Here is a 96,543-nt window from a genome sequence, read left to right as displayed (position 1 = left end):
CCTTTTGAACGGTCAGATCCTTGCATTTGCTGGTTTGTTAGCGGCGCTTTCGATAATTCTTGGCATCTATAATGTCGTATTGGTGATACCATTCACTTATTTCGTTGATTCTCTACTGAAGACGAGAAACAGGAGAAGCTTCTATTTTTCCATCATCCTTCAAGGATTCATTGGAATCATCACAGGGTTTGCGTTAGTTTCTTTATTCAACAAAGCGTTCCATTGGTCTTACTTTTTCAATGTACCCTGCATCATGTGCGGCCTTGCTTTCCCTATAGTTGAGCGGTGGTATACGACTGAAAAAGGTAGGAAAGATGGAAAGTGATGGGGGGATTGCATGGAGAATTTATATTTGTACCATTATTACGAAGCTAACAAAGGTCCCTTTAAAAACTTGTCTTCGTTGACATTGAAAGAAGCTCAGTCCATCATGGATGCGCTGAAAACGGAGGAGAATATGTTTGCAAGCAGACGGTCTGATGATTATCTGCGCATTCGCTTGGAATTAGAGGCCAAAGCCCGAAATGATTTCATGCAAAAAGGCGGAAAGCCAAAAACGATGTTCCCCCATTACATGACTCTAGGACGCTGCGAATGGCTCAAAACATGGTATGCCGAGGGGAAAGAAATAAACATACATATTCATGAATTCAAACCTGACACCCTAAGCTTTACTTACGGTGATCTTTTTCCGACGATGAGATTTAAGGATGGGAAGCCATATAGAGAGCAGGTATACACCTTGCACGAAATCATGAATGTTATTAAACAATTTGGCTGGCCGCAGGAATGGAATGAGGACGGGAGCCAGGGGCCGGAAAGATATATCGAAGTTCAGGTTTGGGACGAAAAAGTGATTAATAAACATAGATCTAGACGTGAAGTTCGTTAACCAAAAGGGCGTGAGAATGGATTGTTTCCGAACCTGAATAAATCAAAAAATATGGTCATGACGTTGTTTATTCTGATCATCGTTATTGTGCTGGGGTATTTCGTATGGAATATGATTGGACGTCCGATCGACGTGACCATCCAAGGCGTTAACTACCAGCTTGGAACTGAAAACCGTAATCATGTAAATCCGGAAACGGTAAGCATCAAAGGTTCATGGTCTAGAAAATGGAACGGATTACGAATATTTGAAGGGACAATTACGTTCGCGCATGATACGATCCCCGTTCCCGAAGATAGCCGGAAGACCACGATCTATTTCGATAAGAATGGGTGGGGCCCATCATATATCCCTATTTCGAGGAAACAGTTTCAGGGGTTGTGCTTCCGAGGGTGTATAACTACGGTGCCTTGTTCGCCAATGCTGATTTCAGTTCTGTTACGTTTCAGAGGATGCGGGACAACATACCTGAGAATGGCTCCCAAATCGTTAGGTGGGACGGCCGTGATGGCTTAATGTTTGCAGGGCCGGCGACAACCCGGGATCAAGCGCTCCAAATATCAAATGAGCTTATGAAAAAGCATTTATCAGGCCCAATGTATGTCGGTGGTCGTTACGTCTTAAGGTAGAACGAGACGATGTGTAGGCTCAGAAAGGTGTGTTCATGTTGGGAATTGTCATTATGTTAGTGGTTTATTTATTGCTTGGGGTCTTCGTCATTAAGCTAGGCATTGAAAATTCAAAGAGTCATAAAGTCATGGAAGAGATTCTGGAAGAAATCAGAGAAATGAAGGAGATTATACGGGATAAAGAATGAGCTGATTGTAACGAGGTAGGAACGAAACCCATCCTTAGCATCAGAATGGTAAGTGGGTTTTCGTTCATTTTGACTAAACAGACTAATTAGGTGAGGTGTCCAAATGAAGAGAAGGCATCAAGTTTTATTTGAGCAGTTGCATACATACCGTCGTGAGTTGTTGGAAATCGTTGCTGAAATATCGGAGGAACAGGCCGAGATCATACCTCGCGGTTTTCACAATAATGTCCGTTGGAATCTGGGGCATATGTATGTAGATCAGTATCTATGGATTCAGGCTCTTACGAAAGAAGAACTGCCTGTACCTATGACATATCATGAATGGTTCGGTTACGGAACCAGCCCTGCTTCATTCACGGAGGATACCCCGACCTTTTCTCAGCTCATTCCGTTGTTGCAGCAGCAGCCATGCGTGATTCAGGAGAAGTATCAGGATCGGTTGGAGGAGGACTTTGCTCCGACTGAAATGGGAATGCATACCCTCGAGCAGGTATTGATCCGGACAATTTTTCATGAAGGTTTGCATATTGGTGCGATTCAGGCGCTAAAGAGACAATGGAGCTGAGGAGCTGGAGAGACAGAACTCTGCTTCAGAAACGAGACGGCATAGTATAACGAATCATTCAGGATATCGCCTTACGTGCTATAGGAGGCGGGAGTGCGAAATAGGAAGGAGGTTCATGCAATCCTCAGTATGAAAATTGACTCGTAAGAAAAAACAATCATAAATCGGCGAATTGGATTTGTGCGAATTTAGGAGCTGAGATCATGAATTAAAGGAGAACCGATGAATAAATGGGTGTGGATCCTTACGGTGATTGTTCTTGTTTTGATCGGAGGTTTGGTTTATTCCGTTCGCATGAATTCAGAAATGAAAAGCAGTTACATGCAGAAGGGGATTTTAACGAATTTTGATCAATCGGATCTGAAAAGAATGAATTCATTGTATGAAAGATTCAAAAATCAGCAAGGCGACCATCTGATGCTCATCACACCAACGATCGACAGCGGACCCGTTATATATAATCTCACTACGAACGGAACGGAAATTCATTGGACAGTAGATTATACAAGAGATAGCAACAGTGTAAATAAAAAGATAACTTATGTTTGTAAAGACATGATGAAAGAAGAAGATATGAACGGAACGATTTATTCCGTAACCCATTGCGGTGGATATGATGAGGATGAACGGTTGGGACCGGTCATATTTGCAAAAAAATAACGTATGTGGCGTCAAATAAAAGCTGAAAATCAGCCTTGATAATTAGATTCAATTATACGGAAGGGTGTGTAGACTTACATTGAAAAGAGGAATCGTGACCATCATTATTTCTTTATTTATTATTGGTTTAGCCTCCTACCGGCTATGGTCATTAGATCAGCCTAAAGTAGGTCCGGTTGGGGATGGGGAAGTTCCGGCTTTTGCTTATACTTCCATGTATTTTGGAATCTTTGCAGGCATCTGCTTCTTTGTCATCGGAGTACTAAGAATCATTTTTGAATTTAGAAATAAACGATGAAAAAACGAGCAGAGAATAGACGAATTCACGGCTCGTTCATCTAACATGGAGGGGAAGATGAGTTATTCCTCAAGAGCTACAGACTCACATTCGACCTGAAGTCTGAAAGAGACGGGGAGATCTTGTTTCAAGGAAAACGAGACAAGGGTACTCGTAACTTTGGTGGTAATTTTAGATGAAGTAACTAATCGAGATCATCCGTGATGGAATAAACTACATCGAAGAGGTCATGCATGCTGCGTATCCGCAAAATCTTATGACCCTAAATTATCGAGTGAATAATTCCCCGACCGCACACGCATAGGCGGAGTAAACCACGATTCATCCACCTCGTTAGACGAAGGCAGCCTCCGGGATACAGGATCCAGCATCCAGTAAATGCCTACACCCAGCACCGTGATTCCACAGATTGCAATGACAGATGAGCTTGCTGCGATAAGACCCAGAGCACCGCCAATCAAGCTCCCCAGCGGCATGGCAATCCCGCTAAGTCCGGAAGCGGCGGCAAATACGGTGCCCAAGCTCCGTTCAGGAACGGCTTTTTGGATTACGGTATTGATGATCACGTTCGTGACTCCCCCGGGAAACCATGCCAGGCCGTATACCAACACAACAAGCCAGGTCCAATGGCTAAAAACACTGAGGGACCAAGCGGCGCCGGATAGCACAAAAGCTGCAGCGAACATATATCCGAGGCGAAGCCGCTCTATTCGCATATAAGGTGCCAGCACCGCTCCCAGCAAGCTTCCGCAGGCCTGAGCCATCAGTAAAATGCCGTAGACGCCGGCACCCCCAAGACTGTTGGCGAAAGCCGGCATTACCGTAAAGGTAGCACCGCCCGCCGCATTAACGACAATAATTCCGAGTTGAATTCTTGAAAGAGGCGTAGCAAAGATGAATCGAAGTCCTTCTTTCATATCCTTGAAATAGTTCTTCATGGGATTGTGTTGCTGTGAAGATGTTGATTTAGATGTTGAATTATCGTTGTTAGGTGTATTTATGATTGGAGTTTTAAGGCGGAGCTGCGTAAACAAAAGAGCTCCGATGAAGAATCCTAAAGAGTTCCATAAGTACAAGGACACTGCGCCCAGCACGACGATGAGGGCCCCCGAGACGGCATTGCAGGCCACGTCGATACCTTGATAAGCGATAGAGAAGAGGGAGTTGCCCTGCGTGAGCTGTTTTTTATCGAGAATTTTGGGGAGTGCGGACATTTGGGCGGGATAAAACCACATATTGATCGTCGTTAGTATTGGCGTAATGGCCAGCACAAGCCCAACGGTCAAGAAGTGAAAGTAATGCGAGATCGGGACGATCAGCAGCAGCAATGCTTGAAATAATTGGGTATAGACCAGCAGGCCGCGAAGGGGAATGCGATCGATCATAGGTCCAGAGAACAGCTGTATGATTCGGGGGAGGATTGATAAGAATCCGGCGATACCTGTATAGAGCGTTGAACCCCCAAGACTATACACGAGCCACATGGCAGCCACGGCGTATAAGCTGTCGCCGATATTCGTCAGAATGCGGCCGATAAACAATAACGAAAAATTTCGATTTTTAAAAATCTCCATATGATCAAGCACATCCATTCCCTGATTATTTTTACATCCAGACTGAAGAGGGCCCGAAGGCCGCCTTCTATTTTGAGCTTTTCGTTGAAATCACGTTAATACCAATCGCATATTCCTGCGAATTCTTCGCTCTGGATTGGGAAGTGATGCCCACCCATTTCTCCAGTAATGCCTTGAATTCGGCTGTCATATGTTCATGCTCCTCTGGAGACAAATTCAATCTTAAGCTCATTTTTGTACGAGAGGCCGCATTGAAATCCTCTGCAAGCACGGGATCAATTAACTGCGTTCCCTGGGTATTAAACCATTTCGCTTTGGATTTATAATATTTCTCTACGATACCGCCAACGGTCCGGGTCTCCACCAAATCGATTAAGCCTCCGTTATACAGCTTCTGAATATGATAATGGGTGCTGCCGGGGGATTCACCCACTTCATCCGCTACTTGCTTGGAGGTTTTCGCCGTGTCGACTAAAGCTCCGATAATTTTAATACGCTGAGCGCTGCCGAGTAATTTGGCCTGTTCCACAGAAATTTCAATCGCCTGACTTTCATCTTTTTCCATCGAAGACAACTCCGTTCTATATTTTTATCCGATCTATTTTCTCAGCATGATCCACATAAATTATTCGATCTAATTATTTAGATCGGTTTGCTGAACTCATAATAACCCGCCATGTTCTGTTTGTAAATAGGCTTTTTTCAAATCCACTGGGAACCGGATAAAATTCCCAAACATGTATCCTAAATTTGGGATTTGTTATAGAATGGAAGAGTATCCTAACATCGCAAGCCATTTTTCGAAGCCCGGCTAAAGATCCATTCGATGGCTGGGCTTTGCTATTTTTGAAAAGCACGAAGTGTAGGATCATGTTCGCGTAATGAGGATGAATAAAGGGAACATCCATAGCTTTATTGATTATCGGGGATAAATACGATAAGGAAGATGAATCGAACCAGATCTGAGTGATGGTATGGAGCTAGCAGGTGATGATTACCCACGCAGAAAGAATGGATTTGCCTGGAATCCTCCCGCTGAAAAAAAGAAGAAGAGGTGAAGAACACCTTTGAAAAGAAGCATGATATTCCTGATTATTATCTTGTTGTGCACGGTTTCCATAGCAGGCTGCTCCTCATCCAAAAGCTTGATCATGGGAACATGGATCCCGAAGCAGGTATCACAAGTGGTGGGAAAGCAGTTTGAGCTGGTTGAATATCAAGCGTGGGATGTAACGGAGAATGAGTTCATATTGTTTACGGATGACCCAGCAGCCGATGGAACCGGGAAACTGCCGAATTCTGCCGTCAAGGTTTCCTATCACTGGAATTCCAAACATGAAATCATGCTTGACGGAAAGCCTTATACTGTGGAAGTGGATAAGGAGCATTTGATCGTTAAAAACAGTGAATTGGAAATCCAGTTGGACAGAAAAAGCTGATCTATGAGTTTGTTCACATGGATGTAAGAATGATTCATCATGCAAGGAGGTTCAATTGGATGTCATACGAAAAAAAAGGCTTGTTCAAGCGATTCGCCAAAAAAATCAAGGCTTCCGCAGGTCCCGGCCCCTATCAGGTCAATGGCATTCAAGTGATATGCGTTCACTGCCGTCATGATCAATTCGACCATGGGTTTGCTCAATTAAATACGGCTCTGCTTAGTTTTCTGAATCTTGATTTTGCCAACCGGTCGGCAAATATTCTGATTTGCCACCGCTGCGGATATATTCATTGGTTTAATAAGGATATCAAGCGGATACCTAGTGACGGATGGTAAGAACCTGTTTGCCAGGTTTAGCGAAACTGCTACAGAGTCTATTTTCATATTTTTAGTTCAGGAGGAGAAGGTCTTGAATCATTTTGGTGAACCTTATGGATTTTGGGACTTCTTGAGCGAGGTTCCTTTATTGATCAAATTGTTTTTTGGTATTTTGCTTGTCATTGTCGTCGGGGGCTTTTCCTATGTCATCATCAAAGGATTACGCATGTGGGTTTCGAATAATAGAGCCGAGGTTATCACGCAAAAATGCAAGATTGTTGATAAAAGAACGGAAGTCAGTGGAGGCTCCGGTGATTCGAGCGCGACCACACATTATTATGTCACTTTTGAAACCGAAGAACACAGGCGCTTCGAATTATACATACCGGACAAAGTTTATGGGCTGCTGGTCGTCGGCGATGAAGGGGAGTTGACGTATCAAGGAACCCGGTTTAAAGATTTCACGAGAACTGCGGTGTAAGCGCAGACGGGAAAATACGTACTATTTGGAAGCGTTAAGCATCGAGGTTGTGTTCGTTCTTGAAGAGGGGCGATGCCCGCAGTTGATCATCAGGGGAAAAGATCTATTTACGAACAGAAACGAGGAAAGAGCGGCGTTTGTGAGAACAACACTGTCATAACACGGAGGTAATGATGAAAACTTACATATACATGGTCCGGCATGGGGAATCTCCTAAAACGGAAGGCAATGAGAGAACGCGAGGGTTGACGGAGAAAGGGCTCGCGGATACGGCACGAGTATCCAACATATTGAGAGCGGAGGGTGTGCAGACGTTCGTTTCAAGTCCTTATACACGGGCGGTGTTAACTATTGAAGGAGCTGCCCGGGACGTAGGTAAAGAAGTCATCATATATGAAGGCTTAAAAGAAAGGGTGTTTGCTAGCGAGGAGAACATAACCCCTGATCACGAGCTGTATTCCTATCTGGATCGCATGTTTATGGAGCCTGAACTCCCGCTGCCGGGAGACGAATCGAATGCGATGTGCCAGAAACGTTCCGTCGCGGTGTTGAAAGAGATTTTAAACACCTATGCAGGGCAAAAAATCGCGATCGGCACGCATGGCATCGTCATGACGCTTATGATGGGATATTTTGATGACAGATACGGGCTCGATTTCTTGCTGCAAACCTCGAAGCCGGACATTTACCGGATGGAGTTCGAAGGTGAAAGATTCATAGCAGCGAAAAGGCTGATGGATGAGCTGGCTTTGTAAATAAGTTCATCGGACAGTGGGGGATAGAGCATGCAATACGTATATTTTTGTGTCACCATGCTTCGTAATATCCTGGTACCCTTTTTTCAAGACGGAGTATGGGTTGTCGGATTCTTCTTTTTGCTTAATAAAACATTTCAAAGCGATAAGCTGATAAAATATTCCAAGATTGCATGTTTGGTTGTATTAGCTTTGTTATTTGTCTTTTCGTTGGTGAGAATGATCGTAACTGGCTTGTAAATTCTACCGAAACCCATGGGAAATAACGTCCTCACGACAGGATGAAAAAATGGAGGCTCTAACTCGATGGAACAAGTCAACATAGCGGAATATAACCCCGGGTGGGCTGCGGAGTATGAACAAGAAAAAACGAAAATCACGCAGGCTTTGCAAGACATCCTGCTTGGGATGGAGCATATCGGAAGCACTTCGGTTCCCGGACTCGGGGCAAAGCCCATCATCGATATGATGGCCGGAGTCAGGGACTTGGAGGAATTAAAGCCATTCCATATCGAGCGGTTAGCCGAAATCGGTTACGAATATGTCGAGCATGCCCATTTTCCGGAAAGAAGATTTTTTCGCCGTGGTCAATGGCGCGCAGGGACGCATCATCTGCATATGTATGCTTTTCATGGTGAGCATTGGAATCAGCAGCTTCTCTTCCGAAATTATCTGTTGACTCACCCGGATGCGGTAGAGGAATATCTTCATCTGAAGAAAAACATGGCGAAGCTGTATCCGAACGACCGAGCCAAGTATACCGAAGCCAAGGCTCCGTTCATCCAAAACATCCTTCAAAAAGCATCGAAAATGATGAAGGGAAATGGCCTTTTGTAGCCACGTCAAAAGAACGGAACGGTGGGATAACAAAAGTATATACCGAGGGAGGAATGACCATGTATGTTGTTGTGATGTTCATATTCATGCTGTTTATTTTGCTTTCGGTAGCCAATATCGACACTACGATGAAAAAGAAACTGAAGAATGACCAGGAAATTTTGAAGGTTCTTGAAGATATCCGAGATACAGTTAAAGACCCCAGAAGGATTTGAAGCAAAGGATTAAGGGATCGATGGTCTGACAGGAGGTGTTATATTTGTACAAAAGAGTTAACGTCGCGTGTGCGCTGATTTTTGATGCTGCCTGTGAGCATATATTGATGGTTAAAAACAAAGAGGAGGACTCCTGGTACTGGAGCCTTCCGGGAGGTGCCGTCGAAGAAGGGGAGACGCTGGAGATCGCCGCGAAACGTGAAGCCAGGGAAGAAACCGGCCTTGAGATCGAAATCGGGCAGCTTTATTCGGTCAGAGAGGCCATGTTTACGAAGAGAGGGCATCATGCCATTATCTTTACGTTTTTGGCGAATATCACGGGCGGGGAAATCCATATTTGCGATCCGGACGAGGATATATTGGAAGCGGCATGGATCGATCTGGAGACGGTTAATGCGTACATGCCTTATTTGACGGATCAGCTCAAAATTACGCCTGACCGCATCCACAGCATGTCTCCGTACTATTTTCATGGTGAAGTATGACAGATGATCAAGCGATCCGGCTTAGGATGGCATAGGTTAACGATATCATGCCAGGCCATTTCGCGTCGCACCTAGGGAGGCACTGCAGAAAGGAGCATCCATGTGGACAAACGTATCGTGAAAATAAGAGAGGAAGAACGGAAATACCATGAAGCTTGCTATGATCAGTATCGTCTGTTTGAAGCAGGATCATGGCTCTATAAGCCGGTTCGAACGGTTATGGATACGCTCGCAGTCTTGGATTCCAGGGAAAGTCTGTCTGTTCTGGATCTGGGCTGCGGAGTCGGCCGGAACAGCATTCCAATAGCGGGTAAGCTGCAAGGCCGAAAAGGAAAGGTTGTCTGCGTGGATCTGCTCGAATCCGCCATCACGAAATTAGAAGGCTACAGTGAGACGCATGGGGTTGGCGAATATATTGAAGCGCATGTGAGCGATATAGGGGAATATGAGATAGCTGAAAATGCTTTTGATTATATCGTTGCCGTTTCGGCGCTGGAGCACGTAGAATCAGAAAGGAAGCTCGAACAGGTTCTCGAACGAATGGTTCGCGGGACGAAGCCGCATGGCGTTCACTGCATCATCATGAGTACGAATGTACATGAGGTGGATCCGGTCACCAGTGAGGAATTAGAGACTTACATGGAAGTGAACATGACGACAATCCAGGCGCAGGCTTGCTTGTCCAAAGCCTATGCGGACTGGGAGCTGATATTTACGACTTTAAAGCCTTTGGAGTTTACAATCAAAAGAAATGGCCGCCTGGTGCTGCTTCAAAGTGATTGCCTAACTTTTGTGGTACAGCGAAAATGAATGAAGCGGGAGAAGACGAACGAAGCATGGAAATGATAGCTGAAATCACGGATGCCGACTTTGGATTTGATCATGTCGTACCTCCGCATGAATATCGGATTCGTAAAGCAGCACGGGCAGTGATTTTGAATCCAAAACATGAGATCGCTTTGTTATACGTTGCCAAGAAACATGTCCACAAGCTGCCGGGCGGAGGCATCGAGCAGGGGGAAAACGTAAGTGAAGCATTGGTTCGGGAGACGATGGAAGAGGTCGGAGTTGAAATAGAGACTCTAGCCGATATCGGAATGATTAGTGAATACCGCGGGGAGCAGAGCCTGCTGCAAATCTCTTATTGCTTTCTGGCGCATACCGTTCAAGAGTCAGGAAGTCCGGCGTTTACAGATGAAGAGCGCGAAGACGGCTTTGTTCTGAGATGGGTAGCTTTCGATGAAGCCTTGCCGCTGCTGGAGCAGGACCAACCGTCTGATTATACAAGCCGTTTTATCCATGAACGGGACATCAGATTTCTACAGAAAACACGCGAACATTTTATTTCCGGGGAGAAGCAGCCACCCCAATACCATGTAAAGAGAGTGTGAAAACATGAATATACATATTAGAGCGCTAGATGAACGAGACCCGATCATCATCTCCCAAGCCTTTACAGAACAAGGGTGGGATAAGCCTGTTGAATTATACCTTCGATATCTGGAAGAGCAAAAACAGGGTACACGGGTTTCTTTGGTGGCCGAAGAGGATCATCAATTTGCTGGTTATGTCAACGTTTTATGGCATTCCCACTATCCATTCTTTCAAGACCAGGGAATACCGGAAATCAACGATTTTAACGTTCTCCTTAAGTACCGTCGGCAGGGAATCGGTTCCATGCTGATGAATCGAGCGGAGGAAGTCATCAAGGAGCGTTCTGCTGTCGCAGGGATTGGTGTCGGTTTATTTTCGGATTACGGGCATGCCCAGATTTTATACGCCAAGCGCGGATACGTCCCGGATGGACAGGGAATCTACGATGGGCACGGACACAAATATCTCCGGTATGGTGATCCCCTGGTGGTCAATGATGACGTTGCGCTGTATTTGACCAAAAGCTTAACTTGATTCGCTAACGTTGCAACAGCCAAGAACGACGAGAAAACTTATTAAAGCATGGGAGGGATTCCGATGTACGAATATATTTTTGTCGACACGTCATTGGGCGGATTTTTTACGGAAGCTACACATCAGGAAACGATTATGGAGTATGCCAAGCAAGGCTGGAGACTGGTTCAAGTGCTGCCGACGAATTACAACAGCCATGGGAAGCCGGAATATTATGAGATCATTTTCGAAAGACCGGTGTCGGATTCCCAAAATCCAGACTTGCCATGACAATACCTGGGGACTACCGGGCGGGTTGATGGAGCCACGAGATGAGGCGTTGAACATTCAATCAAGAGAAAGTCTCAAGAAATATATTGAAATCGGCTATGGAAACCGATGGTTTATTCGCACCGAGGTGGAGCATCCGGATGGTACAGAGACCGAAATCAGAGGAATCGTCAAATTGATGAAGCTAAAGTCCATTTATTTAAGAATTTGGATCGGTCGCAAAGTTCTCATCATCGATTCAAGGGAAGGCATCAAAATTTCGCATAAAACCAGAAGATGCTTTAAATGCATACTGGGGTTCTATGGAGAGTGAAAGCTTGGAAGGAGACAACACACGAGAGACTGCAAGAAAAATCTGTAAAAGATTGAAAAAGGGATTCATAGCTTCGTAAATTAATGCCGGCAGGTGAATCGATTGTGAGAAAAACAGGCGGTCTGATGCTGTTGTTAACTGTTGTCATGATGGGCTGCAGTACATCAACGCATGAGACTAAAGCGAAAGATTTGTTCGTTTACTATGCGATTGGAAGCTCATGGGCGGCAACGTATACGATCTTGGATGGCGGAGAAACGTATTTTGATTCACTGTACATTCAGAACCTGGATCCCGCCGTTTCCGGGATGAAACCGATCGAATATGTCCTTAAGGGTGATGGAAGAGAGGCTTCAAGCCAGTATCCCCAGCCGCTGCAGGGCGTAAGAAGCTTTCAGGTGTCGACCGAGTATAACAAACAGCTGATCGACTTGAGTGATTATGAAGACAAGGTATATCAGCTGACAATCAGGCAGGATGGGAAGGAAGAGCATTTGACGCTAACATATTCCGGTGCTCAGGGAGGGAAATAAAGATCCATGATTTTTTTATTAATCATTGTTATGATTATTGGAATATACGGACTAATTGGCAATCAATATTCCGCGCTTAGAAAAATGGATCATATGCAAAACACGCTGGAGGAAATCCGTGATCTGCTAAGGACCAAGTAGGAGTATATCCCAAGTGAATAAACGCTTGTTGATGTTTGGCAATCAAGCTAAAATATAAAAGTAAACTCACCCTAGCCGTTAGCAAAGGTGGGTTTTATTTCATATGGACCGTATGTCTATTGGAAAGTGAACGGAGGGATTCGGCTTGGTGATCGTGACGACTGAAATTCTCATCGATATCCCGGTCGAGGCTTGTTTTGATTTGGCCAGGGATATGACCGTACATACCCAAACGGTTTGGAAACATACCAAAGAAAAAGCCGTCAGGGGAACGGTAGCAGGCCGGATCGGCGAAGGCGAAGTGGTGACGTTTGAAGCGACCCATTTTTTCATCCGGCAGAAGCTGACCTCCAAAGTGGTCGATTATAAACGGCCGTCCTATTTTGTGGATGTCATGGTTAAAGGGGCTTTTAAGAGTATGCGGCATGAACATGCTTTTGAAGACGTCCATGGCAAAACGCTGATGCGAGATCGGCTGATTTTTGAAGCACCGCTTGGATTCCTGGGCTGGATCGCCGAAAGGATCGTGTTAAAGACCTACATGACGCGCTTTTTGGAGCATCGCAACCGGCAGCTGAAGATGATTGCTGAAAATAAAGGCAAAGGGGCGGAACGTGATGTTCAAATACGACGTCAATGATCGGACCTATCTATCCTTAATGAACAGTAGAGATGCGGCCGAATTGTACGCTTTGATCGATCAAAACCGGGAATATATCGGCAAATGGCTAAAGTTTCCAAGTATGACCCCGCGCGTGGAGGATTCTCAAGCATTCATAACAAGAACACGATGGGGATACGCGAAGAACGAAGGATATTGGCTGGGGATCTGGTCTGATGGTAATTTAGCGGGTTCCATTGGTTTTCTGTATTTCGACCAAGACAACCGAAAGACCGAAATCGGATATTGGCTGGGAAAAGCATACGAGGGTCAAGGATTGATCACAGCGTCGGTTACGGCGTTGATTCATTATGCTTTTGATGAGCTGAACATGAATAAAATTGAAATCGGAGCTGCAACCATGAATACAAGAAGCCGTGCGATCCCTGAAAAATTAGGTTTTAAACAGGAAGGAATCATTCGGGACTACGAGTTTCTGAACGGCGGATTTATTGACCGGGTTATATATGGATTGAAAGCGGAAGAGTGGAAGGAATCAACGTTAAAATTCAAAAGAAAGCAGGAAACACAGGATGAACATTAAACCAATCACCAGAGAAGATCTGTCGGCGCTAAGCCGTCTGTATGAGGAATTGATGGGAATTCCCACCGATGAAACCCGTATGAACGATGTATTCGAGGCGGCGGAAGCGCTCGGTAACTACCATGTGCTAGGCGCGTTCCATGAAGGAGAGCTGGCAGGCTCCGTTATGGGAATTATTTGCCTGGATCTCGTCGGCAGATGTAAGCCATTCATGGTCATCGAGAATGTGATCGTCTCGGATCGTATCCGCAGGCAAGGCATCGGCAAAAAATTGATGGCCGAAATCGAAAAGATCGCAATCGACCGTGGCTGTGCCTATATCATCTTGGTATCCGGCGAGAAGCGCAAAGAGGCCCATGTATTTTATGAAAAGCTTGGCTACAGGGAGGAACAGGTCGAAGGCTACCGCAAGCATTTATAAGCTGGGCGGTTTAAAGCGATTTGGTGCCTAATCAGCAGGCTGAAGTAGCGAATAAGGAATGGCCCGGCTTATTGCCGGGCCTGTTTGTGTTTGGGGAGGTCTGGATTCTGGGATTTCCTTTATTTTGGTTCATCGGATAAGGGCAGGAATAATAACGAAAACGGAAGGTTGCTTCCGGCTGCAGGGGATAGCCAGATCTCCACCTTTTCCTCTTGGCTTTGGGTTCGGTACAGTACGGTGGCGGTATTTTGCGTATCGCTGCTATGCTTGATGTCCACAACCTGCTGGTTCACCCTTGCAGACCCGAAGTATCTGCCGCCGCGGGGATTAAAGGCAATCACCGTATCCGGGGCGACATGGTTCAATATGATTTTGTAAACCACCCCGTAATTCCCCGAATTGATCGCTACGCGATTTTGCAGCCCGTCCATGCCTTCTTGAAAAGGATCGGTCGTGTTATCTGTGAGAGGCAGGCGTTCCGCCTTCTTCCCGACGATTCCGTCGTATTGAAATACCCGGGTCGAATCGGCAAAGGTTCCGCGAACAATAGATTCACGGGGATCCAGATCGGGCAGGGAGGGCATCGCCAGGAGTGGATCCTGATCCGCTTGAACCATCAGCATCGTATATTGAATCGGCGCATCGCTGGTCAGATCGGCATTCATGGACAAGACATCACCGGGCGAGGCGGCAGTAGCGTTCAATTTATCAAACAGGATCATGCTTTCACCGGCGGCCAGCTGCAAATTGCGCTGATCATTGCCAGTAATGGATGATTCCCAGTACCTTGCACCTGCCAGTCTTCCGGACAATTCCGGATAAGGCGTCGGCCCGGCCATTCCCTCGCTTTCGATCTGGATGGAGGCAGCGGCGTCATTGTTGTTATGAGCGATCAGGTAGAACCTGGCTTTCGTGGTCAGGTTATTTTTATGATGGATCATAAACCGGGTTGGACCGGAAATTGTATCCTGATACAGGATGCCTTCCGAATTGACCGTTTCCGGTCCGCTTGCCCGGAATAAAACATAAGGCTCTGTCGTGTATCGATAGGGCAGTGCCTGATAAGACAAGACGGCCTTGCCGTTGAGGTCAAACGTATTTCCGACAGGCGTGAACCGCTTCGCATACTCGTCCTTCGTGTACAGAATATCAGACGTAATTTCGATTCGTTTGCTGTATTCAGAGGATAAGCCATGCTGATCGGTCACCTGCAGCTTGATCTCAACGACGCCGGGCTCGAAAAAGGCAGGTTCATGGTTCTCCCACTTGCGGTCCACGATAGCATCTTCATCGTCGGTGCTCTGATCGGTGACGATAACCGGCTCTCCAATCCGGTATTGATCCTTGTCTGTCGTAAAATAGGCTTTCGGCGCCTCATTGTTATGTACGGGAGGAGGTGAAACCGACCCCGAAGACGATGGGTTCAGAATGATTTGATTTCCCTCTAGCTTATATGGAATATGAAAGGCAGCGGTTAGCGAGGTTAACGGAATCATCAGTACGCCGCGATCCGAGTAGGCGGCGCCCTTCATGACTTGCGAAACGCCATTGACTTGATACGTCTTCGATTGGATCCGATAAGCCGCTTCAATTCCGCTGCCGCTTACCCGTGTTTCTTTCGTCGGGGCATGGTAGCTGATGCTGTATCCCAGACGTTCGGATACGGAGCGTAGGCTGACATATGTGACGCCCCCTTTGACAAGGGTATTGCGGCTGAGTGTATAAGAAATGCCGTTATAGAGCCACTCGCTGCTGTTTAAATAGATAACGGTCTTCCCGGTTGTAACATTAAGTTCTTGCTTGTCCGGGGCAGACTCGGCATTTGCCCGTAATTCCGCTTGAATCGGAGCCATCAGAATGAATGTGAGTAGAACAGCTGTTTTTAACTTCATGAAATTGTAAAACTCCTTATCTTTTTTTTCTCTGAAAATTTGCTAAAACTTCAGGGCGATCCTTACTTACTTCACGGCAATAATAACTGCACCAACAACAATCACGCCTGCTCCGATCCAGCGGTTCAGCGGAACGGATTCTCCAAAGATGTACCATGCCGCCCATATGCCGAGGGCGTAAGCCGCGCTCTGAATGGGATAGGCCAGGCTTAAGGGCAACCGGGATAAAACGACGAACCATAACCCTGTCGCGATAGCATATAGTGCAATGCCTAATAGAATCAGCGGGGAAAAAACGACGGATAACAGGCTGCTGAAATGTAAGCCTCCTTGCGCCTGCAAGCCCATTTTCCAGACGATTTGACCACAGACGAGCAGCATTATATTAAGAAACAGCATGAAGTAAGCCATCACGAGCCGAACACCTCCAAGGATGCGTCATTTTTTGCCGGTGTTTGACGTTGACTGGTTGCAACCTGCGCTTCTAGCTTTTGGATGCGCTGTTCCTGTAGCCCCAAGGTCTGGGTGAGCACAACCACGCGGGATGTGAGCGAGGAAACGGCCATCGTTAAATGCAGCAGAATAAACAGCATGGCTACCACGCTCAGCAGATAGAGAAGCGAAGGCGCGTAGAAAATATGAATCTGAGCCGCAACTTCGTTCAACAGCGAAGGAAAGAGCGACAAAATCATCATGATCGCGCTTAACACGAGCCAGAGCAGTGCATACTGCTCCCTTAACTTGCGCTTGCGGATTAAGTATAGGATCGTTCCGGCAAAGCCAAGGCTGATGCAAAAGCTGAGCAAGTAAATATTAAGATTCATAACGGTTTTCCCACGCTCTCTTTTTCTGGGTCTTCATGAGCAGGACGGAGAGAATGACTTTGCTCATATAATAAACGGACTTCATAGCCGAGATGCTGGATACGCCGCCCAGGCGCTCGTTCATGACGACCGGGACTTCGGCAAATGCAAGCTCATGGTTATACAGGAGCATCAGCGCTTCGACTTCGGGATAGTCGGTCGGGTATTCACGGGCAAACAAGGAAATGGCTCTTCTGCCGCATAAGCGGTAACCCGAGGTGGGATCCGTAATCTTCTGTCCCGTCAGACGGCTGAGAAGGTTGGATAACAGATCGATGCCGATTTTGCGCGCGAAGGTCGATTGGAAGCCTGCCTTCGTAATAAAGCGCGAACCGACAACCATATCGAGCGGAGCATCCCTTATCGCAGTCAGCAGGCGGCTTAAATCCTGCGGATTATGCTGGCCGTCTCCGTCGATTTGTACGGCATAATCGTAATGATGCTCGGCCGCGTAGCGGTAACCTGTCTGCACGGCCCCTCCGATACCCAGATTACAGGTCAGATCAATCACTTTGGCTCCGGCTTGTTTGGCGACACGGCTGGTCGCATCGGTGGACCCGTCATTAATCACGAGCACATCGGCGTACGGGGTGGCGTGACGCAACTGTTCTACGACATGGGCTATGCCGTCGGCTTCGTTGTAGGCTGGAACAATGACAAGGATGTTGAAGGATGGGGGGTTACTCCCCGGAATATTCAGCATTTTTTGTCGCTCCTTTCATGGAACTGTTTGAATTTTTCTGTGTTATTTTCAGCCATATCCAGCGGAGCATGGCCATGCCGGCGACGGTGTCCATCATGATGATGAGCGGCATCGCGGTATAGTTGTAGCGGTATTCCGGTACGAAGGCGAGCCTCGTTAACGTCATGACAATCAGAATCAATGTAAGCAGCGTTACGGGCTGCCGCCATTTGCGGATGAGCGCCAACAAGGCGGCAGGGCAGAAATAAACGAGTACCAGATGCAGCATGCTGCCCAGCGGACTGGGCAAAACGGGATACAGCGGATGATGGCCGCTGCCAAAATACATGTTGGCATAAATGTATTTTAATTTGCCGACGGTGTACCATTTGGTGAACTGCCAGGTGTGCTCGGTAAAGCCGATCTTAAGCCGTTCCTTCGCCACTTCCATCTGGGTTTTGCCATGGCGGTCAACCAAGCCGTCGTCATAATTTTTGTCCGGATATGTTCCGGCCTGGAACGGATTGACCTGCGTCGAAGCGATGACCACCTGATGCAGCGAGACGACATTCCGGATCACCCATGGTGAAAGCACCATTCCCGTCCCGATGCAGGTGAATAGCAGCAGCCGCAGCGTTAGCTTCCGCTCTTTTTTCCAGAAAAAATGAAAAGCGTAGACCGGCACGATCAGGATGAGAAACTCGGACCGGGTGAGCACCAGCAGTCCCATGAAAGCTCCTGCAACCAGGGCGCTTGAGCTTGTCTTTTTCTCAAACGCATGCAGCTGGACGTAGATGTACAGCAGGAGGAAAAAGGTGGCAAGCGTCTCCGTCAGCACCGCACCGTTGCTCCAAATGAAAGGCGGATATACGCTGCATATGAACAGGACGATGAGGGAAACCGCCTGTCCGGTAACCTTCCTGGATACCTTATAGATCAGCCATAAGGTCACGAGACTGATCAGCAGCTGAATGTAACGGATATACGGAAACGGATCATGCTTATGATAATCGACGATCGAATATACAGCCGCCATAAACAGGGGATAGCCCGGCGTGACTTGGGCGTTCGGAGAGGTATCCTTATAGGCATAGATCCCTTTTTCCAGCAGCTGACGCACCATTTTGTCATAGTTTAAGGTGTCGTGGGACACGTGGTGGCTGACCGAGATAAGAAAATCCAATCTCACGTACAGGGCTATTCCGAAGATTAGCAGCATAAGCGTGATCAGCAGTGGTTTTTTATAGGCGATGATCTTGGAGGTCATGACATCCATTTGAGAACCTTGCTCCTTTCTGGACAAGCAAATCAATGAGTGATGTAGTGTTTTGATGCTACTAAGATTACCGGAGACTTCTTAACGCAAGTCTATTCAAACCCTTAACAAACCCTTAAAAATATCGGAACATGCTTTCAGATATAGGAAAAGAGGATATAAACGCAAAAAAGCCTCCATATGAATGGAGGTTTGGATTCTTATTTCGATGAAACAGAAGGGAATCGGGTCTCAAAAACCGTTTGGTTGGAATCGCTGTTCACGGAAATCCTTCCCTCATGCACCTCAATAATGCTCTTGGTGATGGCAAGTCCAAGTCCTGTGCCGCCGGTCTCTTTGGAACGGGACTGCTCAACGCGGTAAAACCGGTCAAAAATAAAAGGAAGGTCCCTTTTGGGGATCGGGTCGCCGTAATTGCAGATCTGAACGGAAATTTGCCTATCTTCGGTTTCTTGAATATATATATCGATATATTTGCCCTTGCTGCCGTATTTGATGGCATTGGACAACAGATTCTCATACGCACGGACAAGCTGGTCACCATCGGCCCGGATCTGCAGCGGCTGCTCGGGGGCGTGGATTTGGATCGTCATGCCTGCACGCTCCAGGCTGGGTACGAACTCATCGGCGAGCTGGCCTAAGAAATCGCTCATATCCAGAGGACGGAGATGAAGCGGCATCCCGTTGTTGATTCTTGTGTACTCAAACAAATCGTCGATCAGCTTTTTGAGGCTCAGCGCTTTATCGTAGGCAATGTTCATGTAATATCGAAGCTCGACCTCATCCTTATAACGGTCTTTGTCGATGATTTCCAAAAAACCGAGGATGGAGGTCAGCGGGGTTCGCAGATCATGGGAGACGCCTGTAATCAGATCGTTTTTTGTCTTTTCGGCATTTCTTTCTTCCTGGATGGAATGATTGAGCTGCGCGCTCATGAGATTAATGCTGTCCGCAATCTTGCCCAACTCATGATTTTCCCGGACGCTGATATCATAATCGAAATGGCCTTTAGCGATTTCGCTCAGGCCATGATTGATTTCCTGCAGGTAGGAATCGATTTGACCGGATAAGCTGTTGATCCGGGTAGCAATGGTACCCAGTTCATCCGCGTATTGAACCTTGGCCGACGCATTCAGCTGCCCATCCGCCATATCCTGCAGCACCGCGGAAATGTCCTTGGCGTAACGGGTAATAGGCCGGGTGGCTATAATATAAAGAAACAGAAAAAAAGCAATGGCGGTCACAAGGCTTAAGGGCGTTGAACCGATGTGATTGATCATCCAGATAAAAGGCAGATTATAAGGAGGATGGACGATTACATAAGTAACGAACAGCCGGCCGAGCAGCACGAACAGAAGCGTGAGTCCAGTACACAGGGTTAAGATAATGAGGAATTTCCAACGGAGCGGGATATAGAGCTTGTTGTTCATGATCCGTCAGACCTCCTTCGCCGATTTCATTTTATAACCGATTCCCCATACCGTTTTGATGAATTGGGGATTTTGGGTATCCTTCTCTATTTTTTCACGAAGCTTGCGGATATGAACCATAACCGTATTTTTGGATTCCATGAACGGCTCATTCCACACCTCCTGATATATTTTATCCATACTCAGCACGATTCCCTGATTAACGGCAAGCAGCTTCAAAATTTCGAATTCCCGCGGGGTCAGCTTGATCTCCTGCTCACTTACCGTTACCGTGTGGGTTGCCGTATTAATCACCAGGTCATCGATGGCAATCACGTCTTCAGCTGCAAGATCCCGGTAATTTAACTGCTTATACCTGCGCAGCTGCGATTTGACCCGGGCGACTAATTCGAGCGGATTAAAAGGCTTGGCCACATAGTCGTCTGCTCCGATGCTGAGTCCCGAGATTTTGTCGATATCCTGGCTCTTGGCAGATAACATGATGATCGGCGTATTGTTCTTCTCCCGAATTTTCATGCAGGCCTGAATTCCGTCCATTCGGGGCATCATGACATCAAGTATGATCAAATCAATCGTCGTGCTTTGCAGCCGATCGAGTGCTTCAAGTCCGTTGCTGGCTCTGTAAAGAACGTAGCCTTCGTTTTTCAAATAGATTTCCATGAGCTCTATAATCTCTTTCTCGTCATCAACGAGCAGAATCGCTTCTCTGGGCATACCAGGAACACCTCTTTATCTGATCTTTATCTGATTATGGTACAGGAAACTTGCATATACATAGCTTATCCAACCATCGTAATCACCAAGTCTTAATATTATTATCATAAATTTCTTAACATTGGCTTAATTTTTGCTCCTTAACAGAAACTTTTCCTTCCATTGATGCTGCGAAAACATTCATTCCATAAGATAGAGATAGACATGAACGGGAACGTTTTTGGCAATCTGAGATGGGAGTGGAGAGCATCGTGACCAATATTAAAGATGTGGCAAAATACTTAGGCATATCCGTTTCGACCGTTTCCCGGGCGCTGAATCATTACCCGGATGTCAGTCCGATTACGAAAAACCAAGTCATGGATGCCGTCGAGCATTTGAATTACCGGCCTAATGCCGTTGCTAAAGGTTTGATTCAGAAAAAAACGTTTACGGTCGGACTCATGATTCCGGATATTTCCGATCCCATTTGCTCGCTGCTGGCAGCCTCTGTGGAAAAATCCTTTTCAGATCAAGGCTATCAGGTGGTATACGGCAGTACGCACAGGGATCCGGCAAAAGAAAAACAATTTATTCTGAATGCGGTCTCCCGCCAGTTCGACGGCCTGATTCTGACCCCGGACGTGCTCGACGAAGAGCTGATTTCGCTGTTATCCGATTTACGGATGCCCGTTGTTTTTCTTCGGCGGAGGATGCCGGAAGGGTTGAATGCTCCCTTCGTCGATGTCGATCATTATCACGCGGCCTCGGCAGCCGTAAGACACTTGATTACACGGGGGCACCAGCGCATCGGATTTATCGCCATGCCAGCAAGCTCCTTTACCGGGTCGGAGCGGAAGCGGGGATACTTGGATACGATGTCCGCTTACGGACTTATGCCTGAGATGATGGGGATGGTTGAGGGAGGAAGAACCATAGAGCAGGGGCGGACTGCGATGGCAGAGCTGTACCAAAGATGTCCGGGCCTGACGGCAGTGTTCGCTGCGAATGATCTGCTCGCTGTCGGTGCACTGGAGTGGCTTCATCAGCAACAGATGAACGTTCCCGGCCAGATTTCCGTCATCGGGTTTGATAACCTGGAGCATGCCGCTTTGCACTGGACTCAATTAACCACCATGGAGCAGCCGACCGAGGAAATGGGGAGAAAATGCGCGCTTGCCATGCTCCGGATGATGAGGGATCCTAAGCAGCTTCCGGTTTCCGAGCTGATAGAAGCCAAGCTCATTGAACGCGGTTCGGTATTAAACCTGAATGCGATCCCGATGTATACCATGAACTGAAATGATATCATACCTTTGCAGGGAGCATCCTCTGATGATCAGGGATGTTTTTTTGTCTGAGTAGATTTGTGTAGGGATACCGCTAGAGCGTATACAAAAAGCATAATATATGGAATAATTCGGATAGAATTGAAAGGAGGGGGATGCTGTGGAGTCACGGAATACCTTGTTTAACTTATTCTCTTTAACCGAATTGGGATTTCAAATCATCTGCTTGTTGATTATACTTGTTATTGTAATCGGTATCATTGTCCTATTCGTCAATCGCGAGCGGTTAACCGGCAAAAAGTTCATGTTTTTTGGCGCGGAGCTGATCATACTCGGATTCATTTTTAATGACATACCGGATTTCAAATTTCTCATGCCGAGCCTAAGCTTCATTACGATCTTGCTCGGGATGCTTGTCAGCGTAGTCGGGCTAGCGAAAAAGGATTAACGGTCAGGCTGACATCCCTGTTTCATGCATTCAATTATAGAAAGCGGTGACTGTTATGAAAGGAATCGAACAAATTCATCATTTAATCGAGGGCTGGGTTGCAGCGAAGAAAATACCGGCTGCCGTTATTGATATCCAAGCGGGCAACAAGCTGAAATGGCAGTCGGCTTTCGGGAACGCTTCGCTGGATACGATCTTTGATGCCGCTTCGCTAACCAAAGTTGTCGTCACGCTGCCGGCCATCATGCAGCTGGTTCAGTCCGGCACGCTGTCGCTGCAGGATCCGGTTCAGCAATATATTCCGGAGTTTCGTCACTCCGAAGTCACGATCGAGCATTGCTTAAGGCATATATCGGGTCTGCCTTCGGTACTGCCGGACTTCAGGGAGCGCTATAAGAGCCTTGATATTCAGGAAATATTCGCGCTGGAGCTGGAATTCAGCCCGGGTGAACGTGTTTCGTACAGCGATATCGGAATGGTCCTTGTCGGCTGGATCATTACGCGGCTGACGAAAAAACCTCTGGACATCGTTGCGAAGGAAGCCATTTTTGCTCCGCTTGGCATGACCGACAGCTTCTTTAATCCACCCGCCAGCCTGCGTGAACGGATTGCTCCCACCGAGTGGGACGGCGAAAAGTACCTGCATGGCGAGGTTCATGATGAAACCTGCTATCGTCTAGGGGGAGTGGCAGGCAGTGCGGGTCTATTCTCAACCGCGGATGATCTTTCCAGATACGCGCGAGCCTGGCTATTTCCGGAGCAGCACGCTTTGTTGACGCGTGCGTCGGTTGATGCCTGCACCAAGTCGGTTATCAAGGGGCGCGGCATCGGGTGGCAGGTTCATGAAGGTCCGGATTCGATGATGTCCTGCGGTCCTCATTGGCCGTCCGGCAGCTTCGGGCATACGGGATATACCGGTACAAGTCTGTGGATAGATCCAGCACACCAATTGAGCGTCGTCTTTTTGACCAATGGCGTACATTTGGGCAGAGATCACGAGGTCAAGGAGCTGCGGCCGATTTTGCATGAAGCTATTTTGGATATGGTCAGGTAATGCCCGTTTTTCATTTCACAAAAATGGAGTCCGCAAAGGACCGAATTGGAGGTTACGGAATATGATACCGATCAAACTGCCAAAGGAACAGAAACTTGAAATCGCGAGCCGAGTTCAAGGTTATTTTGAAGACGAGCGTTCGGAAAGCATCGGGCAGCTGGGCGCGGAACAGCTCATCGACTTTATGATCAGCGAACTCGGGCCGTATATCTATAACAAAGCGATCGAGGATGCAAGAGCATTCATCACAGAAAAAATGGCTCAGATCGACGACGATTTATATGCGCTGGAGAAACCGCTGCGGAATTGGAACAAATAAAGCCGCTTACGGTTCATCATTATGACATGAGCAGGAGGTACCTTTGCAGCCTAAACAACGTCAAGCATTAAAAGTTCTCGCCTGGCTGTTATTCGTTGGGTATAGCGTTTGTTTAGTATACTGGATGTTTCGGGGATTCGGCCGCGCGGCCCATATCGGGCTTCAATTTAATCTGGTGCCGCTGAATACGATTTTTGGTTATATCTTTAATCTGAACACGGATAACCTGGGAACGACGATCATTAATTTGGCTGGGAACATCGGGGTTTTTATGCCATTTGGAGTACTGCTTCCATTCCTGTTCCCGGGCTTAAGAAGATACAGTCTGTTTTTGACATGGTTCACGGCTTCCGTAATCGTGCTGGAGTTCCTGCAGACCATACTCCGGGTAGGCATCGGTGACATCGATGACGTGATTCTAAACGGCATTGGCGCTTCGCTTGGTTTTATGGTTTACCGGCTATGCTCACAAAAGATCTGACGATGGGAGGGCTATATGAAACAGAACGATTCCGGATTTTATTATGATCCCTTGATTTTCAAGCGTTATATGGATAGAAGGCAGGGGAGCGAGAATCCCAATGATACGATCGAGAAACCGATCATCAAGCAGCTGCTGGGCGATGTGAGCGGGAAGAGGATTCTCGATTTAGGCTGCGATTGAATAAGGCAAGAGACGCAGGGTTTTATTACATAAAAAGGAAAGATCATTCATAAGCTTCAGTGACCTGAAGGTGTCCGGTACGCCGTTCTCTTTACGTATGGAAGGCTCGGAAAGAGGCATGGACAGTGAAGAGATCTGTGAGCGATTCGGACAAGAGGTGGCCCGGGTTACATCTGGCAAGCGATGCCTTTCAAAGTGAAAACAAACGGCCGAAGCTGTCTCTCGATTCCTGACAAAATGAACGACTTCAGAACGATCCAGGTATGAGAGCGGCTTGACCGCTCTTTTTTTATACCCCGTTTGCTTTGTCGAAACAATCAGCCGGATGAATGATTCCCTGCATATGGAAATGAAGGTATAATTATCTAGAATATTGTAGCAGCTACTTAACCTTACCGATTACGATAATATTCTTTATGATGGAGAGTGATTTCATGGCGGAAGGCCGTATTTTGGGAATTGCATACAACGTGATCCCGGTGAAAGACGTAGAGCAGGCGGCGGCTTGGTATACGAAGCATTTCGGCTTTCAAGTCCGGAACAAGAGGGAAGGGTATTTGAGCTTGTTTCGCGAGAACCGCCCGATTCTGGATCTGATTCAAAGCGATCATGATTCCAGAGCGACCTTTGAAGTGAATAACCGGAAGCGATGGGTGATTACATTTTTCACCAATGATATTGAATCTTTGCACGCGGTTTTGAAGTCGGAGCAGGTGCAGGTCGGCAATATTGCCGATGAAGGCAAGTACGGTAAGTTCTTTGTCCTCGAAGACCCGGATGGCAATTTGTTCGATGTATGGGAGCATCATGATTGTGAACTTATATTTTAACATTGTTAAATTTGGTTAAGCTGGGAGGGATCTGTCATGATTCGATTATGCGATTCACGGGATGTTCAAGCGATATTTGATATCATTAACGACGCTTCACAGGCTTACCGGGGCGTGATTCCGGAAGACCGCTATCATGAGCCTTATATGTCTGAGGATGAACTGGGGCACGAAATCGAGGACGGGGTTGTTTTTTGGGGATATGAGGAAGATGGCCGTCTCGTCGGCGTCATGGGAATCCAGAATAAGGGCGACGTGGCGCTTATCAGGCATGCTTATGTAAGATCAAGCCACCGCCAAGGAGGCATTGGCACCAGACTGCTACATCATCTGATGTCGCTCGCAGACCGTCCGGTTCTGATCGGGACATGGGCCGCTGCCGTATGGGCGATTTCCTTCTACGAAAAAAACGGATTCCAGCGCGTATCTTCCGCCGAGAAGGAAATGCTGCTGCGCCAGTACTGGAGCGTACCGGATCGGCAGATTGAGACGTCCGTTGTTTTATGCGACAGCAGATGGGCTGAGAAATAAAAAATGATGTATGACGAAAAGGAGACAGCATGACAAACCTAAACATTCGAACTGAACAACCGGAAGACACTGAAAAGGTAGCCGAACTACTCTACCATGCTTTTGGCGATCGTGATGACGAATCGTTATTAGTGAGTAACATCCGGGTTTCCGCAGGCTTTATCCCCGAATTGTCCGTAGTAGCAGAGCTGCACGGGGAGATTATCGGCCATATTCTGTTGAGCAAAGCCGAGGTCGTAAACGAAGGGGGACGGGATGAAGTGATTGCGCTGGCACCATTGGCGGTCAGTCCCAAGCATCAAAAGCAGGGCGTCGGCAAACTTTTAATGCAGGAAGGATTGAAACGATGTCAGAATCTCGGGTATCCCTTGGTCTTATTAATAGGGCACCCGGAATACTATCCGAAATTTGGATTTAAGCCTGCTCGCCCTTTTGGTATGGAGTTGAAGCAATTCGCTGTGCCTGATGATGTTTTCATGGTGTGTGAGCTGCAGGAAGGCGCGCTTGGCCGCATCCAGGGCGAACTCGTCTATCCTGAGGTTTTTCTGTAACCATTCCTAGATGTGAGGGGCTTACTAAACGGTTGAAAGGCAGATCGAACAAAATGCATATTCCGGTGAACGTGTATGAACAACCCTATCAGGAGCATAAACATTCACGGAATCGACGAAACGGAGTGGGTATCGATGAGGCAGGGAGGCGGTTGCCGCCCGTTCCAACATCGATGCTAGGGCCATCAAGAATCGGTTTAATCATGAGCTGAGAGAAAACTTATGGACAGGGCGAGCGCGTGCAGAGGATTTTTGGTCGTGGCTGGACGATTCGTATGCCGGCATGGACAGAACGGAACTGCAATCCGCGTTACAGGAAGCTTTGAGACCGCTGCCGGCATGGCATCGCCTTAAGGATTGGCACCGATCGGCAGATATCCATCTGCTTAGCAATCACTGCAGCGAGTGGGTGGAACCGATCCTTGAGGAGGTTAAACCGTTCGTGAAGAGCGTGACGATTTCCAGCGAGACGGGATGCTGCAAGCCGGATCCTGCGATCTTCCGAAGGGTGGAAACCTTCATGCCCAAGAATACCCGGATTGTCTATGTGGATGACCAGGAGAAAAACCTGATCGTAGCCCGCAGCTTGGGGTGGGATACGCTGCTTGCCGATACAAATCATGACTGGATGAATACAATAGACCCAAGATTTGGGCAGGGCATAATGGATGAATTTCATCACAGGAGGACGACATGACCGTTCATACGATATACAGAACCCAGACAGGAAAAAAACGGATACAGCAGTATTATGAGGACTATCTTACTGCATTTCCGAAGGATCTGGAACGGCAGCATGTAGACATTAGATTCGGATCTACCCATGTCCTGGTATCGGGGCCGAGCGATGGTAAACCGGTTTTTGTTTTTCAAGGCGGGAACTGCATTAATCCCATGACGTTATCCTGGTTCACGGGATTATTTCAAGATTACCGAGTTTATGCGCCCGATACGATTGGGCATCCCGGATACAGCGCAGAGACGCGCATTTCTGCCAAGGATGACAGCTTTGCGCTCTGGATTCGCGATCTGATGGATCATTTCGGCATTGAGCAAAGCGCATTCATTGGTCCATCCTATGGAGCGGGCATCATTCTAAGGTTGGCCGCCTTTCAGCCTGAAAGGATTGCCTGCTCCATTTTGGTATCTCCGTCCGGCATGACGCTGGGTTCCATTCCGAAAATGATTCGGTGTATTTTGCTGCCCATGCTGCGGTATCGTCTGACTTCCTCAGAAAAGGCTTTAGCTCAAATCGCGGATGCGATGTCATGTGGCACAATGAAATCCAGGGACGCCGAGATTATTGGCGAGATCTTCAAAAGCGTCCGTCTGGAACAGGAAATGCCCAAGATCACCGGGAAAAAGGAGCTTGAGCGCTACGGCGCGCCTACATTGGTCATCGCCGGTTCGCATGATATCTTTTTTCCTGCGAATAAGGTGATCCAGGCGGCACACCGCATCATGACAACGCCGGAAACCGAGGTCTTTCCCATGGGCCATTTCCCTTCAGACATCGAGATCCTACAAATAAACGATCGCATCAAGACATTTTTGGAATCAAACTATACGTAATCGGGGGGAGGTTTACATGGGAAAGTACCTAACCCGGAAAATCATCGCTGCTTTGTTGTCAGACGTCGTGTTTTGTCTGTTTTTGGCAGGAGTATGGATGAATAGACCTTGCATGCTTTACTGTACGGCGCCGCAGCCGGATTGATTTTAGGGAGGTCTTATGAAACGATATCATTTCAGCGAGGAAGAACATATCGAAGCGTTCCATCCGCGCGTGAAGGCGAACCGGACGGACATGCCGCCAGTGGTGTGGGCAATCGACGAAGCGCATGCATTTACTTTTTTCGTTCCAAGGAATTGTCCGCGCATTGTTTATCGAAGGCAGGAAGGGATCAGCGCAGAAGATGAGATCCGCTTTTTCGGGCTATCTTCATCCCCCGTCGTCATGACGCTGGAAAACCGCTGGTACAAACGGATTGTGGAAACTACGTTATACAGGTATGAGCTTCCGCCGGAGACCTTTGAGCTGTTTGATGCGACGGCTGGGTATTATATTTCCAGGGAAATGGTAAAACCTGTCGAAAAAACGGTTATTCGCGACTCCTTGTCGCAATTGATGGAGATGGGGATCGAGGTCCGGTTTACGCCGGATTTATACCCGTTGCGGGAAGCAATTCTGAACTCATCGATCAAGGATTTTGGGATTCATCGTTTTGAACACGCGGTTCGCATGTAGCCTTTTCAGTTTCACGAATCCGATGATAAGGTGGTGTCTGTTGTGGAGCAAAATCTGCTGGAAGAACAGTCTGCGGATTATCAGGCCTACACGGTGTCGGGCAGTCATGAAGAGATCGGCAGGCAAACGGCATTACAAGGGAGATTCCCGATTAATGGCCCGATGGTTCTGACCCCCGAACAAAGGGAGTATGCTCACAAATGCAGGGACCTGGTAGAAGAAATATATCCGGAGATCATTGAGGAATGCCGGGGGTACGCCGCTGCGCTCGATTTAACCGAAGATCAATGGCTATGGCATTTGACGCTTGGCGTGCAGGGAGGCTGCAGTGCCATCGCACTGCTCACACCGGAAGGAATGCTTGTCGGCCGGAATTACGACTACTACTACTTTGAGAACCGCAGACATCTGATTCAAACCCGTCCGGAAAAGGGTTATTCCCATATCGGGATGCATGAGGGCTTGATCGGCGGGCGTTTTGACGGGCTGAACGAGCATGGCTTGTTTGTCAGCTTTAACGGTGCGGGGCAGCATCCCGATCCGGCGCAGCCGGGAATGAGCTTTCATCTGATCGTCCGCTATCTGCTCGAAACCTGCCGCAGTGCGGAGGAAGCGCTGAAGCGGCTGCTGAAGCTGCCGGTGAAGGAGCCGAAGAGCTATTTTCTGGCCGATCCCGGTACGGCATACGTGGCAGAAGTCCATATGGATCACAGGGCGGTACGGACGTTAGAGGATGGTTTGCTGGTCGTGACGAATCATTTTATCCATCCGGAAATGCGTTCATATCAGCCGGAATGGCCCAACTCAAGTCAGCGATACCGGAAGCTGTGCGAGCAGGGGGCCGAGATTCTAAGGACATCGGAACATCCCCTAAGCTCTATGCAGGCATTATTGTCCGACCATGATGCGCCGGTATGCGGCCATCGCGACGGAATGGCGACCTTTTGGTCCTGCACGGCAAATCTGAATCAGGGACAGATTTTTTACAGCTTGGGAGCACCGTGTCGAAATCCATATCAATCTCCGATTCAAAGAATGACGGTATAGACCCAGACCCTATAGATAAATGAATAGGACTTGGAAAAGGCGAAGTCAGCGGCAGCAGCAGCCCATGGCGTCACTTCATAGCTAAGCGTATGCGCTGACCCGACCAAAATTCGGCAATACGCTCCGCCTCTAAGCAGGATCATCCCGACCGCAAACGGGTGGTTGCCTCCCCCAGGGGGCTGGGAAGCAGCCCAAGAATGGAATAGCACGGTTAAGCTCAAACCCTTGACTATGCCAAGGGTTTTTTATATGGGGAAACTGGAATAAATAGCAGAATGAATATGGAGAAAAATGTGGGATGAGGTTATAATTGGAATATGTAAAAAATTACATCGTCTATGTCTGTTAAATCAGGAGGTATGGATGGGATGATGAAGAAATCTCCGGGCGGGTCCTACTTTCCCTATTATTACAAAGGCGGGGAAATCCACTGTCTGAAATATGGAAGCTATTATGACGACGAGGCCTCATTGTTCAATGTGATGCATGCGGAGGAAGCTTTTGTTTTGTCCCTGAACCGTGCGATGCCTATATGGGTCGATTGGTATAAGACGGTCATATCGGAAGCGGTGCTGCAAGAATTCGTGAACAGCATGGAGCGTGTGCAGCATCGCGTTTCCAAATTGGCTTTGGTCGGGCTCCGATATGGAGACAGAGTGCGTATGCAGAGAATCCAGAAACGGCTCGGCATGCAGTTACCCCAATTCCGTTTTTTTCGCGATCCCGAGGACGCCAAGACATGGCTTGTTCATGAGGGTTAATTCGAGGAAGCTTCAACGCTAACCAACTTCGGCAGCTTCACGGTAAAGGTCGTTCCCCGATCAGGAACACTGTCAATCTGGATGGAGCCTCCATGGTTATGGATAATATTCTGAGTAATCATGTAACCGAGACCGGTTCCCGTATCCTTGGTCGTGTAAAAGGGTTGGCCGAGCTGCTGGATTTGTTCCGCGGTCATGCCGCTGCCTTCGTCCTTGACACTGATCAGCACCTCATGCTCATTGGTCGTTATCATGACATGAATGCTCCCGCTCGAAGCCATGGCATCCATGCCGTTTTTGAGTAAATTAATAAATACCTGCTTCAGTTGATTGACTTCACCGACGATCTGGACAGGGGAATCGGGCTTGTCAAAAAGAATCTCGATATTTTTCAAGGTCGCCTGTACGTCCATTAAGGTGACGACCTGATCGATGACCAGCAGGATATCCACGGCTTGGCTCTTATGCTTGCTTTGGGGCTTGGACAATACGAGCAGTTCATTAACGATCAGCTCGATCCGTTTCAGCTCCGATTCCATAATATCAAAGTAAGCTTCACTGCTCCGGTCCGAAGACCTCAACAGCTTCATGAATCCGTTAATGGAAGTCAGCGGGTTCCGAATTTCATGCGCGATCCCGGCGGCAAGCTGTCCGGCCATGGTCAGCTTCTCCGACTGCATCATGAATTCCTCCTTTTCCCGCTGCTCCGTAATATCTTTAAACACCCCTACCGCAGCAGGCCCTCCGTCATAGTTGATGAGCAGGGTAAATCCCTCCACTAGCTTTTGCTGACCGTCCATGCAATTAATCAGATAAGTTATCGATTGAAGCGGCGTTTGATGCTCATAATAGGTTTTTCTGCGCTCTGAGAGCGAGTTATGGTAAGAAGAATCCACGATTTCATCGGTGGAGATGCCGATCGCTTCGCTTTGGTCTCTGGCGTGAACCAGCCGCAGGGCAGCCGGGTTGACGTACTGGATGACGCCATTTTTGGTGATGAGCACAGCTAGGGGCATTTTCTCCAGCAGCTGTTGATATGAATCTTGTATATCGCGCAGCATGGTTTCAGTGGAAAGAAGCTGCGTTTTCGTCTCTGTCAGTAGACTACGGTTCTCGAATTGAGCCCAATAGTACAGCGGCACCTGTTCATCATATATCAGGGTAAGGTGAATCGTAACCGTGAGCTGCCGGCCTGCGACCTGAAGGATTTGCATATCGAATGTTCCCTGAGGCAACTGTTGAGATTGGAGCGAGCCGCCGAATTCAATCACGGCAGACAGTACATCTTGATAGGCGTGATCCAGTTGAGAGATGTAATGGGGTTGCTGCTGGGAATAGCCCAAAAGTTCGCAAAGTACGGGGTTAACTTGTATAAAGCTTCCTTGGAGCGAGATTAGAGCCATGCCGATGGCTGCGTGCTGAAAAACAGGATCATAACGCTGGAGATGATCACGGAGCACTTAAAATCCCCTCTCTTTTACCATTTTTCGGGTCCGATTGTAACCATATTATAATCATGTTACATGGGCTGCATCAATGGAAGAATCAAAGAATTTTTAGCGTTATCGATGACAAACGGTCTTACGGACGCGTTCAGAAGCATTCCCAAGAGAGGATTTTATTGGTATATTGATCAAATAAAAGATCGTGAGTCAAGGGAGTGTGGAAAGTATGGCATATGATAGCGCCGAAGCCAGACTAGAATCTTTGGGAATTGTTCTTCCCGAATCAAGCTCACCTGCAGCCCGTTACGCGAACGTTGCCATTGTGAACGGACTGATGTTCGTCTCGGGAAAAGGGCCGTCAGGACATCCGAGCGGCAAGCTGGGAAGCGATTACTCCACGGAGGAAGGCTATCGCTTCGCCCGCAGTGCCGGGCTGGAAATTTTGGCCGTCGTGAAATCGGCACTCGGATCGCTCGATCAGGTGAAACGAGTGGTGAAAATCCAGGGGTTCGTCAATGCCCAGCCTTTTTTCGAGGAGCATCACAAGGTACTGAACGGCTGCTCGGATCTGATGATGGAGGTTTTCGGGGATAACGGGATTCATGCCCGGTCGGTGTTCGGGGCGGTGTCCGTCCGAGATAATCTTCCGATCATCATCGATTCGATCTTTGAGGTTGAAGAATAAGCGGAAAATACGATGCAGAAGATGCAAAATGAAAAACGATGATAACGATGATAACGATATAACGATGATAACGATGCAGAACATAACGGTTGAGAATGCGAGGAAAGGAAGCTTGAGATTGATCACAATACATGAAGCGGCTTTCGCCGATAAATCGAAAATGCGTAATCTGTTGGAGCTATACAAATATGATTTCAGCGAGTTTGATCCGGAAGACGATGTGAATGAAAACGGTTTGTACGAGTACCGGTACCTGGATCATTACTGGACAGAGGATGGAAGGTACCCGTTTCTGCTGCGCGTGGACGGCAAGCTGGCGGGGCTGGCATTAATCCGCAGGCTTCATTATCCAGGCCATGAATCCGCGTATGAGATGGCTGAATTTTTCGTACTGAAAAAGTACCGCCGCACCGGAATGGGGCAGCTTGCAGCCAAGGAGCTGTTTGACCGGTTCCCGGGTACCTGGAAGGTCGCGGTCATGGAGAGTAACCTGCCAGCGAAGCTGTTTTGGCAAAAAATCATCGCGCAGTATGCCCAATCGAATTATAGGGAAACGAGGGAAGAGGATTGGGAGGGGCCGGTATTTATTTTTTCTTCTGGAACCGCGAGGGAATAGAGAAGAAATCCACGGGAGCGGGAAGGAGATGAAACAGCTTGAATACCGTCCTGTACCTGGTCAGGCATGCGGATTCGCAATACGTTCCCGGTTCGGAACGAAGCCGTCCGTTATCGGAGAAGGGTTTGGAAGACGCCCAGAAAATAAAAGCACTCCTGTGCAAGGAGCCAATCGACGCCTTTTACTCGAGCCCTTACCTCCGGGCCGTTCAAACCGTGGAAGCAGCCGCAGCTGCATTCGGGAAAGAGGTTATTCTGATCGAGGACTTAAGGGAACGGACCCTTGCGGGGGACCATGTTTTCTTGCCGGGTGATCAGTTTTACCGTATCAAAAGACAGCTTTACGATGACTTTGCCTATGCCTGCCCGGGGGGTGAATCAAGCTCAGAGGCACAGCGTAGAGGCGCAAGTGCTATTCTTGAGCTTCTGAACCGCAGCCGGGGACAGGTCATTGCCGTCGGCACCCATGGGGATATCATGACGCTGATTCTGAATTTTTTTGATCCGGCGTACCATTTCGAGTTTTGGGCATCGACCTCGATGCCGGATATGTATCGATTGGAGTTTGAGGGCAACGAGCTGGTACAAGTGACGCGATGCTGGCCGGCTTGAAGCACAGGGGATCAGAAAAGGAAGGGGGCTCCCTTATGACCTCGATCATCATTATTTTCCTGCTGGTCCTGAATCTGGGCGTTCTGCTGCATATCAATCATAAAATTCCAAAGCGGGATTATGTTCAAGAGGCGATGGAGCGGGACGGTGACCAACAGGAAAACGGATAAATTGAATACAAGCCGATAATGAAAAGCTGTGCCGGATATTCGCATCCGGCCGGCTTTTTTTACATATCAGAAGCTATATATTGAGCTCTCCGCAAAGAAGACTTCGGAGCTTGGCTCTACTTCGTGGGGTAATTTTACGGATATGACTACGGATGTAAAGACGAGGCTTCGCTTCTCTGCTATATTGGGATTAATATTGCAAACATTGGCAAAGGGTGGGATACGTTTTGAGGAATGCTTCCGGAGAACGCGCGACATTGATTTTTCGTTTTTTTGTACCTTATGCGCTTATATTACTGGGCTCCCTGCTGGTCGGGTGGTTCGCCTATCACAAGACGTCGGCTCTGGTGGAGACGGAAACGATGAAAAGCAGCGCGGCGGCGCTCGGTCAGATCCGGGAAGCGCTGGACCGGCGTTTTGCCGAAGTGGAGACCATCGCCGAACAAATGTCCAGCGAATCCAAAATCCAGGCCTTTCAATTCGTCAAAGCCCCATATGAGGACACCAATCCCTACAGGCTGTGGGATCTGGAGAAAACCTTGTTCGATTACCGGATGTCCAACCACTTTATCGTGGATTATTATATTGCATACAAAAACAGCGGGATGTTCATTTCCCCGCGCAAGGTGTATAACGCGAAACAGTTTTACAGCCTGCAGCTGCATTACGATAACCTTTCGTTCGAGGACTGGTACGCTCAGCTGTTTGACACGTACTACTATAAAACCTACAAACCTGGAATGCCGGTGAAATATGAAGGCAAACCGTATTCGGTTGTCAGCTATATGCAGTCCTTCGGCACCAAAGACAGCGGGGGCGTGATCAGCGTGCTGATCAACAACAAGCAAATCCAGGAGATGCTGAGGCATATCGATTCGGAACAGGGCGGTTTTGCTTACGTTGCCGACCAGAACGGCAACCTGATCAGTCAAGTAGGATTAGAAAAGGAGTTCGAGGATTTGAAAGCGCTTCCTGTAAAAGAGGGCTTTTCCCAAATCCGCTGGAACGGACAGCGGATGCTGATTACGCAGACCACCTCCAGCTATAACGGCTGGACCTACGTATCCGCCCAGCCGGAGGCGGTTGTATTGGAAAAGGCCAACTACATCAAGGAGCTCACGTTGACGGTCTTTGTATTGGCGCTCATCGCGGGGTTGATCTTCGCGGCATTTTTGGCCTATCGGAGCAGCCGGCCGGTGTTCACCATGCTGCAGCTGCTGCCGTTGAAGCCGGGGACTCCAAGAAAACGGCCGCCGCTAGGCAACCTGATGGATGATATCCGCAGCTCGGTATCGGCGCTGGTGGAGAGCCACGATGCGCTGAACAGCCGTTTGGAAGCCCAGCTGCCGCTGCTTCGCAACGTATTTTTTGACCGGTTGCTGCAGGGGGGATTTACATCAGCGGAGGAACTCGAGGGCGCAATGGAGCATTCGCGCATCGAGCTTGGCGGAAGCATACTGACAGCCGCAGTCATTCAGCTGCGCGGTTATCACGCCCCATACAACGAAGAAATGCTCATGGAGCTGGATATTGTGAAGCTGGATATCCGCGACGTGGTTTCGTCTTTCGAGCTGAATGAGCGTATTAGCGTGCATCTGCATGATTTGGGTGAAAACAAGCTGGTCCTGCTGCTCCACGGTGAAGACCAAATGGCGGAGCGTTTTATGGAGAGAGTGAGACGGCTTCTGGGCGGGCTGTACGAAAGCTTGAGGGAAGTCAGCAGCGCTGGCTTGGTTATCGCCGTGGGAACCTGTCAAATGAGATGGATGGAAACGTACCGCGCCTATGGCGAAGCCGAATTTTTGCTTCTTCATGCCGCCTGGAGCGAAACTGACCCGGTACAGTATTACGATGAGGCGGAAGTACCGGTGCCCGCTTACTTTTATCCAGCCGATGTGGAGCAGCGGCTGATTCAGCTCGTCCGGTCGGGGAACAAGCCGGAAACGGCAAGGCTGATTGAACAGATCAAGGAGAAAAACGGAGGCACGCAGCAGGTACCCGCGGTGACGCAGAGATTGCTGGCGCAGGAGCTGTGCGGGACGCTCATGAAATGCTGCGAGCCATCCGGTAGCGGGGATATGGGGCCGAATGAGGAGGTGGAAGTCGTGCTGAAGGCATCCGAGCCGGCTCTGCCGCCTTCCGAAGCGATTCCTATGCTGTTTCACGCGCTGCTTCAGCTGTGCCACAAGCAAGAGGAGCGCAAGCGCAGCCACAATGATTCCTTGGCCGGAAAGCTGATGGACTACATCGACAAGCATTTTCAGGACCCGGATTTAAGCCTTGCCGTATTGTCCGGCGAAGCCAAAAACTCGGAGGCTTACGTATCTTATTTTTTCAAAGAACAGACCGGCATGAATTTCTCCGATTACCTGGAGCATGTCCGCATGGAGGAAGCGAAAAGGCTCCTTCTTAGCAGCCTGATGCCTGTCAGCGAAATTGCCTCCCGGACCGGATATCTGTCACTGAATACGTTCAGCAGAGCCTTCAAACGCGCCAATGGCATCAGTGCAACGGAGTACCGCAAGGACAATCAGGCTCGCGAAGCCTAATACGCATGCGTGAAAAAAGCGGGAACTGCCCTTGATGGACGCTTCTAGCCGGTAGGTGGTTTCTCGTTTTCTGCGGGCGCCGCGGCTGTCATCTAAAGAAAAGAATAGCGGTCTTTATCTGCATAATGCCGTTTCTAAAGCGCGGAATAACGTCAGAAACTTGCAGATTTACCGAATGGAACGCCCCATTCTATACTTCAATCACCGGCCGGAATAAAAAATGAAAATCGGGGGTGACTGGGCTGAATCTTTGGAAAGACATCAGACGCAAATGGCAGCTGTACGCACTGTTTGCTTTGCCGCTGATCTACATCATCATATTCAAATATGTGCCGATGTACGGCGCGCAGATCGCATTCAAAGAATTTAACGTAACCAAAGGCATCGGAGGCAGCCCGTGGGTCGGCTTCGCGCAGTTCGAGCGTTTCTTTCATTCGCATGAATTCTGGAGATTGCTGCGGAACACGCTGGTGATCAGCTTTTATGCCCTGCTCGCAAGCTTTCCGTTTCCGATTATCCTGGCGCTTGGGCTGAATTATGTGAAGAGCCGGCGTTTCAAAAATACGGTCCAGATGATCACGTACGCACCGTATTTCATCTCGCTGGTCGTGCTGGTGGGATTGCTGCTGCAGTTTCTCGATCCGCGGACCGGGCTGATCAACACGCTGCTCGGGTGGTTCGGGCTTGGACCATTTCATTTTATGGCACAGGCTTCCTGGTTCAAATCGATTTATGTCTGGTCGCATGTATGGCAGAATACGGGCTTTGCCTGCATCATTTATTTGGCAGCGCTCTCCGGCATCGATCCCGCGCTTCATGAAGCGGCCGTGATGGACGGCGCCACCAAGGTTCAGCGGATGCGGCATATCGACATTCCAGGCATCTTGCCAATCGCGGTCATCCTGCTCATCCTGAACACCGGGCAGATGCTGGAGACCGGTTTTGAGAAAATTTTGCTGATGCAAAATGCGCTGAATTTGCGCTCATCCGAAGTCATCGATACGTATGTGTACAAAGTCGGCCTCGTGTCGCAGGCCATGAATTTCTCTTATGCGACAGCTATCGGCCTGTTCAAGGCGGTAATCGGCTTCATTCTGCTGATTATCGTGAACCAGACGGCCAAACAATTGAAGCAGGAAAGCTTATGGTAGAAAGGCGGCGGAAACCTTGCACAAAACGAAAATGAAAGAAGCCGGCTCTGACCGTCTGTTTACGATCGTGAATTACAGCGTGCTGACGCTCATTATGATCATCGTGCTGTATCCTCTTGTTTATGTTGTAAGCGCTTCATTCAGTTCAAGCAGCGCCGTTTTATCCGGCCGGGTGTGGCTGTGGCCCGTAGAGCCGACGCTGGACGGATACCGGGCTGTATTTAAGAACGGCATGGTGATCCGCGGATTCATGAATACCGTGTTCTACACGGTGGCGGGAACGGGCATTAACCTGCTGTTTACGGTTTTGGCCGCGTATCCGCTCTCCAGAAAGGATTTTCGCGGACGGAATATATTCATGCTGCTGTTCGTGTTCACGATGATGTTTAACGGCGGGCTGATTCCGACCTACCTGCTTGTCAAAAATCTCGGGATGATTGACACTGTCTGGTCGATGCTGATTCCTGCGGCTTTGTCCGTCTGGAACGTCATCATTATGAGAACCTATTTCCAAACAACCATTCCCGGCGAGCTGCTGGAAGCTTCACAACTGGACGGCTGCACGGACTTCCGGTTCCTGCTCCGGATTGTGCTTCCTTTATCGGGACCGATTTTGGCCGTCATCGCCTTGTTTTACGCGGTGGGTCACTGGAATCAGTATTTTAACGCGATGATTTTCCTCAAACGGGCGGATTTATATCCGCTGCAATTGATCCTGAGAGATATTCTCGTGCAGAACGAGATCAATATCGATATGCTTGGTGACGCCAAAACGGCTGCCGCACGCCAGGGGCTGCGAGAGCTGCTCAAGTATTCGCTCATTGTAGTCACTTCCGTACCGCTGCTGGTGGTGTATCCGTTCGTGCAGAAGTTTTTCGTAAAAGGTGTCATGATCGGTTCGCTCAAAGGCTGACCGCTGAAGAGCCGGCGGTGGGAGCCGTTCAATAACGATGAAAAATCATGGAGGGTTGTTATGTACAAGAAAGTCAGAACAATAGCAGGTCTTGTCATCGCGGTCAGCATGCTGCTGGCAGGATGCTCGGGCGGATCGAAAGAAGGAAGCGGGAATTCCCAAGAGAGCAAAGAGCCCGCTGCAGCAGCGTTGGCATTATCCGAGCCCGGAACCTATCCGCTCGTGAAGGAGAAGACGACGCTTAAAATCATGGTGCGTGGAAATCCGCTGGTCGAGAACTTTGAAACCAACGAATTCACGAAATGGTATGAGGAGAAAACGAACGTCCATATCGAATGGGAGGTCGTACCGGAGCAGAGCATGCAGGAAAAGCTGAATCTGGTGCTGGCGAGCGAGGATTATCCCGATGTCATCATGGGTTTGAACGTATCGCCGACCCAGCAGATGATTTACGGCTCACAGGGGGCGTTCCTGCCACTGAATGACCTGATCGAAAAGCAGGGAACGCAGACGAAAAAAATGTTTCAGGACAATCCGGAAATCAAGGATATGGTCACCGCGATCGACGGCAATATCTATGCGCTGCCCGAGGTGAACGACTGCTATCACTGCTCGATGAGCCAGAAAATGTGGATCTATGAGCCTTGGCTGAAAAAGCTGGGACTTGAAATGCCGCAAACGACGGAAGATCTCTACAACGTGCTCAAAGCATTCAAGGAGCAGGATCCGAACGGCAACGGTAAAAAGGATGAGATACCGCTGTCGATCACTCAAAAATCCTGGCGCTCGACGATCGATTCCTTCCTGATGAACTCGTTCATTTATAACCCGGTTTACGGCTCAAGCAGCAAGCATATGTTCATTAAAGACGGGAAGCTGGACGTAGCCTACAACAAGCCGGAATGGCGGGAAGGGCTGCGCTATATCAACAAGCTCTACAAGGAAGGCCTAATTGCGCCGGAATCCTTTACCCAGGACGAGAATCAGCTGATTCAGCAGGGCGAAAATCCGGGCACGGTGATCCTGGGAGCATCCACCGGCGGTCATGAAGGCGTCTTCACACAGCTGATGGGGGATAGCGGGCGCTGGAAAGAGTATAAAGCCGTGCCACCGCTGAAGGGACCGGGTGGCGTGCAGTATGCGGCCTTGGACACGACGGCATTGACGCCGGGCTCATTCATCATCACGAAAAAAGCAAAAAATCCGGAGCTGGCTCTCCGCTGGGCCGACGGATTATATGAGAAGGAAATGACGCTGCGGAGCGTATATGGACGTCCGAATCAGGAATGGCGCGACGCCAAGGAAGGCGAGGTTGGCATTAACGGGAAGCCTGCCGTATGGTCCGAGCTCAAATCCTTCGGTACGGTTCAGAACGTGAACTGGGCACAGACGGGTCCTGCGCTGCGCTCCAACGATTTCAGATTGTCGGCGGTCGCAAAAGGTGACGACGATTTAGAGGTAATCCTGTACAACGAGACGAAGAATAAATATGAGCCGTATAAGCCGAAGGATGTCAGCACGGTACCGCCGTTGTTCCTGACCAATGAACAGGCGTCGGAAGTAGCCGACCTCGCCAAAACGATCAATGATTACGTGGATGAGATGATCGCGCGCTTCGTCATCGGCGATGCAAGCCTGGATGCGGATTGGGATGACTACGTCAGCCAGCTGGATAACATGAACCTGAAGCGCTACCTGGAAATCTATCAGACGGCTTATGACGATAAGAACAAAAAATAAACCAGCTAACGGAGGTACAACAGACATGAATGCGCGCTTTGAACGAACGCTCCCGCTGATGAAGGACCGCTTCGGCCTGTTCATTCACTGGGGCCTGTACGCCATTCCCGCAAGGGGGGAGTGGGTACGCAGCCAGGAGCGGATCACCAACGAGCAGTATCAGCCTTATTTCGAAGAGTTTAATCCGGTATTGTATGATCCGCGCAGCTGGGCCAAAGCGGCCAAGGCCGCAGGCCAGAAGTATGCGGTGCTGACGACGAAGCACCATGACGGCTTCTGTCTCTTTGACAGCCAGCTGACGGACTACAAGGCGACGAATACGCCGGCGGGAAGGGATCTGATTCGCGAATACGTGGAGGCATTCCGTGCGGAAGGGATCAAGGTCGGCTTCTATTATTCGCTGATCGACTGGTATCACGACGATTATCCGGCCTACGGCGACCGTCAGCATCCGATGCGGGATGACGAATCGTTCAAGGATAAGGAAATAAACTTCGACCGCTATCTGGATTACATGCACGGCCAAGTCAGGGAGCTGCTGACCAACTACGGCAAAATCGACATCATGTGGTTCGACTTCTCTTACGATGATATGACCGGAGAAAAATGGCGCGCGACCGAGCTGATCCAGATGATCCGCTCTCTCCAGCCGGACATCGTGATCGATAATCGGCTTGGCGGTAACATCATGGCGAAGGAGCCTGAAATCTATGCGGGCGATTTCTTCTCGCCGGAGCAGATCATCCCGCCGGAAGGCATCGTAAATGATGCGGGCGAGGCAATTCCGTGGGAGGCCTGCATTACGCTGAACGACCATTGGGGTTATCACTCCACGGACCGGAACTATAAGTCGCCGCGCCAGGTCATTCGGGCTTTGGTGGAATGCGTCAGTAAGAATGGCAATCTGCTGCTGAATGTGGGACCGGATGCCAAAGGCGAAATTCCGCAGGAATCGCTGGATATTCTGGCGGCGGTCGGCGCATGGCTTCACCGCAACGGCGACAGCATCTATGGCTGCGGCATTGCCGAGCTGCCGAAGCCGGAGTGGGGGCGCTATACTCAGCGTGGCAACAAGCTGTACGCTCACGTATTCGACCGCGGCATCGGACCGATCTACTTCCAGGGGCTGAAGGGCCGGATTAAAAAAGCACGGCTGTTGTCGGACGGCAGCGAGCTTCACGTCCAGACACCATGGATGGCGGACCAGTATTCCGACACCGCAAGCGGAGCCTTTATCCACATCGCAGGCGGCGACCTGCCGGATGAGCTGGATACGGTAATCGAACTGGAGCTTTACGAATAAATTGGTAGCAGCTGGGCCGGAAATGGATTGGCAATTCTCATGCGGAGGAGGATGATGAACGAAATGAAGCCCGGAGTAAGCACATATAGTCTTTTACATGCGATCAAAGCCGGAGAGATGACCGTACTGGACGTCATCGACTGGATTGCGGAGCAGGGCGGAGAACATATGGAAATCGTTCCTTACGGATATACACTCGAAGACCAGCCGGATCTCGCGGACGCCGTCCGCGACCGGGCGGCTTCGATGGGCATCGAGCTGTCGAATTATTCCATGCCCGCGAATTTCGTGCAGGAGACCAGCGCAGCATTCGAGGCGGAGATCGAGCGGATCAAGCGGCATGTCGACACCGTGCACCGTCTGGGCATGAAGCATATGCGTCATGACGTGACCGCCTTTACGCTGCCGCCGGAGAAATGGGGCATCGATTATCTGGAGGAGCATCTGAATCAGATCGTGGAAGGATGCCGGCAGATTGCCGATTACGCTGCGGGTTACGGCATTACGACCACGATCGAAAACCATGGCGTCAGCGTTCAGGCAAGCGATCGGGTACAGCGGGTTCTGCGGGCAGTGGACCGGCCGAACTTCAAGACGACGCTTGATATCGGCAACTTCCTCTGCGTCGACGAAGAACCGCTGGTAGGCGTAAAAAAGAACCTGCCATATGCTTCGCTGATCCACGTCAAGGATTTCTACATCCGTCCCGCGGATGAAAATCCGGGCGGCGGCGACTGGTTCCGCAGCACGAATGGTAAGTACCTGCGGGGTGCGATCTTCGGCCAGGGCGACATCGATGTCCGGCGCGTACTGCGCCTGGTGAAGGCATCCGGCTACGACGGCTATATCACGCTCGAATTCGAGGGCATGGAGGAATGCCGCGAAGCCACCAGGCTGGGATTGGAAAATTTACGGCGGATATGGGAAGAAATCTAACCGGTTATACGCGAAAAGCCTGTTCATGCTTGATAAGCATGAGCAGGCTTTTTTAGTTTCGGGACGGAGTGGAAAGGTTCGGTCTTTAACGCCCTCTTTTTGTGAAGTGAAACTGCGCGTTTTACAAGGGGGCCGCAGCTTTGGAAGCTGAGGTTCTCCGTTCCTTGAACATGAAATAATAGATCGCCGATGCGCTGATATAGAGCACGCCGGTCATGCTGAAGGTAATCGCATAGCCCCAATAGGTTCCATACGAAGTCAAAAGGAAGGACTGCACCGGCCCCATCGTGGCCCAGCCGAGCATAAAAGCCGTCTGCGTCATGGAATTGGCGATGCCGCGCCGCGCGTCGGATACCCGGTCCACCATGATGGAGGACTGAATCGGGTTCGCCGCGTTCATCAGTGCCTGCCGGAACAGGAAGCTCACCGAGGCCATGAAGAGCAGGTTCGTGAATCCGGTGAGCAGCAGGAACGGCAGCGACATCATCTGAAACAGCACCACGGCTTTTACCGGTCCGACGCGCCGCGCCAGCGTCGGGCCGATCAGCATCGATACGATGGTCATAACCTGTCCGAGCGAGATCAGGACGCCTACGGCCGTCAAGGAAACGGCGAAGCGGTTGCTGAAGTACAGGTTCAAATACGGTACGACCAGACCGGAGCCCGTCCCGACAATAAGCTGCGCAAGCGTGAATTTGAGAATCGTTTTCCAGTCGTCCTTGGCATGGACAGGACGTCTTGCGGGCGTTTCCGGCTCCCGTGCCTCGATCATGACCTTCGCTTTGACAGGCTTGACGAACATCAGCGGTACAAAAGCGACCGCGCTGGCCGCCCCGCCGATGAACAGCACGGCCTGCAGGCTGCGGATTTTGTCCCATCCGGCCTGCTGCAGCAGGTCCGCGAGAAATCCGCCACCGCTGCTCCCCAGCACCTGGGCCGCCAGCACGAGCGAGAAATGAAAGCTGAACATTTTGAGCCGCTGCTCTTTATCCGTATTCTCGGCAAGGAACGGAACCGCGATGACCTGGAAAAAGGCGGCGAACAGACCGGCAGCGACCGCCAGGACGATCAGCCCGGATTCCGCGCCGGCAAAAGCCCGGCCCATGAAGGTAACGCCAGTCAGCAGCGCCCCGAGCATCAGCAGAAACCGGTGGCTGACACGGTCGGCGATCAGGCCGATCGGAATGAAAATGAGCGCGGTCGCGAGAGATTGGACGCTGACGATCGTGCCGTTCATCGTATCGCTGTAGCCCAGCGCTTGAATGTATAAATTGTAGAGCACGGAAAACATGCCCGTCCCGATCTGGTAGAGCAGATTCGCGAGAAAAAAGAGTTTGATATTGCGTCCGAGATGTTTCCAACCTGATGTGAGCGCATGCAGCACATGCATGATGTCTGATCCTCCGTTTGTCCACATGATAAGTCCTATCCCATTGTAGCAAGGGAATCTACCGGAGGGAAGCAGAATTTGGAAGATGTCCGTCATAGGGGGACAGGTTGTGTAATCGAATTTGAAGGCGAAGGGAAGAAAGATCCTCATATACGTGTTTACCATCCTCGTCCAACAACGATAACAACATGACCAAAAAAACAAATGAATAATATTTTATATCATGTTAGCATCCGAAATGTAAGGATTATCCAAGAGAAGAGGGAGACAATTTCATGGAAATGAGAGTCGAAGGAATTCCGAATTACCGTCTTGCGTATGTCCGACAGACCGGTCCGTACTGCCCGGGCAATGTGCAAGCGATGGAACATCTGAAACGCTGGGCGAAGGCAAAGGGTTTGCTGACTGAGTCGGCTATATTGTTCGGAATTCCGCAAGATCATCCCCAAACCACGCTTCCTGAGCATTGCCGATATGATGCATGTATCGTTATTTCCGAAGATACAATCATTACGGAAGATGACCTCATGAATGATGGCGTCTGCGAAAGCGAATTTATTGGCGGAGATTATGTTGTTTTCAAGATCCGGCATACCGCAGAGGCGATGCAAAGAGCTTGGGCAGACATTTTTCCGGCCGTACACAGCCTGGGATATCAGGTGGACAACAAACCGATTGTAGAAAAATACACTGGTTATGATTTGCTTCACCGTAATCTATGCGAAATTTGTGTCCCAATAAAATCGATCTGACTTGACGGCCTTAGATTAAACCATTCAGATCAACGACGGTCATTCACTGTAATCATCTTCGTTGATCTGTTTTTCGTTCGGCATCTTCAATCAAAAATAATCCTCTGCCGCACTGAAACAATTGGAAGCCGTTTTTCGTACATAAGGAGAGGAATAGACTGGGAAGGAGGAACGCCGCTTGAAAGACGAGATAACAGTATTGGAAGTGCAGTCGCTGGAGCCGGAGCTGCTTGAGGATGTTGTCGGACGGTTCGCTGGATGACACGGTATTAAATGATATGAAAACTCAATAAAAATTTGCCTTGACTGGACAGGTGAAAATAATTCATGTTGAAGAAAATCCTCGTTAAAATCCCTTTTGCTTACACCCTGCGCGTACACCAGCTTCGCTGGTCGCGAAGCCTGCACAACCAATTCAGCACGTTTGCCACGCAGCGAAGCGAATCCCCGCTGCCTCAAGTCATGAAACGGCATCAATCGCTCCTCCGGCGTAAGCTTGGTTCCTCGGATCCAAGACTGCAGGAGAACAAAATTACGAACCTCGGCATCGCTATAAGCAGAATGAACGGCGTGATTATCCAGCCGGGAGAAACCTTTTCCTATTGGAAACTGGTAGGCAAGCCCTCCAAGCGCAAAGGATACATTGAAGGACTGCAGCTGTCGCGGGGAGAGGTGAGAACCGGCATCGGCGGAGGCTTATGCCAGCTGGCTAACCTGCTGTACTGGCTTGCGCTCCACTCTCCGCTCGAAGTAGCGGAACGCCATCACCACAGTTTTGATCCGTTTCCGGATGATCACCGGGTGCTGCCCTTCGGCAGCGGAGCGAGCGTATTTTACAATTACGTCGATTTGCGGTTTCATAACTCCACTTCACAGCCGTTTCAGTTCAACCTGTGGCTGACGGATGAGCATTTGAAAGGGACGCTGAACTGTGGAGAGGAATGGCCTTATGCCTATCACATGGAGGAACGGAACCACCAGTTCCATGTTAAGGACGGAAAAAACTACAGGGAGAACGAAATCTGGCGAAGAGTCGTGGACAAAAAGACGGGGCTGACCATTATGGAGGAGCTTCTGGTCCATAATTATTCGGAGGTGAAATACGAGATTCCGTCCGCGAAACCGTCCGTGCCTGCGCAGGGTCCGGTGACGATGTAGCGGGTTTGCTGTACAATAGGAAGCATATCTTGAATACATAATGAAGGAATGAATGCCCATGGCCAATGTGTATCAGGCGTCTGCCGATGATCTTGAGGATTTGGCAGTCTTGTTTAATGAATACCGGATGTTTTACAAGCAGGAATCGGATCTGGAGGGGACACGTGTTTTCCTGTCCGAGCGGCTGGCCTTGAAGGAGTCCATCCTATTCATTGCCAGGGACGAATCGGGGCAGGCGATGGGCTTTACCCAGCTGTACCCTTCCTTCTCGTCGGTTTCCATGCAGCGCATGTTCATCCTGAACGATCTTTATGTGAAACCGGTTTGCCGCAAGCAGGGGGCGGCGGCGAAACTCTTGGAAGCCGCGAGGGAATATGCATCAGCGCTTCAGGTGAAGGGTCTGGAGTTATCCACCGCCAAAGATAACCTGACAGCGCAGCGTCTTTACGAGCAGTCCGGTTATGAGAAGGATACGGAATTCGAACATTATTTTTTGAGCTTGGTGCAGCGATAACCGGTTCATCATGAAAGGAGCATGCAGCAATGGAATTTGAACCCCAAAACAAGCTGGAGGAACAACTGGTGATGGCAGCGCAGTATCCGATCGCCAGAGAAGACTTTTACCGCGAGCTGCTGGAGTCGGAGGTTTATACGATTCAGGTGGGGATGCAAGCCCGGGACCATCAGCATCAGACGCTGGTTTCGGGGGACCGCATCAACCTGATCAACGTGCAATATAACGGGACGGATTACGTACCGATCTTCACGTCGCTGCTGCGGCTGCAGCAGTTTATCAAGGAAGAAGCCCAGTTCATTTCGATGAAAGCAAAAGATTTTTTTGATCTGACCCGTGGCACGGCGGTACTGCTGAATCCCGGCTCCAGCTATGGCAAGGAGTTTTTGCCCGGAGAGATCGCTTCGCTATTGGACGGATCGATGTTTCAGCAGGTGGCGAGCCGGGAGCTGGAGAAGGATACGCAAATTATGATCGGACAGGCTGCCATACAGCCGACCGAGCTGCTGGAGGCACTGAGCGGCCTGTTCAAAACGATGAAAAACGTGACATCGGCATATCATGCTCATTACTTCAACCCGGATACGGATGAAAGTCCGCATACGTTGATCGCGATCGAGTTTACCGGCGACCGGGAAGCTCTGATGCAGCAAGCGGGTCGCATCGCGGGATCGGTGCAGGTGCCGAATCCTCCCGTCGACTTCATCGAGCTGTCCGAGGATTCGGGCGTATACGATTATTTTAAGTCGATCGAGCCGTTCTATCAGAAGAAGAAGTTTAAACTGTTCTAATGGATGCGGAGGCGGCAGCCTCCGTATTTATTTGAGTTCGCGTCATGCCATAGATAATAGCTCAGGACAGGAGAGTGCAGGCATGGAAACGACCATCATATGGAAGCGTGTGGATGGAACGGGCATGGAATATTGCATGCATAGCTTGGGGAAGCGGACGAGCATCCGCGGCAGAGTCATTCGTGCAGAGAAGAATGAATCCTCATTCGTCGAATACAGCGTGATATGCGATGAATCAGGGAACACCGTGGAAGTGGATATCGATTACAACCGGCAGCATGAAGTTCAGACCATCCGTTTGCGGAAGGACGAGGAGCATCGCTGGACGTGCGACGGCATCCCGCTTCCCGAGCTGGACGGATTACTGGATATTGATATCGGCGCAACACCGTCAACGAATGTGCTTCCGATCCGGAGATTGGGGCTTAAAGTCGGTGATTCCGCGGAAGTGACGGCTGCGTGGGTCCGATTTCCGGAATTTGACGTGAGGCCGCTTCAGCAAATCTATACCCGCTTGCAGGATGGCGAATACGAATACCGCTCATCGAGCGGTTACTCGGCCTTGCTGAAGACCGATGCAGAAGGCATCATCCATGAGTATGAGGGCGAGTGGACGGAAAGCGGCAAGCTTTGACGCTGAACCTGTTTTCTTAGCTCAACGATAAACCGATTCTCTCTCTTAAAATGGACTATGAAACTATGACAATCATCGCTTCATTTTATAGATTTCGTCATAGAATATCATATCCTTGAGAGAAGGGAGGTGATCGGCATGGCGCTTCTTCTTCCGCAACAATTTTTCGATCTGGCACCGAATGTCGGCAAATCCTATTACGAAAATCTGGAAGGCGGCACGAACGCGGCGGTTACCGTTCAGAACAACTCGACCAACCCGGTGAGCCTGGTCATTACGAGAGTTGACGCTCCGGTAATCACTTACGTCATTCCAGCCATAAACAGCTTGACGCTCTCTGTAAAAGGTTTGTTGGTCGCAGCGCTGCTGACGGGTGCAACCCCGGCCTTCGGCACGATTCAGGTGGCTACGTTTGAATTCTAAACGCAGACTGCTGATCTGAGTTAGGACCCATGTAAAAAAGGGCAGGCTTTCATGAATGGAGCCTGTCCTTTTTTTGTTTTTTTGCCAAAAAAAGCTGGAAACCAACGCTGGAAGAAGGTATGATATAGGAAATTCTTATATATCCAATGAATTTACTATGAATTGAATGAGGAACCGGATATGAACATGAAAAAGCTGCTGATCCCCACTATACTGGTAGTGATTTTACTGATCCCTTTTGGCGTCAGTTTTTTCTCGTTTCAGTCGCAGCAGATTGCAAACCAGGGCGCGAAGGAGTTCTCCCTCCACCTGCAGGCAGCCATGTCCCGTCATCAGGCATTCAAATTATCGGATTTGACTTCGGTCGAGTGGGACCGGGTTTATGTGTTTCATCCCTATACCTCCAAGAGCGAAATGGAGAAAACCACCGCCATTCGCTGGAGCACGAGCCATTCCTATTTCGATTATTTGCTGGAGCGGACCTTTCTGGGGGAATACCCGCTCGATGATGATTCGCTGAATAAGCTCGTATTCATGAAGGATGGGAAGGTGGTCCTTGACGTGACGTTGAATCGCGCGGAGGCGGATTTTACAGATGTGAAAGAAATACAGCAGGATCAGGAGCTTACACTTGAACCAGCGGAGGGAAATCGGGTTGTTGTCTTCACTCCGTAATGAATCTAATTTTAATGGATGAGCAAGCCGTTTCCGTTCCGGAAACGGTTTTTTTCTATAAAAACTTAAGAAGATGGAAGGCTTCTCACCCGGATTCCGGATAGAATCCAAGGAACGCCGGGCTAAGCTTTCGTTCATTTTATATATTTTCGTAAAATAACACCTCGTTCGCAAAGAAACGCACATCAGTTTGGAAGCGCTTTTAATTTAAGATGAAGGGGAAGTCCAAATTGGTGGAGGGGGTTCATCGATGAGCAAATGGAGGCCTGCGATGGCGGGGCTGTTGGCCCTTTTGCTGATATTGTCTGCATTTCCGGCTTACGCGGCAGAGAATAGCGGAGAGATATCGGCGCAGGGCACAGTCCCTGGCGGTCAGGTCATGATCAAGAACAAGTGGAAAAGCAATGTGTTGTATGAGGCGTCCGACGGGACGGTGAGATATGGGTTGCCGGGAGCAAACGATGAATCCGCCCGGTGGATCGTGGAATCGGCCGATGGAGTCTCGACCATCAAGAATGCCAAGACGGGGCACTACATCAGCATCGCTCAAACATCTCAGCGTTCGCAGCCTCTGAAGACCGTAGAAGCAGGGGCATCGGATAAGGAAAAATGGAGCATTGAGCCGTCGAGCAGAGAAGGCTATATGGTCATCCGCAGCGCTGCTGCTTCCGGCGGCAATGCCGTCATTCACGAGGAGGATCAGCTAGGCTTTGCGGAGGCGAGCGCCGACATCAATATTACGTTCGAAAGTCCGCAGTGGGCATTCGTGCCCGTGGATAACCGCTCGCCCGTTCAATTGGAAAGCCGGCAGCGCGTGGGACAGGTGATGGTGGAAAAGGACGGAAAAGTCCAATATGCCAAAGCCGAAGCGGGCGACATGAATGCGCAGTGGTATCTGGAACCAGGCGATATCCCGGGCAGCACGTTGATCCGCAACCGGGCCACGGGTCACCTCGTCACGCAGAATACGACCACATGGGCCGGAGCGCTTGCCCAAGATCCGGATTCGAAGGATCCGAGCTTAAGCGAATGGCTTCAGAAGGAGGCTCCGGATGCTTCGGGCTACGTAATATTCGAGAATGTCAGCTCAAGGCCGGAGGCGGATACGGAAAATCCGATTACATGCTGGCTTCATACGCAGTTTGACGGGGATCAGGATGTTCGCTCCAATAATTGGCCGGGAGATCTTTCGAATCCCAGCGCACAGTGGAGAATCGTGCAGGTTACGGACATGAAGCCCGTGCGGATTGCCGCTTACAGCAACGAGCAGACCAGCAGTGACTTTTGGTATGAAGCAAACGGGCAAGTGAAGCATGGCAGCCTGCAGGACGCAGGAGGGGACAGCCTGGCGCTGTGGTATATCGAGGATTTTGACGGCAACAAGCGGATCCGGAACGCGTCGACGGGACATTACGTCACCTATGGCGGCAGCGGGATTGAAGCGGTGGCTGCGAATGCCGGGGAAGCACAGAGCCAGTGGGTATTCCGAAGCTCTAAAGACGTCGACGATTATCAGACCATGGAGAGCATTGCTGCAAGCGGCAGCTATATCGCGGCGGCAAGCGATGGAAGCCTGAACGTTAGCACGGATGCGTCCAGCCTGGAATCGCAGTGGCAAATCGTCGATCCTACGGCTTCGTCTAACGGGGAACAAACGTATATCCGCATTCAAAATGAATGGCAGCCGTTCTATCTGTATGAACAGCCGGACGGCACCATCAAGTATGGAAACCAGCGTACCGGAGACCGGCGAGACCAATGGAGCATCGAGAAGTACAACGGACGCAAGCTTTTCAAAAACCGAGAGACCGGCCATTATATGAACATTCAAGACATGCCTGAGGGCCATATTCAAGCAACCGCGATTACAGATCCTCAGCAGGTGGAGCCGGGGTATATGTGGTCGGTTAAGGATCTCGGGGGAGGCACCTACCTCATCACAAGCATGATGGATTACTTGCCTGGGAAGGATGCGGATAAATTCGTCTCCTTGCAGAATCTGACCAAGTATGCGGAGTACGGCGTCATCAATCCGAACTGGGGCAGTCCGCATTGGAAGTTCATAACCGTGTCGGAAAACAAACAGCAGCTGTTCCGTTTCAAGCTGAAGGATTCAAACGAATACCTGTACGAAAAGCCGACCTCCCAGCCGACCGTCGGGCAGGTGACTTACGGCGACGTAGAGGCCACCGATCCTTATTCCATCTGGTTCCTCGAAGACAGCGGGAATGCGGTGCTGCTCAAAAATCAGGGCTCAGGCTTCTACATTGCCCTGGAAAACATCGCCGGCCATGAAGCCGAGGACGACCCGGCGGAAACTGTACAGACGCTGAAGGAAATTCAACCCAGCTGGGCCAGCGTGAAATGGTACGTGCAGAAGGACGGCAGCACGGGACTCGTTCGCTTCAAAAGCGGCTGGGCGGGGCATTACCTGTACGCAGCCGCAGATGACAGCGGGGCTCCCGCGCTGAAAATGAGCAAGGCCCCGGGAGCTGAAAACAAAGATGCCGCCCAGTTTGAAGCCATACCGGTACAGGCGGCTGCGCAGCCGATCCCAGACCAGCCGGTTCGGATTCAGAGCGCGGCGAACGGCCAGTATTTGTATGAAAATAAAAGCGGCGTCGTATTATACGGCAAACCGGCCGCCGACAACGGCTATAGCCAGTGGCTTATCGGGCGCGACGGCGACCGCCAGACGATTCGCAACCGCGGTACGGGCCATTACCTGACCTTGAACAAGGATTACAGCTTCTTGGAGAGCAAGGGAGACACACCTCAGCAGGATGGCACATCCTTCTGGTCCGTGACACGCTCCGGCCAAGGCGATTCCGTTGTGATCCGCAGCCTGTTTGGGGATGCCGACGATGAACTGGTCAATGTTCAAAATAACGCCGGCTACGCTGAACGTGGACTTTGGCCGGCATCATGGGGCTCGGTACAGTGGAAGCTCGAGACGGCAGCCGAAAAGTATACGACCCCTTCCATGGAGGAGCCGAGAAATTTGGCGACGTCGACGCCGGTTCAAGACGATCTGAATCAGATCCTCATTCGAGCCTACGACAGCAACCAGGTGCTTGCCGAACAAGGCGGACGGCTAACCTACGTGAACAGCTCGGAGCCGCAGGCTTCCGCGAAATGGCTGCTTCAGGACATGAACGGCAGATTTTTGCTTAAAAATGCAGCCTCCGGCCGTTATTTGTCCATCGACGATAAGCTTGGCGTGCAAACCGTCTCGGGAACTAGCGGATTGAACGTTCAGTGGAACATCGAAGAGCATTTGGGATACCGTACGCTGACGAGCGCGAAGGCGGAAGGCAGCCTGCGATATGCGGACCGGCAGCCTGAATACGGATTATCGGGCAAAACAGATACGAAAGCGCTGTGGTCCTTCGAGAAGGTAGCCTCCAATGTGGTATATCCCGCTAATCAAGCGTTCAGCAGCGATGATGTCCTGCGGTTTGCGGTGCATGCCCAGGCGGACGGCGAATATGAAGCGCATATCGGTTACAAGTCCGACTTGGAGCTGAACATTAGCGTATCCGCCAACGGGCTGGATGCGCAGACAATCAGTCTGAAAGGCGGTATTGCATCGAATACGGCCGCTATCAAGCTGAAGCTGAGAGCTGGCATGAATACCGTTTCGGTGGAAGGCAGTCCGAATGCCTTCAGCCCATCTGTGATCACCAGCCTCACAGTTGATCATAGCACTGCCAAATCGTACCGCGGAGCCACGCTTCCTTACATCAGCTATGAGGCGGAGGATACGAAGACGAATGGGGAAGTCATCGGACCATCACGCAAATACCGCAGCTTGGCGTCCGAAGCCTCCGGCAGACAGGCCGTTACGCTGCAGCGCACCGGTGATTATGTGGAGTTCCCGCTCGCGAAGGCGGCGAACACCATGGTATTGCGTTACTCCATCCCGGATGATGACACAGGCCAAGGTAAGGAAGAAACGTTATCTCTCTATATCAATGGCGTCTTCAAGCAGAGTCTGCATTTGACCAGCAAGTATGCGTGGGAATACGGCAGCTATCCATGGTCCAATGACCCGCGCCAAGGCAGCGCTCACCGCTTTTACGATGAAATCCATGCGAAGATCGGGGACGTTCCGGAAGGAGCTGTGATCCGTCTTGAAAAGAGCGCGAGCGATCATGCAGCAAGCTATACGCTCGATCTGATCGATATGGAGCAGGTCGGTTCGGCCTATTCCATGCCGGAAGGGTTCCTTTCCGTGACGGACTTCGGGGCGGTTCCAGACGATGGAGCTGATGATACGGGAGCGTTCAGACAGGCGCTCGCCGAGGCTGAGAAGCAAGGGAAGGGCGTTTGGTTCCCAGCAGGTACCTTCGAGGTCGGGGACGGTCTGCTGGATTTGAATTCCGCCATCATCCGCGGTGCGGGGATGTGGAATACCACGCTGAACGGTGCCAAGTTCTTCGGGCACGGAGGCAGAGTGGAGGTCTATGACCTGCTGATTGACGGAGGGATAAACGTCCGGGACGATGAGGCGTTCACGAATGCTTTTCATGGTGCTTTCGGATCCGGATCGGTCATTCAGAGCGTGTGGATCGAGCATACCAAAGCGGGCCTCTGGCTGACGCAGCCCGTGGGTGAAAAGGCGCGCACGAACGGCCTCTATATGATGGGCTTGCGCATCCGCGATTTGATGGCGGATGGCATCAATTTTGCCGTCGGCACGAGCAACAGCATGATGGAGCAGTCGGATATCCGCTATCCCGGCGACGACGGCATTGCGATGTGGTCATTTACGGATGCCAAGCTGAAGGACGTGAACGGCGATGAACGTACGCCGAGCGTGAACAATACCGCTCGCTTTAACACCGTTTCGCTGCCTTGGCTCGCGGATAACATCGTAGTCTTCGGCGGCAAGGACAACAAAATCCAGGATAATATCGCCAAGGATACGATTGCGAATGGGGCAGGGATTGCGGTGTCCACACGTTTCACCGCAGAGCCTTTTGGCGGCACTACGCTTGTGGAACGCAACACTTTGCTCCGCACCGGCAGTTATGACAGCGGATATGGCGTCAATCTCGGCGCGATCTGGCTGTATGCCGGGGAGAGCAGCATGAACGGAGAAGTCATCGTCAGAAACAATACGGTGAAAGACAGCACCTTTGCGGGGCTTCTGGCCCACGGCGACTTTGACATCAAGCATGTCCTCTTGAATCATTTGGTTATTGACGGTACGGGTACAAACGGTATCGAAGCGACAAGCGGCGTAAAGGGCCTCATTACCGTAGATAATGTAATTATCCGGAATGACCGGATGAACATGGTATCGAATCCGTCCACGGGACTTCGCTTTGAAGAAATCAATCAGGGATTTGCTTCGGTGTACAAAGAGCCGCCAGTCGTCGATCCTGGCGATCCAGGCGCTCCGGGCGGCGGGGATGGAGGAAGCGGCGGCAACTCCGGCAGCAATGGTGGAAGCAGCGGAGCGGCAGGAGCAAGCCACACCGCCGCGGCTGACGCGGCGCTTCAAACGGCAGCTGCGAAAGCACAGCCATGGATCGAGCTCAAGACCGACGAGAACGGGGAAATCGGCTTCAGCGCCAAAGCGCTGCTCGCAGCTGCCGCAGCCGATCCCGATGGCAGTCTAAAACTCATTCACGGCGACTTGGTTTACATCTTCCCGTTAAAGCAAACGGAGGATCTTCTCAAGAGAAGCGGCGGATCCGATCCGAATGCGGTGATCCGGTTCGCGGTAAGCCAGCTGGACGCTGCACGTCAGGAACGATTGAGTGCTTCTGCCAAACAGCAGGCCATAACGCTGATAGGTCTTGGATTCGAAACCTCCATTTCTGTCATTCGCAGCGGGGAAGCCGCATCCGTTCAGAACACCAGTCCATTGTATCTGATCCGTCAGTACACACTGAACGAAGCGCTGAATCCGCAGCGAAGCACAGTTCTCCTCTATGATGAAGCGTCCGGAACCTTCCGCAGCGTGCCTGCGCTGTTCGCGGTCGAGAACGGTCATACGGTTGTGACCGTGAAAAGCACGGTGAACGGGGTATTCACGGTCGCGCAAGTTCACCCGGTTATGACCGATATCACAGGTCACTGGGCGCAAAGTGAAATCGAACAGCTTGCTTCCAAATTGATTATCAAGGGGGAACCGGATGGACGGTTTGCTCCAGGGCGTGCCGTCACTCGGGCCGAGTTCGCCTCGATGCTGTTCCGCGCATTGGATCTGTCGGCCGAAGGTAACGATGCTCCGGCGTTCAAGGATGTGGGCGGCGCGGCATGGTACAGTCAAGCGGTAGGTTTAGCCGCGCGGCTGGGAATCGTTACAGGCTACGAGGACGGCACATTCCGGCCGAACCGGACGATTACCCGTGAAGAGATGGCCGTAATGGCTGAGCGGGCCATTCGACTTATCGATCAGATGAAGGCGACTGCGTCGGAACCAAACGGGCCGATATTTAAAGATGCAGGACGAATTTCCGCCTGGGCCAAGACTGCCGTGGAATTTACGGCCAGCCAAGGACTGGTAACAGGCCTGCCGTCAGGGGAATTCAAACCGGATCAGACGACCAGCCGGGCAGAGGCCGCGGTCATGATCAAGCGGATTCTGGTTGCATTGAAGCTGATCAATGAATAAATAATCATAAGGAAAGACCGCCGATTGGGGCGGTCTTTCTCTTTTCAACGCATAGATGCGGCTCGCTGCAAGTATATTCTCGTTATGTCAATTATGATAGAATGATCCATATTATATCCATTGAACAACTTAACTTTTTACTATGGCATTGCGTGAATACGAAGAGGAGAGAACGAAATGATCCAATCAGCGCCACCGATGATAGAAGTCGCATTATACACCATGTGTCTCGTTCAGGACGGAGACAAGGTTTTGCTTCTGAACCGGCCGAGCAAGCGCGGTTTTCCCGGATACATCGGTCCTGGGGGCAAGGTGGAGTTTCCGGAGAGTTTGACTGAAGGGGCGATCCGCGAAGTGCGTGAAGAAACGGGACTGATTGTGAAAGACCTCGTCTATAAAGGACTCGAGGAATTCGTCGATCCGTCCTCTAATTACCGGTACATGGTCTTCAACTATCTGGCGACCTCATTTGAGGGAGAACTGCTTGCGGATCCTCCGGAAGGGGAGCTGCTGTGGGTACCGATCCGTGAAGCGACCTCGCTGCCCATGCAGGATTGGTTCAAGCGCCGGTTTCCGCTCTTTTTTGAGGAAGGGACCTTTGAAATCCACGAAGTTTATGACATGGAAAGCCAAACCACGCTGAAGGAAAGCGTAAAAAAGCTATAGCCGTTACGACCGATCACAGGCACCACCAACACGATGCGGGTTCATGTTTCACACAAACCATGCGAAAAGAGGAAGCTGGTTATGCCCAATATAATAGCGAACGTATATCTGAAACCGATCTCCGATGAAAACCGGGAAGCCTGTTTGCAGCTGAAGCCGAGGGAAGATCAGCAGCGGCTGGTCGCCCCCAATACGAATTCTCTGGAGAAAGCCGAGCGTGAGCCATCTACCCGGCCTTATGGCATTTATGCCGATGATACGATGGTCGGATTCGCGCTTTTCGATGAGGAGGTATACCCGGAAGACGGTTCATTCTGGATTTGCCGGTTTATGATAGATGAACGTTACCAGGGCAAGGGATATGGCAAAGCGGGACTTGCGGCGGTCATCAACCAGCAAAAAAGCCATGCGGATTGCACTAAAATCCGAATTTCCCATGTCCCCGACAACACGGTTGCGAACCGCCTGTACAAGAGCTTCGGGTTCGTGGAAACCGGCGAGATTATCGGCGGGGAAACCGTGCTGGATTACATCGTCTGAGTAAACATGACATGTTTGTAGCTATTTTCATATACTTTTCACACGGCTTTCCGACTTCTCTCACATGATTGGTCTGTAGTATAAAGGCATACCCAATCGAGAGGAGTTTTACGACATGAACAACACATGGTCCAAAAAATGGCTGATTTCCGGTATCACATCCGTTCTTTTACTCGCGAGTGCAGGAACTGCGGCATTTGCCGATTCCGCGAAGCCCGCCGCTTCCGCGGTCAAAGCACCTGTGAAGGTGGAACAAAAGGCTGAAACGAAAGCAGCGAAAACATCCGCCGTCGACAAAACCACGGTCAAGGTAAAGAAGGCGGCCTCCCCTGCGAAAGCCGTTAAAACAACGAAGACGACCAAAGCTGCAAAGACAGCCACGACTTCGAAATCCACGAAACCTGCGAAAGCAGCGAAACAGGTCAAAGCGGCGAAAAAAGCGGTGAAATTCAAACATTCCAAACATAAAATCAAAAAACATCATGTGAAAAAACACCATGTCAAAGCACATAAAGCAGCGGTCAAAAAAGCAGTCCAAAAGCCAGCGGTGAAGAAGAATAAATAAGCGTTGCGGAAACGGGAAAGGCGGGGAGACATCAGGTCTTCCCGCCTTTTTGCAACGCCTGCTCCGCGGGGAGTAAAATAAAGAAATATCGGGGGGATGACGGAGATGGCACATATTTTTGTCGTGGATGACGATGCCAATATTTTGCAATTGATTACGGAATATTTGCGGAAGGATGAGTTTACGGTTTCCGCCTTCTCCGAGGGTAGCGATCTGGTGGAGAAGGTGCGGGCGGATAAACCGGACTGTTTAATCCTGGACATTATGATGCCCGGAGTGAACGGGCTCACCCTGCTGACAGCCATTCGTACGTTTACGGAGATGCCCATCATTATGATTTCGGCGCGGGGCGAGGAGATGGATCGGATCATCGGCCTGGAGCTGGGCTGCAACGACTTTTTGCGCAAGCCGTTTCATCCGAGAGAGCTTGTCGGCCGGGTCAAAGGTATGCTTCGCCTGGTGCAGACTTATCGTTCCCCCGAAGGTCAAGATGGGGATAAGGGCGGCATCAGCATCGGCAATATAACATTAAACGAGGCATTCAGAATGGTGCAGGTTGAAGGGCGGGAGGTGTCGTTTACTTCACGCGAATATGAACTGCTTGTGTTTTTGATCAGACATCTGGAGCGGCCTTTCAGCAGGGAGCAGTTCATCCAGCAGGTATGGAAATATGATTTTATGGGAGAGCCTCGGGTTGTGGACGATCTTGTTAAAAGATTGCGCAAAAAGCTGGGTGAGTCGGGCGCCGGGCTGCAGATCGAAACCTTGTGGGGCTTTGGTTACAAAGCGACGGTGAAGGGCTGATGCGGACGATCCGGGGCAGAATTTTCACTTCCCTTATCATCGTGATGGTATGCTCGGTGCTGACCACGGTATTCCTTTTTAGCAGGCTTATTGACGGGATGCTGATGGACCAGGCCCGAAACCAGTTGCGGCTGCAAATGACCAAGGCTATCGATATTATCGAAGGCGGCGATGTAGGGGATTTGAGCACAGAGGATTTGGAGCTGCGGTTTCGCGACCGCATGTTCTACGCGGACTTTTTCGTGGTGGATGCCAACGATAAAATCATTGCCGCCGGCGATGACAATAAGGAGGGGCAAACGATTCATGTTTCGATGAGCCCCCGCAATCATTTTTTTACATTGGATGGTCAGAAAATGATGTACACCCATCAAAAGCTGGATCATGGGCTGCGCATCATTATCTATACGCCTATGGATATCCTGAAGCAGATCTCGGGTAGGGTGCTGCGGGTTTCTTTCATATCCATCATCATCAGCTTCTGCGTTATTTTCATCGTGGGTCTTTGGTTCGTCTGGAAGACGACCCGGCCGCTGCAGCAGCTCAAGGAAGCGGTCAGCAAGTTTCATCCGAGCTACCGGAGTCTTGGCATACCTGAAGGAGACACGTCGGAAATCGGCCAGCTGATCAATACCTTTTCCAGCATGTCCGGACGCATACAGAAGCAGCACCAGCAGCAGATCGAATTTCTGCAAAATGTATCGCATGAGCTGCGCACGCCGCTGATGTCCATCCAGGGATACGCATCGGCTGTCAAGGATCAGGTGGTATCCGTGGAGCTTGGCCTGAATGTCGTTACAGCGGAGTCGGAAAGACTGATCGAGATGGTTGACCGGCTGCTGCAGCTCACGCGGATGGAAACCGTTCAGGAGGAATGGAAGCTGACGGAGGTGGATGTGCTGGAGATGATGGAGCATGTGCATCAATTGATGGCGCCGGCAGCGGCGGAACGGCATATCCGCACGTCTCTGGATGGCGATGCATTGGAGATGGCCGTGCCGGCAGAGCAGATTTTTCAGGTAGCAATGAATTTCATGCAAAATGCCGTGCGGTATGCATCCACTGAAGTGAGGCTGACGATGAAGGAAGCTCCAGGCGGATTCTGCATCAGCGTGGATGATGACGGTCCCGGAGTGCCCGTCCATGAGAGAGGTTCTGTATTTGACAGATATTATACCGGACAGGCTGGCATTACGGGCATCGGTCTTGCGATCTGCAAGCAAATCGCGGACCGGCTGGAGGCTGTAATCACCTGCTCGGAGTCGTCTTTGGGCGGGGCGAGGTTCAGTTTTGAATATACGAGAGGCGATCGTCAGGGATGAGACGGCTGAAGAGATACAGGAAGGTTTGGTTGAGGGAACGGAAGTTGAGAATGCGTGGTTAAACCGCGGCAGATCAGGGGTTGGGAGCTGATGTGCCTGTTTTTTTGCTGTTAAAGTGAACCGTTTAACTAAAAAATGTTTTTATTATCCGAAGCCGCACCAAACATCCATCATTCACGCAAGCGGTAGGGGGAATGTAAATTGCCGGTAATTTCGCTCTTGATTTTCCCACGAGTGAAAACTATAGTCGAATATAATACTTTTTTCGATTTTGGATGACAGGGCGGTGTAAAGAAGATGGAAGAGGCTGAATGGATCATCAGACAGGCAGAGACGCAGGATATTCACGCATTAGCTGCAGTGCATGTGGGAAGCTGGCAGACAACTTATCGTGGGATCGTGCCTGACGCATATCTGGACGGGATCCAACTTGAGTCCCGAATTGAACTGTGGACGCGAGTGCTGGATCCCGCCAATGATACGGTCACCTTCGTTCTCGTAAATCCGGCCGGAGCGGTAGCGGGTTTTATCAATGGAGGTAAAAGCCGGGAAAAGGAGCTGGATATCGACGCCGAAGTTTATTCGTTATATTTGATGCAGGAGGCGCAAGGCCAAGGGCATGGACGCAAGCTGATGAATCGGATAGCCGAGTATTTTCGGAAGCAGGGATTTGCTTCCATGCTTGTATGGGTACTCGAAGAAAATCCCGCGGTCCAATTTTATCAAAAGCTGGGAGGCCAATTTCTGATGCGGGATGAACTGCAAATCGGCGGGGTATCCGTTCAGGAGATTTGCCTGGAGTGGTTATGTTTAAATGAGGTAATCGCATGAGAGTGCAGTTGAACGGAATTACGCTGGAGGCTGTGGAAGGCGATATCACTGAAGTAGCTGCGGACTGCATTGTAAATGCGGCCAACAGCAGTTTGCTTGGCGGCGGCGGGGTCGATGGGGCGATCCATCGTGCCGGAGGTCCGGCAATCCTGGAGGAATGCATGCGGATCCGCGAACGTCAGGGAGGCTGCCGAACCGGCTGCGCCGTCATCACGACCGCAGGATATTTAAATGCTCAATACGTCATTCATACTGTCGGTCCTGTATGGAGGGGCGGAGAACAGCGCGAGCACGAGCTGCTGCGCAGCTGTTATATGGAGTCCGTAAAACTGGCAGAGACGCATCGGGCGGCAAGCATCGCTTTCCCCAATATCAGCACAGGCATATACGGTTTTCCGAAATCGCCTGCCTGCGACATCGCTGTAGACACGATTGCTGAGCTGGCGGGAAGCTTGAACAGCATCAAGCATGTCTACTTCGTGTCGTTCGATCAGGATAGCTTTTTGATGTATGCACGCAGATTGAAGACAATCGGATAACAAACGGTACATACTGCTCTGATTAACCTGACCCTAAGAGGGCGATGATCATAAGATCCAGTGAGGATGAAGGAGCGTGAATGGAAGATGGATATCGGCAATCTCGTTTTAGGCGTGCTTGTGGGAGTGATTTATTGTGCGCTCGGTCTCGCAATGCGGATCAAACCGCATAGCATCAAGTACGGCGGCTGGATGTCACGGCCTCTTCAAACGAAAAAGCAGTTGGAGAGAGGCAGCAGCTTCGGTGCCGGTTTGATGATGCTGTTTGGAATTCTTCTGGCGTTGATCGGTGTGATCTGCAGTCTTTGGGTTCAGGGTACCACCGGACTTTTGGTGGTGATGGGGGCTGTTGTGCTGCTTGCAGTGCTTGCGGTTATTCTGGTTGAAGGTTCCTTGAAAAAGAACCGGGAGTCGTAAGACATTGGCTTTTTACAAATAAATACCAAATTAAGTCTTGAAGAAGCGTGCAAATGGGATTAGAATAAGATCGATAGTAAACAACTTAGTTACAGGAATAAAAGGGCAGTCTCGCAGCTGCCCTTTATACAAATATTGTTATGTAAGCGCATTAAATGTAAACAAAGTACATAAATGTATTTCGCTCATCCATGAAAGGAGGTGAATTCGGTTAACTTCGGCTCCAAGATCAGCTGCACCCGACTGCACGTTCAAAATAGGGAGAGGACGTCAGGAACCCGGGAATTTGTAGCGAAAGAAGGATGACTCATGCGAAAAGGACATTGGGGCAAGGGAATGCTTGCGGTTTTCATCGGTCTGCTGCTCGTTCTAAATGGTTGGAGCTCGGGACGAGCGGTCGCCCAACAAGCCGACTTCGCGAATCCGTCCTACAAGGTTGTCGGCTATTTTACGGATTGGGGCATCTATGATGCGAACTTTCAGGTCGAAAATGTAGATGCCTCGAAGCTCACCCATTTGAATTACGCTTTTGCGGATCTATGCTGGAACGGCAAACATGGTAACCCCTCGAATGATCCCGGTAATCCGAACAAAACGACCTGGAACTGCAAGGATGCCGGCGTTCCGACCCAGACCGGCAGCGTGCCGAATGGAGCGATTGTGCTTGGCGATCCATGGGCGGATGTGAATAACAGTGACGGCGTACCGCTCGAATGGGAGGATTGCGAGAAAGGCAAATGCGGCAATTTGTATAAGCTGAAGGTGCTGAAGGAGAACAATCCGAACCTGAAAACGCTGCTGTCCGTCGGCGGATGGACCTGGTCTAATCATTTCTCGGATGTGGCTGCCGATCCCGCTGCCCGCACCAATTTTGCTAATTCGGCCGTAAATGTGCTCCGAACCTACGGGTTCGACGGAATCGATATCGATTGGGAGTATCCAGTCAGCGACGGATTGCCGGATAACAGCCGGCGGCCGGAGGACAAGCATAATTTTACCCTGCTTCTGCAGGAAACCCGCGATAAGCTGACAGCTGCGGGAACCCAGGACGGACGCAGCTATCTGCTCACGATCGCGGGAAGGGCCAATCCTTCCTATGCACAGACCACAGAACTTGGCGCCATTTCGCAGATTCTGGATTGGATCAATATCATGACTTATGATTTTCATGGAGACTGGGAAACCACGACGAATCATAACGCAAACCTCTACCCGGATCCGAATGCTCCGGACCCCATCAACAAATTCAGCGCGGACTCTGCCATCTCTGCTTATATGAATGCCGGCGTACCTGCTTCCAAAATCGTCATGGGCGTACCGTTCTACGGTCGCGGCTGGAAAAATTGTGCCCCCGGTCCGAACGGGGATGGTCTTTACCAGGCATGTACGCCGGACTTCAACGGGAACTACATCCCTAACGGAACTTGGGATAACTATGAATCCGGGCCGACAGGCATGTTCGACTACGGAGACCTTGCCGCAGGTTACGTGAATAAAAACGGATTTACCCGTTATTGGAGCCAAACCGCACAGGTTCCTTACCTGTATAACCCTACTTCCAAAATATTCATCAGCTATGAAGATCCACAGTCGGTAACCTCGAAAACAACCTATATCAAAACCCGCTCGCTTGGCGGCGCCATGATCTGGGATGTCAGTGAAGACTGCCGGACTAGCCCCAAATTTACCTGCTCAGGCACGAAACTGCTTGACCAACTCGCCTCAGATCTGCAAATTACATCTTCACCAACCGATTCTACCGCACCAACAACCCCAGCCAACTTGAACTCGCCATCGCAAACCGCAGTAACCATCTCGCTGACATGGGACGCTTCCCAGGATAATGTAGGCGTTACCGGATACCAAATCTTCAATGGGAGTACCCTTATCGTCACATCGCCGGCCACATCTTACACAGTTACCGGCCTGACTCCAAGTACCTCATATACCTTCAAAATCAAGGCAGTTGATGCCGCAGGCAACCTGTCTGCATTCAGTAATGCCTTGACCGTGGCTACCTTGGCCGCGAGCGATACCCAGGCGCCGACGGCTCCTTTAAGCCTTACGGTGATCGGACATACGGATAAAACCGTTACGCTGAAGTGGAGTCCGTCCACGGATAATGTAGCGGTTACCGGCTACGACATTTACCAGGGGAATTCGCTTGCCGGAAGCGTGTCCGGAACGGCAACGGGTTACACGGTCAACGGACTGTCGCCGCAAACCGCTTATTCCTTCACGGTGAAAGCCAAGGATGCTGCCGGAAACATCTCCGCGGCGAGCAGTGCCGTCACGGTCACGACGGATGCTTCAGGTCCGTTGACGCCCTCTGCGTGGGCTCCGAACACAGCGTATGCTGTCGGAGCGGAAGTCACTTACAGCGGCGTAATATACAGATGCCAGCTGGCGCATACCTCTCTCGCGGGTTGGGAACCTCCGAACGTGCCTGCCTTGTGGGTGAAGAAGTAAATGCTTTTCCCTGCGGAAAGAGGTGGTTGCTTCATAGCGATTTGAAACAATGATTCGATGCGGCCAAGTCCAGTCAGAAGCATCACCATTCTGATGAACGAAAGTGAGGCGTCGCCATGTACGTGAGAAAAGGTTACCGCGGGTTGCTGCTTGCTGTGCTTTGCTGTCTGATTGCATGGGTTCCTTTCTTCCAGGGTTCGGCAAGCGCCGCGAGCGGCGAGAATGCCGTTAATGCCGCGGCTGTCGGCAGCAATTACAAAATCGTGGGATACTTCCCTTCGTGGGGTATTTACGGCAGAAGCTATAATGTGACCGATATCGATGTGTCGAAGGTCACGCATATCAACTATGCGTTTGCGGATATATGCTGGGACGGCAAGCACGGTAATCCGTCCACGGATCCCGGCAATCCGAACAAGCAGACCTGGCCGTGCACCACAACCGGCATTCCGCTGCAGCAGGGCGCGGTTCCTAACGGAAGCATCGTGCTCGGAGATCCGGATGCGGATGCGCTTCGGCCAACGACCGGCGGTCCGACGACGGGCTGCTGGGCTGACGCGGCATGCGGGAATTTTGGGGCGCTGCGTAATCTGAAAGCGGCTCATCCGCAGCTGAAGACGATTCTGTCCGTCGGCGGCTGGACCTGGTCCAACCGGTTTTCGGACACCGCGGCAACAGACGCGACCCGCAAAGTCTTCGCCAAATCGGCCGTGGATGCGCTTCGCGCGTACGGCTTTGACGGCGTGGATCTGGATTGGGAGTATCCGAACGTCGAAGCGATTCCCGGCAACAGCTACCGTCCGGAGGACAAGCAAAACTACACGCTCCTGCTGCAGGAGGTTCGAAATCAGCTGGACGCTGCGGGTGCCCAGGATGGCAAGCACTATATCCTCACGATTGCTTCGGGTGCCAGCCAAACCTTCGTGAGCAACACCGAACTGACCAAAATCGCGCAGATCGTCGACTGGATCAACATTATGACGTATGACTTCCACGGCGGATCATGGGAAGGCACGACCAGCCACAATACGGGACTGTATGGCGATCCGAAAGATCCTTACATCGCAAACCAATTCTTCGTGGACGGAGCCATTCAAGCCTATCAAAATGCCGGAGTTCCCATGAACAAAATCGTATTGGGACTGGAATTCATGGCCCGCAGCTGGAAAAACTGTCCGCCGGGGCCAAACAATGACGGCCAATTCCAGACCTGTACGCCGGATTCGAGCCAGGTATACAAATGGTCTCCTGTCGGAACCTGGGACGATTCCACATCGGGCAACACCGGCGTATTTGATTATGGAGACATCGCGGCTAATTACGTGAACAAAAACGGCTACACGCGGTATTGGAACAGCACAGCGAAAGTGTCTTATTTGTATAATCCGAGCACCAAAATTTTCATCTCGTACGACGATACGGAGTCTCTCGGATATAAGACGGATTATATCAAGAACAAGTACCTGGGCGGCGCGATGTTCTGGGAATTCAGCTCGGATTGCCGAACAAGCCCGAAATACAGCTGCACCGGTCCGAAGCTTCTGGATAAGGTCTATAACGACCTGAATACCGGAAATCCGCCTGTAGACAATTCGGCACCGACGGCACCATCCAATCTGGCTGCTTCGGCCATCGGGGATAAAAAGCTCACCCTCAGCTGGTCCGCTTCCACGGATAACGTCGGCGTGATGTACTACGATATCTATCAAGGCGCAGCATTGGTCCAGACGGTGAACGGAGCCACGACAAGTGCGGTTGTGAAAGGACTGACGGGAAGCACCTCTTATACGTTTACCGTCAAAGCCAGAGATGCAGCGGGCAACGTTTCCCCGGCCAGCAATTCGCTGACGGTGACGACGGCACCTCCGATTGTGGATAACCAGCCGCCTACCGTTCCCGGCAATCTGGTGTCTAACGCCAAGACGAAAACAAGCGTTACCCTGAAATGGGATGCTTCGACAGACAATGATGATATTGCCGGCTACGACATTTACCAGAACGGAACGCTGGTCAAATCCACGCCGAATCTGACAGAGACGGTTACCGGACTTACTGCGGGCACGACCTACAGCTTTTATGTCAAAGCTAAGGATCTTTCCGGCAACGCTTCGGCGGCCAGCAATTCGATCAGCGTAACGACGCCGACGGATCCGAATTATCCGGCCTGGCAGACAAACACGGCATATGCTGTTGGAGCCTACGTAACCTATAACGGCAATTTGTATAAGTGCACCTACGCACATACGTCGATAACGGGCTGGGAGCCGCCTTCGGCGCCGACCTTATGGCAGCTGCAATCGTCTCCTCCGACGGATACGCAGGCTCCGACGGCACCGGGAAATTTGACCGTTTCGGCGCAAACGGCAAACTCGGTTTCCCTCACTTGGACGGCATCCACGGACAACCTCGGGGTAACGGGATATGATGTGTATCAGGGCAGCTCGCTGGTAGGCAGCACAACCTCCACAACGTATACGGTCACGGGCCTCGCGCCTTCGAGCTCTTATTCCTTTACCGTGAAGGCGAAGGATGCCGCAGGGAATGTTTCGCCGGCAAGCAATACGGCCACCGTTATGCTTGGCGCCGCCGACACGACGGCGCCGACGGCGCCGGGCAATCTGTCCGTGACGGCCAAGACATCGACATCGGTTACGCTGACTTGGTCGGCTGCCACCGATAATGTGGGTGTAACCGGATATGACGTATATCAAGGAACAGCGCTTGCGGCTTCCGTGAACGGATCGACGCTGACCGCTTCGGTCAGCGGGTTGACGCCGAGTACGGCGTACAGCTTTACCGTCAAGGCCAAGGATGCAGCCGGGAATGTCTCCGCTGCCAGCAGCGCGGTTAGCGTGACAACGGATGCGCCATCCACGGATACGACGGCGCCGACCGCGCCTGCGAACCTTGCTGCAGCCTCCAAGACGCAGACCAGCGTTACGCTGACCTGGAACGCTTCGACGGACAATGTGGGTGTAACCGGTTATGACGTGTATCAAGGCGCTTCGCTTGCCGCATCGGTCAACGGAACAACGCTGACCGCCGTCATCAGCGGCTTGACGCCAAACACGGCTTATACGTTTACCGTGAAAGCGAAGGATGCCGCTGGCAACATCTCCGCAGCGAGCAATGCGGTGACGGTCACGACCGATTCATCGACGCAGGCTCCGGCAGCATGGGCCGCAGGCAAGGCATACGTCAAGGATGATCTGGTAACCTATAACGGCAAGGTGTACAAATGCCTGCAGCCGCATACTTCGCTTGCCGGATGGGAACCTTCCAACGTACCGGCATTGTGGAGCTTGCAGTCATAAGCTTCATTTGAATCCGCACGTGCGATCTTAGCACCAAAGGGACAAGAGCTGGTCATGCGCTCCATCCGCTTCGGCGTTCTGCCGGAGCGGATGGTTTTGTTTAACGGCTCATCTATGGCATATCACATATAATGCAGGAATCGGAGCCTCCCCCCATGCTTTTATCTGCAAAAGGCATTATACTGTATGTAATTTGACATGACTGCAGGCAAGCGGTGAAAGGAGCAGGCTTTTTTGGAGGATTCATTGCAGAAAGAACGGGAAATCATGAAGCTGTGTCTGCTCGCGGGACAAATCATGCTGCAGAGCGGAGCGGAAACGTACCGGGTAGAAGATACGATGATGCGGATCGCTTCCTCCTACGGAATCGACCATACGCACAGCTATATGACCCCGACAGGAATCATTTTCTCCCTGGAGGACCCGCAGCCGATGACCCGGCTGAACCGGATTACGGAGCGGACTACCCATTTGTATAAAATTGATCAGGTGAACAGCTTATCCCGACGGATCAGCGCAGGCGGACTGTCCATCGAAGAGGCCTATAAGGAACTGCAGGATATCGACCGTGCGGGAGCAATCTATCCATTATGGCTTAACGTATTGATGGCTGCCGTGGCCAGCGGCTGTTTCCTGATCATGTTTCGCGGCACCTGGGCCGATTTCATTCCGGCGATGCTGGCGGGCGGGATCGGATATTACTGCTCGGTGCTGCTGCATCGCTTCGTCCCGGTCAAGTTTTTCGCGGAATTTTCAGGGGCGCTGATGATCGGATTATGTTCCATTTTCAGCGTAAAATCCGGCTTTGGACAGGCGCGCGATATCATTATTATCAGCTCCGTCATGCCGCTCGTTCCCGGGCTGCTTATTACCAATGCGATCCGGGATCTGATGGCAGGCCACCTCGTTTCCGGACTGTCCAAAGGGGCGGAGGCTTTCATCACATCCTTTGCGATCGGCGCGGGCATCGCGTTCATGCTTTCTTTTCAATAGGAGGACCATATGTATATCGAGCAAATCGTAACCAGTTTCATCGCTTCAGCGGCCTTCGGCATGATATTTAACGCTCCCAAAAAGGCGCTGATCCAATGCGGGCTCGCGGGAATGGTCGGATGGGTGCTGTACATCTGGCTGCAGGACATCGGCGTCCAGCGATTAACAGCTACGGTCGTGGCGGCCTATTGCGTGACCATGATCAGCTATATTTTCGCGAAAACCTACCGCACGCCGATCATCGTATTCAGCGTCTCGGGCATTATTCCGCTTGTTCCTGGAGGACTAGCCTACGACGCCATGCGCAATGCGGTCGAAAACCAATATGACCAGGCGGTTCAGTCGGGGGCTGAGGCATTCATGATGTCGGGCGCGATTGCGCTCGGGCTGCTGTTGTCCGAGGTGACCAATCAGGTCATTCGCCAAATCCGCATCTCCAAAATCTAGGGTAAAAGCGTCCGGTCCGAAGGATTTGGCGTTTTTTTTGACATGCTGCTGTTATGCTGCAAGCATTCTGTTTTGCTTTCATCTTGATCTTGATACGACGAAGCGGATAGGAGGTAAGAAAATGGACAAAGAGACGGTGATCGTGCTCGCACCCGATTCCTTCAAGGAGAGCATGACGGCTAAACAAGCCTGTGAGGCGATGCAGCGTGGGATTCATCGCGTGAATCCGCATGTCCGCTGTGTGCACGTCCCCATGGCGGACGGCGGGGAAGGTACCATGCAGTCTTTAGTCGATGCGACCGGAGGGCAAATACATGTAATTCCCGTTAGAGGACCATTGGGGCAAGAGGTGCAAGCGTCTTTGGGAATTATGGGGGACGGGAAGACCGCCGTTCTGGAGATGGCCAGCGCAAGCGGAATCGGTCTTGTCCCTGTTGCGGATCGGAATCCCATGGCGGCCACAACGTATGGAACAGGTCAGCTGATCCACGCCGCACTGGAGCGCGGTGTCGAGAAGATCCTGATAGGGATCGGCGGAAGCGCCACGAATGACGGCGGCGCCGGTGCCCTGCAGGCTCTGGGGGGAAGGTTATTGGACGCGGACGGGAAGGAGCTTGGTCCCGGTGGCGGCGAGCTTGGAAAGCTGGAACGAATAGACCTCGCGAATTTGAATCCGAGATTAAGCAACGTTCAGGTCGAGGTGGCATGCGATGTTACCAACCCCTTATGCGGGCCGGAGGGGGCTTCCCGCGTATTCGGTCCTCAAAAAGGAGCGACGCAGGAGATGATCGAGCTCCTCGATGCGAATCTTCGGCATTATGCGGAACTGATCAAGTCCCAGTTAGGCAGAGATGTGGCGGAGGTTCCCGGAGCCGGGGCAGCCGGGGGACTCGGCGCGGGACTCATGGTGTTCCTGAACGGTACGCTGAAAAAAGGGATTGAGATGGTCATTGAATATACCGGGCTGGAGCACAAGGTGCAAGAGGCGGATATGGTCTGGACGGGCGAGGGCAGCATCGACTTCCAGACGCAGTTCGGTAAAACGCCGCTTGGCGTTGCCAGAGTGGCCCGAAAACACCAAAAGTCGGTTGTCGCGTTTGCCGGCCGGATCGGGGATGATATCGAGACATTGTACGCGGAGGGGATCGATGCCATCTTCGGAATTATGCCGGGTGCTTCGACGCTTGAGGATGCCTTGAAGCAGGGGGAGAAAAATATGGAACGCGTGTCGGAAAATGTGATGCGTTTGATGATGAAGCTGAAACAAGAAGGATGAGAATTTTGATTCGAACCGCTCTGCGACTTGCTGTAGCGGTAATGAAAAAAGGCGGAACAAGAGTATTCTTGATCCGCCTTATTACGTTTACTTGATGCCGATCCTCATTCTGTAACTGAACATGACGTCCAGCGTGCGGCCTTGGAAATAATCGGTTACCGATTCCTGAAACCGCCGGATTTGTTCGTCCAGCTCCGTGAATCCGAGCTTCATGACGGTTTGCAGACCGCCTTGGCTAAGCGCCAGGCCGAAATATCGTTCACTGTCGCAGGTCTCCATGTTGTGAAATACGATTTCCCGTGCATAGCGGAAACGATGGCTTCCGATAATGCTGCGAAGATGCGAGTTTTTGTCGCGTTTCACGGCTTGCTCCTGTTCTGCCTGGCGTTCCTTCAGCAGATCGTCTGCATGGGCGAGCAGCTCTACGTACGCCTTCTCCACCTGCCAGGAGGCTGATGGCGGCCAGTCGCAATCATAGGCGGCGAACACGCCTCCAGGCTTCAGCACCCGGGCAACTTCGGCCAGCGTGCTGACCGGCTCCATCCAGTGGAAGGATTGCGAGCAAGTGACCACATCTACAGATGCATCCTTAAAATCCAGCTGGTTCGAGTATCCGCCCATAAACCGGATTCGGCCTGCGCCGCCTTGTTGACTCTGTAAATCCAGCTTCGATTCGGCTTTGCTTCGCATATCTTCATTGGGCTCCACGCCGACGATGCTGTCTGCATGGTCGGCCCAGATAAAGGTGGAAAGTCCGGTACCGCAGCCGACATCGAGTACAAGTTCCGGCCGGTGCTGCAAGTAACCTGTGAGTATGTCCACGACCTGAGAAGGGGCGCTGGGGCGGTAGCGGTCATAGGTATTCTCGTAACCGGAAAAGCGCTCGATGTTGCCTTGGCGATTCCCTTCTGGAATGCTGCTCATTCGCCGCGCTGCTCAAAGCGTTGAACGATTTCCACGATAACCTGCACGGCCTTCAGCATGTTATCGACCGAGACGTATTCGAATTTGCCGTGGTAATTTTCGCCGCCGGTAAAAATGTTAGGTGTAGGCAGACCCATGTAGGATAGCTGCGATCCGTCGGTTCCGCCGCGGATGGGCTTCACGATCAGCTTGATTCCGAGGCTCTCCATTGCCGCGTAGGCGATGTCCACGATTTCTTTTACAGGCTCGATCTTTTCCTTCATATTGTAATACTGGTCGCGCATCTCCAGCACGATACGTTCTTCTCCGTGTTTCGCCTGAAGCTCCTTCACGATCCGTTTCAAATTTTCTTTCTTGTTTTCAAATTCCGCTCTGTCGAAATCGCGGATGATATATTCCATACGGGTGCGCTCCGTATCGCCGTTTTGGCTGAGGAGATGGTAAAACCCTTCATAGCCGTCGGTATGCTCGGGCGCCTGCTCTGCTGGCAGCATGCCGTTCAATTCCATGGCGATTTTGACGGAATTGACCATCTTGTTTTTGGCCGTGCCCGGATGGACATTCGTGCCGTTAATCGTGATGCTGGCTTTGGCCGCATTGAAGCTTTCGTATTCGAGCTCGCCCAGCGGGCCGCCGTCCATCGTATAGGCGAAGGTGGCGTCGAAGGCCTTGACATCGAATTTCTCGGGACCTCTGCCGATCTCCTCGTCGGGAGTGAATGCGACCCGGATTCGGCCATGCTTAAGCTCCGGATGGGCGATCAGATAAGCCATAGCGGTCATGATTTCGGCGATGCCGGCTTTATCGTCGGCGCCGAGCAAGGTTGTCCCGTCCGTAGTGATCAAGGTGTGGCCCTGATATCCGGAAAGCTCGGGAAATTGCTTAGGGGAAAGGACAACATTCAATCCGGAATTCAGAACGATGTCGCCTCCGTCATAATTATTAACGATTTGCGGATTGACGCCGGCTCCCGTAAAGTCCGTTGCCGTGTCCACATGCGCCAGAAAGCCGATGGTCGGCACATCCCGGTCTGTATTGGAAGGCAGCGTAGCCATGACATAGCCGTTCTCGTCCATGGTCACGTCCTGCATGCCAAGCGCATGCAATTCTTCGACCAGCTTGCGTGCAAGTGTCAATTGCCCTGGTGTGGAAGGACAAGTCGGACTATCCTCGTTCGATTGCGTTTCGATTCTGGCATAGGAAATAAAGCGGTCCATGATTTCCTGTTTCATATGTTCAGCTCCCTTGAATATATGGTGTCATTTCATATGTAGATTGCGGTTTGATTTCTATGATATCATGGACGGCAAATAAAATCACAGGCCAGCCTGGAATGCGGGTCAAATTTTAAATCAGCCTATTGACTCTCACGTTACGTCATTCTCTATAGTGATGGTGAAAGGAGGAGAACATCCATGATGGTAAAGGAAGTCGCCGAGCTGGCAGGCATCAGCGTGCGCACGCTGCATCACTATGACGATATCGGTCTGCTGCATCCAAGCGAAACGACCGAAGCGGGATACCGCGTCTATACAGGCGAAGACCTGGCGCTGCTTCAGCAGATTTTGTTCTTCCGGGAGCTCGGGTTTCCGCTGAAGCAAATCCGGGAGATCGTCAGCCGTCCCGATTTCAACCGCAGGGAGGCGATGGAGCTTCACCATAAGCTGCTGCTGGAAAAGCGCGTCCGGCTGGAGCGGATGATCGAAACCTTGGAGAAAACGATGAAGCATGAAAAAGGAGAGATCGAGATGACGAACGAGGATAAATTTGCAGGCTTTGATTTCAGCAGCAACCCTTATGAGCAGGAAGCCAGAGAACGCTGGGGGGATCAAGCGGTTGACGAATCCAATGCCAAGCTGAACAAGCTGTCGAAGACAGAACAGGAACAGCTGGGCGAGGAAATGAATGCCATTTACCGAAAGCTGGCAGCCCTTCGGAATGAACCGCCAGCTTCGGAGGAAGCCCAGCAAGCGATCGGGGAGTGGTACGACTGGCTGAACCGGATGGGCAAATACTCGCTGGAGGCGTTTAAGGGATTGGGCCAAATGTACGTTGACGACGAACGCTTTACCCGTAACATTGATCAGTTCGGTGAAGGACTTGCACGGTTTATGCGCGATGCGATGGCCGAATATGCGGACGCGAACAGCTGACAAAGGAAGAACAGCCCGGACCTTTATGAGTCCGCTGGCTGTTTTTTTATTCTTTCGTCTTTATAATAGAAGCGGAGGTGGGAACATGAGCATATTCAAAGATTTGATCCAATCCGAAGAAGAGCTGGAGCAGCTTGCAGGCAGGCCGCGGGAGCTGGTTAACCAGAAGGTCATCGAACGGATAGACCATCACTGCCGGAACTTCATTTCGCTGTCGCCGATGGTATTCGTCGCTACCAGCAATGCAGAAGGAGCGTGCGACTGCTCTCCGCGCGGCGATGCCCCGGGCTTCGTACATATCGTGGATGATCATCATCTCGTGCTGCCGGAACGCCCGGGCAACCGCCGTTACGATACGCTGCGCAATTTGCTTGCGAATCCGCGGATCGGGCTGATTTTCATCATTCCCGGTTTGGAAGAAACATTGCGGATCAACGGCAAAGCATACATTATCCGCGACCGCGATCTGCTGGAGCGGATGACAGCCCAAGGCAAAGTGCCTGCCGCCGGCATCGGGGTCGAAGTGGAGGAATGCTATATGCACTGTGCCAAGGCTTTTAAACGGTCCGGACTATGGCAGCCCGATTCCTGGCCGTCATCCGAGGTCCTGCCTGACCCGGCGGAGATCATTGCCGAGCATGCCGGAAGGCTGCGCCTCTCCACTGAGGAGGTTCGAGCGTCCTTAAAGGAGAGCTATGAGCAAAGATTGTACTAATCAAATTTGATGGATGAATGGAACTGCATGTGTGCGGCTCCTGTTTTTTATTGGTTTATGAATGAAAAATGTTTTATTTAATATATTTCGAGATTTAACGATATTAACTATCCATTTACGAAGCATTAATATTCAGCGAACATTTCCTTTATACAATAGAAATGGAAGTAGCGAAGCCATGCCAATGATAAAGGAGATGGAAGCAGCATTGAACAGGACCAACCGAATGAAACGAAGCGTGACGATCGTCATGCTGAGCAGCATGATACTTGCGGCGGGAACGCCATCCTTTGTTCCCGCGCCGGTGAGCGCGGAACCGTCAACCGTGGAAGCGCCTGCAGAAAATGGACAGATCAGCTCCGGCCGTCCATCGGAGACGATCCTCCTGCAGCATACGCCGGCAGCCTCGGTTCCCAAGAAGCAGGACTATGCAGTAACCGCACAAATTGAAGGCGTAACCGGTCCATGGACGGGACAGATCCGTTTCTCCGTTGATCGAGAAGACCAAATGCCGGTTCCTTTGTCGCCGGGTCAGCAGGCGGATACATACGTAGGCGTTATTCCAGGCGAGCCATTGATTGGACATGAGCTGATGTACACCATCGAAGTATGGGATACGGAAGGAACGATCCTGAAGTCCGAAACGTACACGACCTCGATCCAGACTGAAGCGGAAGCCTCTCAGAACGAAGTGCCGCAAGCGATGGCGGCTGCCGCGCAAGTGCCTCCGCTGCTGATTACCGAGATGGTACCTGACACCACAGACCTTCCGGGAACCACAACGGACGCTTATGAATTTGTAGAGGTTTACAACAATACGGATCAGCCGGTAAACTTCAAAGATTATACTTTTTTCTATAACAACAAGGATGTATGGGCACCTGATGCCGCAACGGATGTGGTCATCCCGGCACGTCAACCTATCGTATTCTGGATTATGAACGACAAGAATACGGAAGTAAAAACCGAGGAATTTAATCAAAATTACGGAGCTCAATTAATTGAAGGCGTCAATCTGTTCCGCATACCCGGTAAAGGAGGAATGGCTAACGGCAGCGCGCGAACGTTGATGATTAAGGCGGCGTCGGGGGAAACGGTGGTATCGGCTTCCTATGAACCATCCCATGTCAAAGCGAATATGGGCGTGTTCTTCAAGCATCCTGCGGCCGGAAGCATCGTGATGGGCGTCTTGGATTCGTCCGGGAAGCTTCCGGCAACGCCGGGAAGCATCGATCCTGATCAGGCGGTGCCGCCGGTTGTGGATGAGGGTCAGCAGACTGATATCAGCCATGGCCCAGCGGAGGCCGTGGATGCCAAGGATCTTGAAATCAAAGCCCATGTCAAAAATCCGGGGACCAATGCGGATGGCTCCAAGGCTCCCGTAAAGCTTCTCTACAAGACGCCGGCGCAAGCAAGATATACCGTGACGACGATGACGGATTCCGGTGGCAGCGGAGATTATGCGGCTACGATTCCCGCCTCGGCCCTGGTAGAGCCCACGCTGCAATACCGAATTCAAGCAGGCGTGTTGGACAAAGCATACACGACTCAGGTCAACATGCCGGCATTCGATGCTTCCAAAGCACCGACGCTGCTTGTAACGGAGCTGGTTCCCAATTCAGCGAACGTGCAGGGGACTTCTTCGGATGCATACGAATACATCGAGGTGTACAACAATACCGATCAGCCGGTTAACTTCAAAAATTACAAAATCTATTACCGATATCCGGATAAAGGGCCGTCCGCGGACGTGGAATGGGCCTCTGTGAACAAGGATTTTACGATTCCTTCCAAGCAATCCGTTGTATTCTGGATTAAAAATACGGCTAACACGAACTACAAGGCAGATGATTTCAACAGCTTTTATCATACGAACCTGATTCCGGACGTAACGCTGCAGAGCATTCAGAGCGATGGTATGGCTAACTCCGGCAGACGGGCGGTCGTTATTAAGACGAATACAGGCAAAGAGATTTCTTCCGCTTATTATGACGCGGACCTCATGTATGAGGGCGGGACGAAGTCGGATGAAACGAAAGAAGACAAAGCGATTGTTTACAGTTATCCGGTGAATGGGAGCAGCGTGATGATCAAGGCCAGCTCCGGCAGCGCGGCGCCCTCCCCGGGATTGGTCCTTCCATCGCAGGTACCGGCTGCACCCGTACATGTTGAACTGGATGCGGAGCCTCCGGTGATTAAGGATTTGACCGGTCTGACTGAAGTGGATCAGTCCAAGGGGCTAGAGATCAAACTGGATGCCAAGGACGATCATGAAGTCGCTTCCGTCGAGGTGTACGTGCGCTCCGACAAGCAGAGCGATTTCACCGTGCACCGCTTAATGGAAGACTACAATGATATGATGTATCATTACAGGCTTACCTCGGCCGATCTGATCGGACGCAAATACATCGAATATTATTTCGTGGTGTCCGACGGGACGAACGAAACGAAATCGAATACGGCCCAAGTGGACGTAACCGGCGGCTTTTATGGCGAACCGCTGCGTCTGAACGTTAAAGACAAGGAAATCTTGAAAGGCACGCACACGATCAAGGGGACGTCCGAATCCGGTGTAGCGGCTGGCGTGAGCCTCTCTCTTGACGGACAGCAAATCGGAGATAGCGAGACAGCTTCGGCACTGGAGCATGACGCCTATTTCGTATTTGACGCCGTGAACGTGGATTATTATTTTAAAAACGCCGTAACGATGGGCCCGCCGGAGCTTGAAGATAAAACGATTCTATATACGTTCATGGATCCGATAACGACGTATACAACCCTGTCCTTCCCGATCAGCGCCGAGCGCCTGAACGAAGGGGATAACGTTATTTTTATCCGGGCGGGATCGAAAACGTCGCCGTTTGACAAGCGTCCGGAAGAGAATAAGGATGATTTTGAAGTTAAAAACGTCAGACTGCTGCTTGCAGACGGCACGGAGATTTGGGATCCTGCCTATGCCGAACAAGAAAAACAGATCAAGATGGGCGATTCCGCAGGTAAAAGCGAAGCCATCGGATTCCATTTTGCATTGAAGAAGGAGAACCTGAAAGCCAAAGCTTACACCTGGAACACGAAGACGGCCAAGGATGGCCCTCATCAAATCAAGGCAACGGACGGGACGAAGGAAGTGACGGCCAGCGTCATTGTCGATAATACGGCGCCTGTCATCAAGCCGACCCTTGAGGAAGGCAAGGAATATCGAGGCGAATTCGTCATTGATGCGGATGTGACGGATGCTTACGCCGGGGTAGATCAGGTCACCGTTAAGCTGGATGACACAACGATTGCGCTTCCGTACGCTACTTCTTCCGGACAAATGAAGGGTGGCACGCATCAGCTGCATATCCAGGCGTCCGATCATGCTGGAAACATTTCCGAGCAAACCGTGAGCTTTAAGGTGCCGGACGAAAATCCGCTTGCCCCGCAGTTGATCAGTCCGACTCAGGGACAGACCGGTGTGGGCAGCTCTGCCGGACTGACGGTGAAAGTCCAGGATCCAAACGAGGATCCTATGAAAGTCACCTTCTATAAGGGATTCAAATATGATGGAAGCCGTCCCGAAGTCTTTGCGGGTTATACGAATACGTCGGTAACCGAACCTCCGAAGGAAATGTCCCCTGCCGGGGAAAAGGCGCTTACCAAGGAAGACTATGAAAAGATCAGCGCGGAAGACGGGAAGTATCTCGTGAATGATTCCGTGGAGCAGTTTCCTTATCAGCGCTTTGAAGTGAAACTGGATCCTTCTGTAAAAAGCAGCGACAGGGTCGAAATCAATTGGAAGGGCAAATCACTTGAAGGGCGCAAGGTCAGCTTGTATGCCTGGAGCCAGACGCGCCAAAAATGGGAGCAGCTGGATCATGTGATTGCCGGCCCGGACGATTTTGCGTTGGAGGCGGTCGTTCAGGCCGGTGACTATGCGAGCGGCGGCAAAATCGATGTGATGGTGCAGGATGAAATCGCGGTCCAAGCTGCCGGCAGCGGCAGCAAGCCGACGCCGGAAACGCAGGATCCATATGATTTTTCGTTTGTCTGGATGTCCGATACGCAGTATTACTCCCAAAGCTATCCGCTGATTTATCAAAAGATCGTCAACTGGGTCGTGGAGCAAAAGGAGAAAATGAATATAAAATACGTGATCCATACCGGGGATGTGGTGGATAAATCCTACCAGGAGTACCAATGGATCGAAGCCGACAAGGATATGAAGGTGCTGGAAAATGCCAATATCCCTTACGGCGTGCTTGCAGGCAATCATGACGTCGATCATCAGAACAACGATTATACCAAGTTCAAGCAGTATTTCGGTGCGGACCGTTTCCGAAACAGCCAGGTGTACGGCGGTTCGTATGACGATAACATGGGCCATTACGATCTGGTTTCGTCGAACGGTAATGATTTTATCATCGTATATATGGGCTGGGGCCTAGGTGACAAGGAAATCGACTGGATGAACGAGGTCGTTGCCAAATATCCGGAACGAAAAGCGATTCTCTGTCTTCATGAATATCTGCTTGTATCGAATAACCGGGCGCCGATCGCCGATCAAATTTTCGAGAAAGTTATCAAGCCGAATAAAAATGTCATCGCTGCGTTGTCCGGCCACTATCACGATGCGGAGCTTAAAGTGGACCAGCTTGACGACAATGGGGATGGCATTCCGGATCGCAGCGTGTATCAAATGCTGGCCGACTATCAAGGCGCGCCGGAAGGCGGACTCGGCTATATCCGCTTAATGCAGTTCGACATGAAGAACAACAAGCTGCATATCAAAACGTATTCTCCTTATCTGGACGATTACAATTACTATGATCCGCAGACTGAGCCCGGCAAGGACGAATTCAGTCTGGACCTTGGACTTGCGCCAACCACCAAACGCGTGGCAACAGATTATATCGGCGTCAAAGTGTATACGGACGAGAATATCGGTGCCCAGTCCGACGTGAAGAGCGGCACTGAAGCTACCGTCGTCTGGAAAGGGCTTGCCGCCAACAGCTATAACCAGTGGTATGTCAAAGCCGAGGATGCGTTCAGCGGCAGCGTGCTGTCCGATGTTTGGGGCTTCTATACCGGCAAGGAAACCGGCGAAGTTCATCCGGAAATTCCGGGAAGCGGCGGTCATGGCAGTGACGGAAGCGGATCGACAAATTCCGGAACGCCAAGCGCCCCTTCGAATCCAGCACCCGAAACGGGAAAAGGGCAGCTCGCGCTGCAGCCTTCGTCTGACGGTGCATACCGTGCGGATGCCAAGGCGCTTGAGCAAGCCCTTGTCGGCACTACGAACGGCAAGGTAACGCTGGTGTTAAACGGCAGCAGCAGCGGACAACCCGCAGATTTGGCCTTGTACCTCCCGGCTTCAGCGGTCAAGAAAGCGAAGGACAGCAATCAGTCCCTGATTATCGCTGCACCGGGCTTGAACGTGACGTATCCGGCAGCAGCACTTCCGGATCATTTGGATGATGCGGAGCAGCTGCTGCTGAAGATCGACACATCCATGAATGACACCATGAAACAAGCGCTATCCGGCGCGATCGGGTCCTCGACCAATTATATGCATGGCGGCCTGGTGTTCACGCTGCGGTTGTCCCTCATCAAAGGACAGTCTGAAACAGCCGTTACCGCATTTGGAGGTCCGGTTACCATCAACCGCAGCCTGTCAGCTGAACAGTTAAAGCAGCTGCAGTCCGACTATGCTGGCGTATATCTTTTGCAAGGCTTGAAGCCGAGCTATAAGGGCGGACGCTTTGATGGAAGTTCTGTCATTTTCTCGGCGGAGCAGCCAGGCGCCTACGCCGTGCTGGAATATCATAAGCAGTTCAAGGACGTACAGGGCACCTGGGCGGATGAATATATCGCCAAGCTATCTGCCAAGCATTGGATCCAAGGCATTGATGATGAGCATTATGCTCCCGGCTTGAACGTAACTCGGGCCGATTTCGTTACCCTGGCTATGCGCGCAGCCGGCGTTGACATGTCTGCTGCCGGTCAGAACTTCAAGGATATGCCTGAAGCTGCTTATTATGCCGCGGCTGTGGCGGAAGCGGTGAAGCTAGGCATCATCCAGGGGAGTGATGGCAAATTCCGGCCGCAGGATACCGTTACCCGCGAGGAAGCGGCCGTCATTCTGGTAAAGCTGAGCGATGTGTTATACGGCAGGGAGCGGACCGGTTCCGGTAAGGAGGCCTTCAAGGACATGAATCAGGTGTCGTCCTGGGCTGCCGAAGCCGTTGGCCGGGCGAATCAGCTGGGGTTCATGAACGGGAAAGGCGGAGGCCGTTTTGATCCGAAGGGATTTGTTACCCGCGCGGAGCTGGCCAAATTGATTTACCAAATGATCACGAATTAATGAATACAGGTGAAGAAGCCGGGTGCGCTGAGTCCCGGCTTTTTCGTCACGCGTCATATTTTTCATGGTATACTATTTCCTATATAAGATGATCAGGAGCAGAATACATAATCGAGGCCGTGGTACCCCCTTTATGAGCGGATTTATGCGCTAAATCCGTCCCGGATGTAAGCTTGCGGAGGGAAAACAATAACTTTTCTGCATACGATGAAAAGCATAGAGGTTTTCAAAGACGGGCGCATTACGCGATATGCAGCGAGTTTCAGAGATTTAAAGCAATAACGACATCGAAAGAGGATGAACCCATTGCGAAGGAGAGCCCAACCGATGAAAGCTTGGTTTGAATATAACTGGCAGGTCAGAGATGAATGGTTCGAGGTTTGGGATCAGCTGCCGGCCGAAGAGCTTGTAAAGGAAAGAACAGGAGGCGTCGGATCGATCCTGAAGACGTTATTCCATATTGTCGATGTGGAGCTTAGCTGGGTTCGCGCCATCGAAGGGCTGGAAGATTGGGAACCCCGGTTCGAAGATTATCCCACACTGGATGCGGTGAGAAGATTATCGGATGATTGCCGCCGGCAAATCAGGGATATTTTGTCGACAGCCAGCGATCTCAAGCTTCGTTCCGTGGTGCAGGTATCGTGGCATGAAGAGCCGTTGGTGTATGAAGAGGTCCTCCGGCATGTGACCGCCCATGAGATCCATCATATCGGCCAGCTATCCGTATGGGCCAAAGAGTTGAACGTCAAACGGGTGTCCGCTAATTTTATTGACCGGGGACTGGGACAGTCTCTACTGCAAGAAAAGCATGGACCACAACTCCGGGGGGAGGAAGGCAGTAATGTGATGGTGCGTATCAAAGGAATGAACCGTGAGGATGCGGAGAACATCGCCCTATGGACATATCCCGAGCCCTACGAACTGTACAGCATGGATGGAAGCGAAGAGGATATCGGGGAATTGCTGAACGGGGACTACATGTCCTGCCGGGACGATCAGGGGCAAATGATCGGTTTTTACTGCTCCGGCATTTCTGCACGCGTTCCGGGCGGTTATGAAGCAGGCATCTATGAGGATGACGGCTATGTAGATTTCGGACTGGGGATGAAGCCTGAGCTTACCGGCCAAGGGAGCGGATCCCGTTTTGTAGAAGAGGGCGTACGATACTTGCAGCAAGCTTTTCCGGGCAAAGGGATCAGGCTTGCCGTTGCTTCGTTCAATGCAAGAGCCATTCGGGCATATGAAAAAGCGGGCTTCGAACGTATCCGCGAATTCGCTTCACCCATTCACGGCCGTCCTGTCGAATTTATATGCATGATTAAGGACCGAGAGCAGCAGCCTCCGAGTGAAATCTAGCAGCTATGATTCAAGGGTCGGGAAAGATGTGTATTATTTTTCCATGGCTGATCGCCTTGACTTTTGGCAATAATTTGGTTTTCATCATATAGGGGATTAAAGAAGAAGACAAGTGTAATGAATCTATGAAAAATCAGGTGAACAACAATGCGAATTGCGCTTTTTGATTCAGGGTTAGGCGGATTAACCGTACTTTCTGAAGCCGTGAAGCAGCTGCCCAATGAGGACTTTTTATTTTTTGCCGACACGCTTCATGTACCTTACGGCACGAAAACGAAGGAGCAGGTGCAAAGGTTTGTGCGTGAGTCGCTGGATCAAATGCTAACAGAAAACATCAAAGCGCTGGTCATTGCGTGCAATACCGCGACCAGTGCCGCGGCGGAGGAGCTGCGCAAGGAATGCAGCTTTCCGATCATCGGGATGGAGCCTGCAGTGAAGCCTGCCGTCGAGATGAACCGTGACACCGGAAAAAGGGTGCTCGTGGCTGCCACGCCGCTGACGCTCCACCAATCGAAATATGCCCAGCTGGTGTCCCGCGTGGACGACCACAGCATCGTAGATTCGCTGCCTCTACCGGAACTGGTAACGTACTGCGAGGCCATGCAGTTTGATGATGACGTGCTGACCGCTTATTTTAACGAGAAATTTGCCGCGTACCCTCTGGATGACTATGGAACACTGGTGCTGGGATGTACGCATTTTCCTTTTTTCAAGCCGCTGCTAAGCCGGATTCTGCCCAAGCATATCGAGATCATTGACGGCAGCTGCGGTACCATCCGCAGACTCCGCCATGTACTGGATAGCAAGGGATTGCTTGACGGACAGGGCAGGGGGGATATCCGCTTTGCTTGCTCCAGCCAGGATCCGGTTTATTTGCGGAAAATGCAGCAGGCATTCGACCTGTTTCATAGCCGCGAAAGCCATGAGGATCGGGCCGTGCATCCGGCTAATGAACTCAAAGTGAACGGATAGTCCCGCCGGCCGCCGGCCGTTTAGCCGGATATCAGCTCCCGCAGGGCTTGGCTGACTTGATTCCTGTACATTCCGCCGTGATAGCATATCACAGCCTCTGCATCCAAGGCAGCCAGCTTTCGGATCGATTCCGCTGCGAGAGGCATATCCAGGGTCTGCTCCGGATCGGGACCGCAAAGACGGCCGTCAACGACTCGAAGGGCGTCGGCGGCAATAAGCGTTCGACTCGGGACGTGAAATAAACTGAGATGACCGGGCGTATGTCCCGGTGTCGCAATAACTTGAATGCCGCCGCACAGGGGCAGGAGTTCTCCGTCATGAATCACACGGCTTACGGGTGATTGTGGCGGATTTTTTAATGTGGAGAGAAATGCCTGCTTCCAGGCCTCAGGCACATCGGCGGGAATCATAGCTTCGGCAGCCCGGATGGCTTCAGGGGTGATTTTAAGCAGCATTCGCTCGCCTTCGATATAAGGCTTTTCCTGGGCGCTTGCCAGCACCTCGGGCGGATGTTCTGCTTGTTCGAGCATGGCCGGCAGGCTGCCGATATGATCGAGGTCCTGATGAGTTAATATCACATGGGTTATGTCTTGAATGTCGATGCCGTAAGGAGCAAGCGCTTCCGAGAATTTGGAGCTTTGCCCGGGATAACCGGTATCCACCAGTATCACGTGCCCCGAGTCATGGATCAAGACGGGGTGGATCGTATCGGTCTTACCCATGACGATGGAAGAAATATTCAGCATATGAATGTGACTGGCGTGATTGGTCTGATTCATACAAGTACCCTCCATGAAAAGAATAGATTCAACGAGCGAGTACTATCATAACGCCATCAAAAATCGGTGTCAAACAGTAAATATTTTATTATAACACAAAAATAATTATTTGTCAATATACAAATCATGAGGTCCATGGACAGCAAATAAGCGAACAATTATAAAAAAAGAGCCGGGATTCTCGCGAAGAGAAACCGGCTCTGCCATAGGAAGATGGAAAGTGGATAGATAGTAAACAATAAAAACGAATTATTCCGGCTTAACCAGAATTTTAACCTGATTCTTTTCCTTCAGCAGCGTTTCGAAGCCTTCGGAAAGAACCTCATCCAGACGGATGCGTTTGGTTACGAGTTTGTCCGCAGGGAAATAGCCTTTGTCCATCAGGCTGATTACTGCAGGGAACACGTCGCGATAACCGATGATGCCCTTGATCGTGCGTTCCATCATCACCACGTTGTTTGGCTGGATCGGAGCTTCCTTTTCAAAGATGCTGACGATCATCAATTCGCCGCCCATTTTGGTGGATTGCAGAGCCTGGGTAAGCACTGGGGGTACCCCGGTCACTTCATAGGCAACATCCACGCCGCCGCCTGTGCGTTTGTGAATTTCCTTGACAGCGTCAAACTCCTTCGGATCGATAACGATCGCGCCGAGCTCCGCCGCCTTTTCCTTGCGTTCAGGGGACAGTTCCACGGCATAAATCTCGGATGCGCCGGATGCTTTCAACGCTTCGATCACAAGCAGTCCGATTGGGCCTGTGCCAAATACGGCCGCTTTATCCCCGACTTTCAGTTTGCTCGAACGAACGGCGTGAAGGGCAACGGCGGAAGGCTCCACCAGAGCGCCTTGCTCGTAGGAAACGGAGTCGGGAATTTTGTGGACCATGACTTCATCGGCAGCCACGTAGCTCGAGAATCCGCCTCCGCCGCCAGCGAGTCCCAAGAAGCCCATTTTTTCGCAAAGGTTGTATTTGCCTTGCTGACAAGCTTCGCATTCGCCGCAGGCGTAAATCGGTTCGACAACGACACGGTCGCCAACGCTGACTTTGCTGACGCCTTCTCCGATTTCTACGACTTGTCCGGAAAATTCATGTCCCATGACGATCGGAGCTTTCTCGCCGGTCAAAGGATGCGGTGCCGCCTGAGGAATGAAAATCGGGCCGGATGTGTACTCGTGCAGATCGCTGCCGCAAATGCCGCACCATTCCACTTTGATTTTCACTTTGCCTTTGGAAGCAGCCGGTTCCTCGATGCTGTCAAGACGCAAGTCTTTTTGCCCATGCCATCTTAGTGCTTTCACGTAGGTCATCTCCTGTTTGGTAAATTAGATCATCATTATGAATACATGAGCTGTTTTTGCTCATAAAAGGAAACGTTTCCGGTGATTAATATGTCACATATTCACGATGTTGTCAAACTTAAAATTGCAAATATTAACGTCTTGAAAGCCGTGTAAAGCTTGTGGAATACCAGTTTACAGGCATGGACGCTGCTTTCAGATTTATTGAAAAAAGCTTTAGTGGTATAATAGAGATAAGGTTACGGATGAAACGATTTTTTAGGAAACGATTCCATATAAGAAAGGGACAAATGCAGCTTGCCAAACAAATCAAAAGTAACGATAGAGGATGTAGCCGAAAGAGCCGGCGTCGGCATTGCGACGGTATCCAGAGCCATCAACAATTCTGGCGGCATCAGCGAAAAAACGAAGGCTAAAGTGCTGCAGGCAATCGACGAGCTCGGGTTTATCCCCAGCATTGCCGCCCAAAGCCTGAAAATCCGCAATACGAACCAAATCGCGCTCGCCGTACCGGATATACGCAATGCCTTCGTTCCCGAAATTGCGTGGGCGGTCGAGCAGGCAGCCAAGCAGCACGGCTATCGCGTGGTTCATATCGACACGTCCGGAATCGGCCGCATTGAGCTAGAAACGATCCGGGATGTGAAGAAGCTGCACGTGGATGGTTTGATCATTCTGCCCCTCGCCTACCCGAAGACTTTCACAGAGCTGGTCAACAAATCTCCGGTTCCCATTTCGATCATCAATTACGGCAAGAAACTGGCCCCGGACATTAAAGCGGACATTGTCTGCTTGTCCCAGCAAGAGGGGCGGCTCGCGATGGAGCATCTGATCGGCATCGGCCGGACGCGGATTGCTTATGCCGGGGCGCCGCGGGATATCATCGAAGAACGTTACAATGCCTATGTCAATTCACTTAGCCATGTGGATGTGTCGCTAGTATATTTCGGCGAGGATTTCTCTTTGAATACGGGAGCGAAGGCCGCGGATTATTTCAAAAGCTTGAAGAATATGCCGGATGCGGTATACGCGGGCAATGATATGGTGGCGATCGGCTTGATTAACCGCTTCAAGGAACTAGGGGTGCGGGTGCCTGAAGATGTGGCTGTATGCGGCATCGACAACAATATTTACACGACGATTACATCACCGCAGATCAGCTCGGTATCCATCATGGGGGTTGAAGTGTCCCGATTGGCTACAGAGCTGTTGTTGAAGCGCATTCGCGAAAATGTGACTGGCGTTTATGAGAAGGTACAGTTTGAACCGAGACTCATCGTGCGGGAATCCAGCGTGAAGATCCAGCGTACCACGACCTATCTGGATTAACGGCGATGTTCCGTCATGCTTCAAGCTTAGGAAACGAGCATATATCAACGGCTTGAAAGGGGCTCTTATGAAAATCCAGGGAATCAATCATTTATGTTTTTCGGTTTCGGATCTGACGGCTTCGATGGATTTTTATGAGCGTATTCTTGGCGCGAAACCGTTGGTGAAAGGGAGAAGCCTTGCGTATTTTGATCTGAACGGGTTATGGATCGCGCTTAACGTGGAAGATGTAGCGCGTGAGCCGATGCCGATGACGTATACCCATATCGCCTTTACCGTGGCCGAAGAAGAGTTTGATGCATGGATGAAGCGTCTGAGGGACGGGGAAGTGCGCATTCTTCCAGGGCGCGAGCGGGACGAGAGGGACAAACGATCCGTATATTTTCTGGATCCTGACGGACACCGGTTCGAGCTTCACACCGGGAGTTTGCAGGACCGTATGGACTATTACAGGGCAGACAAGGATCATATGACTTTTTATAGCGAATAACATGACTGGAGGCGGCATATGACGACGATCGGATGGGTCAGACACGGCATAACGGATTGGAACTTGGAGAGAAGAGCACAGGGGCAAACCGACGTTCCGCTGAACGAAACGGGCCTGGCGCAGGCGCGGGCTTTGGCGGAGCGTTTTAGAAACGAAAAATGGGACGCGATATATGCCAGCGATTTGTCACGGGCAAAGGAAACGGCGGAAACGATCGCGGCGGCGCTGAACGTCCCGCTCCATCTGGATGAACGCCTGCGCGAAATGGCTTGCGGCAAAATGGAAGGAACGACGGAAGACGAGCGTATCCGGATGTGGGGCGAAGACTGGGGAGACATGGAACTCGGCATCGAATCGGATGAATCGATGCTTCAGCGGGGGATGGCAGCCGTAGAGGATATTTGCTTAAGATATCCAGGGAAACGGGTCCTGGCGGTGAGCCACGGGGCGCTGATCGCGACGCTGCTTCCGGCTCTGGTTCCGGACATGAGCGAGAAGGAGCATCTTCATAATACCTCAGTGACGCTCGTTCGGCAGCTGAATGAGGCGTGGGTCTGCGATTTGTACAATTGCCGCCGGCATTTGGACGCGGTCAATCTCTAAAGAGCGGATCGCAATCAGGATGATTTCTATGAAAATATGAAAGGGCATTTCCCTGGTCACCGGACCTGATGGAAATGCCCTTTTCTTCTCGGATTAACGTCCGGCTTGCCAGTCGCTTGAAGCGCGGAACTTGGGCTCGAACGGTACCGAGATCGTGACTGGCAGCGGATAGGGATCGCGGATTGACTGAAGCAATGCTTTGGCCGCGATGGCGCCGATCTCGTAAGTCGGAATATGAATGGTGGACAGCGGCGGCACGGTGTATCGGGATGGCTCGTTATCGTCGAATCCGACGACCGCAAAATCCTGAGGGATGCGATAGCCTTTTTCCGATATGGCCCGCATGGCCGCCATCGCCATAATGTCACTTGCCGCGAATACCGCAGTAGGCAACGGTTTGGATGTGCGCTCAAGGAAAGAAAGCATGAGCTGGTAAGCCTGATCCGGTTCCCACTGCGCATCAAGGATGCGTTCGGGATGGAAGGGGATCCCGGCTTCATCAAGCGCCTGCTTGTACCCTCTAAATCGTTTCTCGCGCTCCATTTTGCCGGATAAACCGGTACCCCCGATAAAGAGAATGTCCCGGTGGCCCTGCTGCGTCATATGGGAGACAGCGGTCCGTGCCGCTTCAACCCGGTCATAGGATACAACGGGGATGCTGCTGTCCTGCACGTCAATGCCGACGATAGGACAATCATGCTTGCGGATTTGACGATAAATCGTTTCGTCAATGCCTTCGATCAGAATCATGCCTTCGATATGGTTATCCTGCAGCATTTGTTTCAGCGACTCGGGCTTCTGCAGCTCCTCCTGCGTATAAGTAAATGCGAGCTTGTAGCCGTTTTTCCCGAGCTCCTGGTCGATGCCGTCCAGCATCACCGAAAAGTAGGGGTGATAACGCCGGTTTTGCATGGTCGAAACAATGCAGCCGACAAGCTTGGTCTGATTGGGGAGCGAGCCCGAGCTTTTGGCTTGGTAGCCGAGCTCACGCGCCGTGTCCCAGATTTTCTTTTTGGTTTCCGAATTCACGGAGCGGTTGCTCTCATTGGAAAGCACCCGTGAAACGGTGGATACCGACACGCCGACAATGCTTGCGATGTCCTTTAGTGTAGCCATGGTATGACCGTCCTTTACTGATATATATATTTGCCGCAAATTCATCATGATACAGAAGAAGTATGAATAATCCTAATTCCGGATGATGATTTTGATGGGAAAATGCGAGTTAAATATAGCTTGTATCTATTCATGTTATGACAAATAGGATCGAAGGTCAAACGAAAATAAACAAGGCATGGTCCCGAAAGATTTGGGTAAATTTGCGGCAAAAAGTGAGAAAATGAGATTGACTTTGCATAGATATGGACATACAATTTGCCTGAGAGAGTCCGAAATGAAGAGGGCAGTCTGCAGGAATATCACCGGTTGGCTGGGGTATCAAATATGGAGGCCTGGAACTTTCATCTGAAATGAGTATTCACTTGCACGACTTTATACCGCATACAGAAATGCAAATTTGCGCAAAATCGACTGGTTTTGCAGGGAGACATTGCTGCCAGCAGATCTTCAACGGATAACGAAGATGAGCTTCAACGAAAAGGGGAGAGCGGAATGAACATTGTTGTGATCGGCGAATTGAATGTGGATGCCATAGTAAGGGGAACGGATTTAATACCGGAGTGGAACCGCGAGAAGCTGATTGATTCTTTTGAAATCGTGCTGGGTTCTTCCTCGGCCATTACGGCGTGTGCGCTGGCCGGGTTAGGCGCGGATGTGCATTTTGTGAGCGTGGTTGGCGATGACGACTTCGGGCGTTTCTGCGTGAAAGAGTTGGAACGGATGGGCGTAAACACGGCGCATGTGATCCGGAAAGCGGAGCTTAAGACCGGGGTGACGCTTTCGTTTTCGACGCCGAGCGACCGCGGGCTCATGACTTTTCCGGGCAGCATACCTCTCTTGAAACCGGAAGATATCCATGAAGCGGTGCTTCGTGAAGCGGATCATGTGCATTTCGGCTCCTATTTTCTGCAGGACGGAATGCGTCCTCACTGGGAGACGCTGTATGCGCAGCTTCGCAGCCAAGGCATAACCACTTCCTTCGACACGGGCTGGGATGTCCATGGCGTCTGGCACCGGCAGGGCATTGACCGGCTTCTGCCGCATACGGATTTATTCATTCCGAGCGAAGAGGAAGTCATGCATATATACGAATCCGATAGCTTGGAGGAAGCATGCGGGATGCTTCCGGCTGAAGCTCATACCACCGCCGTGAAGTGCGGCAGCAGAGGAGCCATGCTGCTTGAGCCTGGCTCGGAGCCGGAAATGGTTGCCTCCTTCAAAGTGACACCGGTGGATACTACGGGTGCGGGGGATGCATTTAATGCCGGTCTGATCTATGCATTTTGCAATGGGCTGCGCGGCCGGGAAATGGTGGCATTCGCCAATGCCAGCGGCGCGATATCTACCCAGGGGGTTGGCGGAACGGGCTCCCTTCCTTCGCTTGGGAAGATCGAGACTTTGATGCAATCCGTCTGAAGCGAGTGCAGACGGATGAAATGAACGGCGGTGAGTCCTTCCGTGCCGATCACTGCATCCATGTCCAAATCGTTGTGCAATGCTAAGAGGGACGGTATACTTTGGGTATTGCCGGTGTGTCCCAGCCTGATACGGCAGGAATGCTAGACCGAAATTTCAGGATCGGATAAAGGGGACATCGAGAAGACATAGCTGTCGGCGAGCGAGGGGAATCCGCGGCCTTCCCCGGGTCGTCGCAAGGTGGATATGCTCGCCCGATCAGCTTAAGATGGGATGACAGGAGACATATGATTACGACCGTAACACTGAATGCAGCCATCGATAAAACATATTACCTGCCTTCGTTTCCACTGGGCAAGGTGTCCCGGGTTCAGCGCTTCAATGCCGCGCCGGGCGGCAAAGGAATCAATGTGGCGAAGGTCGTTGCCCAGTTGGGCGTTCCGGTAACGGCAACCGGTTTTGTAGGCGGCATGAATGGAGAGATCATTAAGCAGCAGTTAACCCGGATGGGAATTGCACATGATTTTGTGTCTGTGGAAGGCGAATCCCGCATTTGTCTTAATATTCTCGATGAGGAGCACGGCACTTCGACGGAATTGCTTGAGCCGGGCCCGACCGTCAGCGAGGCGGCCCTGGAGGAGATGAAGCAGAGAATCCGTGATCTGGCTTCGCGATCCCAAATCGTTTGCTTGAGCGGCAGTCTGCCGGCCGGTGCTCCCAAGGATTATTACGTGGAGCTGGTTCAAATCGCCAAGGAAGCAGGCGCATATGTCATTCTGGACGCAAGCGGCGACGCCTTGCGCCATGGCATTGAAGCCAAGCCACATATGATCAAGCCGAATGAAGAGGAAGTTGCGGCACTGCTTGACATCGAGGTAGCGGATGAAGAGGCGCTGCGGAACGCGGTGGAAACCCTGCTTCACAAATACGAGATGGAACGGATCAGCGTTTCTCTTGGGGGGGCCGGCTCATTGACGGCGGTGAAGGACGGATGTTATCGCGTCACGACGCCGAAGGTCGAGGTCGTGAATACTGTAGGCTGCGGCGATTCTTTCGTGGCAGGCATGGCCGTGTCGCTGGCCCGCAAGCTTTCGCTCGAAGATGGTCTCGCGATGGCCTCCGCGGCCGGGACCTCCAACGCCATGACCGAACAAGCGGGTCAAATTGATCCGGCGGTGTTCGAGCAGCTGCGGAAACAGGTGCAAATGGTCCGGCTTTAAACCGACATCAATCGCAATGTTGTATTTTGGCCGGGCGCGGGGCGTCCGGCCCGTTTGAGTTCAAGCCTCCGAAGGGCCGGAAAAGGATTTTCAACAGGTGTGGAGAAGCTTTTATAAACCAAAAAAATTCGGAGGTGTGTGAAACCATGCAGCTCGAAAATCACGAGTTCCTGGTTAGTGACCGGAAGGAGCTGCTGCAGCTTGACCGGATCGCAGCCTTGTTGAGGGACAGCTACTGGGCCCAAAACCGGCCGGTGGAGATCATTGAGGCATCCATAACCAATTCCATCTGCTTCGGAGTTTATGACAATGGCGTTCAGATCGGCTTCGCCCGGGTCGTGACGGATCTGGTTACGGTGTATTATCTTTGCGACGTGATCATCGACCCAGCGTATCGCGGACGAGGACTTGGCAAAATGCTGGTCGAAGCGATTACGAACGATGAAAGATTTGCCCGGCTTCACGGCTTATTGGTGACCGCAGATGCCCACGGGTTATACGAGCAGTATGGATTTGTGCGCGATCCAGAGCGCACGCTTCGCCGGAAACGGGCGGAATAAAGGCAGAACATAACAACAAAGAAAAAGGTGAGTGAATTGATCAAGGCAGTCGTTTTTGATTTTGACGGGCTGATGGTAGATACGGAAACGCCGGCGTATCATGCCTTTTGCAAGGTTTACGGCGAATATGGAAAGGAACTGCCGCTTGCGATGTACGCCCAGTGCGTCGGTACTTCCTTTGATGTGTTTAATCCCTATACATATTTGGCGGAAATATTGGTGCATTCCGTGGACGTGGAGGTTATTCGCAAGCAGGTCGATGATCAGTACCGCGAACTGCTGCGGCAGATCGAGCCGAGACCCGGCGTGGTGGATTATTTAAACGAAGCCAAAGTATTGGGGCTGAAAATCGGACTCGCTTCCAGCTCCTATTTCAACTGGATTGAGCCCTACTTGACGAGATTTGGTCTTCATGAGTATTTTGACTCGATCAATACGGCGGATTTGGTGAAGGAAGTGAAGCCGGATCCCGAGTTGTATCTCATCTCCCTTCAAAAGCTGGAGGTTCATCCGGAAGAAGCGATATCGTTCGAGGATTCACTGAACGGTTTTACGGCTGCGAAAAGCGCAGGGCTGCGCACCGTGATCGTGCCGAACGAAATGACGAGCACATTCCCGTTCGAGCATTATGATCTCAAAATACCGAGCATGGAAGCGATGACGCTGAAAGAGGTTATCAGGCAGATCGAGCAATAAAACCGGGCGGAAAGATTGGAATAATTACCACTATATAGGGAATAAAAAGTTTCGTCTTTTTTGTCGTATACCGATTGACGGATCCGGGAGTGCCCATATATGATTATGAATAATCAATTCATCGTATAGACTTTGCGCCTATACAGAAAGCGGCACTTCTTTTTTTTATCCATACGCTTTAACGCTTTCGAACACAAAAGCAATGTAGAGGAAAATATTGGAGGGGGCTTTGATGTTGAAAAAGAAATCATTGTTAACAATCGTGATGTCGGCGCTCCTCGTAACGGCGCTGGCAGGCTGCGGCAGCACGGATGGTAAGAAAACCGAAGCGGAGAGCAGCGGTTCCGGCAGCAGCCCAGCGGAAAACAAGACGTACAAGATTGCAATCTCGCAAATCGTTGAACATCCTTCCTTGGATGCAACGAGAGAAGGCTTTCTGGCAGCGCTGAAGGATGCCGGAATTACCGAAGGCAGTAATTTGAAAGTGAATTACAAAAACGCTCAGGATGATCAGACGAACAATCTGTCGATAGCCAAGACGATTGCATCAGAGAAGGATGATTTGGTGCTCGCCATCGCGACGCCTTCCGCCCAAGCCATCGTGAAAGAAGTTAAAGACAAGCCGGTCCTGTTTGCAGCCGTTACCGACCCGCTTGATGCGAAGCTCGTGTCCAACCTTGATAAACCGGGCGGCAACGTTTCGGGGGTATCGGATACGAATCCGGCAGCCGTGCAGAAGTTAATGGATTTCATCGCTAAGCATTTCCCGAATGTTAAGTCTGTTGGACTGGTTATCAATGAAGGGGAGCCAAACGCGGTTGTCATGTCCAAGAACGCGGAGGAAACGCTCAGCAAGCACAACATCAAGCTGGTAAAGGCGGCGATTACGAACACATCCGAAGTGAAGCAGGCTGCTCAGTCGCTTGTCGGACGTGCGGACGCCATTTTCATCACCCTGGACAACAGAGTGGTCAGCGGGGTGGATACCATTATCCAGGTAGCCAACGAAAACCATATTCCGTTTTTCTCGAGCGACCGGGACACCGTTGAGAAAGGCGCGTTTGCCACTGTAGGCTTCAAATACTACGATCATGGATACCAAGTGGGTCAAATGGCTGTGGATATTCTGAAGAACGGCAAAAATCCAGGAGACATGAAAGTAACGATGCAAGAGAAGCTTGATTTAATCCTGAACTTGAAGGCCGCTGCGGCTCAAGGCATTACGGTGACGGATGAGATGAAGAATGAAGTTCAGGACAAAGAGAACAACATTATTCAATAACGGTAGGGAATTGTTTAGGGGAGTGGCGATATCCTTCGTCCACTCCTTTCATGTCATAAGGAGGAATTCATCATGCTAAGCTCACTCTTGGGTGCGATTGAACTTGGTTTACTCTATGCATTGATGGCGCTTGGAGTATATATCACATATCGGATCCTCGATTTTCCTGATTTGACTGTCGACGGCAGCTTCACAACGGGCGGCGCGATTGCCGCAGTGATGATCACGCATGGATATAACGCCTGGCTTGCAAGCTTAGCGGGCTTCATGGGAGGCGTCGCCGCGGGTGCCTGCACAGGCCTGCTGCATACCAAAGGTAAAATTAACGGACTGTTATCGGGGATTCTTATGATGATCGCGCTGTACTCTATCAATATGAGGATTTTGGGCAAGCCGAATATTGCCATCATGGATGAAAGCACCGTATTTGATATCAACCCTTGGATTCTAATCCCGCTCGTTGTCTTCGTCGTCTTGTTGGTTATGAATTGGTTTCTGCACACGGATCTGGGACTTGCCCTGCGGGCGACAGGCGATAATGACCGGATGATTCGGAGCTTTGGAGCCAACACGGACACCACCAAGATCATCGGAGTCAGCCTTGCCAATGGTCTCGTTGCGCTCTCCGGTGCACTTATCACGCAATCGTCCGGGTTTGCGGACGGCAGCATGGGAATCGGCATGATCGTCATCGGTTTGGCTTCTGTTATTATCGGCGAAGCGATTTTTGGTGCAAGAAACGTGATTCATGCGACGATTGCGGTCGTATTAGGATCAGTCGTATATCGTATTGTGGTGGCCTTTGCGCTTCGGGTGGAATGGCTGGATGCTTCGGATTTGAAGCTGATTACGGCCATTATCGTTATCTTTGCTATGGTGTTCCCGACGGCCAGCCGGGCGATGAAGCAAAAGCAGCAGGCGAAGAAGCGCTCGGCAGAGCTCATTGCGGCATTGCACAAGAGCTCGGCGGGAGGTGATCTCCATGCTTGAAATCAACCGTGTATCGAAGCTGTTTAACCCGGGCTCGCCGGATGAAAAGATTGCGCTGCAAAATATTCAGCTCAGCCTGCGTCCCGGAGATTTCGTAACCTTGATCGGCAGCAACGGGGCCGGCAAATCGACCTTGATGAACATCATCTCCGGCGTTATGAAACCGGATGCGGGCGATGTGACGATTGAAGGCAGAACGATCAGCCATCTCCCCGAATTCCGCCGCAGCCGCTGGGTAGGACGGGTATTTCAGGATCCGATGGCCGGTACCGCGCCGCATATGACGATCGAAGAAAACCTGGCCATGGCATATGCCAGAGGCAAACGCCGCGGACTTGCCTTAAGCATCAAAGCAAGCCGCAGGCAATTGTTTCGTGAATCGCTCGAACGGCTGGGCATCGGATTGGAGAATCGTCTCCGCGCTAAAGTCGGACTTCTGTCCGGGGGCGAACGCCAAGCGCTCAGCCTGTTGATGGCAACGTTCACGCAGCCGGGAATCCTGCTGCTGGACGAACATACGGCAGCACTCGATCCGGCCCGTGCGGAGCTCATTACCCGGTTGACGGAATCCATCGTCCGCGAGATGAACCTGACGACCTTGATGGTTACCCATAACATGGAGCAGGCGATCCGGCTCGGGAACCGTCTGATCATGATGGACAAAGGACAGATCATCCTGGACATCGACGAACAGCGGAAAAAGCATCTGACCGTTGAAGAGCTTCTCGGCGAGTTTGAGCGGATCAGCGGACATAAGCTCTCGGATGATCGGATCGTACTGGCTAGAAGTGAATAACATGGTCAGCGACAACCTGCTCAGGACTTCCCCCTGGGCAGGTTTTTCTATAATCATGGAGCCATTAACCTTTTTTATCAAGCTGCCGCGTCATTCAAAAGATATCATTATACTTACATATAAAATAGTGATAATATTTTCATTACAGCAGTTTGAGCCAAAACTTACAATTTGGTTGATTATTCAAACGGCAACTACTAGAATATTGCAGTGAGCTTTTAGAAGATCATTGGGTGGGGGGGTTGCAATTGCAAAAAAAATTAAAGTTGAACATAGGCTCCAAAATCACGCTCGGCTATATTTTTATTATCGTGTGCGTCGGCGTTTTTTTGTTTGTTGTGACAAATAGGGTGGCATCGCTTCAGCATGAGACGGATTTCGTGAGCCAGCATGATATTGAGGTTCATGATCTGGCGAACAGCGTAGAGAAATCGCTCCTGGATATGGAAACCGGCCAGAGGGGATATGCCATTACGGGGGAAGCCTCCTATCTCGATCCTTTTAATGAGGCAAGCGAAGCATGGGAAATGAACTATAACAAGCTTTATCAGCTATTGGCTGATAACCCGTCACAGCAGGAGAATTTAAAAGACATTCGGACAAGCATCGACAAATGGATTGAAATTGCCGGCAATCCCGTCATCGAGATGAAGAAGGCGGGCAGGGAGAATGACATCAAGCAATTTTTCAAAACGGATCCGGGTAAAATCCAGATGGATTCCATCCGCAATAAGTTTAATTCTTTTCTATCGACGGAAAAGACACTGACCAACGAACGTGTACAAAATCTGGCCGACAGCAATAATAAGCTCATTACGACGATCTACATATTATGGGCTATCGTTGCCGTGCTTTCCATTCTGGTCGCGGTTACGATTTCCAGAAACATTGTGATGATCATCAAAGATGTTACGCTAACAATTAAAGAAATGGCATCCGGCGGCAGTCTGGACCGAAGAATACAGGTTCGCTCGAATGATGAGATCGCCGAGCTCGGCCGTTCAACGAACGATTTGCTTGAGGTTGTACAGAAGCAGGGGGAACTCAAAGACCAAGTTGCCTCATTATCGGCGATACTGCAAAACGAAACAAGCATTCAAAGCCTGAATGAACAAATCGTAAATCGTTTGGCGGATGTGCTCGGAGCTCCATATATCGCGCTTTACACCGCTCAGCAAGATGGGTTCGAGTTGTCGGCCGCTTATGCCGCCGATGAGCAAGAGAATACAGCCAAACACCGTATCGCACTTGGGGAAGGACTGGTCGGCCAATGTGCGAAGAATCGGCAAACCATTGTCCTGGACCAAATTCCGGACAACTACATCAGGATATCTTCCGGGCTCGGAAGCACGCGTCCTTCTTATTTAATTTTGGTCCCTTTTGTATATGAAGGCAAAACATTAGGAGTTGTTGAGGTCGCTGCACTCCGGATGCTGGATTCGCATCGCATGGATATGCTGAAACAGATGGTTGAAATGTCCAGCATTACGATGCACAGTGTCATCAATCGTATGGAAATTCAGCGCC

General features: G+C 50.9%; 99 protein-coding genes (1 of these 99 running past the window's edge). 82 read left to right on the top strand and 17 right to left on the bottom strand.

Going from position 1 to position 96,543, the window contains the following annotated elements; genetic code table 11:
- The 5 genes from PCH05_RS27550 to PCH05_RS10830 all read left to right on the top strand — a co-directional run.
- On the top strand, positions 1-325 hold a 325-nt coding region (locus PCH05_RS27550), incomplete at its 5' end, for a hypothetical protein (protein WP_218030520.1).
- 12 nt (positions 326-337) lie between these two features.
- The gene (locus PCH05_RS10845) at positions 338-892 is read left to right on the top strand and encodes a hypothetical protein (RefSeq protein WP_127602390.1); all 555 of its coding nucleotides are present in this window, start codon (positions 338-340) and stop codon (positions 890-892) included.
- A gap of 920 nt (positions 893-1,812) precedes the next feature.
- Positions 1,813-2,274 (top strand): DinB family protein, encoded by a 462-nt coding sequence (locus PCH05_RS10840; protein ID WP_127602389.1) that lies wholly within the window; start codon positions 1,813-1,815, stop codon positions 2,272-2,274.
- Between the two features lie 222 nt (positions 2,275-2,496).
- A complete protein-coding gene (locus tag PCH05_RS10835) occupies positions 2,497-2,934 on the top strand; it encodes a DUF4362 domain-containing protein (protein WP_127602388.1) in 438 nt (145 codons plus the stop codon).
- A 94-nt stretch (positions 2,935-3,028) separates the two neighbouring features.
- Positions 3,029-3,232: a hypothetical protein gene (locus tag PCH05_RS10830; protein ID WP_127602387.1), complete on the top strand. Its 204-nt coding sequence runs from the start codon at positions 3,029-3,031 to the stop codon at positions 3,230-3,232.
- 254 nt (positions 3,233-3,486) lie between these two features.
- On the opposite strand, the gene PCH05_RS10825 is transcribed toward PCH05_RS10830, so the two are convergent.
- Positions 3,487-4,806: an MFS transporter gene (locus PCH05_RS10825; RefSeq protein WP_127602386.1), complete on the bottom strand. Its 1,320-nt coding sequence runs from the start codon at positions 4,804-4,806 to the stop codon at positions 3,487-3,489.
- 67 nt (positions 4,807-4,873) lie between these two features.
- Complete coding sequence (locus PCH05_RS10820) at positions 4,874-5,371, bottom strand: winged helix-turn-helix domain-containing protein (protein WP_127602385.1); 498 nt, start codon at positions 5,369-5,371, stop codon at positions 4,874-4,876.
- Between the two features lie 586 nt (positions 5,372-5,957).
- Between PCH05_RS10820 and PCH05_RS10815 the strand changes: the two genes are divergently transcribed.
- The 16 genes from PCH05_RS10815 to PCH05_RS10745 all read left to right on the top strand — a co-directional run bounded on the left by PCH05_RS10815 (position 5,958) and on the right by PCH05_RS10745 (position 14,129).
- Entirely contained in the window at positions 5,958-6,245 is a 288-nt protein-coding gene (locus PCH05_RS10815; RefSeq protein WP_127602384.1) for a hypothetical protein, read from the top strand.
- 59 nt (positions 6,246-6,304) lie between these two features.
- Positions 6,305-6,583 (top strand): hypothetical protein, encoded by a 279-nt coding sequence (locus PCH05_RS10810; RefSeq protein ID WP_127602383.1) that lies wholly within the window; start codon positions 6,305-6,307, stop codon positions 6,581-6,583.
- A gap of 73 nt (positions 6,584-6,656) precedes the next feature.
- Entirely contained in the window at positions 6,657-7,046 is a 390-nt protein-coding gene (locus PCH05_RS10805) for a DUF2500 domain-containing protein (protein ID WP_127602413.1), read from the top strand.
- 173 nt (positions 7,047-7,219) lie between these two features.
- A complete protein-coding gene (locus tag PCH05_RS10800) occupies positions 7,220-7,801 on the top strand; it encodes a histidine phosphatase family protein (RefSeq protein WP_127602382.1) in 582 nt (193 codons plus the stop codon).
- A gap of 306 nt (positions 7,802-8,107) precedes the next feature.
- Positions 8,108-8,638, top strand: a complete 531-nt coding sequence (locus PCH05_RS10795; RefSeq protein ID WP_127602381.1) for a GrpB family protein — start codon at positions 8,108-8,110, stop codon at positions 8,636-8,638.
- Between the two features lie 59 nt (positions 8,639-8,697).
- A complete protein-coding gene (locus tag PCH05_RS27245; RefSeq protein ID WP_164766618.1) occupies positions 8,698-8,853 on the top strand; it encodes a hypothetical protein in 156 nt (51 codons plus the stop codon).
- Between the two features lie 44 nt (positions 8,854-8,897).
- On the top strand, positions 8,898-9,338 hold the full coding sequence (locus PCH05_RS10790) for an NUDIX hydrolase (protein ID WP_127602380.1): 441 nt from the start codon (positions 8,898-8,900) through the stop codon (positions 9,336-9,338).
- A 102-nt stretch (positions 9,339-9,440) separates the two neighbouring features.
- On the top strand, positions 9,441-10,148 hold the full coding sequence (locus PCH05_RS10785; protein ID WP_127602379.1) for a class I SAM-dependent methyltransferase: 708 nt from the start codon (positions 9,441-9,443) through the stop codon (positions 10,146-10,148).
- Between the two features lie 26 nt (positions 10,149-10,174).
- Complete coding sequence (locus PCH05_RS10780; protein WP_127602378.1) at positions 10,175-10,729, top strand: NUDIX domain-containing protein; 555 nt, start codon at positions 10,175-10,177, stop codon at positions 10,727-10,729.
- A gap of 4 nt (positions 10,730-10,733) precedes the next feature.
- The gene (locus PCH05_RS10775) at positions 10,734-11,246 is read left to right on the top strand and encodes a GNAT family N-acetyltransferase (RefSeq protein WP_127602377.1); all 513 of its coding nucleotides are present in this window, start codon (positions 10,734-10,736) and stop codon (positions 11,244-11,246) included.
- Between the two features lie 63 nt (positions 11,247-11,309).
- A complete protein-coding gene (locus PCH05_RS10770; protein WP_127602376.1) occupies positions 11,310-11,516 on the top strand; it encodes a DUF4177 domain-containing protein in 207 nt (68 codons plus the stop codon).
- A 28-nt stretch (positions 11,517-11,544) separates the two neighbouring features.
- Positions 11,545-11,829: a DUF3977 family protein gene (locus PCH05_RS10765; RefSeq protein WP_127602375.1), complete on the top strand. Its 285-nt coding sequence runs from the start codon at positions 11,545-11,547 to the stop codon at positions 11,827-11,829.
- Positions 11,830-11,933: 104 nt separating this feature from the next.
- The gene (locus tag PCH05_RS10760; RefSeq protein WP_127602374.1) at positions 11,934-12,362 is read left to right on the top strand and encodes a hypothetical protein; all 429 of its coding nucleotides are present in this window, start codon (positions 11,934-11,936) and stop codon (positions 12,360-12,362) included.
- A gap of 289 nt (positions 12,363-12,651) precedes the next feature.
- Positions 12,652-13,143, top strand: coding sequence for an SRPBCC family protein (locus tag PCH05_RS10755; protein ID WP_307719528.1), 492 nt, complete (start codon positions 12,652-12,654; stop codon positions 13,141-13,143).
- A complete protein-coding gene (locus tag PCH05_RS10750) occupies positions 13,121-13,708 on the top strand; it encodes a GNAT family N-acetyltransferase (protein ID WP_127602372.1) in 588 nt (195 codons plus the stop codon). Before PCH05_RS10755 ends, PCH05_RS10750 begins: the two co-directional genes overlap by 23 nt.
- Positions 13,698-14,129, top strand: a complete 432-nt coding sequence (locus PCH05_RS10745; RefSeq protein WP_127602371.1) for a GNAT family N-acetyltransferase — start codon at positions 13,698-13,700, stop codon at positions 14,127-14,129. The genes PCH05_RS10750 and PCH05_RS10745 overlap by 11 nt, the downstream gene beginning before the upstream one ends.
- Before the next feature lie 119 nt (positions 14,130-14,248).
- Here PCH05_RS10745 and PCH05_RS10740 read toward each other — a convergent pair whose 3' ends face one another.
- The 7 genes from PCH05_RS10740 to PCH05_RS10710 form a co-directional block, all read right to left on the bottom strand.
- Complete coding sequence (locus tag PCH05_RS10740; protein WP_127602370.1) at positions 14,249-16,021, bottom strand: stalk domain-containing protein; 1,773 nt, start codon at positions 16,019-16,021, stop codon at positions 14,249-14,251.
- A 66-nt stretch (positions 16,022-16,087) separates the two neighbouring features.
- Positions 16,088-16,432: a DMT family transporter gene (locus PCH05_RS10735; RefSeq protein WP_127602412.1), complete on the bottom strand. Its 345-nt coding sequence runs from the start codon at positions 16,430-16,432 to the stop codon at positions 16,088-16,090.
- Positions 16,432-16,845 carry a DUF2304 domain-containing protein gene (locus tag PCH05_RS10730; protein ID WP_127602369.1) on the bottom strand — a complete coding sequence of 138 codons (414 nt, stop codon included), beginning with the start codon at positions 16,843-16,845 and terminating at the stop codon, positions 16,432-16,434. The genes PCH05_RS10735 and PCH05_RS10730 overlap by 1 nt, the downstream gene beginning before the upstream one ends.
- On the bottom strand, positions 16,835-17,587 hold the full coding sequence (locus PCH05_RS10725) for a glycosyltransferase family 2 protein (RefSeq protein ID WP_127602368.1): 753 nt from the start codon (positions 17,585-17,587) through the stop codon (positions 16,835-16,837). The genes PCH05_RS10730 and PCH05_RS10725 overlap by 11 nt, the downstream gene beginning before the upstream one ends.
- The gene (locus tag PCH05_RS10720; protein WP_246049461.1) at positions 17,565-18,842 is read right to left on the bottom strand and encodes an ArnT family glycosyltransferase; all 1,278 of its coding nucleotides are present in this window, start codon (positions 18,840-18,842) and stop codon (positions 17,565-17,567) included. The genes PCH05_RS10725 and PCH05_RS10720 overlap by 23 nt, the downstream gene beginning before the upstream one ends.
- Before the next feature lie 200 nt (positions 18,843-19,042).
- The gene (locus PCH05_RS10715) at positions 19,043-20,272 is read right to left on the bottom strand and encodes a sensor histidine kinase (protein WP_127602367.1); all 1,230 of its coding nucleotides are present in this window, start codon (positions 20,270-20,272) and stop codon (positions 19,043-19,045) included.
- A gap of 6 nt (positions 20,273-20,278) precedes the next feature.
- Positions 20,279-20,986 (bottom strand): response regulator transcription factor, encoded by a 708-nt coding sequence (locus PCH05_RS10710; protein WP_127602366.1) that lies wholly within the window; start codon positions 20,984-20,986, stop codon positions 20,279-20,281.
- Positions 20,987-21,219: 233 nt separating this feature from the next.
- Here PCH05_RS10710 and PCH05_RS10705 point away from each other — a divergent pair, with 233 nt between their 5' ends.
- The 13 genes from PCH05_RS10705 to PCH05_RS10650 all read left to right on the top strand — a co-directional run bounded on the left by PCH05_RS10705 (position 21,220) and on the right by PCH05_RS10650 (position 29,946).
- Positions 21,220-22,266 (top strand): LacI family DNA-binding transcriptional regulator, encoded by a 1,047-nt coding sequence (locus PCH05_RS10705; protein WP_127602365.1) that lies wholly within the window; start codon positions 21,220-21,222, stop codon positions 22,264-22,266.
- A gap of 148 nt (positions 22,267-22,414) precedes the next feature.
- Positions 22,415-22,702 carry a hypothetical protein gene (locus PCH05_RS10700; protein ID WP_127602364.1) on the top strand — a complete coding sequence of 96 codons (288 nt, stop codon included), beginning with the start codon at positions 22,415-22,417 and terminating at the stop codon, positions 22,700-22,702.
- 55 nt (positions 22,703-22,757) lie between these two features.
- Positions 22,758-23,756, top strand: coding sequence for a serine hydrolase domain-containing protein (locus tag PCH05_RS10695; protein WP_127602363.1), 999 nt, complete (start codon positions 22,758-22,760; stop codon positions 23,754-23,756).
- Positions 23,757-23,817: 61 nt separating this feature from the next.
- Positions 23,818-24,075 carry a DUF2164 domain-containing protein gene (locus PCH05_RS10690; RefSeq protein WP_127602362.1) on the top strand — a complete coding sequence of 86 codons (258 nt, stop codon included), beginning with the start codon at positions 23,818-23,820 and terminating at the stop codon, positions 24,073-24,075.
- Positions 24,076-24,118: 43 nt separating this feature from the next.
- Positions 24,119-24,556 carry a VanZ family protein gene (locus PCH05_RS10685; protein ID WP_127602361.1) on the top strand — a complete coding sequence of 146 codons (438 nt, stop codon included), beginning with the start codon at positions 24,119-24,121 and terminating at the stop codon, positions 24,554-24,556.
- Between the two features lie 15 nt (positions 24,557-24,571).
- A complete protein-coding gene (locus tag PCH05_RS27240) occupies positions 24,572-24,739 on the top strand; it encodes a hypothetical protein (RefSeq protein WP_164766617.1) in 168 nt (55 codons plus the stop codon).
- Between the two features lie 434 nt (positions 24,740-25,173).
- Positions 25,174-25,569 (top strand): VOC family protein, encoded by a 396-nt coding sequence (locus PCH05_RS10680; RefSeq protein WP_127602360.1) that lies wholly within the window; start codon positions 25,174-25,176, stop codon positions 25,567-25,569.
- A gap of 36 nt (positions 25,570-25,605) precedes the next feature.
- Positions 25,606-26,100: a GNAT family N-acetyltransferase gene (locus tag PCH05_RS10675; protein WP_127602359.1), complete on the top strand. Its 495-nt coding sequence runs from the start codon at positions 25,606-25,608 to the stop codon at positions 26,098-26,100.
- A 29-nt stretch (positions 26,101-26,129) separates the two neighbouring features.
- Entirely contained in the window at positions 26,130-26,651 is a 522-nt protein-coding gene (locus tag PCH05_RS10670; RefSeq protein ID WP_127602358.1) for a GNAT family N-acetyltransferase, read from the top strand.
- A gap of 283 nt (positions 26,652-26,934) precedes the next feature.
- Positions 26,935-27,348, top strand: a complete 414-nt coding sequence (locus PCH05_RS10665) for an HAD family hydrolase (protein ID WP_127602357.1) — start codon at positions 26,935-26,937, stop codon at positions 27,346-27,348.
- Positions 27,345-28,223 carry an alpha/beta fold hydrolase gene (locus PCH05_RS10660; RefSeq protein ID WP_127602356.1) on the top strand — a complete coding sequence of 293 codons (879 nt, stop codon included), beginning with the start codon at positions 27,345-27,347 and terminating at the stop codon, positions 28,221-28,223. Before PCH05_RS10665 ends, PCH05_RS10660 begins: the two co-directional genes overlap by 4 nt.
- A 160-nt stretch (positions 28,224-28,383) precedes the next feature.
- Positions 28,384-28,899, top strand: a complete 516-nt coding sequence (locus PCH05_RS10655) for a DUF6886 family protein (RefSeq protein WP_127602355.1) — start codon at positions 28,384-28,386, stop codon at positions 28,897-28,899.
- Positions 28,900-28,941: 42 nt separating this feature from the next.
- Positions 28,942-29,946, top strand: a complete 1,005-nt coding sequence (locus PCH05_RS10650) for a C45 family autoproteolytic acyltransferase/hydrolase (protein ID WP_127602354.1) — start codon at positions 28,942-28,944, stop codon at positions 29,944-29,946.
- Here PCH05_RS10650 and PCH05_RS10645 read toward each other — a convergent pair.
- Complete coding sequence (locus tag PCH05_RS10645; RefSeq protein WP_164766616.1) at positions 29,928-30,155, bottom strand: hypothetical protein; 228 nt, start codon at positions 30,153-30,155, stop codon at positions 29,928-29,930. The genes PCH05_RS10650 and PCH05_RS10645 overlap by 19 nt on opposite strands.
- A 159-nt stretch (positions 30,156-30,314) precedes the next feature.
- Here PCH05_RS10645 and PCH05_RS10640 point away from each other — a divergent pair, with 159 nt between their 5' ends.
- Entirely contained in the window at positions 30,315-30,707 is a 393-nt protein-coding gene (locus PCH05_RS10640; RefSeq protein WP_246049459.1) for a hypothetical protein, read from the top strand.
- Here the strand turns inward: PCH05_RS10640 and PCH05_RS10635 are convergent.
- Positions 30,704-32,167 carry an ATP-binding protein gene (locus PCH05_RS10635; protein ID WP_127602352.1) on the bottom strand — a complete coding sequence of 488 codons (1,464 nt, stop codon included), beginning with the start codon at positions 32,165-32,167 and terminating at the stop codon, positions 30,704-30,706. The two genes, PCH05_RS10640 and PCH05_RS10635, sit on opposite strands and share 4 nt — an antisense overlap.
- Positions 32,168-32,378: 211 nt before the next feature.
- Here PCH05_RS10635 and PCH05_RS10630 point away from each other — a divergent pair, with 211 nt between their 5' ends.
- The 10 genes from PCH05_RS10630 (at position 32,379) to PCH05_RS10590 (ending at position 42,826) form a co-directional block, all read left to right on the top strand.
- On the top strand, positions 32,379-32,837 hold the full coding sequence (locus PCH05_RS10630; RefSeq protein WP_127602351.1) for a RidA family protein: 459 nt from the start codon (positions 32,379-32,381) through the stop codon (positions 32,835-32,837).
- A gap of 118 nt (positions 32,838-32,955) precedes the next feature.
- Entirely contained in the window at positions 32,956-33,453 is a 498-nt protein-coding gene (locus tag PCH05_RS10625) for a GNAT family N-acetyltransferase (RefSeq protein ID WP_246049454.1), read from the top strand.
- A gap of 38 nt (positions 33,454-33,491) precedes the next feature.
- The gene (locus PCH05_RS10620; RefSeq protein ID WP_127602350.1) at positions 33,492-34,064 is read left to right on the top strand and encodes a histidine phosphatase family protein; all 573 of its coding nucleotides are present in this window, start codon (positions 33,492-33,494) and stop codon (positions 34,062-34,064) included.
- Between the two features lie 35 nt (positions 34,065-34,099).
- Complete coding sequence (locus PCH05_RS27895; protein ID WP_281278757.1) at positions 34,100-34,234, top strand: hypothetical protein; 135 nt, start codon at positions 34,100-34,102, stop codon at positions 34,232-34,234.
- A gap of 227 nt (positions 34,235-34,461) precedes the next feature.
- Complete coding sequence (locus tag PCH05_RS10615; RefSeq protein ID WP_127602349.1) at positions 34,462-36,783, top strand: AraC family transcriptional regulator; 2,322 nt, start codon at positions 34,462-34,464, stop codon at positions 36,781-36,783.
- Between the two features lie 278 nt (positions 36,784-37,061).
- Positions 37,062-37,934 carry an ABC transporter permease gene (locus tag PCH05_RS10610; protein WP_127602408.1) on the top strand — a complete coding sequence of 291 codons (873 nt, stop codon included), beginning with the start codon at positions 37,062-37,064 and terminating at the stop codon, positions 37,932-37,934.
- 31 nt (positions 37,935-37,965) lie between these two features.
- Positions 37,966-38,847 carry a carbohydrate ABC transporter permease gene (locus tag PCH05_RS10605; protein ID WP_127602407.1) on the top strand — a complete coding sequence of 294 codons (882 nt, stop codon included), beginning with the start codon at positions 37,966-37,968 and terminating at the stop codon, positions 38,845-38,847.
- A 60-nt stretch (positions 38,848-38,907) separates the two neighbouring features.
- Positions 38,908-40,587 carry an ABC transporter substrate-binding protein gene (locus PCH05_RS10600; RefSeq protein ID WP_127602348.1) on the top strand — a complete coding sequence of 560 codons (1,680 nt, stop codon included), beginning with the start codon at positions 38,908-38,910 and terminating at the stop codon, positions 40,585-40,587.
- Between the two features lie 25 nt (positions 40,588-40,612).
- A complete protein-coding gene (locus tag PCH05_RS10595; protein ID WP_127602347.1) occupies positions 40,613-41,890 on the top strand; it encodes an alpha-L-fucosidase in 1,278 nt (425 codons plus the stop codon).
- Between the two features lie 63 nt (positions 41,891-41,953).
- On the top strand, positions 41,954-42,826 hold the full coding sequence (locus tag PCH05_RS10590) for a sugar phosphate isomerase/epimerase family protein (RefSeq protein WP_127602346.1): 873 nt from the start codon (positions 41,954-41,956) through the stop codon (positions 42,824-42,826).
- Between the two features lie 121 nt (positions 42,827-42,947).
- Here PCH05_RS10590 and PCH05_RS10585 read toward each other — a convergent pair whose 3' ends face one another.
- A complete protein-coding gene (locus PCH05_RS10585) occupies positions 42,948-44,216 on the bottom strand; it encodes an MFS transporter (RefSeq protein WP_127602406.1) in 1,269 nt (422 codons plus the stop codon).
- 275 nt (positions 44,217-44,491) lie between these two features.
- On the opposite strand from PCH05_RS10585, the gene PCH05_RS10580 reads away from it, so the two are divergent.
- The 21 genes from PCH05_RS10580 (at position 44,492) to PCH05_RS10480 (ending at position 69,974) form a co-directional block, all read left to right on the top strand.
- A complete protein-coding gene (locus PCH05_RS10580; protein WP_127602345.1) occupies positions 44,492-44,968 on the top strand; it encodes an AraC family transcriptional regulator in 477 nt (158 codons plus the stop codon).
- Between the two features lie 327 nt (positions 44,969-45,295).
- A complete protein-coding gene (locus PCH05_RS10575) occupies positions 45,296-46,126 on the top strand; it encodes a VanW family protein (RefSeq protein WP_127602344.1) in 831 nt (276 codons plus the stop codon).
- Between the two features lie 58 nt (positions 46,127-46,184).
- On the top strand, positions 46,185-46,640 hold the full coding sequence (locus PCH05_RS10570; RefSeq protein WP_127602343.1) for a GNAT family N-acetyltransferase: 456 nt from the start codon (positions 46,185-46,187) through the stop codon (positions 46,638-46,640).
- Positions 46,641-46,669: 29 nt separating this feature from the next.
- Entirely contained in the window at positions 46,670-47,431 is a 762-nt protein-coding gene (locus PCH05_RS10565) for an enhanced serine sensitivity protein SseB C-terminal domain-containing protein (protein ID WP_127602342.1), read from the top strand.
- An 82-nt stretch (positions 47,432-47,513) separates the two neighbouring features.
- Positions 47,514-48,065: a putative glycolipid-binding domain-containing protein gene (locus PCH05_RS10560; RefSeq protein ID WP_127602341.1), complete on the top strand. Its 552-nt coding sequence runs from the start codon at positions 47,514-47,516 to the stop codon at positions 48,063-48,065.
- Positions 48,066-48,203: 138 nt separating this feature from the next.
- Positions 48,204-48,488: a hypothetical protein gene (locus PCH05_RS10555; protein ID WP_127602340.1), complete on the top strand. Its 285-nt coding sequence runs from the start codon at positions 48,204-48,206 to the stop codon at positions 48,486-48,488.
- Positions 48,489-48,668: 180 nt separating this feature from the next.
- Positions 48,669-49,163 carry a hypothetical protein gene (locus PCH05_RS10550; protein ID WP_127602339.1) on the top strand — a complete coding sequence of 165 codons (495 nt, stop codon included), beginning with the start codon at positions 48,669-48,671 and terminating at the stop codon, positions 49,161-49,163.
- A gap of 2,473 nt (positions 49,164-51,636) precedes the next feature.
- Entirely contained in the window at positions 51,637-55,791 is a 4,155-nt protein-coding gene (locus PCH05_RS10545; RefSeq protein WP_371860539.1) for an S-layer homology domain-containing protein, read from the top strand.
- A gap of 177 nt (positions 55,792-55,968) precedes the next feature.
- A complete protein-coding gene (locus PCH05_RS10540; RefSeq protein ID WP_246049452.1) occupies positions 55,969-56,457 on the top strand; it encodes an 8-oxo-dGTP diphosphatase in 489 nt (162 codons plus the stop codon).
- Positions 56,458-56,538: 81 nt separating this feature from the next.
- Positions 56,539-56,997 carry a GNAT family N-acetyltransferase gene (locus PCH05_RS10535; RefSeq protein WP_164766615.1) on the top strand — a complete coding sequence of 153 codons (459 nt, stop codon included), beginning with the start codon at positions 56,539-56,541 and terminating at the stop codon, positions 56,995-56,997.
- A gap of 115 nt (positions 56,998-57,112) precedes the next feature.
- The gene (locus PCH05_RS10530) at positions 57,113-57,562 is read left to right on the top strand and encodes a hypothetical protein (RefSeq protein WP_127602336.1); all 450 of its coding nucleotides are present in this window, start codon (positions 57,113-57,115) and stop codon (positions 57,560-57,562) included.
- A 105-nt stretch (positions 57,563-57,667) separates the two neighbouring features.
- On the top strand, positions 57,668-58,366 hold the full coding sequence (locus PCH05_RS10525; RefSeq protein WP_127602335.1) for a response regulator transcription factor: 699 nt from the start codon (positions 57,668-57,670) through the stop codon (positions 58,364-58,366).
- Positions 58,330-59,688 carry a sensor histidine kinase gene (locus tag PCH05_RS10520; RefSeq protein WP_127602334.1) on the top strand — a complete coding sequence of 453 codons (1,359 nt, stop codon included), beginning with the start codon at positions 58,330-58,332 and terminating at the stop codon, positions 59,686-59,688. Before PCH05_RS10525 ends, PCH05_RS10520 begins: the two co-directional genes overlap by 37 nt.
- A gap of 297 nt (positions 59,689-59,985) precedes the next feature.
- On the top strand, positions 59,986-60,519 hold the full coding sequence (locus tag PCH05_RS10515; protein ID WP_127602333.1) for a GNAT family N-acetyltransferase: 534 nt from the start codon (positions 59,986-59,988) through the stop codon (positions 60,517-60,519).
- Positions 60,516-61,058: an O-acetyl-ADP-ribose deacetylase gene (locus PCH05_RS10510; protein ID WP_127602332.1), complete on the top strand. Its 543-nt coding sequence runs from the start codon at positions 60,516-60,518 to the stop codon at positions 61,056-61,058. The genes PCH05_RS10515 and PCH05_RS10510 overlap by 4 nt, the downstream gene beginning before the upstream one ends.
- A gap of 66 nt (positions 61,059-61,124) precedes the next feature.
- Complete coding sequence (locus PCH05_RS10505) at positions 61,125-61,475, top strand: M48 family metalloprotease (RefSeq protein WP_127602331.1); 351 nt, start codon at positions 61,125-61,127, stop codon at positions 61,473-61,475.
- 309 nt (positions 61,476-61,784) lie between these two features.
- Positions 61,785-63,944, top strand: a complete 2,160-nt coding sequence (locus PCH05_RS10500) for a glycosyl hydrolase family 18 protein (protein ID WP_127602330.1) — start codon at positions 61,785-61,787, stop codon at positions 63,942-63,944.
- A 116-nt stretch (positions 63,945-64,060) separates the two neighbouring features.
- A complete protein-coding gene (locus PCH05_RS27645; RefSeq protein WP_246049451.1) occupies positions 64,061-67,258 on the top strand; it encodes a glycosyl hydrolase family 18 protein in 3,198 nt (1,065 codons plus the stop codon).
- Between the two features lie 234 nt (positions 67,259-67,492).
- A complete protein-coding gene (locus tag PCH05_RS10490; RefSeq protein WP_246049450.1) occupies positions 67,493-68,251 on the top strand; it encodes a threonine/serine exporter family protein in 759 nt (252 codons plus the stop codon).
- Positions 68,252-68,260: 9 nt separating this feature from the next.
- On the top strand, positions 68,261-68,698 hold the full coding sequence (locus PCH05_RS10485; RefSeq protein ID WP_127602329.1) for a threonine/serine exporter family protein: 438 nt from the start codon (positions 68,261-68,263) through the stop codon (positions 68,696-68,698).
- 121 nt (positions 68,699-68,819) lie between these two features.
- A complete protein-coding gene (locus PCH05_RS10480) occupies positions 68,820-69,974 on the top strand; it encodes a glycerate kinase family protein (RefSeq protein WP_127602328.1) in 1,155 nt (384 codons plus the stop codon).
- A gap of 87 nt (positions 69,975-70,061) precedes the next feature.
- Here PCH05_RS10480 and PCH05_RS10475 read toward each other — a convergent pair whose 3' ends face one another.
- Positions 70,062-70,898: a class I SAM-dependent methyltransferase gene (locus PCH05_RS10475; protein ID WP_127602327.1), complete on the bottom strand. Its 837-nt coding sequence runs from the start codon at positions 70,896-70,898 to the stop codon at positions 70,062-70,064.
- Positions 70,895-72,130 carry a peptidase T gene (gene pepT, locus PCH05_RS10470; protein WP_127602326.1) on the bottom strand — a complete coding sequence of 412 codons (1,236 nt, stop codon included), beginning with the start codon at positions 72,128-72,130 and terminating at the stop codon, positions 70,895-70,897. The genes PCH05_RS10475 and pepT overlap by 4 nt, the downstream gene beginning before the upstream one ends.
- Positions 72,131-72,313: 183 nt before the next feature.
- On the opposite strand from pepT, the gene PCH05_RS10465 reads away from it, so the two are divergent.
- The 5 genes from PCH05_RS10465 (at position 72,314) to murI (ending at position 82,437) form a co-directional block, all read left to right on the top strand.
- A complete protein-coding gene (locus tag PCH05_RS10465) occupies positions 72,314-73,051 on the top strand; it encodes a MerR family transcriptional regulator (RefSeq protein WP_127602325.1) in 738 nt (245 codons plus the stop codon).
- 85 nt (positions 73,052-73,136) lie between these two features.
- Positions 73,137-73,766: a pyridoxamine 5'-phosphate oxidase family protein gene (locus PCH05_RS10460; RefSeq protein WP_127602324.1), complete on the top strand. Its 630-nt coding sequence runs from the start codon at positions 73,137-73,139 to the stop codon at positions 73,764-73,766.
- Positions 73,767-73,974: 208 nt separating this feature from the next.
- Complete coding sequence (locus PCH05_RS10455; RefSeq protein ID WP_164766614.1) at positions 73,975-80,109, top strand: S-layer homology domain-containing protein; 6,135 nt, start codon at positions 73,975-73,977, stop codon at positions 80,107-80,109.
- Positions 80,110-80,436: 327 nt separating this feature from the next.
- On the top strand, positions 80,437-81,465 hold the full coding sequence (locus PCH05_RS28010) for a DinB family protein (protein WP_307719527.1): 1,029 nt from the start codon (positions 80,437-80,439) through the stop codon (positions 81,463-81,465).
- A 147-nt stretch (positions 81,466-81,612) separates the two neighbouring features.
- Positions 81,613-82,437 (top strand): glutamate racemase, encoded by an 825-nt coding sequence (murI, locus tag PCH05_RS10440; RefSeq protein ID WP_127602322.1) that lies wholly within the window; start codon positions 81,613-81,615, stop codon positions 82,435-82,437.
- A 20-nt stretch (positions 82,438-82,457) separates the two neighbouring features.
- Here the strand turns inward: murI and PCH05_RS10435 are convergent, their stop codons facing one another.
- On the bottom strand, positions 82,458-83,216 hold the full coding sequence (locus PCH05_RS10435; RefSeq protein ID WP_246049449.1) for an MBL fold metallo-hydrolase: 759 nt from the start codon (positions 83,214-83,216) through the stop codon (positions 82,458-82,460).
- 249 nt (positions 83,217-83,465) lie between these two features.
- The gene (locus PCH05_RS10430; protein WP_127602321.1) at positions 83,466-84,515 is read right to left on the bottom strand and encodes a 2,3-butanediol dehydrogenase; all 1,050 of its coding nucleotides are present in this window, start codon (positions 84,513-84,515) and stop codon (positions 83,466-83,468) included.
- 297 nt (positions 84,516-84,812) lie between these two features.
- Between PCH05_RS10430 and PCH05_RS10425 the strand changes: the two genes are divergently transcribed.
- The 3 genes from PCH05_RS10425 to PCH05_RS10415 all read left to right on the top strand — a co-directional run bounded on the left by PCH05_RS10425 (position 84,813) and on the right by PCH05_RS10415 (position 86,937).
- Positions 84,813-85,844, top strand: coding sequence for a LacI family DNA-binding transcriptional regulator (locus PCH05_RS10425; protein WP_127602320.1), 1,032 nt, complete (start codon positions 84,813-84,815; stop codon positions 85,842-85,844).
- 67 nt (positions 85,845-85,911) lie between these two features.
- The gene (gene fosB / locus PCH05_RS10420) at positions 85,912-86,334 is read left to right on the top strand and encodes a metallothiol transferase FosB (RefSeq protein WP_127602319.1); all 423 of its coding nucleotides are present in this window, start codon (positions 85,912-85,914) and stop codon (positions 86,332-86,334) included.
- An 18-nt stretch (positions 86,335-86,352) separates the two neighbouring features.
- Positions 86,353-86,937 (top strand): histidine phosphatase family protein, encoded by a 585-nt coding sequence (locus PCH05_RS10415; protein ID WP_127602318.1) that lies wholly within the window; start codon positions 86,353-86,355, stop codon positions 86,935-86,937.
- Between the two features lie 93 nt (positions 86,938-87,030).
- On the opposite strand, the gene PCH05_RS10410 is transcribed toward PCH05_RS10415, so the two are convergent.
- Positions 87,031-88,053, bottom strand: a complete 1,023-nt coding sequence (locus PCH05_RS10410) for a LacI family DNA-binding transcriptional regulator (protein ID WP_127602317.1) — start codon at positions 88,051-88,053, stop codon at positions 87,031-87,033.
- 495 nt (positions 88,054-88,548) lie between these two features.
- On the opposite strand from PCH05_RS10410, the gene PCH05_RS10405 reads away from it, so the two are divergent.
- From PCH05_RS10405 to PCH05_RS10370, 8 genes are all read left to right on the top strand, one after another.
- Positions 88,549-89,472 (top strand): carbohydrate kinase family protein, encoded by a 924-nt coding sequence (locus PCH05_RS10405; protein WP_127602316.1) that lies wholly within the window; start codon positions 88,549-88,551, stop codon positions 89,470-89,472.
- A gap of 287 nt (positions 89,473-89,759) precedes the next feature.
- Positions 89,760-90,692: a 1-phosphofructokinase gene (gene pfkB, locus PCH05_RS10400; RefSeq protein ID WP_127602315.1), complete on the top strand. Its 933-nt coding sequence runs from the start codon at positions 89,760-89,762 to the stop codon at positions 90,690-90,692.
- Positions 90,693-90,838: 146 nt separating this feature from the next.
- Entirely contained in the window at positions 90,839-91,252 is a 414-nt protein-coding gene (locus PCH05_RS10395) for a GNAT family N-acetyltransferase (RefSeq protein WP_127602314.1), read from the top strand.
- Between the two features lie 27 nt (positions 91,253-91,279).
- Positions 91,280-91,948: an HAD family hydrolase gene (locus tag PCH05_RS10390; RefSeq protein WP_246049448.1), complete on the top strand. Its 669-nt coding sequence runs from the start codon at positions 91,280-91,282 to the stop codon at positions 91,946-91,948.
- A gap of 232 nt (positions 91,949-92,180) precedes the next feature.
- Positions 92,181-93,230: an ABC transporter substrate-binding protein gene (locus PCH05_RS10385; protein ID WP_127602313.1), complete on the top strand. Its 1,050-nt coding sequence runs from the start codon at positions 92,181-92,183 to the stop codon at positions 93,228-93,230.
- 72 nt (positions 93,231-93,302) lie between these two features.
- Complete coding sequence (locus PCH05_RS10380) at positions 93,303-94,220, top strand: ABC transporter permease (protein WP_127602312.1); 918 nt, start codon at positions 93,303-93,305, stop codon at positions 94,218-94,220.
- Positions 94,213-95,016: an ABC transporter ATP-binding protein gene (locus PCH05_RS10375; RefSeq protein WP_127602311.1), complete on the top strand. Its 804-nt coding sequence runs from the start codon at positions 94,213-94,215 to the stop codon at positions 95,014-95,016. Before PCH05_RS10380 ends, PCH05_RS10375 begins: the two co-directional genes overlap by 8 nt.
- 248 nt (positions 95,017-95,264) lie before the next feature.
- On the top strand, positions 95,265-96,543 hold the beginning of the coding sequence (locus PCH05_RS10370) for a CHASE3 domain-containing protein (protein WP_127602310.1). Its footprint extends 1,496 nt past the window's final position; only the first 1,279 of its 2,775 coding nucleotides appear in the window; the start codon lies at positions 95,265-95,267; the stop codon falls past the right edge of the window.

The organism is Paenibacillus chibensis (assembly GCF_004001045.1).
In the GTDB taxonomy this organism is placed as follows: Bacteria; Bacillota; Bacilli; order Paenibacillales; family Paenibacillaceae; genus Paenibacillus_AQ; species Paenibacillus_AQ chibensis.
Note: the sequence above shows the minus strand (reverse complement) of the source record. Positions and strands in the feature narration are given on the sequence as shown.

Bases quoted from the DNA above. Each gene is read 5' to 3' on its own strand.
- PCH05_RS10845 (WP_127602390.1), top strand. From the start codon at position 338: ATGGAGAATTTATATTTGTACCATTATTACGAAGCTAACAAAGGTCCC.
- PCH05_RS10840 (WP_127602389.1), top strand. From the start codon at position 1,813: ATGAAGAGAAGGCATCAAGTTTTATTTGAGCAGTTGCATACATACCGT.
- PCH05_RS10835 (WP_127602388.1), top strand. From the start codon at position 2,497: ATGAATAAATGGGTGTGGATCCTTACGGTGATTGTTCTTGTTTTGATC.
- PCH05_RS10825 (WP_127602386.1), bottom strand. From the start codon at position 4,806: ATGGAGATTTTTAAAAATCGAAATTTTTCGTTATTGTTTATCGGCCGC.
- PCH05_RS10820 (WP_127602385.1), bottom strand. From the start codon at position 5,371: ATGGAAAAAGATGAAAGTCAGGCGATTGAAATTTCTGTGGAACAGGCC.
- PCH05_RS10815 (WP_127602384.1), top strand. From the start codon at position 5,958: ATGGGAACATGGATCCCGAAGCAGGTATCACAAGTGGTGGGAAAGCAG.
- PCH05_RS10810 (WP_127602383.1), top strand. From the start codon at position 6,305: ATGTCATACGAAAAAAAAGGCTTGTTCAAGCGATTCGCCAAAAAAATC.
- PCH05_RS10800 (WP_127602382.1), top strand. From the start codon at position 7,220: ATGAAAACTTACATATACATGGTCCGGCATGGGGAATCTCCTAAAACG.
- PCH05_RS10795 (WP_127602381.1), top strand. From the start codon at position 8,108: ATGGAACAAGTCAACATAGCGGAATATAACCCCGGGTGGGCTGCGGAG.
- PCH05_RS27245 (WP_164766618.1), top strand. From the start codon at position 8,698: ATGTATGTTGTTGTGATGTTCATATTCATGCTGTTTATTTTGCTTTCG.
- PCH05_RS10780 (WP_127602378.1), top strand. From the start codon at position 10,175: ATGGAAATGATAGCTGAAATCACGGATGCCGACTTTGGATTTGATCAT.
- PCH05_RS10775 (WP_127602377.1), top strand. From the start codon at position 10,734: ATGAATATACATATTAGAGCGCTAGATGAACGAGACCCGATCATCATC.
- PCH05_RS10770 (WP_127602376.1), top strand. From the start codon at position 11,310: ATGTACGAATATATTTTTGTCGACACGTCATTGGGCGGATTTTTTACG.
- PCH05_RS10765 (WP_127602375.1), top strand. From the start codon at position 11,545: ATGGAGCCACGAGATGAGGCGTTGAACATTCAATCAAGAGAAAGTCTC.
- PCH05_RS10750 (WP_127602372.1), top strand. From the start codon at position 13,121: ATGTTCAAATACGACGTCAATGATCGGACCTATCTATCCTTAATGAAC.
- PCH05_RS10745 (WP_127602371.1), top strand. From the start codon at position 13,698: ATGAACATTAAACCAATCACCAGAGAAGATCTGTCGGCGCTAAGCCGT.
- PCH05_RS10740 (WP_127602370.1), bottom strand. From the start codon at position 16,021: ATGAAGTTAAAAACAGCTGTTCTACTCACATTCATTCTGATGGCTCCG.
- PCH05_RS10735 (WP_127602412.1), bottom strand. From the start codon at position 16,432: ATGGCTTACTTCATGCTGTTTCTTAATATAATGCTGCTCGTCTGTGGT.
- PCH05_RS10730 (WP_127602369.1), bottom strand. From the start codon at position 16,845: ATGAATCTTAATATTTACTTGCTCAGCTTTTGCATCAGCCTTGGCTTT.
- PCH05_RS10725 (WP_127602368.1), bottom strand. From the start codon at position 17,587: ATGCTGAATATTCCGGGGAGTAACCCCCCATCCTTCAACATCCTTGTC.
- PCH05_RS10720 (WP_246049461.1), bottom strand. From the start codon at position 18,842: ATGGATGTCATGACCTCCAAGATCATCGCCTATAAAAAACCACTGCTG.
- PCH05_RS10715 (WP_127602367.1), bottom strand. From the start codon at position 20,272: ATGAACAACAAGCTCTATATCCCGCTCCGTTGGAAATTCCTCATTATC.
- PCH05_RS10710 (WP_127602366.1), bottom strand. From the start codon at position 20,986: ATGCCCAGAGAAGCGATTCTGCTCGTTGATGACGAGAAAGAGATTATA.
- PCH05_RS10705 (WP_127602365.1), top strand. From the start codon at position 21,220: ATGGGAGTGGAGAGCATCGTGACCAATATTAAAGATGTGGCAAAATAC.
- PCH05_RS10695 (WP_127602363.1), top strand. From the start codon at position 22,758: ATGAAAGGAATCGAACAAATTCATCATTTAATCGAGGGCTGGGTTGCA.
- PCH05_RS10690 (WP_127602362.1), top strand. From the start codon at position 23,818: ATGATACCGATCAAACTGCCAAAGGAACAGAAACTTGAAATCGCGAGC.
- PCH05_RS27240 (WP_164766617.1), top strand. From the start codon at position 24,572: ATGAAACAGAACGATTCCGGATTTTATTATGATCCCTTGATTTTCAAG.
- PCH05_RS10680 (WP_127602360.1), top strand. From the start codon at position 25,174: ATGGCGGAAGGCCGTATTTTGGGAATTGCATACAACGTGATCCCGGTG.
- PCH05_RS10675 (WP_127602359.1), top strand. From the start codon at position 25,606: ATGATTCGATTATGCGATTCACGGGATGTTCAAGCGATATTTGATATC.
- PCH05_RS10670 (WP_127602358.1), top strand. From the start codon at position 26,130: ATGACAAACCTAAACATTCGAACTGAACAACCGGAAGACACTGAAAAG.
- PCH05_RS10665 (WP_127602357.1), top strand. From the start codon at position 26,935: ATGGACAGAACGGAACTGCAATCCGCGTTACAGGAAGCTTTGAGACCG.
- PCH05_RS10660 (WP_127602356.1), top strand. From the start codon at position 27,345: ATGACCGTTCATACGATATACAGAACCCAGACAGGAAAAAAACGGATA.
- PCH05_RS10655 (WP_127602355.1), top strand. From the start codon at position 28,384: ATGAAACGATATCATTTCAGCGAGGAAGAACATATCGAAGCGTTCCAT.
- PCH05_RS10640 (WP_246049459.1), top strand. From the start codon at position 30,315: ATGATGAAGAAATCTCCGGGCGGGTCCTACTTTCCCTATTATTACAAA.
- PCH05_RS10630 (WP_127602351.1), top strand. From the start codon at position 32,379: ATGGCATATGATAGCGCCGAAGCCAGACTAGAATCTTTGGGAATTGTT.
- PCH05_RS27895 (WP_281278757.1), top strand. From the start codon at position 34,100: ATGACCTCGATCATCATTATTTTCCTGCTGGTCCTGAATCTGGGCGTT.
- PCH05_RS10605 (WP_127602407.1), top strand. From the start codon at position 37,966: ATGAAAGAAGCCGGCTCTGACCGTCTGTTTACGATCGTGAATTACAGC.
- PCH05_RS10600 (WP_127602348.1), top strand. From the start codon at position 38,908: ATGTACAAGAAAGTCAGAACAATAGCAGGTCTTGTCATCGCGGTCAGC.
- PCH05_RS10595 (WP_127602347.1), top strand. From the start codon at position 40,613: ATGAATGCGCGCTTTGAACGAACGCTCCCGCTGATGAAGGACCGCTTC.
- PCH05_RS10590 (WP_127602346.1), top strand. From the start codon at position 41,954: ATGAAGCCCGGAGTAAGCACATATAGTCTTTTACATGCGATCAAAGCC.
- PCH05_RS10585 (WP_127602406.1), bottom strand. From the start codon at position 44,216: ATGCATGTGCTGCATGCGCTCACATCAGGTTGGAAACATCTCGGACGC.
- PCH05_RS10580 (WP_127602345.1), top strand. From the start codon at position 44,492: ATGGAAATGAGAGTCGAAGGAATTCCGAATTACCGTCTTGCGTATGTC.
- PCH05_RS10575 (WP_127602344.1), top strand. From the start codon at position 45,296: ATGTTGAAGAAAATCCTCGTTAAAATCCCTTTTGCTTACACCCTGCGC.
- PCH05_RS10570 (WP_127602343.1), top strand. From the start codon at position 46,185: ATGGCCAATGTGTATCAGGCGTCTGCCGATGATCTTGAGGATTTGGCA.
- PCH05_RS10565 (WP_127602342.1), top strand. From the start codon at position 46,670: ATGGAATTTGAACCCCAAAACAAGCTGGAGGAACAACTGGTGATGGCA.
- PCH05_RS10560 (WP_127602341.1), top strand. From the start codon at position 47,514: ATGGAAACGACCATCATATGGAAGCGTGTGGATGGAACGGGCATGGAA.
- PCH05_RS10555 (WP_127602340.1), top strand. From the start codon at position 48,204: ATGGCGCTTCTTCTTCCGCAACAATTTTTCGATCTGGCACCGAATGTC.
- PCH05_RS10550 (WP_127602339.1), top strand. From the start codon at position 48,669: ATGAACATGAAAAAGCTGCTGATCCCCACTATACTGGTAGTGATTTTA.
- PCH05_RS10545 (WP_371860539.1), top strand. From the start codon at position 51,637: ATGAGCAAGGCCCCGGGAGCTGAAAACAAAGATGCCGCCCAGTTTGAA.
- PCH05_RS10540 (WP_246049452.1), top strand. From the start codon at position 55,969: ATGATCCAATCAGCGCCACCGATGATAGAAGTCGCATTATACACCATG.
- PCH05_RS10535 (WP_164766615.1), top strand. From the start codon at position 56,539: ATGCCCAATATAATAGCGAACGTATATCTGAAACCGATCTCCGATGAA.
- PCH05_RS10530 (WP_127602336.1), top strand. From the start codon at position 57,113: ATGAACAACACATGGTCCAAAAAATGGCTGATTTCCGGTATCACATCC.
- PCH05_RS10525 (WP_127602335.1), top strand. From the start codon at position 57,668: ATGGCACATATTTTTGTCGTGGATGACGATGCCAATATTTTGCAATTG.
- PCH05_RS10515 (WP_127602333.1), top strand. From the start codon at position 59,986: ATGGAAGAGGCTGAATGGATCATCAGACAGGCAGAGACGCAGGATATT.
- PCH05_RS10510 (WP_127602332.1), top strand. From the start codon at position 60,516: ATGAGAGTGCAGTTGAACGGAATTACGCTGGAGGCTGTGGAAGGCGAT.
- PCH05_RS10505 (WP_127602331.1), top strand. From the start codon at position 61,125: ATGAAGGAGCGTGAATGGAAGATGGATATCGGCAATCTCGTTTTAGGC.
- PCH05_RS10500 (WP_127602330.1), top strand. From the start codon at position 61,785: ATGCGAAAAGGACATTGGGGCAAGGGAATGCTTGCGGTTTTCATCGGT.
- PCH05_RS27645 (WP_246049451.1), top strand. From the start codon at position 64,061: ATGTACGTGAGAAAAGGTTACCGCGGGTTGCTGCTTGCTGTGCTTTGC.
- PCH05_RS10485 (WP_127602329.1), top strand. From the start codon at position 68,261: ATGTATATCGAGCAAATCGTAACCAGTTTCATCGCTTCAGCGGCCTTC.
- PCH05_RS10480 (WP_127602328.1), top strand. From the start codon at position 68,820: ATGGACAAAGAGACGGTGATCGTGCTCGCACCCGATTCCTTCAAGGAG.
- PCH05_RS10475 (WP_127602327.1), bottom strand. From the start codon at position 70,898: ATGAGCAGCATTCCAGAAGGGAATCGCCAAGGCAACATCGAGCGCTTT.
- pepT (WP_127602326.1), bottom strand. From the start codon at position 72,130: ATGAAACAGGAAATCATGGACCGCTTTATTTCCTATGCCAGAATCGAA.
- PCH05_RS10465 (WP_127602325.1), top strand. From the start codon at position 72,314: ATGATGGTAAAGGAAGTCGCCGAGCTGGCAGGCATCAGCGTGCGCACG.
- PCH05_RS10460 (WP_127602324.1), top strand. From the start codon at position 73,137: ATGAGCATATTCAAAGATTTGATCCAATCCGAAGAAGAGCTGGAGCAG.
- PCH05_RS28010 (WP_307719527.1), top strand. From the start codon at position 80,437: ATGAAAGCTTGGTTTGAATATAACTGGCAGGTCAGAGATGAATGGTTC.
- murI (WP_127602322.1), top strand. From the start codon at position 81,613: ATGCGAATTGCGCTTTTTGATTCAGGGTTAGGCGGATTAACCGTACTT.
- PCH05_RS10435 (WP_246049449.1), bottom strand. From the start codon at position 83,216: ATGAATCAGACCAATCACGCCAGTCACATTCATATGCTGAATATTTCT.
- fosB (WP_127602319.1), top strand. From the start codon at position 85,912: ATGAAAATCCAGGGAATCAATCATTTATGTTTTTCGGTTTCGGATCTG.
- PCH05_RS10415 (WP_127602318.1), top strand. From the start codon at position 86,353: ATGACGACGATCGGATGGGTCAGACACGGCATAACGGATTGGAACTTG.
- PCH05_RS10410 (WP_127602317.1), bottom strand. From the start codon at position 88,053: ATGGCTACACTAAAGGACATCGCAAGCATTGTCGGCGTGTCGGTATCC.
- PCH05_RS10405 (WP_127602316.1), top strand. From the start codon at position 88,549: ATGAACATTGTTGTGATCGGCGAATTGAATGTGGATGCCATAGTAAGG.
- pfkB (WP_127602315.1), top strand. From the start codon at position 89,760: ATGATTACGACCGTAACACTGAATGCAGCCATCGATAAAACATATTAC.
- PCH05_RS10395 (WP_127602314.1), top strand. From the start codon at position 90,839: ATGCAGCTCGAAAATCACGAGTTCCTGGTTAGTGACCGGAAGGAGCTG.
- PCH05_RS10385 (WP_127602313.1), top strand. From the start codon at position 92,181: ATGTTGAAAAAGAAATCATTGTTAACAATCGTGATGTCGGCGCTCCTC.
- PCH05_RS10380 (WP_127602312.1), top strand. From the start codon at position 93,303: ATGCTAAGCTCACTCTTGGGTGCGATTGAACTTGGTTTACTCTATGCA.
- PCH05_RS10375 (WP_127602311.1), top strand. From the start codon at position 94,213: ATGCTTGAAATCAACCGTGTATCGAAGCTGTTTAACCCGGGCTCGCCG.